General features: G+C 68.3%; 82 protein-coding genes, 4 tRNA genes, 1 other RNA gene and 1 pseudogene (1 of these 88 only partly in view). 36 read left to right on the top strand and 52 right to left on the bottom strand.

Annotated elements, in window-relative coordinates:
- From ACGG9C_RS01580 to ACGG9C_RS01515, 14 genes and pseudogenes are all read right to left on the bottom strand, one after another.
- Window positions 1-1,482, bottom strand: a pseudogene (locus tag ACGG9C_RS01580) (DNA/RNA helicase); the annotation flags it as partial.
- 32 nt (window positions 1,483-1,514) lie between these two features.
- Window positions 1,515-1,925 carry a transcription antitermination factor NusB gene (nusB, locus tag ACGG9C_RS01575; protein WP_071043487.1) on the bottom strand — a complete coding sequence of 137 codons (411 nt, stop codon included), beginning with the start codon at window positions 1,923-1,925 and terminating at the stop codon, window positions 1,515-1,517.
- Between the two features lie 6 nt (window positions 1,926-1,931).
- The gene (gene efp, locus ACGG9C_RS01570) at window positions 1,932-2,492 is read right to left on the bottom strand and encodes an elongation factor P (protein WP_071043486.1); all 561 of its coding nucleotides are present in this window, start codon (window positions 2,490-2,492) and stop codon (window positions 1,932-1,934) included.
- 91 nt (window positions 2,493-2,583) lie between these two features.
- Entirely contained in the window at window positions 2,584-3,051 is a 468-nt protein-coding gene (aroQ, locus tag ACGG9C_RS01565) for a type II 3-dehydroquinate dehydratase (protein WP_071043485.1), read from the bottom strand.
- Window positions 3,048-4,124: a 3-dehydroquinate synthase gene (gene aroB / locus ACGG9C_RS01560; RefSeq protein WP_071043484.1), complete on the bottom strand. Its 1,077-nt coding sequence runs from the start codon at window positions 4,122-4,124 to the stop codon at window positions 3,048-3,050. The genes aroQ and aroB overlap by 4 nt, the downstream gene beginning before the upstream one ends.
- Entirely contained in the window at window positions 4,121-4,633 is a 513-nt protein-coding gene (locus ACGG9C_RS01555) for a shikimate kinase (protein WP_071043483.1), read from the bottom strand. Before ACGG9C_RS01555 ends, aroB begins: the two co-directional genes overlap by 4 nt.
- Window positions 4,630-5,847, bottom strand: a complete 1,218-nt coding sequence (gene aroC, locus ACGG9C_RS01550) for a chorismate synthase (RefSeq protein ID WP_071043482.1) — start codon at window positions 5,845-5,847, stop codon at window positions 4,630-4,632. The genes ACGG9C_RS01555 and aroC overlap by 4 nt, the downstream gene beginning before the upstream one ends.
- Before the next feature lie 4 nt (window positions 5,848-5,851).
- Complete coding sequence (locus ACGG9C_RS01545) at window positions 5,852-6,709, bottom strand: shikimate dehydrogenase (protein WP_336510672.1); 858 nt, start codon at window positions 6,707-6,709, stop codon at window positions 5,852-5,854.
- Complete coding sequence (gene mltG, locus ACGG9C_RS01540; protein WP_390178134.1) at window positions 6,679-7,884, bottom strand: endolytic transglycosylase MltG; 1,206 nt, start codon at window positions 7,882-7,884, stop codon at window positions 6,679-6,681. The genes ACGG9C_RS01545 and mltG overlap by 31 nt, the downstream gene beginning before the upstream one ends.
- A 239-nt stretch (window positions 7,885-8,123) precedes the next feature.
- Entirely contained in the window at window positions 8,124-8,597 is a 474-nt protein-coding gene (ruvX, locus tag ACGG9C_RS01535; RefSeq protein WP_071043480.1) for a Holliday junction resolvase RuvX, read from the bottom strand.
- Window positions 8,594-11,254, bottom strand: coding sequence for an alanine--tRNA ligase (gene alaS, locus ACGG9C_RS01530; protein ID WP_071043479.1), 2,661 nt, complete (start codon window positions 11,252-11,254; stop codon window positions 8,594-8,596). The genes ruvX and alaS overlap by 4 nt, the downstream gene beginning before the upstream one ends.
- Window positions 11,255-11,307: 53 nt before the next feature.
- On the bottom strand, window positions 11,308-11,583 hold the full coding sequence (locus ACGG9C_RS01525) for an ATPase (RefSeq protein ID WP_071043478.1): 276 nt from the start codon (window positions 11,581-11,583) through the stop codon (window positions 11,308-11,310).
- Window positions 11,584-11,800: 217 nt separating this feature from the next.
- A complete protein-coding gene (gene rpsD / locus ACGG9C_RS01520; protein WP_071043477.1) occupies window positions 11,801-12,430 on the bottom strand; it encodes a 30S ribosomal protein S4 in 630 nt (209 codons plus the stop codon).
- A 175-nt stretch (window positions 12,431-12,605) separates the two neighbouring features.
- Window positions 12,606-13,961 (bottom strand): replication-associated recombination protein A, encoded by a 1,356-nt coding sequence (locus ACGG9C_RS01515; protein ID WP_071043737.1) that lies wholly within the window; start codon window positions 13,959-13,961, stop codon window positions 12,606-12,608.
- Between the two features lie 159 nt (window positions 13,962-14,120).
- On the opposite strand from ACGG9C_RS01515, the gene ACGG9C_RS01510 reads away from it, so the two are divergent.
- The 3 genes from ACGG9C_RS01510 (at window position 14,121) to ACGG9C_RS01500 (ending at window position 16,489) form a co-directional block, all read left to right on the top strand.
- Window positions 14,121-14,420, top strand: a complete 300-nt coding sequence (locus ACGG9C_RS01510; RefSeq protein WP_228480742.1) for a dioxygenase — start codon at window positions 14,121-14,123, stop codon at window positions 14,418-14,420.
- 86 nt (window positions 14,421-14,506) lie between these two features.
- Window positions 14,507-15,877 carry a DUF349 domain-containing protein gene (locus tag ACGG9C_RS01505; protein ID WP_083336381.1) on the top strand — a complete coding sequence of 457 codons (1,371 nt, stop codon included), beginning with the start codon at window positions 14,507-14,509 and terminating at the stop codon, window positions 15,875-15,877.
- A 57-nt stretch (window positions 15,878-15,934) separates the two neighbouring features.
- Window positions 15,935-16,489 (top strand): type IV toxin-antitoxin system AbiEi family antitoxin, encoded by a 555-nt coding sequence (locus ACGG9C_RS01500; protein ID WP_071043476.1) that lies wholly within the window; start codon window positions 15,935-15,937, stop codon window positions 16,487-16,489.
- Here ACGG9C_RS01500 and ACGG9C_RS01495 read toward each other — a convergent pair.
- From ACGG9C_RS01495 to pdxS, 10 genes are all read right to left on the bottom strand, one after another.
- Window positions 16,476-18,722, bottom strand: coding sequence for a bifunctional (p)ppGpp synthetase/guanosine-3',5'-bis(diphosphate) 3'-pyrophosphohydrolase (locus ACGG9C_RS01495; RefSeq protein WP_194383127.1), 2,247 nt, complete (start codon window positions 18,720-18,722; stop codon window positions 16,476-16,478). The two genes, ACGG9C_RS01500 and ACGG9C_RS01495, sit on opposite strands and share 14 nt — an antisense overlap.
- Window positions 18,723-18,774: 52 nt before the next feature.
- Window positions 18,775-19,767, bottom strand: coding sequence for a protein translocase subunit SecF (secF, locus tag ACGG9C_RS01490; protein ID WP_071043474.1), 993 nt, complete (start codon window positions 19,765-19,767; stop codon window positions 18,775-18,777).
- A complete protein-coding gene (gene secD / locus ACGG9C_RS01485) occupies window positions 19,767-21,494 on the bottom strand; it encodes a protein translocase subunit SecD (protein ID WP_071043473.1) in 1,728 nt (575 codons plus the stop codon). Before secD ends, secF begins: the two co-directional genes overlap by 1 nt.
- 37 nt (window positions 21,495-21,531) lie before the next feature.
- Window positions 21,532-21,972 carry a preprotein translocase subunit YajC gene (gene yajC, locus ACGG9C_RS01480; protein ID WP_071043472.1) on the bottom strand — a complete coding sequence of 147 codons (441 nt, stop codon included), beginning with the start codon at window positions 21,970-21,972 and terminating at the stop codon, window positions 21,532-21,534.
- A 76-nt stretch (window positions 21,973-22,048) separates the two neighbouring features.
- Window positions 22,049-23,089 (bottom strand): Holliday junction branch migration DNA helicase RuvB, encoded by a 1,041-nt coding sequence (gene ruvB / locus ACGG9C_RS01475; RefSeq protein ID WP_071043471.1) that lies wholly within the window; start codon window positions 23,087-23,089, stop codon window positions 22,049-22,051.
- Entirely contained in the window at window positions 23,082-23,702 is a 621-nt protein-coding gene (gene ruvA / locus ACGG9C_RS01470) for a Holliday junction branch migration protein RuvA (protein WP_071043470.1), read from the bottom strand. Before ruvA ends, ruvB begins: the two co-directional genes overlap by 8 nt.
- Before the next feature lie 45 nt (window positions 23,703-23,747).
- Window positions 23,748-24,311 carry a crossover junction endodeoxyribonuclease RuvC gene (ruvC, locus tag ACGG9C_RS01465; RefSeq protein WP_071043469.1) on the bottom strand — a complete coding sequence of 188 codons (564 nt, stop codon included), beginning with the start codon at window positions 24,309-24,311 and terminating at the stop codon, window positions 23,748-23,750.
- A 51-nt stretch (window positions 24,312-24,362) separates the two neighbouring features.
- Window positions 24,363-25,127, bottom strand: a complete 765-nt coding sequence (locus ACGG9C_RS01460) for a YebC/PmpR family DNA-binding transcriptional regulator (RefSeq protein WP_071043468.1) — start codon at window positions 25,125-25,127, stop codon at window positions 24,363-24,365.
- Window positions 25,128-25,169: 42 nt separating this feature from the next.
- The gene (gene pdxT, locus ACGG9C_RS01455) at window positions 25,170-25,802 is read right to left on the bottom strand and encodes a pyridoxal 5'-phosphate synthase glutaminase subunit PdxT (RefSeq protein ID WP_071043467.1); all 633 of its coding nucleotides are present in this window, start codon (window positions 25,800-25,802) and stop codon (window positions 25,170-25,172) included.
- Complete coding sequence (pdxS, locus tag ACGG9C_RS01450) at window positions 25,753-26,640, bottom strand: pyridoxal 5'-phosphate synthase lyase subunit PdxS (protein WP_071043466.1); 888 nt, start codon at window positions 26,638-26,640, stop codon at window positions 25,753-25,755. The genes pdxT and pdxS overlap by 50 nt, the downstream gene beginning before the upstream one ends.
- Before the next feature lie 114 nt (window positions 26,641-26,754).
- Between pdxS and ACGG9C_RS01445 the strand changes: the two genes are divergently transcribed.
- Together ACGG9C_RS01445 and pdxY are read left to right on the top strand one after the other, a co-directional pair.
- On the top strand, window positions 26,755-28,092 hold the full coding sequence (locus tag ACGG9C_RS01445) for an aminotransferase class I/II-fold pyridoxal phosphate-dependent enzyme (protein WP_071043734.1): 1,338 nt from the start codon (window positions 26,755-26,757) through the stop codon (window positions 28,090-28,092).
- Window positions 28,093-28,100: 8 nt separating this feature from the next.
- Complete coding sequence (gene pdxY / locus ACGG9C_RS01440) at window positions 28,101-28,952, top strand: pyridoxal kinase PdxY (RefSeq protein WP_071043733.1); 852 nt, start codon at window positions 28,101-28,103, stop codon at window positions 28,950-28,952.
- A 3-nt stretch (window positions 28,953-28,955) separates the two neighbouring features.
- Here the strand turns inward: pdxY and ACGG9C_RS01435 are convergent, their stop codons facing one another.
- Together ACGG9C_RS01435 and thrS are read right to left on the bottom strand one after the other, a co-directional pair.
- Window positions 28,956-29,507, bottom strand: coding sequence for an HIT domain-containing protein (locus tag ACGG9C_RS01435; protein WP_071043465.1), 552 nt, complete (start codon window positions 29,505-29,507; stop codon window positions 28,956-28,958).
- On the bottom strand, window positions 29,504-31,441 hold the full coding sequence (thrS, locus tag ACGG9C_RS01430; protein ID WP_390178139.1) for a threonine--tRNA ligase: 1,938 nt from the start codon (window positions 31,439-31,441) through the stop codon (window positions 29,504-29,506). Before thrS ends, ACGG9C_RS01435 begins: the two co-directional genes overlap by 4 nt.
- Window positions 31,442-31,837: 396 nt before the next feature.
- Between thrS and ACGG9C_RS01425 the strand changes: the two genes are divergently transcribed.
- From ACGG9C_RS01425 to ACGG9C_RS01375, 11 genes are all read left to right on the top strand, one after another.
- Window positions 31,838-32,020: a hypothetical protein gene (locus ACGG9C_RS01425; RefSeq protein WP_390178133.1), complete on the top strand. Its 183-nt coding sequence runs from the start codon at window positions 31,838-31,840 to the stop codon at window positions 32,018-32,020.
- A complete protein-coding gene (locus ACGG9C_RS01420; protein ID WP_390178132.1) occupies window positions 32,020-33,183 on the top strand; it encodes a tyrosine-type recombinase/integrase in 1,164 nt (387 codons plus the stop codon). Before ACGG9C_RS01425 ends, ACGG9C_RS01420 begins: the two co-directional genes overlap by 1 nt.
- 86 nt (window positions 33,184-33,269) lie before the next feature.
- Window positions 33,270-33,803: a hypothetical protein gene (locus ACGG9C_RS01415; RefSeq protein ID WP_390178131.1), complete on the top strand. Its 534-nt coding sequence runs from the start codon at window positions 33,270-33,272 to the stop codon at window positions 33,801-33,803.
- A gap of 466 nt (window positions 33,804-34,269) precedes the next feature.
- The gene (locus ACGG9C_RS01410; protein ID WP_286716954.1) at window positions 34,270-34,464 is read left to right on the top strand and encodes a helix-turn-helix domain-containing protein; all 195 of its coding nucleotides are present in this window, start codon (window positions 34,270-34,272) and stop codon (window positions 34,462-34,464) included.
- Entirely contained in the window at window positions 34,461-34,862 is a 402-nt protein-coding gene (locus tag ACGG9C_RS01405; protein WP_390178130.1) for a hypothetical protein, read from the top strand. Before ACGG9C_RS01410 ends, ACGG9C_RS01405 begins: the two co-directional genes overlap by 4 nt.
- On the top strand, window positions 34,859-35,506 hold the full coding sequence (locus ACGG9C_RS01400) for a hypothetical protein (RefSeq protein WP_390178129.1): 648 nt from the start codon (window positions 34,859-34,861) through the stop codon (window positions 35,504-35,506). Before ACGG9C_RS01405 ends, ACGG9C_RS01400 begins: the two co-directional genes overlap by 4 nt.
- Entirely contained in the window at window positions 35,503-35,907 is a 405-nt protein-coding gene (locus tag ACGG9C_RS01395; protein ID WP_390178128.1) for a hypothetical protein, read from the top strand. Before ACGG9C_RS01400 ends, ACGG9C_RS01395 begins: the two co-directional genes overlap by 4 nt.
- Window positions 35,904-36,062: a hypothetical protein gene (locus ACGG9C_RS01390; RefSeq protein WP_390178127.1), complete on the top strand. Its 159-nt coding sequence runs from the start codon at window positions 35,904-35,906 to the stop codon at window positions 36,060-36,062. Before ACGG9C_RS01395 ends, ACGG9C_RS01390 begins: the two co-directional genes overlap by 4 nt.
- Window positions 36,059-36,331 carry a WhiB family transcriptional regulator gene (locus tag ACGG9C_RS01385; protein WP_390178126.1) on the top strand — a complete coding sequence of 91 codons (273 nt, stop codon included), beginning with the start codon at window positions 36,059-36,061 and terminating at the stop codon, window positions 36,329-36,331. The genes ACGG9C_RS01390 and ACGG9C_RS01385 overlap by 4 nt, the downstream gene beginning before the upstream one ends.
- A complete protein-coding gene (locus ACGG9C_RS01380; protein ID WP_390178125.1) occupies window positions 36,328-36,609 on the top strand; it encodes a hypothetical protein in 282 nt (93 codons plus the stop codon). Before ACGG9C_RS01385 ends, ACGG9C_RS01380 begins: the two co-directional genes overlap by 4 nt.
- A gap of 209 nt (window positions 36,610-36,818) precedes the next feature.
- The gene (locus ACGG9C_RS01375) at window positions 36,819-38,243 is read left to right on the top strand and encodes a phage major capsid protein (RefSeq protein ID WP_390178124.1); all 1,425 of its coding nucleotides are present in this window, start codon (window positions 36,819-36,821) and stop codon (window positions 38,241-38,243) included.
- Window positions 38,244-38,818: 575 nt separating this feature from the next.
- Here ACGG9C_RS01375 and ACGG9C_RS01370 read toward each other — a convergent pair.
- On the bottom strand, window positions 38,819-39,100 hold the full coding sequence (locus ACGG9C_RS01370) for a hypothetical protein (RefSeq protein WP_390178123.1): 282 nt from the start codon (window positions 39,098-39,100) through the stop codon (window positions 38,819-38,821).
- 96 nt (window positions 39,101-39,196) lie between these two features.
- Here ACGG9C_RS01370 and ACGG9C_RS01365 point away from each other — a divergent pair, with 96 nt between their 5' ends.
- Window positions 39,197-39,478, top strand: coding sequence for a hypothetical protein (locus tag ACGG9C_RS01365; RefSeq protein ID WP_390178122.1), 282 nt, complete (start codon window positions 39,197-39,199; stop codon window positions 39,476-39,478).
- Between the two features lie 412 nt (window positions 39,479-39,890).
- Entirely contained in the window at window positions 39,891-40,196 is a 306-nt protein-coding gene (locus ACGG9C_RS01360) for a hypothetical protein (protein WP_390178121.1), read from the top strand.
- Window positions 40,197-40,270: 74 nt separating this feature from the next.
- On the opposite strand, the gene ACGG9C_RS01355 is transcribed toward ACGG9C_RS01360, so the two are convergent.
- The 3 genes from ACGG9C_RS01355 to ACGG9C_RS01345 form a co-directional block, all read right to left on the bottom strand.
- Window positions 40,271-40,345 (bottom strand) — tRNA-Val (locus ACGG9C_RS01355).
- Window positions 40,346-40,372: 27 nt separating this feature from the next.
- Window positions 40,373-40,443 (bottom strand) — tRNA-Cys (locus ACGG9C_RS01350).
- Between the two features lie 58 nt (window positions 40,444-40,501).
- Window positions 40,502-40,574, bottom strand: a tRNA-Gly gene (locus ACGG9C_RS01345).
- A 167-nt stretch (window positions 40,575-40,741) separates the two neighbouring features.
- Between ACGG9C_RS01345 and ACGG9C_RS01340 the strand changes: the two genes are divergently transcribed.
- Window positions 40,742-40,814 (top strand) — tRNA-Val (locus tag ACGG9C_RS01340).
- 20 nt (window positions 40,815-40,834) lie between these two features.
- Here the strand turns inward: ACGG9C_RS01340 and ACGG9C_RS01335 are convergent.
- From ACGG9C_RS01335 to zapE, 3 genes are all read right to left on the bottom strand, one after another.
- Window positions 40,835-41,323, bottom strand: a complete 489-nt coding sequence (locus ACGG9C_RS01335) for a type II toxin-antitoxin system PemK/MazF family toxin (protein WP_071043732.1) — start codon at window positions 41,321-41,323, stop codon at window positions 40,835-40,837.
- Window positions 41,324-41,472: 149 nt separating this feature from the next.
- Entirely contained in the window at window positions 41,473-42,687 is a 1,215-nt protein-coding gene (locus tag ACGG9C_RS01330; protein WP_071043463.1) for an ammonium transporter, read from the bottom strand.
- Between the two features lie 213 nt (window positions 42,688-42,900).
- On the bottom strand, window positions 42,901-43,935 hold the full coding sequence (gene zapE / locus ACGG9C_RS01325) for a cell division protein ZapE (RefSeq protein ID WP_390178120.1): 1,035 nt from the start codon (window positions 43,933-43,935) through the stop codon (window positions 42,901-42,903).
- A gap of 122 nt (window positions 43,936-44,057) precedes the next feature.
- On the opposite strand from zapE, the gene ACGG9C_RS01320 reads away from it, so the two are divergent.
- The 3 genes from ACGG9C_RS01320 to ACGG9C_RS01310 are packed head-to-tail and all read left to right on the top strand — an operon-like array spanning window position 44,058 to window position 46,142.
- On the top strand, window positions 44,058-44,957 hold the full coding sequence (locus ACGG9C_RS01320; RefSeq protein WP_071043461.1) for a sulfurtransferase: 900 nt from the start codon (window positions 44,058-44,060) through the stop codon (window positions 44,955-44,957).
- The gene (locus ACGG9C_RS01315; protein WP_071043460.1) at window positions 44,957-45,406 is read left to right on the top strand and encodes a SufE family protein; all 450 of its coding nucleotides are present in this window, start codon (window positions 44,957-44,959) and stop codon (window positions 45,404-45,406) included. The genes ACGG9C_RS01320 and ACGG9C_RS01315 overlap by 1 nt, the downstream gene beginning before the upstream one ends.
- A complete protein-coding gene (locus ACGG9C_RS01310) occupies window positions 45,396-46,142 on the top strand; it encodes a dihydrofolate reductase family protein (protein ID WP_083336380.1) in 747 nt (248 codons plus the stop codon). Before ACGG9C_RS01315 ends, ACGG9C_RS01310 begins: the two co-directional genes overlap by 11 nt.
- Here ACGG9C_RS01310 and ACGG9C_RS01305 read toward each other — a convergent pair.
- Window positions 46,090-47,304: a S9 family peptidase gene (locus ACGG9C_RS01305; protein WP_194383126.1), complete on the bottom strand. Its 1,215-nt coding sequence runs from the start codon at window positions 47,302-47,304 to the stop codon at window positions 46,090-46,092. The two genes, ACGG9C_RS01310 and ACGG9C_RS01305, sit on opposite strands and share 53 nt — an antisense overlap.
- 52 nt (window positions 47,305-47,356) lie before the next feature.
- Between ACGG9C_RS01305 and ACGG9C_RS01300 the strand changes: the two genes are divergently transcribed.
- The 4 genes from ACGG9C_RS01300 (at window position 47,357) to ACGG9C_RS01285 (ending at window position 52,544) form a co-directional block, all read left to right on the top strand.
- On the top strand, window positions 47,357-47,917 hold the full coding sequence (locus tag ACGG9C_RS01300; protein ID WP_071043458.1) for a DUF3000 domain-containing protein: 561 nt from the start codon (window positions 47,357-47,359) through the stop codon (window positions 47,915-47,917).
- Complete coding sequence (locus ACGG9C_RS01295; RefSeq protein ID WP_194383125.1) at window positions 47,910-49,109, top strand: HRDC domain-containing protein; 1,200 nt, start codon at window positions 47,910-47,912, stop codon at window positions 49,107-49,109. Before ACGG9C_RS01300 ends, ACGG9C_RS01295 begins: the two co-directional genes overlap by 8 nt.
- A gap of 73 nt (window positions 49,110-49,182) precedes the next feature.
- Window positions 49,183-50,391: a thiolase family protein gene (locus ACGG9C_RS01290; RefSeq protein ID WP_071043456.1), complete on the top strand. Its 1,209-nt coding sequence runs from the start codon at window positions 49,183-49,185 to the stop codon at window positions 50,389-50,391.
- 8 nt (window positions 50,392-50,399) lie between these two features.
- A complete protein-coding gene (locus ACGG9C_RS01285; RefSeq protein WP_286716923.1) occupies window positions 50,400-52,544 on the top strand; it encodes a 3-hydroxyacyl-CoA dehydrogenase NAD-binding domain-containing protein in 2,145 nt (714 codons plus the stop codon).
- A gap of 50 nt (window positions 52,545-52,594) precedes the next feature.
- Here ACGG9C_RS01285 and dxs read toward each other — a convergent pair whose 3' ends face one another.
- The 5 genes from dxs to dut form a co-directional block, all read right to left on the bottom strand.
- Entirely contained in the window at window positions 52,595-54,547 is a 1,953-nt protein-coding gene (gene dxs / locus ACGG9C_RS01280) for a 1-deoxy-D-xylulose-5-phosphate synthase (RefSeq protein ID WP_071043730.1), read from the bottom strand.
- A 132-nt stretch (window positions 54,548-54,679) separates the two neighbouring features.
- The gene (gene acnA, locus ACGG9C_RS01275) at window positions 54,680-57,508 is read right to left on the bottom strand and encodes an aconitate hydratase AcnA (RefSeq protein ID WP_071043454.1); all 2,829 of its coding nucleotides are present in this window, start codon (window positions 57,506-57,508) and stop codon (window positions 54,680-54,682) included.
- Between the two features lie 136 nt (window positions 57,509-57,644).
- Window positions 57,645-58,325 (bottom strand): DUF3159 domain-containing protein, encoded by a 681-nt coding sequence (locus ACGG9C_RS01270; RefSeq protein WP_228481082.1) that lies wholly within the window; start codon window positions 58,323-58,325, stop codon window positions 57,645-57,647.
- A gap of 95 nt (window positions 58,326-58,420) precedes the next feature.
- Complete coding sequence (locus ACGG9C_RS01265; RefSeq protein ID WP_390178119.1) at window positions 58,421-58,990, bottom strand: DUF3710 domain-containing protein; 570 nt, start codon at window positions 58,988-58,990, stop codon at window positions 58,421-58,423.
- On the bottom strand, window positions 58,987-59,439 hold the full coding sequence (gene dut, locus ACGG9C_RS01260; protein ID WP_071043451.1) for a dUTP diphosphatase: 453 nt from the start codon (window positions 59,437-59,439) through the stop codon (window positions 58,987-58,989). Before dut ends, ACGG9C_RS01265 begins: the two co-directional genes overlap by 4 nt.
- A 12-nt stretch (window positions 59,440-59,451) precedes the next feature.
- On the opposite strand from dut, the gene ACGG9C_RS01255 reads away from it, so the two are divergent.
- Window positions 59,452-59,946 carry a DUF3093 family protein gene (locus tag ACGG9C_RS01255; RefSeq protein ID WP_071043450.1) on the top strand — a complete coding sequence of 165 codons (495 nt, stop codon included), beginning with the start codon at window positions 59,452-59,454 and terminating at the stop codon, window positions 59,944-59,946.
- Here ACGG9C_RS01255 and ACGG9C_RS01250 read toward each other — a convergent pair.
- Entirely contained in the window at window positions 59,924-60,214 is a 291-nt protein-coding gene (locus ACGG9C_RS01250) for a DUF4193 domain-containing protein (RefSeq protein ID WP_071043449.1), read from the bottom strand. The two genes, ACGG9C_RS01255 and ACGG9C_RS01250, sit on opposite strands and share 23 nt — an antisense overlap.
- Before the next feature lie 202 nt (window positions 60,215-60,416).
- Between ACGG9C_RS01250 and sepH the strand changes: the two genes are divergently transcribed.
- A complete protein-coding gene (gene sepH, locus ACGG9C_RS01245) occupies window positions 60,417-61,457 on the top strand; it encodes a septation protein SepH (protein WP_071043448.1) in 1,041 nt (346 codons plus the stop codon).
- Between the two features lie 2 nt (window positions 61,458-61,459).
- Here sepH and ACGG9C_RS01240 read toward each other — a convergent pair whose 3' ends face one another.
- Complete coding sequence (locus tag ACGG9C_RS01240) at window positions 61,460-62,584, bottom strand: alkaline phosphatase family protein (protein WP_071043447.1); 1,125 nt, start codon at window positions 62,582-62,584, stop codon at window positions 61,460-61,462.
- Between the two features lie 66 nt (window positions 62,585-62,650).
- Here ACGG9C_RS01240 and ACGG9C_RS01235 point away from each other — a divergent pair, with 66 nt between their 5' ends.
- A complete protein-coding gene (locus ACGG9C_RS01235) occupies window positions 62,651-65,098 on the top strand; it encodes a DNA topoisomerase (ATP-hydrolyzing) subunit A (RefSeq protein WP_194383121.1) in 2,448 nt (815 codons plus the stop codon).
- Between the two features lie 28 nt (window positions 65,099-65,126).
- On the opposite strand, the gene ACGG9C_RS01230 is transcribed toward ACGG9C_RS01235, so the two are convergent.
- Window positions 65,127-67,196 (bottom strand): type IIA DNA topoisomerase subunit B, encoded by a 2,070-nt coding sequence (locus ACGG9C_RS01230; protein WP_390178118.1) that lies wholly within the window; start codon window positions 67,194-67,196, stop codon window positions 65,127-65,129.
- 164 nt (window positions 67,197-67,360) lie between these two features.
- Between ACGG9C_RS01230 and ACGG9C_RS01225 the strand changes: the two genes are divergently transcribed.
- Entirely contained in the window at window positions 67,361-67,585 is a 225-nt protein-coding gene (locus tag ACGG9C_RS01225) for a hypothetical protein (protein WP_071043444.1), read from the top strand.
- Window positions 67,586-67,620: 35 nt separating this feature from the next.
- On the opposite strand, the gene ACGG9C_RS01220 is transcribed toward ACGG9C_RS01225, so the two are convergent.
- The 3 genes from ACGG9C_RS01220 to ACGG9C_RS01210 form a co-directional block, all read right to left on the bottom strand.
- Window positions 67,621-68,319 (bottom strand): coenzyme F420-0:L-glutamate ligase, encoded by a 699-nt coding sequence (locus ACGG9C_RS01220; protein WP_194383119.1) that lies wholly within the window; start codon window positions 68,317-68,319, stop codon window positions 67,621-67,623.
- On the bottom strand, window positions 68,316-69,647 hold the full coding sequence (locus tag ACGG9C_RS01215) for an RNA polymerase sigma factor (RefSeq protein WP_194383118.1): 1,332 nt from the start codon (window positions 69,645-69,647) through the stop codon (window positions 68,316-68,318). Before ACGG9C_RS01215 ends, ACGG9C_RS01220 begins: the two co-directional genes overlap by 4 nt.
- A gap of 207 nt (window positions 69,648-69,854) precedes the next feature.
- Window positions 69,855-70,778, bottom strand: a complete 924-nt coding sequence (locus ACGG9C_RS01210) for a proteasome assembly chaperone family protein (protein ID WP_194383117.1) — start codon at window positions 70,776-70,778, stop codon at window positions 69,855-69,857.
- A gap of 83 nt (window positions 70,779-70,861) precedes the next feature.
- Here ACGG9C_RS01210 and ACGG9C_RS01205 point away from each other — a divergent pair, with 83 nt between their 5' ends.
- From ACGG9C_RS01205 to sucB, 3 genes are all read left to right on the top strand, one after another.
- On the top strand, window positions 70,862-72,328 hold the full coding sequence (locus ACGG9C_RS01205; protein WP_286716903.1) for a leucyl aminopeptidase: 1,467 nt from the start codon (window positions 70,862-70,864) through the stop codon (window positions 72,326-72,328).
- The gene (gene lpdA / locus ACGG9C_RS01200) at window positions 72,328-73,698 is read left to right on the top strand and encodes a dihydrolipoyl dehydrogenase (protein ID WP_194383116.1); all 1,371 of its coding nucleotides are present in this window, start codon (window positions 72,328-72,330) and stop codon (window positions 73,696-73,698) included. Before ACGG9C_RS01205 ends, lpdA begins: the two co-directional genes overlap by 1 nt.
- Window positions 73,699-73,790: 92 nt before the next feature.
- Window positions 73,791-75,491, top strand: a complete 1,701-nt coding sequence (gene sucB, locus ACGG9C_RS01195) for a 2-oxoglutarate dehydrogenase, E2 component, dihydrolipoamide succinyltransferase (RefSeq protein WP_390178117.1) — start codon at window positions 73,791-73,793, stop codon at window positions 75,489-75,491.
- Window positions 75,492-75,502: 11 nt separating this feature from the next.
- Here the strand turns inward: sucB and ACGG9C_RS01190 are convergent, their stop codons facing one another.
- On the bottom strand, window positions 75,503-76,828 hold the full coding sequence (locus tag ACGG9C_RS01190) for a hypothetical protein (protein ID WP_194383114.1): 1,326 nt from the start codon (window positions 76,826-76,828) through the stop codon (window positions 75,503-75,505).
- A gap of 107 nt (window positions 76,829-76,935) precedes the next feature.
- Here ACGG9C_RS01190 and ACGG9C_RS01185 point away from each other — a divergent pair, with 107 nt between their 5' ends.
- The gene (locus ACGG9C_RS01185) at window positions 76,936-77,643 is read left to right on the top strand and encodes a DUF4191 domain-containing protein (protein WP_194383113.1); all 708 of its coding nucleotides are present in this window, start codon (window positions 76,936-76,938) and stop codon (window positions 77,641-77,643) included.
- Between the two features lie 6 nt (window positions 77,644-77,649).
- Here the strand turns inward: ACGG9C_RS01185 and ACGG9C_RS01180 are convergent, their stop codons facing one another.
- On the bottom strand, window positions 77,650-78,069 hold the full coding sequence (locus ACGG9C_RS01180; protein ID WP_194383112.1) for an RDD family protein: 420 nt from the start codon (window positions 78,067-78,069) through the stop codon (window positions 77,650-77,652).
- A gap of 134 nt (window positions 78,070-78,203) precedes the next feature.
- Between ACGG9C_RS01180 and glnA (ACGG9C_RS01175) the strand changes: the two genes are divergently transcribed.
- Complete coding sequence (gene glnA / locus ACGG9C_RS01175) at window positions 78,204-79,628, top strand: type I glutamate--ammonia ligase (protein ID WP_071043434.1); 1,425 nt, start codon at window positions 78,204-78,206, stop codon at window positions 79,626-79,628.
- Between the two features lie 79 nt (window positions 79,629-79,707).
- On the opposite strand, the gene ACGG9C_RS01170 is transcribed toward glnA (ACGG9C_RS01175), so the two are convergent.
- From ACGG9C_RS01170 to ACGG9C_RS01160, 3 genes are read right to left on the bottom strand one after another with little or no spacing between them, the layout of a single operon-like run.
- Window positions 79,708-82,698: a bifunctional [glutamine synthetase] adenylyltransferase/[glutamine synthetase]-adenylyl-L-tyrosine phosphorylase gene (locus ACGG9C_RS01170; protein WP_194383111.1), complete on the bottom strand. Its 2,991-nt coding sequence runs from the start codon at window positions 82,696-82,698 to the stop codon at window positions 79,708-79,710.
- A 10-nt stretch (window positions 82,699-82,708) separates the two neighbouring features.
- Entirely contained in the window at window positions 82,709-84,046 is a 1,338-nt protein-coding gene (gene glnA / locus ACGG9C_RS01165; protein ID WP_194383110.1) for a type I glutamate--ammonia ligase, read from the bottom strand.
- Between the two features lie 40 nt (window positions 84,047-84,086).
- Window positions 84,087-84,305, bottom strand: coding sequence for a hypothetical protein (locus ACGG9C_RS01160; RefSeq protein WP_071043431.1), 219 nt, complete (start codon window positions 84,303-84,305; stop codon window positions 84,087-84,089).
- A gap of 88 nt (window positions 84,306-84,393) precedes the next feature.
- On the opposite strand from ACGG9C_RS01160, the gene ppgK reads away from it, so the two are divergent.
- Window positions 84,394-85,155 carry a polyphosphate--glucose phosphotransferase gene (ppgK, locus tag ACGG9C_RS01155; RefSeq protein WP_194383109.1) on the top strand — a complete coding sequence of 254 codons (762 nt, stop codon included), beginning with the start codon at window positions 84,394-84,396 and terminating at the stop codon, window positions 85,153-85,155.
- A gap of 2 nt (window positions 85,156-85,157) precedes the next feature.
- On the opposite strand, the gene rnpB is transcribed toward ppgK, so the two are convergent.
- Both rnpB and ACGG9C_RS01145 read right to left on the bottom strand, forming a co-directional pair.
- Window positions 85,158-85,513: RNase P RNA component class A (rnpB, locus tag ACGG9C_RS01150), an RNA gene on the bottom strand.
- A 24-nt stretch (window positions 85,514-85,537) separates the two neighbouring features.
- A protein-coding gene (locus ACGG9C_RS01145) for a bifunctional 3'-5' exonuclease/DNA polymerase (RefSeq protein ID WP_390178116.1) crosses the window boundary here: on the bottom strand, window positions 85,538-86,360 show its 3' portion. Its footprint extends 923 nt past the window's final position; only the last 823 of its 1,746 coding nucleotides appear in the window; its start codon lies beyond the right edge, outside the window; it ends in the stop codon at window positions 85,538-85,540.

Raw genomic sequence — 86,360 nt, 5'->3', positions numbered from 1 at the left:
AGCGGCCTCGGATTCGTCGGCGAGATCCTCGAAGTCGCTCCAGAGGGCGAGCTGATATCGGGAGATCTTCGGCCCCGTCTCCCACTCGGACATCTCCACCGCCTCGTCGATGAGGTCCCGCAGGCGATCCAGCGCGGGATGACGGAGCGAGAAGTACGCGCCGTCGGCGAGCATCATCTTGGAACGTCGCAGCGCGAGGGCCGTGAAGAGGGGTGTGAAGGGGATGCGACGTCCGTCGATCGTGACCTGGACGCCCAGGTCGAACCAGTCCGGATCGGTCGAGTCGACGGTGCTGATCCGAATGCGCGGATCGCCCGAGAGTTCGCGGTGTCGCCCGGCGTCACCCATGACCTCCACGCGCACGCCCTCGATCTCACGCAGGGCCGGCAGCAGCCGCGTGGTGAACTCCGCCGCTTCGACATCGCGGAACTCGGCCTGTGCCGCCGGGACGACATCGGTCACCGCGCCCCACGCCGTCGCGAGCGCGGCGCGCACCTGCGCTTCGAACGAGATGTCGCGCTCCGGGTCGTCGGGAACGCTCGCGAAGCCCCGTGGCGGCCGCCCCGGGTAGATCCACGCGCACGCGACGACGATACGATCGACGGATCGCGCGTCGACACGAACGCGGAGTTGGGGCGGACGTGGAGGAGGCACCTCGACGCCGGCTCCGGCGTGCACCGGAAGGCGGCGCGCGATGAGCGGCGCGTGGTCGCGGAGGAACTCGCCCGCCTCCGCCGGCGGCACGTGCACAGAGCCACCGTCGGTGAGGAGACGACGTGTCACGTCGTCGAGGTGCGCGGGCGCCAGCACGAGGAGAGGGGCGCCGTCGATCACACGGTAGCCGTAGAGACCGGAGGCCGCCACGGCGCGGATGGCTTCGCCCGTGAAGGACTCCCCGTCGATCGAGATGTCGGCGCACAGCCGCAGGCCGCCGTCTTCGACGCGTTCGATGCGCAGGGCGGCAGCCGTCTGCCGCGCGAGCATCACCCGGCGATCTGCGGCCGTCCCGACGAGCGGGATGCCGAGGTCATCCGCCGAGGCCAGGTGCGGCCACAGCAGGCCGGATTCGATCGTGTCCAGCACCAGCCACTCCCCGAGATCGGAGTAGGTGGCGAGGGTACGCACCTCCCGCGCGATGCTGTGAAGCTCGGCGAACCACCTCGCCTGGACCGCCGACCACGGTCCCCCCGGTCGTCGGAGCGATTCCCAGCTCACGTCGCCGCGGATCCACGATCCGGCCGCCGCGCCACGAACGGCCGGCCGAAGGCCGACCGCGACGTCGTTCGCGCGTCGCAGCAGGCCTCCGGCGGTGGCCGGCTCGAGTCTGCTCGGTCCCCACTGCCCCGTCCGAGTGCGCAGCTTCAGGTCGACGAACAGAGCCAGCCGGGTCCCGTCCGAGATCTCGTCCGCGGGCGCGACGACCCTTCGCCAGTTCGACCCGGGCTGTTCCCCGGCAGGCGACGGTTCGACGGCGGAGGACACCGCATCATCCTCTCCCGAGGCACGGACACCGGTCAGGACGAACGGGCCACCCGCGCGAGGATGCCGTGGACGAAGGATCCGGAGTCGTCGGTGGAGTACTCCTTCGCCAGCTCGACGGCTTCGTCGATCGCCACGGCCGTGGGCACCTCGTCGTTGTAGAGGATCTCCCACACGCCGATGCGCAGAAGGGCCCGGTCGACGGCGGGCATGCGCGCCAGCGACCAGTCGCGCGCGTGCGTCGTGATCTGCTCGTCGATCTCGTCGCGGTTGTCGATGATGCCGTCGACGATGTCACGCGCATACAGCCACGACGACTCTCGAGCCGGCTCATTCGCGGCTCGACGCGCTTCCACGGCGAGCATCGCGGGCAGGTCGTCTCCGCGGACATCGCTCTGGAACAGGATGTCCAGCGCGCGCTTGCGGGCTTTGGTGCGTGCGCTCATCCGCGATCAGTTCACGCGGCCCAGGTAGTCACCCGTGCGGGTGTCCACCTTGACCTTCGTGCCGGTTTCGAGGAACAGCGGCACCTGGATCTCGTATCCGGTCTCCACCGTGGCGGCCTTCGTGCCCGCCGAGGAGCGGTCGCCTTGCAGACCGGGCTCGGTGTAGGTGATCTCGAGCACGACCGAGGCGGGCAGGTCGAGATACAGCGGCGTGCCGTCGTGCAGTGCGATGGTGACCTGCTGGTTCTCCAGCATGAAGTTGGCCGCGTCACCGACCGTCGCGGCGGGCACGTTGATCTGGTCGTAGTCGGCCATGTCCATGAACACGAAGCTCTCGCCGTCGTTGTAGAGGTACGTGTAGTCCCGGCGATCGACGTTCTGGATATCGATCTTCGCGCCCGCGTTGTAGGTGCGGTCCACGACCTTTCCCGAGACGACGTTCTTCAGCTTGGTCCGCACGAACGCGCCGCCCTTGCCGGGCTTGACGTGCTGGAACTCGACCACGCTCCAGAGCTGTCCGTCGATGCTGAGCACGACGCCGTTCTTGATGTCTGCGGTGGATGCCATGAGGAGGAGAGTCCGTTCGTTGAGAGGTCGCGGGGCGCGCGGGGCGCTGGTCCGACGTTCGATTCTAGAGGATGGCGGCGCGCGGCGCCGGTCAGCCGTCCGCCTGGCCGGCGATCACGGCGATCAGGCGGCGCACGGCGGTGGCGTATCCATCCACACCTTCGCCGATCACGTGGATCACGGCGACATCGGCGACATAGGAGTGGTGGCGGAAGGGCTCGCGGGTGCGCACGTCGGAGATGTGCACCTCGGCGACCGGCAGGGCGACGCCGGAGAGCGCGTCGCGCAGGACGATGGAGGTGTGGGTGAGTCCGCCGGGGTTGATGACGATTCCGGCGCAGTCCTCCCGCGCGTCGTGGATGGCGTCGATCAGCACGCCCTCGTGATTGCTCTGCACCGCGCGCACCTCGAAACCCGATTCGGCCGCGGCGTCGGCGGCGAGCCGTTCGGCGTCGGCGAGCGTCGCGGAGCCGTAGATCTCAGGTTCGCGGGTGCCGAGCAGGTTGAGGTTCGGTCCGTTCACGATCAGAAGGCGGCGGGCGCGTCCGGCTGCGCTCATTCGCCGACCTCCTGGTAGGCGGCGAACAGCAGCGACTCGTCCGGCGCCTGCAGCACGGTGGGCTTCGCGATGTCATCCAGCACGATGAAGCGCAGCATCCCGGCGCGGCTCTTCTTGTCCCGCTGCATCGTCGCCAGCAGCTGGCTCCAGGCGCCGGCGCGATAGCTCATGGGCAGACCGAGGGAACCGAGGATGTCGCGGTGACGCTGCACCGCGGCATCCGGGAGTCGCCCGGCCAGACGGGACAGCTCGGCGGCGAACACCATGCCGACCGATATCGCGGCGCCGTGGCGCCACCGGTAGCGCTCGGCGTGCTCGATCGCATGACCGACGGTGTGACCGTAGTTGAGGATCTCGCGCAGTCCAGCTTCGCGCAGATCGCTCGATACGACGCGCGCCTTCATCTCGATCGCCAGTTCGATCGTGCGCCGAAAGGCCGCGCTGCCGGGGTCGACGACCGCCCGGGGGTCTGCCTCGATCAGGTCCAGGATCTCCGGTGCCCAGATGAAGCCCGCCTTGACGACCTCGGCGTACCCTGCGACCCGTTCGTGCTCGGACAGCGACTCCAGTAGATCGAGATCGCACAACACCGCGTGCGGTGGCCAGAAGGCGCCGACGAGATTCTTGCCTTCGGCGGTGTTGACGCCCGTCTTGCCGCCCACGGCCGCATCGACCATGCCGAGCACGGTGGTCGGCACCTGCACGACGGGCACGCCTCGCAGCCAGGTGGCCGCGACGAAGCCCGCGAGATCCGTGACCGCTCCCCCGCCGAACCCCACGACGGCGTCGGTGCGGGTGAAGTCCGCCTGCCCGAGCACCTGCCAGCAGAACGCCGCCACCTCGATCCGCTTGCCCTGTTCGGCGTCGGGGATCTCGGCCAGCAGAACCTCACGATCGCCCATGAGCTGCCCGCGGAGCCGCTCCGCCTGCGCGGCGAGCGTCGGCGGGTGCACGATCAGCACCTTGCGGGCAGCGGAGGGCAGGGTCTCGCCGAGCCGGGACAGCACCCCGCGCCCCACGGTCACGTCGTACCCGGCGTCGCCGGACACGGAGATCGTCGTCACATCGCTCATTCGTTTTCCTCCTCGCGCGCCCATGTCACGATCGCGTCCACGACATGCTGCAACGGCCCGTGCGACGTGTCGAAGGTGCGATCGGCGAGCTGCCGATAGACCGGTTCCCGTTCGCGAAAGATCTGCTCCCAGCGCGCCAGCGCGTCGTCGCCGCCGAGCAGCGGCCGGTCGGTGCCCGCCACGCGCGCCGCGACCACGCGGGGCTCCACCGTCAGCAGCGCGACGCGATGACGTGTGAGGTCGCGCTGCGTGTCGGGGTTCAGCACCGCGCCGCCGCCGAGCGAGACGACGCCGCCGCGCGCAAGTCCGGTGGCGACGGCCTCCCGCTCCCATGCGCGGAACGCGGGCTCGCCGTGCTCCGCGAAGATCGTGTCCATGGGCCCGTGCTCACGGACGACGGCGATGTCGCTGTCGTAGAAGCGTCGTCCGAGAGCCTTCGCCACCCGGCGACCGACGCTCGTCTTGCCGGCGCCCATCGGACCGATGAGCACGAGGGCGCAGCGCGTCATACGTCCAGCAGCGCGCCGTCGCTGACCGCGGTCGTGCGAAGCGTCGCGGGGATCGCCGCGACGAAGGCCTGCAGGTTCCGGCGCGTCTCGGCCACGCTGTCGCCGCCGAACTTCTCCAGAACCGATTCGGCCAGCACGATCGCCACCATCGCCTCCGCGACCACGCCCGCTGCCGGAACCGCGCACACGTCGGAGCGCTGATGGTGAGCCGACGCCGTGTCGCCCGTGCTCACATCCACCGTGCGCAGCGCGCGCGGAACCGTGGCGATGGGCTTCATGCCGGCCCGCACCCGCAGGGCGGTCCCTGTGGACATGCCGCCCTCGGTCCCTCCGGCCCGGTCGCTCGACCGCGTGATGCCGTCATCGGCGACGAAGAGCTCGTCGTGCGCCTGCGAGCCGCGCCGGCGCGTGGTCTCGAACCCGTCGCCGACCTCGACGCCCTTGATGGCCTGGATGCTCATCAGGGCCTGGGCCAGCTTCGCATCGAGCTTCCGGTCCCACTGCACGTGGGAGCCGAGCCCCGGGGGAAGCCCGTAGGCGAGCACCTCCACGATGCCGCCCAGGGTGTCGCCGTCCTTCTTGGCGGCGTCGACTTCCTCGACCATCCGTCGGCTCGTCTCGGCGTCGAAGCACCTCAGCGGATCGGCGTCGAGGGCCTCGACGTCATCGGGTCCGGGCACCGGAGCGTCCTCGGGCACGCGAACGGGGCCGATCGAGAGGGTATGGCTGACGAGCCGGATGCCGAGCTCGGACAGGAACGACCGGGCGACGGCTCCGAGCGCGACGCGTGCGGCGGTCTCGCGGGCGCTCGCCCGCTCCAGGATCGGCCGGGCCTCGTCGAAGCCGTACTTCTGCATGCCGACGAGGTCGGCGTGCCCCGGGCGAGGGCGCGTGAGGGCCGCACCGCGGCCGCGGGAGCGCTCGGTGAGCTCGACCGGTTCGGCGCTCATCACCTCGACCCACTTCGGCCACTCGGTGTTGCCGATCCGGAGCGCGATGGGGGATCCGAGACTGAGCCCGTGCCGCACTCCCGCGGAGATGTTCAGCTCGTCCGCCTCGAATTTCATGCGAGAGCCGCGTCCGTAGCCGAGTTTGCGGCGGGCGAGATCGGTCTGGATCGCATCACGGGAGATGGGGACGCCGGCGGGGAGTCCTTCCATCATCGCGACGAGTTCGGGGCCGTGCGATTCGCCGGCCGTGAGCACGCGGAGCATGCGACTAGTCTCCCACGACCGCGCGCCGCATCGCGGCGACCACGACCGGTTCGTCGGGGAGCACCGCCTCGGGATCGCCGTCGCGGAAGATGCGGACCTGCCGAACCGCCTGGTGCAGCAGCATCCCGCGTCCGGAGTGGGCGGGGAGGTCGGCGTCCTGCCACGCGCGTGCCAGGGCGGTCGGCCACTGACCGTACACGGCGTCGAAGAGCGTGCCTCCGGTCGCGGCCAGGCGCGCTGCCGGCGCCGCATCGACGACGGCGCCGCCGGGCAGCGTCGCCACCGTCAGCGGCACGTCCCCGTCGGGGTCGTCCAGGGGTCCCGGACGCACCCGCACGCCGACGCGATCACCGAGCTCGACCATCGGCGCAACGGATTGCGGTCGCCGTGCGAGCACCTCGACCCGCTCGACGCCGGCATCGCTCAGGGCCACCAGCGCCGACGTCGCAGTCGCCCCCGCGCCGATGATCCGAGCATGATCGACGCCGCCGCACCCGACCTCTGCCAGCGCGGCGACGATTCCGCCGATGTCGGTGTTGAAGCCGACCGGGCCCGACGCCTCGAGCAGATATGTGTTCACCGCACCGGTGAGGCGCGCTCCGCGGTCGACCCGGTCCGCAGCGGCGAACGCCACCTGCTTCAGCGGCATCGTCAGCGACAGTCCTCGCCAGGTCGCGTCCAGCGACGCGACCGCGGCAGCGAATCCGGCGTCATCGACTCGGCATCGGTCGTACTCCCACGCCAGCCCGAGCGCGTCGTAGGCCGCACGGTGCATCTGCGGCGATCGACTGTGCGCGATCGGATCGCCCCATACGGCCAGGCGGTGTGCGGTCAGCACCCCGAGTCCGGGTTCTCGCTGCACCAGGCCCGCCACTGATCAACCGCGGCGAGATGATCGGCGTACGTGTTGGTGAAGACCGTCTCACCGGTGTCCAGATTGACCGTCACGAAGTACAGCCACGGGCCTTCCGCGGGATGCATGGCGGCGTCGATCGCGACGTCGCCGGGGTTGGCGATGGGACCGATCGGCAGCCCGGGGTGGACATAGGTGTTCCACGGGTTGTCGTCGGTCAGCGCCTCCTCCGACGAGCTGACGGTCCCGTCGTCCTCACCGATCCCGTATTGCGCCGTCGAATCCATCTCGAGCCGACCGAAGGTCTCCTGGTTGTCCGGAGCGAGACGGTTCTGAATCACTCGCGACACCTTGTAGAAGTCCTCCTCCTCGCGGGCTTCGCGCTGAATGATCGAGGCGATGGTGAGGATCTCCTCGCGATCGGCCTCGGGCACCCCGGCGGTGTCCAGCGAGGCGACGGTCCGGTCCACCATCGTCTGGATGACCTCGGTCGCCGAGGTGTCGGGGTCGAATGTGTACATCGCCGGAAACAGCCAGCCCTCCAGGCTGTCCGCGGAGACACCGTACTGCGAAGGATCGGCGATGGCCGCCTCGAAGTCCTCCAGCGGGATGCCCGTTCCCTCCGCGAGGAGCGGGAGCGACTGATCCACCGTCAGCCCTTCGGGCAGGAGTGCGGAGTTCTCGAGCTTGTTCTCGGGGTTCTCGAGCGCCTCGAGGGCCGCCTCAGAGGTCATCATCTGCTGCAACTGGTAGACACCCGGATAAAACGTCGGGTTCTGGCCGGTGTCCACGAGCATGTCGTAGAACGCATCGGGTGTCTTCGTCACGCCCGCGTCGTAGAGCGTTTGGGAGATCGGCCCGCCGGTGTCGCCGGTCGAGATCGTGACGAGCGCTTCGCCGGTGGCCATGCCCGGCTCGTAGTCCGCCGGCTCCTGCCACCCCATCACGTCGCGGATCTGCTCTTCGTAGGTCGTCCAGACGTAGTAGCCGGTTCCCGCCAGGCCGCCGAGGAGCACCAGGACGACGCCGAAAGCGATCCATCCTCCGATCCGGCGACGGCGCCTGTTCGGCGGCGGTGGTGTGGATCCGAAGTCTTCCGTGCTCCCCTTGCCCGCGAAGAGATCGTCGAGAGTCTCCCGGGGCGCCGGGGCATTCGTGGGAGCCTGTTTCGGAGGCTCTGCCACCGCCGACGGGGCCTGCGATGGCTGCGGAGTGCCCGACTGCCGGGCTGCCGCCTCGCGAGCGGCACGACGAGAGGTGGGCGGAGGAGACGTCGGTTCCGACGGTGAGTCCGGGGTGGCGCGGGATGGGTCAGGCGCCGTCGCGAGGTCATCCGCGCCCGCCGCGGACTCGCGTCGACGCGGGTCGGGAAGCTTGTCGAACAGGTCCGCGAACGGATCATCGAAAGACGACGACTGTGGCATCAGATGGGCTCCTGCACCGGGGGGACGGGTGAGCCTGGGGGGCGACCGGTGCTCTTCTCGACCTCGAGGGCCTGCTGAAGCAGGACCACCGCGGCGACTTGATCCACTATCGTACGAGACCTTTTCTGCGACCGCCCGGAAAGCCGCAGGGCGGCGTGCGCCGAGACAGTGCTCAACCGCTCGTCGACGAGCCTCACCGGTGGTGCGTCGGCGGCGGCGATGGCCGCGGCGAACTCCCGCGCGTCCACCGTCGAAGCGGTGTCCTCACCGCGCAGGTTCAGGGGCAGACCGACCAGGATCTCCAGGGCCTCGAGCTCGGTCGCGATCTCCCGCACACGGGCGACCGCTCGGTCGTCTCGGGCGACCGTCTCGACCGGAGTCGCGAGCATGCCGTCCGGGTCGCAGCGCGCGACGCCGACGCGTGCACGGCCGACATCGATGCCGAGCCGCACGCCACGCCGGAACGAGGTCATGCGCTGCGCAGCGCCTCGACGACGGACGCGAGCGCGGCTGGGACCACCGCGACGTTCGTGCCGCCCCCCTGCGCGACGTCGTCCCGACCGCCGCCTCCGCCACCGAGGATCGCCGCTGCGCCCTTCGCGAGCGAGCCGGCCTTCGCACCATCCGCTCGCGCGGCGTCGTTGGTGGCGACGACGATCGTCACCCGTTCGCCGACGGTCGCGGCGAGGGCCACCACGGCAGGCGTCGAACCGAGACGGTCTCGAACCTGGAGCGCGAGGGTGCGAACGTCGTCGGCCGAGCCGGCCGAACCGATGGCTTCGGCGACGACACGGAACGCGCCCACCTGCTGCGTCTGCTCGACGAGCGACGGCGCACGGTCGGACAGGGCCTTCGCCTCGAACGCCGCGATCTTCTTCTCCGCCGCCTTCAGGCTCGCCGAGAGTTCGGCGATCCGCGCCGGCAGCTGCTCCCGTGGGGTCTTCAGCGACGTCGACAGCTGCGAGACCAGCGCACGCTCCGCGGCGAGTTGCCGAAAGGCATCCTGCCCGACCAGAGCTTCGACGCGCCGGTTCGAGGCACCGACCGAAGCTTCACCGACCAGGCTGATCAACCCCACCTCGGCGCTGGCGGACACGTGGGTGCCACCACAGAGCTCTCGCGACCAGGGGCCGCCGATGTCGACCATGCGAACGGTGTCACCGTACTTCTCGCCGAAGAGCGCCATCGCCCCGAGCTCCTTCGCCTCATCCAGCGGGAGCACGCGTGTGGTCACCTCGAGGTTGTCGCGCACCGCGTTGTTCGCGATCTCCTCGATCTCGGACTTGGTCGCGTCCGACAGCTGCTGCGCCCACGTGAAGTCGAATCGCATATAGCCCGCCCGGTTCAGCGACCCGGCCTGCGTCGCCGACGAGCCCAGGGTGTCCCGCAGCGCCGCGTGGACCAAGTGCGTGGCCGAGTGGGCCTGACGCGCGGCGCGCCGATTGGCGGCATCGACGACCGTCGTCGCCGCCGAACCCACCCCGACCTCGCCGGTGGCGACCTCGACCGTGTGGCTGATCAGGCCGGGGACCGGCCGCTGCACGTCGATGACGTCGAGCTCGAAGCCGGGGCCGACGATCACCCCCTTGTCGGCGACCTGCCCGCCCGACTCGGCGTACAGCGCCGTCTCGGCGAGGATGACCTCCGCGACCTGGCCCGAAGAGGCCCTGTCGACCGACACACCGTCGACCAGCACACCCAGCACCGTGCTCTCGGTCTCGAGATCGGTGTAGCCGGTGAAGACCGTCTCGCCCTTCGCGCGGAAGTCGCGATAGACACTGTGATCGGCGATCGCGCGCTTGCGGCTCCGGGCGTCGTCCTTCGCACGCTGGCGCTGCTCCTGCATGAGCGTGTCGAAGGCCGAGCGATCCACCTCGAGGCCGGCCTCCTGCGCGATCTCGACGGTCAGATCGATCGGGAACCCGTAGGTGTCGTGCAGCAGGAACGCCTCGGAGCCGGACAGCGTCGTGCCGCCCGCGTGCTTCGTGTTCGAGACCGAGAGGTCGAGGATGGTCGATCCCGACGCGAGGGTGCGCAGGAACGTCTCCTCCTCCGCGAAGGCGTACGCGGACAGCCGTCCGTAGTCGCTCTGCAGCTCGGGGTAGGAGGCCTTCATGGCGTCACGAGACGCCGCGAACAGCTCCGGGAACGTGGCTTCCTCGACGCCGAGCAGACGCATGGCACGGATCGCGCGGCGCATCAGACGCCGGAGGATGTAGCCGCGGCCCTCGTTGGAGGGCGTCACGCCATCCGACAGGAGCATGAGCGAGGAGCGCACGTGGTCGGCGATGACGCGGAACCGCACGTCGTCCTCGTGGTCGGCGCCGTATCTCCGGCCCGAGAGCTCCACCGCCCGGTCGAGCACCGGCCGCACCTGGTCGGTCTCATACATGTTCTCGACACCCTGCTTCAAGAACGCGACACGCTCGAGCCCCATGCCCGTGTCGATGTTCTTCTGCGGCAGGTCGCCGACGATGTCGAAGTCGAGCTTCGAGCGCACGTTCGTGATGGCGTACTGCATGAAGACGAGGTTCCAGATCTCCACGTACCGGTCGTCATCGGTCGCCGGTCCGCCGTCGATGCCGTAGGCGGAACCTCGGTCGAAGAAGATCTCCGAGCACGGTCCGGCCGGCCCCGGCTGACCCGTGCTCCAGTAGTTGCTGTCCTTGCCCAGACGCTGGATGCGGTCGGGCGACACGCCTGCGACCGACCTCCAGAGCGACTCCGCCTCGTCGTCGTCCTCGTAGACGGTGACCCAGAGATCCTTCTCGTCGAAACCGAGACCGCCCTCGCTGTCGCTGCGGGTGAGCAGCTCCCACGCGTAGCCGATCGCGCCTTCCTTGAAGTAATCGCCGAACGACCAGTTGCCGAGCATCTGGAAGAAGGTGCCGTGCCGCGGCGTCTTGCCGACCTCTTCGATGTCATTGGTGCGGATGCACTTCTGCACGTCGGCCGCTCGGGGGTACGGGGCAGGGACGACACCGGTGAGATACGGGATGAACGGCACCATGCCGGCGACGGTGAACAGCAGCGACGGGTCGCTGGTCACGAGCGAGGCCGACGGGACGATCGTGTGGCCGTTGTTCTCGAAGTAGTCGAGATAGCGCTGGGCGATGTCAGCGGTCTTCATGCGGTCCTTCGTGGTGAGACGCCGCGCGGCCGACGACCGGCAGCGTCGGTGTTTCAGTCTGCGTTCTTGTCGGTGACGCGATCCGCCGCCTCCGAAGCGGCGGACCTGGTCGACGCCACGGCCTCGGCCGCGACATCGGCCACGCTCTCGACGATGCCGGTGATGCGGGCTTCCTGTTCTCGGTAGGCGTCACCCATCCGATCGGTGAACTCCCCGATGCGGGAGTCGACCTCGGCGAGCAGCTCATGCCCACGCGGGTCTTTGTTCACCACGTGCGCGGCGACGAATCCCCCCGCAACGCCCAGCAGGAACCACACGACGTTCTTCATGTCACGGTCTCCTTCGGTGTCCAGACACGACTCGCTCCATCGTAGGCGGTCGGCGGGGAGTGCAGGGGACGACGAAGGGCGCCGGGTCTCCCCGACGCCCTTCGAACGAAACGCTCAGCGCGCTGCGTACCTGTACCGCTGACGGCTCCGCCGCTGTACTCCGCAGCGCGCTGCGTACCTGTACTGCTGACGGCTCCGCCGCTGTACTACGCAGCGCTCAGCGCGCTGCGTAGTACTCGACAACGAGCTGGACGTCACAGGTCACGGGCACCTCGGCGCGCTTGGGGCGACGCACGAGCCGGGCCTGGAGCTTGTCGAGCTCGACCTCGAGGTAGCCGGGAACGGGAGGCAGCACCTCGGCGTGACCGCCGAGAGCGGCGACCTGGAACGGCTCCATGCCCTCGCTCTTGGGCTTGACGTGGATGAGCTGGCCCGGCTTCACGCGGAACGACGGGCGGTCGACGGTCTGGCCCTCGACCATGATGTGACGGTGCACGACCATCTGACGGGCCTGCGCGGTGGTGCGGGCGAAGCCGGCGCGCACGACGAGGGCGTCCAGACGCATCTCGAGCAGCTCCACCAGGTTCTCACCGGTCAGGCCGTCCTTGCGGCGGGCCTCGTTGAACGCGATGCGCAGCTGCTTCTCGCGGATGCCGTACTGCTCGCGCAGACGCTGCTTCTCACGCAGGCGAACGGCGTAGTCGCTGTCGGCCTTGCGCTTGTTGCGACCGTGCGGACCGGGACCGTAGGGACGCTTCTCGAGGTAGCGGGCGGCCTTGGGGGTGAGCGCGACGCCGAGCGCGCGCGACAGGCGGACCTTGCGGCGGTCCTGGGACTTCGTAGCCACGAAGACTTCCTTCCGATGACGTGGCCGCGTCTCTCGCGGCTCACGGACGTATCTCCCCCTCCTCGCCCGATCCGGACTGCACGCCGGGACACGCCGGATGGTTGTCGAAGAGGAGAGGGGATGCCCGAAAACGCCGTTTCGAGCCGACCAAGTCTATCAGAGCTCAGACGCCGCCTCAGCGGGTGTCGCCGTCATCGAGGATGCGACGGATCTTCTCGACGCGCGCGCCGATCTCCCGCTCGTTCCCGCGCGCCGTGGGCTCGTAGTAGCGCCGCCCCCTCAGATGGTCGGGAAGATACTGCTGGCGCGCGACCCCCACGTCGAGGTCGTGCGGGTAGACGTATCCCTTGCCGTGGCCGAGTCGCTTGGCCCCGGCGTAGTGCGCGTCCCGCAGGTGGATCGGCACGCCGCCGAAACCTCCCGCCCGCACATCGGCGATCGCCCGGTCGATCGCCAGGTATGCCGCATTCGACTTGGCGGCGGTGGCGAGATACGCCGTCGCCTCCGCCAGCGGGATCCGCCCTTCCGGCATGCCGATGAACTGCACCGCATCGGCGGCGGCGACCGCGATCGGGAGGGCTTGCGGGTCAGCGAGACCGATGTCTTCCGCGGCGGAGATGATCAACCGGCGCGCGATGAACCGCGCATCCTCCCCTGCCTCGATCATGCGCGCGAGGTAGTGCATCGCCGCATCGGCGTCGGAGCCGCGGATCGACTTGATGAACGCACTGATGACGTCGTAGTGCTCATCGCCCTGGCGGTCGTATCGCAGCAGTGCGCGATCCACCGCCGCCGCGACGTGATCCGCGGTGACGGTCGGCACCGGCGGCTCGGCGGAGTCCCCCGCGTCGGCACCGCTCCCGGCCTCATCGCGCTCGGCCTCATCGGTCTCGGTTTCGGCGGGCTCGGGACGAGCCAGCACGGCCGCGGCCTCGAGCGCGGTCAGAGCGCGGCGAGCGTCGCCCGACGCCAGGCGGATGAGCGCGGCGCGCGCTTCGGGGTCGACCGCCACCGTCGCCGCCAGACCACGGGGATCCTCGACCGCCCGGTCGAGGAGGAGTCCGAGGTCGTCGTCGGTCAGCGGACGCAGTGTGAGGAGCAGCGATCGCGACAGCAGCGGCGAGATGACGGAGAACGACGGGTTCTCCGTGGTGGCGGCGATGAGCACCACCCAGCCGTTCTCCACCCCGGGAAGCAGGGCGTCCTGCTGCGCCTTGGTGAAGCGGTGGATCTCGTCGAGGAAGAGGATGGTGGACTGCCCGTACAGGTCGCGCTGGGTCAGGGCGTCCTGCATCACCTCGCGCACATCCTTGACGCCGGCGGTGATGGCGGAGAGCTCGACGAACCGGCGGTTCGATGACCTCGCGATGGCCTGCGCGAGGGTGGTCTTCCCGGTGCCGGGCGGACCCCACAGGATCACCGAGGCCGACCCGGCTGTCGCGGCGTCGGGGTCGGCGAGAGCGACAAGCGGCGACCCCTTGCGCAGCAGATGCCCCTGCCCTGCCACCTCGGCCAGACTCGCCGGACGCATGCGGACCGCGAGCGGGGTCTGCCCCTGGAAAAGCGCCGACGAACTCACGTCCGAAATGCTAGTCGCACCAGCGGACACGGTCGCGTCCTTCGGCCCGATCAGCAGCCCTCGATCGACGCGGATAGGATCGACGCGGCCGGTGGGCCGTGAGGAGGATCGGTGGCGAAGAACGACCGGAAGACCCGCGACATGCGCGAGCGGGCGAGGCTGTACGAGGCCCGCCGCCGCTTCCACGACGAGCGCATCCGGCGGCGCACGCGCGACAACGTGCTGGCGGGGGTCATCGGCGGTGTCGTGCTGGCCGGCGTCATCGCCCTGCAGACGGTGTACTTCACGGCCGGTCCCGGCGTGCCGATCCCGGAGCCCACGGAGACCACGGTCGTTGAGCCGACGGCCACGCCGACGCCGACGACGGAGCCGACCGAGGGTATCTCTCCGAGCCCGACGACGAGCCCGTGACCGACATCGGCGCCGAGCGCCGCTCGTACTAGGCTGTCACCGTCCATCCCCCGCAGACGGCCGCGTGCCGTGATGAGGTGCTATCCGTGACTGCCGCAGCAGACTCCCCCGTCGATCCCCAGACCTCCGAGACGCCGTCGACCGAGCACGAGGGCGACTCCACCGCACCGGCCACCGACCATGGGGTCTCCTCCCCCGAGGGTGCGGCTTCTGCCGCTGATCCCGCTGCGGAGAGCGGGTCGTGGGGTCGCGTCGACGACGACGGCACGGTATCGGTGCGCGAGGGCGACGCGTGGCGAGTGGTGGGCCAGTTCCCCGACGGGTCGCCGGCCGAGGCGCTGGCGTACTTCGAGCGCAAGTACGCGGACCTGGCCGGAGAAGTGACCCTGCTCGAGGTGCGCCATCGTCGCGGCGGAGCATCCGCCTCGGATCTGCGGGCCGCCGCAGCAGGAGTCATGATCAAGGTCGACGGCGCCGCCGCCGTCGGCGACCTCGCCGCGCTCACCTCCCGGCTTCAGGCGCTGGTGACCGAGCTGAGCGCGGCCAGCGCGACGGAGGCCGCCGCCGCCAAGCAGGCCGTCGACGATGCCGTCGCCGAACGCACCGCCATCGTCGAAGAGGCCGAGGCGCTTGCCGCCCGCGATCCCCAGACCGTCCAATGGAAGCAGGCCTCGGCCGAGATGTCGGCGCTGTTCGAGCGCTGGCAGAAGCATCAGCAGGACGGGCCGCGACTGCCCAAGTCCACCGGGCAGCAGCTCTGGAAGCGATTCCGCGACGCACGTTCGACGGTCGACAAGCACCGACGCGAGTTCTATGCGCAGCTCGACGAGGCGCACAAGGGCGTCCGACAGCGCAAGAACCGGCTCGTCGAGCGCGCCGAGGCTCTCGCCCCGCAGGGTGAAGACGGCATCGCTGCGTACCGATCGCTCCTGGACGAGTGGAAGGCGGCGGGACGCGCCGGCAAGAAGGCCGATGACGCGCTGTGGGCGCGCTTCAAGGCGGCCGGCGACGCCCTCTTCCACGCCCGATCGGAGCGCGCCGCCGCCGACGCCGAGGCGTCGAAGGAGAAGATCGAGGCCAAGAAGGAGCTGCTCGCGCAGGCCGCTCCGATCGTCGACGAGAAGGACCTCGCACGGGCCCGGGCATCACTGACGGCGATTCAGCGCCAGTGGGACGACATCGGGCGCATCCACCCGCGGGAGACCGAGCGGGCGCTCGATGACGACCTGCGCAAGATCGAGCAGAGCGTCCGCGCTCGGGAAGACGCCGACTGGAAGCGCAACAACCCCGAGACCAAGGCTCGGGCGAATGACATGACGCGCCAGCTGAACGACGCGATCGCCAAGCTGGAAGAGGATCTCGCCGATGCCGAGGCAGGCGGTGACGCGCGCAGGATCTCGGAGGCACGAGAGGCGCTGGAAGCTCGCCGCGCTTGGTTGCGCGCACTCGGCGGCTGATTCCACAGATTTCGCCGGAGTCGTCACGAGCGGTCGCGTCGCGCACACAATGGCGACGTGACCAACGCCTTCCTCTACTTCGCCGGGCACCGGCTCTCGATCGCGGAGCTGACGGCGGCGCGACTGGATGGCGACGTCGTCGACGTCGGTGACGCCTGGATGCCGTCGGACGCCGTGGAGACGACGGAGATCAGAGCGGGGTCGCTCCGCCTCCTCGCCCCGGATGCGCTCACCGTCAGTCTCGTCTCAGCTGCGTGGGTTCACGGCGCCGTGAACGACCCGCCCGCGAGACTGACGCTGTGCCGCACCGGGAACGCACGCCTGCACCACGTCTTCGATCGACGCATCGTCGTGCACGATCGAGGCGTGGATCGCGTGGACCGGCGGCGCTACGCCGGCGTGTGGGTCACGACCCCCGCGAGAACGCTGGCAGACCTCGCGCGCGCCGACGACGAGCATGTGCGCGGGGTCACCGCCACCCTCGCCCGGCTGCATCCGGATGCGATCCCCGAGGCGCTGCAGTGGTTCGCGGCACGAGGACGGATGCCTCACCGCCGACGGGCGACAGCCCTTCTCGAACGCCTGGCCGAGGCACTGCTCACGACGAGGTGACGCGGTAGACGTCGTAGACGGCGTCGACGCGGCGCACCGCGTTCAGTACGCGATCCAGGTGAACGATGTCGCCCATCTCGAAGACGAACTTGCTGATCGCCAGCCGATCATTCGACGTCGAGACCGAAGCCGACAGGATGTTGACGTGATGCTCGCTGAGCATGCGGGTGATGTCGCTGAGCAGGCCGGAGCGGTCGAGGGCCTCGACCTGGATCTGCACCAGGAAAACGCTCTTGCCGGTCGATCCCCACTCCACGTCGATGAGGCGCTCCGGGTCCTTCATGAGCGCCTTGACGTTCGTGCAGTCGGCGCGGTGCACCGAGACGCCGCTTCCGCGGGTGATGAAACCGACGATGTCGTCTCCCGGCACCGGTGTGCAGCACTTCGCGAGCTTGACCAGGATGTCGGGAGCGCCGCGCACGAGCACCCCGGACTCGCCGGCACGGGGCTGCCTCGACCGTCCCACGATCGGGATGTCGATGGGCCCGGTCGCCGTCTCCTCGGCGGCGACGAGGGCCGTCACCTTCTCGATGACCGATTGGGTCGACACGTGCCCCTCGCCGACAGCGGCGTAGAGCGCGGAAACGTCTTCGTAGCGCAGCTGTTGAGCCACCTCCGAGAAGGAGTCCTGGCGCATGAGTCTCTGCAACGGCAGGTTCTGGCGGCGCATCGCCCGCGCGATCGACTCCTTCCCCTGCTCGATCGCCTCTTCGCGGCGCTCCTTCGTGAACCATCCGCGGATCTTGTTGCGAGCACGGGTGCTCTTGACGAAGCCGAGCCAGTCCTGACTGGGGCCCGCGTCGGGGTTCTTGGAGGTGAACACCTCCACGACGTCGCCGCTGGTCAATTCGGTCTCCAGGGGAACCAGGCGCCCGTTGACCTTCGCCCCCATCGTGCGGTGGCCGATCTCCGTGTGCACCGCGTACGCGAAATCGACCGTCGTCGCACCGGCGGGGAGTCCGATCACGCGTCCCTTCGGCGTGAAGACGTAGACCTCCTTCGCGCCGATCTCGAACCGGAGCGAGTCGAGGAACTCACCGGGGTCGGCGGTCTCCGCCTGCCAGTCGGAGATGTGCGCGAGCCAGGCCATGTCGGCGTCGACCGACTTGCCGGTCGCCTTGCCGCCAGCCATCTGCTCCTTGTACTTCCAGTGCGCGGCGACACCGTACTCCGCCTGCTGGTGCATCTCGTGCGTGCGGATCTGGATCTCGACGGTTCGTCCGCCGGGACCGATGACGGTGGTGTGCAGCGACTGATACAGATTGAACTTCGGCGTCGCGATGTAGTCCTTGAACCGGCCCGGGAGAGGTGTCCACCGCGCGTGGATCGCCCCGAGGACGGCGTAGCAGTCGCGCACACTGCCGACGAGCACGCGGATGCCGATCAGATCGTAGATGTCGTCGAACTCCCGCCCGCGGACGACCATCTTCTGGTAGACGGAGTAGAGCTGCTTCGGTCGGCCCATGACCCGCCCGCGGATGCGGAGGTCGCGCAGATCGGAGTCGACCGCATCGATGACGTTCTGGACGTACTCCTCACGCTGCGGCGTGCGCTGCTTGACGAGGCTGTCGATCTCGGCGTAGAGCTTCGGGTGGAGGACGGCGAAGGAGAGATCCTCCAGCTCCGACTTGATGGTCTGGATACCCAGGCGATGCGCCAGCGGAGCGTAGATCTCGAGCGTCTCGGTGGCCTTCTTGGCCGCTTTGTGCGAGGGCACGAATCCCCACGTGCGAGCGTTGTGCAGGCGATCGGCGAGCTTGATCACCAGCACCCGGATGTCCTTGGACATCGCCACGATCATCTTGCGCACCGTCTCGGCCTGAGCGCTCTCGCCGTACTTGACCTTGTCGAGCTTGGTGACTCCGTCGACGAGCATGGAGACTTCGTCGCCGAACTCCGCGTTGAGCGCCTCGAGGCCGTACGCGGTGTCCTCGACGGTGTCGTGCAGAAGCGCCGCCGCGATCGCCTTCGGGCCCAGCCCGAGTTCGGCGAGGATCTGCGCGACCGCGAGCGGATGGGTGATGTAGGCCTCGCCGCTCTGGCGCTTCTGGCCTTCGTGAGCGGCTTCGGCGACGCCGTAGGCCCGCTCGATGACGGTCAGGTCGCTCTTCGGATGATGCGTGCGGACCGTTCGGATGAGCGTCTCGACGTCGTCGCGACGCGCCGCCCGGGAGAAGATTCTGGGCACGAGGCGTCGGAGGGTCGACTGCGCAGGAGGAGCGGCCTCGGTCATCGAGCCTCCTCCCCCGCGCCGGATCCCCTCATCCTACGCCCGCGGCCACGACTCACGCGTCGGCCGGAACGCCCGCGCGCTCGCGTGATTCCCGCACCTTCTCGTCTCGCGCCTTCATGCCCGGTTCGTTCTCGCGGAACAGCGAGTACAGCGGCGCGGCGACGAAGAGGGTCGAATACGCCGCGACGATGATGCCGACGAAGATCGACAGCGAAATGTCGCTCAAGGTCTCGGCGCCGAGCCACGGACCGATGAAGAGGATGGCGCCGACCGGGAGGATGGCCACGACCGTGGTGTTGATCGACCGCACGAGCGTCTGGTTCACCGCGAGGTTCACCGACTCGCCGAAGGTCCGTCCGGAGATCTCCCCGTCCTCGCGGGTGTTCTCACGGATCTTGTCGAAGACGACCGTCGTGTCGTAGAGCGAGTACGCGAGGATCGTGAGGAATCCGATCACCGCCGCCGGCGAGATCTCGAACCCGGCGAGGGAGTAGATGCCGATCGTGATGACGAGCACGTCGACCAGGCCGAGGATCGCGGCCGCCGACATCTTCCAGGTGCGGAAGTACAGCGCGAGGATGAGGAAGGTCAGGGCGAGGAAGATCGCGAGCCCCCAGAGCGACTGACGCGTGACGTCCTGACCCCAGCTCGGCCCGATGAACGAGGTCGTCACCTCCGACTCCGGAACGTCGTAGGCCGTTGCGAGTGCGGTGGCCACCTCGCGTGTCTCGGTGTCCGTCATCTGGTCGGTCTGCACACGCACGGCGCTGTCGCCCACGGTCGTGACCTTCACCGTCGCATCCGGAACCACCGTCTGCACGGCGTCTCCTGCCAACGCCTGGTCGGGCGCGGACAGGCTCGACACCGTGAACTGCGATCCGCCCGTGAACTCGATCGAGAACTGGATGGGGCGGAACAGCGGTACGAGCGCGGAACCGATGACGAGAAGGGCCGCGATGATGAACCACAGCCGGCGACGCCCGACGAACGGGAAGGAGGTCTTGCCGGTGTAGAGGTCGTTTCCGAGCTGACTCATGGAGCGCATCAGTCGTCTCCCTCCTTCGACGTCTTCGCAGCCGGGGCGTCTGCGGCCGCCAGTTCAGCGCGCTTGCGTTCGGCGATCGTCTGTCGCCGTTCGGCCTCGTGGCGGGAGCGCCCGGCGCGCTTGGCCGAGCCGCCCCGACCGCTGGCCGCCACGGGCTCCCGGAACTGCGCACGACCGCGGTAGACCGCGCCGAGCGCTGCGGGGTCCATGCCGGAGAGCGGATGCCCCGAGCCGAAGAACCTCGTGCGGGCGAGCAGCTGCATCACCGGGTGGGTGAACAGGATGAAGATGAGGATGTCGATCGCGGTCGTGAGTCCGAGGGTGAAGGCGAACCCCTTCACGGTGGCATCCGCCAGGACGTACAGGACGACCGCCGCCAGGATGTTGATCGACTTGGAGATGTAGATCGTCCGCTTGGCCCGTGACCACCCGTCTTCCACGGCCGAGGTGATCGTTTTGCCGTCGCGGAGCTCGTCGCGGATGCGCTCGAAGTACACGATGAACGAGTCGGCGGTGAATCCGATCGCGACGATCAGACCGGCGACACCGGCCAGCGACAGCCGGAAACCCATACGCCACGCGAGGATGGCGAGCATGATGTAGGTGAGCACCGCCATGACGCCGAGGCTCGCGATGATGACGAAGCCGAGCGTTCGGTAGACGATCAGCGAATAGACGGCCACGAGCCCGAGACCGATGAGTCCCGCGATGAGACCGGCTTGGAGCTGCTGCGTCCCGAGGGTGGCGGAGATCGTGTCGGAGCTGACGACCTCGAAGCTCAGCGGCAGCGCGCCGTACTTCAGCTGATCGGCGAGCACCTGGGCGCTCTCCTGCGTGAAATCACCGGTGATGCTCGGATTGCCGCCCAGGATGATGGAGTTCATCTGCGGGGCGGTGAGCACGTAACCGTCGAGTACGAAGGCGAACTGATCCAGCGGCGACGTCGCCCCGTACAGACGTTGGCTGATCTCGCCGAAGATCTGCGTGCCCTCGTCATCGAAGTCGAGATTCACGGCCCAGCGGTTGGTGGTCTGCTCCAGGCCGGAGGTCGCGTCGTCGATCGACGAGCCGTCGAGTTCCACCGGTCCCAGGATGTACTTGATCGTGTTGCCCGCGTCGCAGGTGATCAGGGGCTCATCGGCGGGGGCGTTCGCCGGATCGTTGGCGGGGTCGGCGCAGTCGTACGCGAGGAACTCCGCCTGCAGCGCCGGTGTGATCCAGTTGGTGTCGCTGCCGTCGGTGGGCTCGATGCTCGGCGTCGCCTCGAGGGTCGGGTCCGGCGTCGGATAGGGGGTCGCGTTGCCGTCCTCGCCGACGTAGGTGTTGGGCGCCGAGCCTGCGAACAGCACCGCGCGCAGCTGAAGCTGCGCCGAGGCCTCGATGCGCTCACGCGTCTGCTCGTCGGCTTCGCCGGGAATCTGGACGACGATGTTCGTGCCGCCCTCGGTGGTGACGTCGGCCTCACCGACGCCCGACGCATCGACGCGTTGGCGGATGATGGTGACCGCCTGCTGCATCTGCTCGTCGGACGGAGCCACGCCGTCCTCGGTCTGGGCTTCGAGGACGATCTGCGTGCCGCCCTGCAGGTCGAGCGCCAGTTCCGGTGCCCACGAGCTCTGCTGGAAGACGTACACCCCCAGCGCGTTGATGCCGAAGAGGACGCCGGTGATCGCCAGCAGTCCGATGAGTGCGCGCCAGGCGTGCCGGACGGGGGTGGGTGTCGCCACGGAGGATCAGCTTTCTACAGAGCGGGCGGACGCGGACTCAGGCGTCGGGCTTGCTCTTGTCGTCGTTCTCGCGGGCCTCTCGCGCGTCGTCGCTCAGGGACGAGATCTCACCATCGGCGACACCGTCCGCGTACTCCTCCTGTCTGGCCTCCGCCTCGAGGAACTCGTCTTCGGTGACGACGCCCTCGGTCGGGTTCACGACACGCAGGATGGCCTGGCTGTGCACCTTGATCTCCACGCCCGGCGCGATCTCGACCACCGCGGGCTGATCGAGGTTGTCTCCGTCGAACGACACGATCGTGCCGTACAGGCCGCCCTGCATCAGCACCTCGGCGCCCGGGACCGTCTGGCGCGCCTTCTCCTCCTGCTCGAGCTTCTGCTTCTGCATCCGCCGGCGGGAGCTCCAGAACATGAAGACGAGGAGCAGGACCAGGAGGATGATCAGGCCGTAGTTCGAGAAGAAGAGCGCGAAGTCCATGGGCGAGGCGATGCCTTTCGGTCGCGCGCGCGGACGCGCGGATCATCGGGGTGGGATGGGCCGGAGCCTCCAGAGATTATAGGTCATCGAATCTCAGGGCCGCCTCTGCGTGAGGCACGCCGAGGTGGGCGTAGGCCTCGGGCGTGGCGATGCGCCCGCGGGGGGTGCGTCCCATAAACCCGATGCGCACCAGATACGGCTCCACCACGGCCTCGATCGTGTCCGCCTCCTCGCCCACGGTCACGGCGAGCGTGTTGAGCCCCACGGGACCGCCGCGGAATCGGCGCACCAGCGCATCCAGCACCGCACGGTCGAGGCGATCGAGCCCGATCGGATCGACGTCGTACAGCTCGAGCGCCGCATCGACGTCGCGCACCCCCGCCTCGGTTCCGCGGCCGTGGACGATCAGGTAGTCACGCACCCGCCGCAGGAGCCGATTCGCGATGCGCGGTGTGCCGCGCGACCGTCGTGCGATCTCAGCGCGAGCCTGCGGCGGCAGCGCCACTTCGAGTGTTCGCGCGGAGCGCGCCACGACCTCTTCGAGTTCCCCGGCGTCGTAGAACTCCAGATGGGCGGTGAAGCCGAAGCGGTCCCGCAGCGGGTTCGGCAGAAGCCCCGACCGCGTCGTCGCCCCCACCAGCGTGAACGGAGCCAGATCCAGCGGGATGCTCGTCGCGCCGGCGCCCTTGCCGACCATGATGTCGATGCGGAAGTCCTCCATCGCGAGGTACAGCATCTCTTCGGCCGAACGCGCCATCCGATGGATCTCGTCGATGAACAGCACCTCGCCCGGCAGCAGACTCGACAGGAGTGCCGCCAGGTCGCCGGCGTGCTGGATCGCCGGTCCGCTGGAAAGCCGGAGGGCACGGGAGCTCTCGTGAGCGACGATCATCGCGAGGGTGGTCTTTCCGAGCCCGGGCGGTCCGGCCAGGAGGATGTGATCGGCGGGGCGCTGCTGGATGCGGGCGGCCTCGAGGAGCAGCTGGAGCTGACCTCTGACCTTGTGCTGTCCGATGAACTCATCGAGCGAGGACGGACGCAGCGCCCCCTCGATCGCCAGCTCCGAATCATCGGCGATCTGAGCGTCGGCCACGCGCGGGTCGTTCTCGTCATCCATGCGCACGCTCCTTGCGAGCCGGGCCGAGCTCCGCCAGCGCGGCGCGCAGCAGTCCCGCCACGGTCGTCGCCTCCGTCTCCGTTCGCGCCGCCACGGCGGCCGTGGTCTCGGCAGCGAGGCGCTCCGGCCAACCCAGTCCGACGAGCGCTTCCACCACCTGTGCGGGCACATCCAGGCCGGAGTCGCCGCTGCTCGCGCCGACGGCGGGCTTGGAGGGGGCGAGCTTTCCGGCCAGTTGCACGACGATCAGCTTGGCCGTCTTCGGTCCGATCCCCGAGACCCGGCGGAAGGGGGCATCGTCGTCGGCGGTGACGGCGTCGGCGATCTGCGGCACGGTGAGCGTCGACAGCACGCCCAGGGCCGACTTGGGGCCGACGCCGGTGACGCTCAACAGCTGCGAGAAGACGATCAGCTCCTCCCGTTCGGTGAACCCGAACAGTGCGAGCGCATCCTCCCTCACGATGAGCGACGTGTGGAGCCGGAGTTCCTCCCCCACGCGCGCGGCACGCACGACCTGCGACGTGACGGCGACCTGGAACCCGACGCCACCCACCTCGATCACGACGCTGTCGGGTTCGGTGTGGAGCACGCGTCCGCGCAGAGAGGAGATCATGCGTCGAGCCTAGGGTCGGGTTCGGATCTATGTTCGAGCGACACGCTAGCGGCGGGTCGCTCGCTCCGCCCGCGACCACGCTCGCTGCGCCGGAGTGAGCGTTCCGCCGGTGCGCGCGGGAGCAGTCATGGGCGACCCACGCCAGGCGTGACACAGCGCGAGGGCCAGCGCGTCCGCCGCGTCGGCGGGCTTGGGCAGATCGTCGAGGCGGAGCACCCGAGCCACCATGACCTGCACCTGGCGCTTGTCGGCCGAGCCGTAGCCGGTGATCGCCGCCTTGACCTCGCTCGGGGTGTGGGTCGCCGCCGGCAGTCCGCTTTCCGCAGCGAGCATCAGGGCGACACCGCTGGCCTGAGCGGTGCCCATCACGGTGCTGCGGTTATTCTGGGCGAAGACCCGTTCCACGGCGACCACCGATGGGGCGTGCTCCCGGATCACCTCGCGGATGCCCCGTGCGATGGCGGCCAGGCGCACCTCGATGGGCGCCTCCGTCGACGACCGCACGACGCCGACGTGAACGAGGGAAGCAGAACGATCCGGTGCGACGTCGACGACACCGATCCCGCAGCGGGTCAGGCCCGGGTCGATGCCGAGAACACGCAGTGTCACGCGATCACGCTAGGCGAGCATCCGCCTACGCGCCGGAAGGCGCGCCTGCTGTCACTCGTCGTCGTCCTCTTCGAGCTCGGCCTGGACCTCGGGGGTGAGGTCGACGTTGCTGAAGACGTTCTGCACGTCATCGCTGTCCTCGAGCGCGTCGATCAGACGGAAGACCTTGCGCGCGGTGTCGGCGTCGACCTCGACCTTCAGGTTCGGCACGAACTCAACGTCGGCTGATTCGTAATCGATGCCGGCATCCTGCAGGGCCTTCCGCACGGCGACGACATCGGAGGCCTCGGTGAGGACCTCGAAGCCCTTCGGGTGCGACTCGACCTCCTCTGCTCCCGCATCGAGGACCGCGAGCATGACGTCATCTTCCGTGGTGCCCTCGTCCGAGACGACGATGACGCCCTTGCGCGTGAAGTTGTAGGCGACGCTTCCCGGGTCGGCGAGCGTTCCGTTGTTGCGGGTGAGCGCGGTGCGCACCTCTGCCGCGGCGCGGTTCTTGTTGTCGGTCAGACACTCGACCATGAGGGCGACACCATGGGGCCCGTACGCCTCGTACATGATCGTCTGGTACTCGACGGCATCCCCGCCGATGCCGGCACCGCGCTTGATGGCGCGATCGATGTTGTCGTTGGGGACCGACGTCTTCTTCGCCTTCTGCACGGCGTCGTACAGCGTCGGATTGCCTGCGAGATCCGCACCGCCGATCTTGGCGGCGACCTCGATGTTCTTGATGAGCTTGGCGAACGACTTCGCACGTCGGGCGTCGATGACGGCCTTCTTGTGCTTGGTCGTCGCCCACTTGGAGTGGCCGGACATGCCCTCCAGTCTATCGAGGGCGGCGCTCGCGCCGCGCCGACGTCAGGCGGCGCGCACCAGCGACAGGAACAGCTCGTGGAATCGCCGCTCTCCCGAGACCTCGGGATGGAAGGCGGTGCCGATCGCGTTGCCTTGGCGAACGGCGACGATTCCCCCGTCATCCAGCTCCGCGAGCACCTCGACACCCGGCCCCGTCGACACCACGAGAGGGGCGCGGATGAAGGCGGCGTCGACGGGCGGTCCGCCGAACGCCGGCACCGTCACCGATGCCTCGAAGGACTCGACCTGTCCGCCGAAGGCGTTTCGCCTCACGGTGACGTCGAGCCCACCGAACGTGCGCTGCCCCTCGATCCCGTCCTCCAGACGGTCGGCCAGCAGAATCAGGCCCGCACAGGTGCCGTACACCGGAAGGCCGGCCGCGATCGCACGCGAGAGCGGCTCCGCCACACCGAACCCGCGCGCCAGCTTGTCGATGACGGTGGATTCCCCGCCGGGTAGCACCAGCCCGTCGACGGCGAGCAGCTCATCGGGCCGGCGAATCGACACGACCTCGGCACCGAGACTTCGCAGGACGCGCCCGTGCTCGCGCACGTCGCCCTGCAGCGCGAGGATGCCGACGCGAGGGCTACCAGCCACGCTCGGCGAGGCGGTGCGGTGCGGGAAGGTCTGCGACATTGATGCCCACCATGGCGTCGCCGAGCCCGCGCGAGACATCGGCGATGACCTTCGGGTCGTCGTAGAAGGTGGTGGCCTTGACGATCGCCGCCGCTCGCTCGGCGGGATTGCCGGACTTGAAAATGCCGGAGCCGACGAAGACGCCGTCCGCACCCATCTGCATCATCATCGCGGCGTCCGCGGGGGTCGCCACTCCCCCGGCGACGAAGAGCACCACGGGCAGGGTGCCGGTCTCGGCGACCTCGGCGACCAGTTCGTACGGAGCCTGCAGGTCCTTGGCCGCCACATAGAGCTCGTCCCGGGTCATCGAACGCAGGGCGTTGATCTCCGAGGTGATCTTGCGAATGTGCTTGGTCGCCTCCGAGACGTCTCCGGTGCCGGCCTCGCCCTTGGAACGGATCATCGCGGCGCCCTCGTTGATGCGGCGCAGCGCCTCCCCGAGGTTCGTCGCGCCGCACACGAACGGCACCGTGAAGCGCCACTTGTCGATGTGGTTGACGTAGTCCGCCGGCGAGAGCACCTCGGATTCGTCGATGTAGTCGACGCCGAGCTCCTGCAGCACCTGTGCTTCGACGAAGTGGCCGATGCGGGACTTGGCCATGACCGGGATCGACACCGACGCGATGATGTCGTCGATGAGGTCGGGGTCGCTCATTCTCGCGACACCGCCCTGCGCGCGGATATCGGCGGGAACGCGCTCGAGCGCCATGACGGCGACCGCGCCGGCGTCCTCGGCGATCTTGGCCTGATCCGCCGTGACGACGTCCATGATGACGCCGCCCTTCAGCATCTCCGCGAGTCCGCGCTTCACACGGTCTGATCCGGTTGCATTCGTCATCACGGTCGTCCCTTCGACATGCCGCTCGCTGCGACGCAGACAAGACAGGCGTTTGATCTAGGCCAAACGATAGCATTGTCGGGTTCGACCATCGAACACGAGAGGATCGACCTCATGCACGCTCACATCGTCGGCGCGACCGCGAGCGAGATCGCGGACAGCGTGCGATCCGCGATCGAGAGCGGTGTTCTCCCGCCCGGTGCGATCCTCCCGCCCGTTCGGTCGCTCGCGGCCGACCTCGGCGTCAACCGCAACACGGTTGTGGCCGCCTACCGGCACCTGGCCCAGTCCGGTCTGGTCATCGCCCGCGGGCGAGGTGGCACGCGCGTGACCGCTCGCCGCCTCGTCGCACAGGAGGGCTTCGCCCCCGACAGTGCGCTGCGCGACGTCGGCACCGGGAACCCCGATCCCGCGCGCATTCCCGATCCTTCCCGCGCGCTCGCCCGGGCCGCCGGGCGACCCGTGCTCTACGGCGAGCCGGTCATCGATCCCGGGCTGGAGTCGTGGGCCGGCGCGTGGATGTCCGACGCGACGTGCGCCGCGCGATCGCGGCTCACGATCACCAGCGGCGCAGCCGACGCCGTCGAGCGACTCCTCGCCCAGGCGCTCACCCGCGACGACGCCGTCGGCTTGGAGGATCCCTGTTTTCTCACGAGCATCCACACCGTCCGGCTGGGAGGCTATCGACCGATCGCGATCGCATGCGACGGCTCCGGGATGACCGTCGACGGACTGCGCGCCGCGATCGCCGAGGGCGCACGAGCCATCATCTGCACCCCCCGCGCGCAGAACCCCTCCGGCGCCAGCCTCACGGCCGAGCGCGCCGATCAGCTGCGCGAGCTGCTCGCCGATCATCCCTACCTGCTGGTGATCGAGGACGATCACTTCTCGATGCTTTCGCGCCGCACCTTCCACTCGGTCGTCCCGCCTGGTCACCGCCGATGGGCTCTCGTGCGCTCGGTCTCGAAGTTCCTCGGCCCGGACATGTGTCTGGCGGTGACCTCCTCCGACCCTGAGACCGCGTCTCGGCTCGCTCTTCGCCTGACCCCCGGGACCACCTGGGTCAGCCACCTGCTGCAACGACTCGTGCACGCCCTCATGATCGATCCGGAGGTCCATGCCGGCATCGCGGACGCCGCGGAGCACTACGCCGCGCGCAACGCCGCGTTCGTCAGGCGGCTCACCTCGCGGGGCATCGACGCGACCGATTCCGACGGACTCAATCTCTGGGTCGACGTCGGAGTGCCCGCGGCCGATGTCACCATCCACCTCATGCGTCGCGGCTGGCTCGCCAGGGCCGGGGACGACTTCGTCCTGTCCCCCGCCTCGCGTCCATCCCAGCGGCTGCGGCTCACCGTCCACCAGCTGGACGACCGCGACGCGGATCGTCTCGCAGGCGACATCGCCGACGCCGTCGAGGGCGTGCGGGGCCTCTCTGACGGGGTGGCATGATCGGACGGGTGAAGATCCTCTCCATCCAGTCCGCGGTCGCGTACGGCCACGTCGGCAACTCCGCCGCCGTCTTCCCGCTTCAGCGCATCGGGGTGGAGGTGCTGCCGGTCTACACCGTGAACTTCTCCAACCACACCGGCTACGGCGCGTGGCGGGGACCGCTCATCAGCCCGAATGAGGTGCGCGATGTCATCCTCGGTATCGAAGAGCGCGGCGCCTTCGCAGACATCGACGTCGTGCTCTCCGGCTACCAGGGCGGGGAAGGCATCGCCGATGTGGTCCTCGACACCGTCACGCGCGTGAAGGCCGCGAATCCTTCGGCGATCTACGCGTGCGACCCCGTGATGGGCAATGCCCGGAGCGGATGTTTCGTCGCGCCCGCCATCCCCGTCCTGCTCCGGGAGCGGGTCGTGCCGGCAGCCGACATCATCACTCCGAATCAGTTCGAGCTGGGATTCCTGACCGGCACCGAACCCGAGGACCTCGACTCCACGCTTGCGGCCGCCGACGCCGCGCGCGAGATGGGGCCGCGTACCGTGCTCGTCACGAGCGTCGAGCGGCCGGACAGCCCTCAGGACACCATCGAGATGCTCGCTGTCACCGACGACGGTGCGTGGATCGTGCAGACACCGCGGATCCCGATGAAGGCGAACGGATCCGGCGACGTCACCGCCGCACTCTTCACAGCACACCTGAACAGGTCGGGCGATGCGGCGGACGCTCTTGCACGAACGACCTCCAGCGTCTTCGCGCTGCTGGCGATGACCCACGAGTCCGGGCAGCGGGAGCTGCAGCTGGTGCAGGCGCAGGACCACTACGCCGCCCCGCAGATGCAGTTCGACGTGCAGCGCCTACGCTGAGTCCTACGCCGGCCAGGCCGCACTCACAGCGGCGCGCACCTCGCCGAGCAGCTGGGGCAGGGCCTTGGTGCGCCCGATGATCGGGAAGAAGTTCGCGTCGGCACGCCACCGCGGCACGATGTGCTGGTGAAGGTGCTCATCCACGCCGGCACCCGCGACCGCCCCCTGGTTCATTCCGAGATTGAACCCGTCGCACCGGCTGACCTCGCGGAGAACCCGCATGCCGATCTGCGTGAGTTCCCCGATCTCGGCGACCTCGTCAGCGCTCGCCTGATCGTAGGTGGCCACATGGCGGTACGGGCAGACCAGAAGATGACCAGAGTTGTAAGGGAAGAGGTTCAGCAGCACGTAGGCCTTCTTGCCCCGAGCGACGATCAGCCCGTCTTCATCGGATTTCTCCGGGGCGGCGCAGAACGGACAATCATCCCGCAGCACCTGGGGACCGGCCTGGATGTATGCCATCCGATGCGGCGTCCAGAGGCGCTGAAAGGCGTCGGGGACGCCGGCGAGCGAGGCCGCGTCGACGCTGTCGCCCGGTTCACCGGCGTGGGTCACGCCAGATCCTCCGCGGTGTTGACAAGCGCCTTGTCCCGGATCGACGCGATGATGCGCTCGACCGCGACATCGACCGGTATCGCGTTCTCCTGTGTGCCGTCGCGGAAGCGGAACGAGACGGCGTCGGCGGCGCGGTCCTGCTCGCCCGCGATCAGCTGCAGCGGCACCTTCTGCGCCGTGTGCGTGCGGATCTTCTTCTGCATCCGGTCATCGGATCGATCGACCTCGGCACGGACGCCGGCTGCTCGCAGTCGGGCCACGATCTGCTCGAGGTGCTCGGCGTACTCCTCGGCCACCGGGATGCCGACCACCTGCACCGGAGCCAGCCACATCGGGAACGCGCCAGCGTAGTGCTCGAGGAGGATGGCGAAGAAGCGTTCGATCGATCCGAACAGTGCCCGATGGATCATGATCGGCCGGTGCTTCTCGCCGTCGGGGCCGGTGTACTCCAGGCCGAAGCGCTCGGGCAGGTTCGGATCGACCTGCACGGTCGACAGCTGCCAGGTGCGTCCGATGGCGTCGCGTGTCTTGAGGTCGATCTTCGGGCCGTAGAACGCGGCCTCCCCCGGAACCTCGGTGAGCTTGAGTCCGCTGGCCACCGCCACGTTGCGCAGGGCGTTCGTCGAGTACTCCCAGAACTCGTCGGTGCCGATCCACTTCGACTTCTCGTCGTCGCGCATGGAGAGTTCGAGTTCGAAGTCGTCCAGGCCGAAGTCGCGCAGCATCGAGATGACGAACTCCAACACCCGGGTCGCTTCGGACTCGAGCTGCTCCGGAGTCACGAACAGGTGGGAGTCGTCCTGTGTGAAGCCGCGCACGCGGGTCAGGCCGTGAAGGGCGCCGGAGAGTTCGTTGCGGTAGACGGTGCCGTTCTCGGCGAGCCTCATCGGCAGGTCGCGGTAGCTGCGCGCACGTTCCCGATAGATCAGGATGTGCATCGGGCAGTTCATGGGCTTGAGGTAGTAGTCCTGGCCCTTCTTCGTCACGGTGCCGTCGGGGCCGTGCTCCTCGTCCATCACGATCGGCGGGAACATCCCGTCCTTGTAGGTGACGAGGTGGTTGGACGTGAGAAAGAGGTCTTCCTTCGCGATGTGCGGGGTGTACACGTAGGTGTACCCGCCCTCGACGTGACGGCGGCGCGCGTGCTGCTCCATCTCGCCGCGGATGATGCCGCCCTTGGGGTGCCACACCGACAGCCCCGACCCGATCTCGTCGGGGAACGAGAAGAGATCGAGCTCCTTGCCGAGCTTGCGGTGGTCGCGCTTGGCGGCTTCCTCCAGACGAGCCTGGTATGCGCGCAGTTCGTCCTTGGTCGGCCACGCGGTGCCGTAGATGCGCTGCAGCTGCGGGTTCTTCTCACTCCCGCGCCAATAGGCGCCCGCCACGCGCTGGAGCGCCCACCCGTTTCCGATGATGCGCGTGCTCGGCACGTGCGGACCGCGGCAGAGGTCCTTCCAGACGGTGACGCCGTCGCGGTCGACGTTGTCGTAGATGGTCAGCTCCCCCGCCCCCACCTCGACCCCGGCGCCTTCCGCCGCCTCGTGACCCGACGCGGTGCCGCCTTTCAGCCCGATGAGCTCGAGCTTGAACGGCTCGTCCACCAGTTCGACTCGAGCCTCCTCGTCCGACACGACGCGGCGGGTGAACCGCTGGCCCTCGCGGACGATGCGCTGCATCTCCTTCTCGATGGCCTTGAGATCCTCGGGCGTGAACGGCTCGTCGACGCCGAAGTCGTAGTAGAAGCCGTCGGTGACGGGCGGGCCGATCCCCAGGTCGGCCTGCGGACGGATGCGCTGGACGGCCTGGGCGAGGACGTGCGCCGTCGAGTGGCGGAGGATGTTGAGTCCCTCAGGGCTCGTGATCTCGACGGGCTCGACCTCGTCGGTGGATTCGACCGTCGCGGCGAGATCTCTCAGCTCGCCGTTCACGCGCATGGCGATGACGGCACGATCGGGGAACAGCGCGAAGCCGTCGGCGGGGTACGACACATCCGACGGAAGGGCAACGTCAGTCACAGGGAACACTCCAGAAAATGGCTCGCGTCCAGGCTACCGTCCGCGCCGGCGGAAACCGTCGCCCGTGCGGCGACGGGGGCGGGCACCACGACGGACCCCTCACGACGAAAAGAAAAACCCCCGGTCGAACCGGGGGTTGGAGTGCGCGATACTGGGATCGAAACTGTATATGTGTCACTGGGCGGAGCTGCATGATTCCGCGATTTTCGCCCGTAATAGTGCGGCTCGCAGCTATCTCTGTTAAGGTCACTGGAAGACACAGCCGGACACGATCTGACACGAGATATTGCACGGTATCGCACGAAAGGCTTCCACATGGACGTTCTCACCCTCCGCAGCGAGGCTGGCCTGACTCGCGACGTGCGTGTGGTCCCCTACCGCGCTGGAGGCTTCTGCATGTGGCTGGATGAGGCGCAGCAAGTGGAGATGTACCCCGCGGAATGGCGTCGCCTCGGTTGGGAGCCGTGGGCGTACGCGACGACTGCCGAGGTGGCGTGATGGCCGCTCCCGGGCGGAAGCGCCGCGAGACATTCGGCGCGATCCGCAAGCTGCCCTCGGGTCGCTACCAGGCGTCCTACATAGGGCCGGACGGTGAACGTCACAACGCGCCCCGCACCTTCGACGGCATGACCGACGCTCGAGGGTGGCTCGCGATCCAACAGTCGCGCATCCTCGACGGCTCATGGTCTGCGCACGACACCGCCCGCGCGGAGGCTGCAGGGCGTGGCCGTGGGCTCACGTTCGCGGAGTACGCCGAGGAGTGGATCGCGACTCGGACGAACCGTCACGGCGACCACCTGCGCCCCCGTACCGCTGCCGAGTACCGTCGCCTCGTGAAGGGTGCGCTTGCCCCGTTCGGTGACCAGCGGCTCACCGCGATCTCCCCCGACGCTGTCCGCGCCTGGTACTCCGCGCTCGTCACCGCCGGCACCAAGACGCAAGCCGCGCGCGCGTACGAGCTACTCAAGTCGATCCTGTCGACCGCCGTCGCGGATGGGCGGATTAAGACGAACCCGTGCCAGATCCGCGGGGCGGCGTCGGCGTCGACCGGGAAGAAGGTGCTTCCCCCGACCGCGGCCGAGTTGCAGAAGATTGTGGACGCGATCACGCCCCGCTACAAGGCCGCGGCGATCCTCGCGGCGTGGGCGGGCGTCCGGTACGGGGAGCTCACCGAGCTACGCGTGAAAGACCTCGAGCTCGTCAAGGAGGGCGACGCGCTGCAGGTGATCGCGGTGAATGTGTCCCGCGCCGTCACGCACGTGACCGGGCAAGGGTTCATCGTCGGGCAGACGAAGAGTGAAGCGGGTGTGCGGACGATCGTTCTCCCCCCGCACGTGAACCCGATCATCGAGACACACCTGCGCGATCACGCGTCACGGTTCCCGGAGGCGTTGCTGTTCCCCGCCGCGGACGGTGCGACACACCTGGCGCAGTCGGCGTTCTATAAGCACTGGAACCCGGCCAGGACGGCCGCTGGGCGCCCGGACATGCCGTGGCACGCGCTACGCCACTACGGGGCCACGAGGGCGGCTCTCGCGGGCGCGACGCTCAAGGAGTTGCAGGCGCGGCTCGGACACTCGACCGTCGCCGCTGCGATGAGATACCAGCACACCGCTGGACGTGACGAAGAGCTCGCGAGACGCATGTCAGACCTCGCGTGAAGACTTCCGGCATCCGCCGGCAGAAAAAACGCCCCCGCCGCGGTGGAAGCGCGACGAGGGCAAGTGATCAATCGAAAGGACCGATCATGACCAACCTACACTCGACCACTCCGACGCTCCGCCCGATCTACGGAGCTAACGACCCTCGATGGCAAGAGCTCATCGATGCCACTGTGCCGGGCTTCGAGATCGAGGAGCTCATGCCGAGCGAGCGCGCAGCTTGGTACGAGATCCACGTGGTGGGCAACGAGGACTATCGCGAGGTCGCCCATCGAGAGGTGGAGTACCCCGATGTCCCCCGAACCGAGAGTCCGTCCTGGGCTGAACAGCGCCTCGACGACGCTGTTAACGACAGGGAGTACCCCGTCGTCACGTGGTGGAAAGACCTCGCTGCTGCTGAATCAGTGCAGGCAGACGTGTCGATTCAACGAGACGATGTCTACGACCCAGACTCTGGACGATTCGTCGAAGGCATCGCGCACGCGACGATCTACATCGGCGGCAATCAGGCAGAGTTCTCGAAGAGCGACGACTGGATTACCACCCCGGCGCAACTGCGCGAGATCGCTCTAGCTTTCTACGATGCGGCCGACCGCTGGGAGCAGCTCTCCGCCACGTGAGATCAGCGATCCAGGGGTGCTCTCATTCCGAGCACCCCTGGATCGCCCCCCAACGAAACGGAAAGGAGCGAGAAATGGTCGCCCTAGTGTGCACCGGAGAAGGTGTGAGTCCCCACCGGAAGTGGACGTTTCACCTTCCGGTGGGAGGCGAGAACGTGCAGACCGTTGTCACCGACCACGGGGTGCGTCTGCAAGCCGAGAACCAGACTGCAACCCGGCATTTGCGTCGCAACCACGACGACGTGTCCTACCGGGGCCACATGAAGTGCCCTCGGTGTGGACAGACTTACACCATCGCGGATCTCGATGCGAAGCTCGCGGAAGTCGCGAAACTCGGTGTGTCTGAACTGGACATGAGTCGACTGCTCTAGTCTGTAACCACCTCCTCGCGGTGGGAGGTACACAGGTCACCGCGATTCCAACCTCTCAGCGGAGGGCTACTCAGCCATCCCTGAGAGGTTTTCTCATGTCGAACCCCACCTGGGGCACGATCCCCGAGGCCGCTGACCGGCTGCAGGTCAGCACCAGAACGATCCGCCGCATGATCACTCGCGGCGAGATCCCCGCGCGACGCATCGGCGCACGCATGATCCGCGTCGACCTCACCGCGCTCGACTCCATCGGCGCGCCGCTGCAGTACACCGGAGGCGGTGCACTGTGACCGCAAACGAAACGCCCCGCGGGAACGGGGCGCTCGAAGATCTTGCTGGCGGGCTGATCTCCCCCAAGGATACGACCGACCACCGACACGACCACCGCGCCGCACCGATGGCGCTCGACACCGGCACATCCAGTGCGGCCGCCGCCAAAGCGTCACGCAACACCATCGGTGCAGTCAAGGCCGGCATCATCGAGATCCTCTCCGAGCACCCGGCCACTGACGAGGAGATCTCGACGCGCTACAACGTGCGTGTCGGGCACCCCCGGTTCCCGAAGGTCACCGACCAACGACTCCGAACCGCTCGCGCCGCGCTCGTCCGCGAAGGCACCGTCCGGGATAGCGGGGCGCTGGCGTTCACCTCGCTCGGCAACCGGTGCACCCTCTGGGAGGCGTCATGACATGGACGCGACTCTCTGACACCTTCCACGACGACGACGCCATCACCGAGCTCTCGCACGAAGCGTTCCGCCTCCACGTCTACGCGCTCACGTGGTGCAACAAGCAACTCACCAACGGCGCAATCTCCACCTCTCGAGCACGACGACTCCTCCCCGAGATCGACGTGACCACTGCGATCGATGAACTCGTCGACGCGCATCTCTGGACCGCGGAAGGTGAAGGCTTCCAGGTCGACTGGGCCGACCAGGAGACTGCCGAAGAAGTGCGGGAACGACAGGACCGCAACGCGGAGCGCCAGCGCAAGTTCAGGAGGCGGCGGGAGCTCCATGACGTCGGTGACCACTCCGAATGCGACCCCCGCTTCTGTAACGCATCACGTAACACGTCACGTAACGAGTTAGAGGGCAAGACTCCCGAAAACACGCGGGCGCGTAACGCGTTACGTAACGGGGGTAGTAACGCCACCCCGTCCCGTCCCGGCCCGTCCCTAACAGGGACAGGGACAGGGAGCGGGCGGCGCGCCTCCGCAGAGGCTACGGACGCGCCTCCCGCGAACAAGATCGCACGCGGAGCATGTGGTCACCGAATGCTTGACGACCGGTACTGCGAGTACGGATGCCCCGCCGAGGCGGTGCACGCGTGACCTCGCTCACTGAATGGGAAGTGGAAGAGGTCGACGAGCGGGTCACGGCGCTCTTCCCGAGGCTCGTCGCGTTTGGTGACGACGACGAAGCGCTCGATGACGAGGAGGTGCGATCCGCATCGGCGATCGCGGTGAGCATCGTTGCGATCGGGCACACCATCATCTGGCAGCACCGCGCCGCCGGTCTCCGAGGACTGCGAACCTCTGTGGGCCTATTCCCGCTCTCCCCGACGCTCACCGTCGCACACGAGTCGGCCCCGTTCGCGAGGGCGTGGCTTCTGAGGGCGATGGACGAAGCGACACATCTCGCCAATGGGCCCACCGAGGCGATACCAGACCCGGACACCCGGATGATCAACCCGCTCCCGTCCAGGTACGACCGCGAAGGCGATGCAGCATGACCGTGAACGCACCGAATATGCCCACCGAGATCCTCGTCTACGAAGGTGAGATCCACGCGTACTACGAGCCGACTGAGGCACGAACGGGCTACTGGCTCATCCTGCTACCTGGACTCCCTGCCCAGAAGATCACGGCAGAGGGGACCGTCCAGTGAGGGCGTGGGGCGCGACCGAGACGGAAGACGAACTCGACTGGCAGACCGATGCGCTCTGCACGCAAGTCGACCCCGAGATCTTCTTCCCCAACCAAGGGGAACCATCCACCGACGCTCGCCGCATCTGCGCGTCCTGCGACGTCGCCGCTGAATGCCTCGAGTACGCACTCCGAGAACGCATCGACCACGGCGTCTGGGGCGGCAGGACCCCACGCGAACGCAATGCCCTGAAACGCACCACCAGGGCGACCGAACAGGAGACAGCATGAACGACCAGACCTCCACCAGCATCAACGCCGGCCAGATGATCATCGACATCATCCGAACATGCAGCCCCGACGAGCTGCGAGTGCTCGCGAGCATCTGCCGAGACCACACAGCTCGGTCGATCGACATGACCGCCTACAACCTCGCTGAGCTATGGAACGTGCTCGCCATCACAGCGGACCACGTCCTGGCGGACCACCCTCAGGCGCTCAGCGAAGCCGACCAGGCATTCCTGCACAGTCTCTCCGACACGCGCGACGAGGGACCCGAAGATGTCTGACCCGGCCGGTATGATGGGGATGTCCACTCAGCAAAGACCTGAGCCGGACGACAACCGACCACAGAGCCGCTGGGTCCGTGCACTCGGTGAGGGGTCTCTCCCTCATTTTGAGCCGCACGTTGAGCAGCACTCCGAGGTTCATCCCGCTAACGCGCGCCCTTCCGATCGCGCTTTTCGCATCGATGGGCATGAATCCAAGGAGTGTCCCAATGGACTCTGAAATCCGCGCTCTCCAGAACCGTCTCAAGGAGATCGAGAGCGAACACACTGACATCCACACCAGCGCGGGAACCCGCGCACTCGACAGCGGCGAGCAGGCGCGCTGGGACGACCTCGAGACCGAGGCGATCGAGGTCCGCAAGCTGCTGCGCGAGGCAGAAGAGCGCCAGGGTCGAGCCGATCGAGTCGCCGAGTCCCGCGCGCGCTGGAACTCGCTCGACGTCGGGCAGCGCAAGCCACGCAGCGCCGGCGAGGTCGCCCGAATGGGCAGCCTCGAAACCCGAGACGAAGCACGACGACTCGTCGACTCCGCACGTCACCTCGAGGCCTACCAGGGCGATCACGTCATGGCTCTCCTGGAAGGTGGAGAGTCCACTCGCAACGTCGACCGTGACTACATCGCACGACTCACGGTGATGACCGAGTCCCCGGAGTACCGTTCGGCGTTCCAGCAGGTCATGACGAACCCGCACCCGGTGCTCTCTGCTCCGGAGGCCGCCGCTCTGCGATCGGCCGAGGAATTCCGACGCGCCCACGAGACCCGCGGCATGGTCGAGGGAACCCCGACGGCCGGCGGCTACGGCGTGCCGGTTCTGATCGACCCAACGATCATCCTCACGGGGCAACAGTCCGCCAACCCGTTCCTCGGAATCTCTCGAGTCGTCACGATCACCACGAATCAATGGAAGGGCGTCAGCTCCCAGGGCGTCACATGGTCCTGGGACTCCGAGACCGACGAGGTCTCCGATGACTCGCCCACGCTCGCTCAGCCCTCCGTGCCGGTGCACAGCGCACGCGGGTTCATCCCCTACTCGATCGAGCTCGAGCAAGACTATCCCGAGTTCGCCAACGAGATGGCCGGGCTCCTCAGCGAGGGGTATGCCGAGCTCACCGCGGCGGCGTTCGCCACCGGATCCGGTGTTGGCCAGCCGACCGGGATCTTCACGGCACTCGACGCGAACACGAACGTCGAGGTCGTGGTCACCACCGATGGCGAATTCGGAAAGGCCGACATCAGCAAGGTCTGGTCCGCGCTCCCGGATCGAGCCAAGCCGAACGCCACATGGCTGATGAGCGAAGACGCAAAGGAACACGTCCGCACCTTCGACAACGACGAGTACTCCGGACGAACCGTCACACTCACCGAGGCACAGTTCCGCATCCGCGAGCGAGACGTCGTCGCGAGCGGATACGCGCCGGAGTTCGCAGCAACAACCGGAGCTGCGAACATTCTCGCCGTCGGCGACTTCCGCAAGTACCTCATCGCCCAGCGCGCCGGCATGCGGATCGAGCTCGTCCCGCACATCTTCGGCGCGAACGGGCGACCCACGGGTCAGCGTGGCTGGTTCGCGTGGGCACGTGTGGGCGCGGACTCGATCGACGACAGCGCCTTCCGGCTGCTTCAGAACCAGTAGCCGGGCAAGACTCGCGTCACCGCGTTTTCCTTTCTGCACGCGGGATTGGTTGTCAGGCGCTCCCCTGGGGCAACCAGCGCGAGACCCCGCCAGGGGTGCGGACACACTCCGCGCCCCTGGCACTCTCCTCAACGCAATGTCCGACCCGACAGCTAACCCCGGAGCGGCCGATGCGGATGCGGGTCACAGCAACGACAGAGCAAGGAAGAAGACGCCCACAAGCGATCCGAACAGAAGCACCCACTGCCGACGCTGTTCCATCGCGCTGGGAGCCTGCGGAACTGCAGAGTCACTCATGGCCTTCATGGTCCCGACGTAGGGGTCAATCCCATTGGCCTCGAGCAGGCGCATGCGGCGAGCCGTGAGCGCCTGGGACCGAGCGTTCCATCGCGGATCGTTCATGGGCATCTCAGCCTTCAGATTCTCGAGCTCAGCGTTGTATCGTGCCCACACTCGGGGAAACACACGTGCCACGTGAGCAGCATGAGCATGCTCGAGCAGCACAGACCCAGCAACGTACGTCGACGCGAGGATCGGCACGACCGCTGCGAGCACCGCGAGCATTGCGTTGCCGCTCAGTCCCACGGCAAGGCCGCGATACTCGTCGCCGCGCCGAGCACCAGGCCGGATCCAACTAGAGCGATGTCCCACAGCACGGCATTCCGATCCCTCCGCGGACCATCCGTCCGACTCTCGAACTGCCCGTCGAAGGCATCCCAGGACATTGCGTCGGAATGGGCGGCGACGGCTGCTGCGCTCTCTCTATCGAGCACCCGTTGAGTTCGCCAGAGCAGCCTTGCAAATCCGATGATGGGCAACACGGCCGCGATCAGGTACCCAGCTACCAAGATCCACATGCGCACGAGACTACCGACGGCATCCGCCTGCTGTGTTTCCGGAGAGCTGGTCGGATCGCACCACTCCCTCAACGCGGACACGCCTAGTATGACCGCATGCACACCGCCGCACTCATCCTCACCATCGTGGCCGGCGCAGCACAGATCATCGGCGTCATCCTGCTCATCACCCGAGCTCATGGTGCACGGACACTGCTGCACCAGAGCGCGCACACACGGATCGACGGCGGCGACGCATCGGGAGCAACTCAGACCATCGACATCAGCGACGTGGTCGCCTTCCTCCTGCGCGACGCTGCATCCACTTGGTGGGCCGTCACCCTCATCCTGCTCGGAATCCTCGCCATGACCGCAGCAGGCATCCTCGCACTGCTCTGACCACACGAGTTTTTCGACGCACAACCTCAAGTGGAAGACCGCGCTCCCTTCCAGACTTGCGTGTGCGTATGACATCCGTTGGTGTGACATTCGCGGGGTGACATTCCGACCTGAGGAGAATCCCCCACGTGGGGTGGCGGATCACCACCTCAGGTGTCAGGAATCTGACACGGAGTGGCCAGAGTTGGCCACCCCGACGCCGCGATTCTTTAAGAACGACGACCGGGCACGCCCACCGCGCCACCTTCCGCTTTTCTCTCTCCCCGTCACATCCGACGGGCTATGTGGTGAACCGAAGTCCGATGCTCCTGCGACACGAGACCAAGGTCCCTGCGCTACTGCGGACTGAAGGCCTGCGGGAAACCGTCGCAACCACATGTGGTGCGACCTTAGGTTGCTCTACGCTCGCCCCATGTGGCCAGTCCCATTGATAGTCGCGTTCATCGTCCTAGGCGGACTGCTGCCGGTGATCGGGGTAGTGCGTCTCGGCAAGCACGCCCACGCCGCGCTGCGCACACGGGATGGGCGACGGATGGTCGATCTCGTCGATGAGGGCACTCGCACGGGCTACTTTGACGTGGAGCCAATTCGTCGAATGGCGGTCGCACTCGACGAAGAGCCCCGCATCTCGTGGCATCAGGCGTGCTGGGATCTCGCGCTCATCGGCGGCGGCGTGCTGTTCGGCACCGCCGGGAGCGTGTGGGCAGTGTTCATCTAGCGGCGAGGATGTCGCACGTATATTGCACGCGGATCCCCATCAACGAGAAAACCCCCGGTAATCCGGGGGTTTTGTGGTGCGCGATACTGGGATCGAACCAGTGACCTCTTCCGTGTCAGGGAAGCGCGCTACCGCTGCGCCAATCGCGCCCGTGAGGGCTGTTCAGTTGTCATGCGAGGTGGCGACGGGATTCGAACCCGTGTAAACGGCTTTGCAGGCCGGTGCCTAGCCGCTCGGCCACGCCACCGCGTGTGGTTCGACCCACGTGTCGTGATCGCCCTGGAATCGGGAGATCCCCGCACTCGAGCGGATGACGAGACTCGAACTCGCGACCCTCACCTTGGCAAGGTGATGCGCTACCAACTGCGCTACATCCGCATTTCGTTCCCGGTCTTGCCCGGGCACTTGGAAAACTCTAGCCCATTCCGGGCCCCGCGCAAAACCACCGCCACGCCGCGCGTGTCCCGTTCTCACGGTTCGAATCACCCTCACGGATCAGGTAACATCGGTACTCGGCCCGGCAGGGTCGCGGCTCCCGGAGCCGAGGGCGATTGGCGCAGCTGGTAGCGCGCTTCCTTCACACGGAAGAGGTCGTGGGTTCAAGTCCCGCATCGCCCACCGACGACGCGATCGGCCGCTCAGGCCTCATCGCCACCTGGCACCTGGATCGCCATCTGCCACCCGTAGCGCCGGCTGAGCGCTGCCGCCACCCGCGTGAAGCGGTCGACATCGAGCACCGCTCCCTCGCGTCGCATCCCCCGACGGTGCACCAGGTAGACCTGGTCCACGTCGACCCATGAGGGCCTTCCCCGGGCATCCCACGGCCCGCTCCCGAGCTCGAGGTGATCGCGATCGCCGTCCTGCGGGATGCTGGTGAGCTTGAGCGCGTAGACGCGGTCGGCGTCCCGTCGGCCGATGACGAGAACGGGCCGATCCTTGCCGCGTCCGTCCCGCTCCTCGAACGGCACCCAGGTCCATACGATCTCCCCGGCGTCCGGCTCGTCATCCCGCCGGGGTTCATAGGTGATGCGCAGCTCGGATGCACGAGGCGGCCGAACCTCCACCGTCGCGTCTGCTCGCGGCCGGCCGCCGCCGCCGACGACCAGCGTCGCACGCGGACGGAACAGGCGGCCGAGGACGCCGGCCACGGCGGAGACCCTTCGGTGACGCTTCACGGGGGTCAGCCTAGCGGTGGCGCATTCGTGCGGGCACGAGCAAGGGGCGCTGTGGTCATGACCACAGCGCCCCTTGCGCTTGTCTGCGAGCCGCAGAGTGCTTACGCCATCGCGTAGCCCTCTTCGCCGTGCACCGTGGTGTCCACGCCGGCCAGCTCGTCCTCGTTCTTGATGCGGAAGCCGAGCGTCTTGTCGATCGCGAAGCCCAGGATGAAGGCGATCACGAACGAGTAGATCAGCACGCCGAACGCTGCGACGACCTGGAGAATCAGCTGTTCGAACCCACCGCCGAGGAACAGACCGGTCTCCGTGGCGAAGAAGCCGAGGTAGATCGTTCCGATCAGACCACCGACGAGGTGCACGCCGACCACGTCGAGCGAGTCGTCGTAGCCGAGCTTCCACTTCAGCTCGATGGCCAGGGCGCAGACCGCACCGGCGACGACGCCGAGGAGAAGTGCCCAACCGGGGGTCAGGTTCGCACAGGCGGGCGTGATGGCGACGAGACCGGAGACCGCACCCGAGGCGGCTCCGACCGACGTGGCCTTTCCGTCCTTGAGCTTCTCGACGATCAGCCAGCCGATGATGGCGGCCGCGGTCGCACCCAGCGTGTTGATGACGATCAGACCGACCACGGAGTCCTCTGTGCCCAGCGCGCCGAGGCCTTCGGCGCCGGCGTTGAAGCCGAACCAGCCGAACCACAGGATCGAGGCGCCGAGCACGACCAGCGGAACGCTGTGCGGCTTGTTGATGCCCTTCTGGAAGCCGATGCGCTTGCCGAGGACCAGAGCGAGGGCGAGGGCCGCCGCACCGGCGTTGATGTGCACCGCGGTTCCACCGGCGTAGTCGATGACCTCGGTGGAGAAGCCGAAGGTCGTGCCGAGGTTGTAGACCCAGCCGCCGCCCCAGACCCACGCCGCGACGGGGAAGTAGACGACCGTCGCCCAGATGCCGGCGAACAGCATCCAGGAGCCGAACTTGGCGCGATCCGCAATCGCACCGGAGATCAGCGCGACGGTGATGATGGCGAAGGTGCCGCCGAACATGGCACCGACGAGGTCATCGCTCGACGCCGAGGCGAGACCGAAATCGGCGAACGGGTTGCCGGCGAATGCCCAGGTGCTCTCCACGGCGCTCATGTTGAAGCCGTAGAGGATCCAGAGCACGCTCACGAGCCCCATCGCGCCGAAGCTCATCATCATCATGCTGACGACGCTCTTGGCCTTGACCAGGCCTCCGTAGAAGAACGCGACGCCAGGCGTCATAAAGAGCACGAGTGCCGAGGCTGTGATCAGCCAGGCGAGATTTCCGCTGTCCATGAAGTTCCTCATCCATGATTGGTGTTACTCGGGTGCCCACGGTGGCCGCGGTTCGGGTGGCGGTCCGGTGGGACGTGCCCCAGTCTCGCGAGCGAGGGTTTCAGGCGGCGTGCGTCGCGTGTTTCGGGTTTGTTACGTCACCGGCGCTCAGGTAAACATCAGGTTTCTCGACGGCGAGAACGTGCCGTGAGATGTCGCGACGGGCTGGCGGGGTCAGGCGAGAGTGGATGCGACGAGACGCGAGATGGCGCGCAGGTACTTCTTGCGGTATCCGCCCGCGAGCATCTCCTCGGGAAAGACCCCGTCCAGCGACAGGCCCGTGGCACGGACGGGGATCTGCGCATCGTAGACGCGATCGACGAAGGCCACGAAGCGCAGCGCGGCGGACTGATCGTCGAACTCCGTCACGTCGCGCAGACCGACGGTGGACACTCCGTCGATGAGTCGGATGTATCGGGACGGATGCACCTGCGCAAGGTGGCCGATCACGTCGGCGAACGCGTCGTCGGAGGCGATTCCGACGCTCGCCGCCGCGGAGATCGCCGAGCGGTACTCCTCATCCGTCAGTACGCGCGCATGGCCGTCGACCGCCCGCTGCCGGTAGTCGGTCCCGTCGATCCGGAGCGTGTCGAAGCTCGCCGCCATAGCATGGATCTCCCGCAAGAAGTCCTGCGCCGCGAAACGGCCCTCGCCCAGGGCGTTGGGGGGCGTGTTCGATGTGGTGGCCAATCGGGTGCCGGAGGCGACCAGCTCTCCGAGCAGCCGGGTCATCACCATCGTGTCGCCCGGATCGTCGAGCTCGAACTCGTCGATGCACAGCAGTTCGGAGCCGCGGAACAGGTCCACGGTGTTCTTGTAGCCGAGCGCGCCGACGAGTGCGGTGTACTCGATGAAGGAGCCGAAGTACTTCCGTCGCGCCGGCATGGCGTGGTAGACCGCCGCGAGCAGATGAGTCTTTCCCACGCCGAAGCCACCGTCGAGATAGACGCCGGGCTTCACCTCGGGTTGTTTCCTCCCCCGCCGGAACAGGCCGCCGCGCGAAGCCGCCGTTCGCCCGCCGGCGAAGGTCGCGAGCTTCTGCTTGGCCTCCTGCTGGGAGGGGTAGTCGCCGTCCGCGCGGTACGACTCGAACGTGGCCTGCGAGAACTGTCGCGGCGGCACGAGAGCGGCGACCATGTCCTCGCCGCTCAACTGCGGCTGACGCTCGGCCAGGTGCACGATTCCGGATCGAGCCGTGGTCGCGGTCATGTCGTCCTTCGTGTCGCGGCGGTGACGGATGCGATCCCCCGGGGCAGAAAGGGAAATAGGCTCGAAGGACGCGGATCCACACTACGCCGTCATCCCAACCGCCTTGCATCGAGGAGAGTTCCGTGCCCGTCGCATACGACCCTGCCGACACCTTCGCCGACTACGCCGCCCCGGAGCGTCTGGTCAGCACGCAATGGCTGGCCGAGCATCTCGGAGCACCGGGTCTGGTCGTGGTCGAATCCGATGAGGATGTGCTCCTGTACGAGACCGGGCACATCCCGGGCGCGGTGAAGGTCGACTGGCACACCGAACTCAACGACCCGGTCGTGCGGGACTACGTCGACGGACGTGGATTCGCCGACCTGATGCGTCGGAAGGGGATCTCGCGCGACGACACCATCGTCATCTACGGCGACAAGAGCAATTGGTGGGCCGCATACGCCCTCTGGGTGTTCTCCCTCTTCGGCCACGACGACGTGCGCCTGCTCGACGGCGGACGAGACCTCTGGATCGCGGAGGGCCGGGGCCTCACGACGGAGCGCGTCGAACGCCCGGTCACGGACTACCCCGTGGTCGAGCGCGATGACGCGACACTGCGCGCCTACCGCGACGACGTGCTCGCGCACCTCGGACGACCGCTCATCGACGTGCGCTCCGGCGAAGAATACGACGGCACCCGGACCTCGGCCCCGGCCTATCCGGAGGAGGGCGCCCTGCGTGCGGGGCACATACCGACGGCCCACAGCGTTCCCTGGGCCCGTGCCGCAGCGGCGGACGGGACGTTCCGCCCGCGCTCGGAGCTGGAGGCGATCTACCGTGGGGAAGTCGGTCTGCGCGACGCAGACCCGATCATCGCGTACTGCCGCATCGGTGAGCGCTCCAGCCACACGTGGTTCGTTCTGACGCACCTGCTCGGCTTCCCCGATGTGCGCAACTACGACGGGTCGTGGACCGAATGGGGAAGCGCGGTGGGCCTGCCGATCGTGACCGGCTCGGCCCGAGGAGAGGTTCCGTCGCGGTGATGATCGAACATCCCCTCCCGGCAGCACTGGCGGCGATCCGACAGGACTTCCTCGATCTTCAGGAGCCGGACCGCCTGCAGCTGCTCCTGGAGTTCTCCCATGAGCTGCCCGAGATGCCCGCCCGCCTCGCCGACCATCCGGATCGGCAGGAACGCGTGGCCGAGTGTCAATCGCCCGTCTTCATCGTGGTCGAGGTCGACGACGATGACCGCGTCGCCATGCACGCCACCGCGCCCGCCGAGGCTCCGACGACAAGGGGGTTCGCGAGCATCCTCGCTCAGGGCCTCACGGGTCTCACCGCTCACGAGGCTCTCGCCGTCCCGGATGACTTCCCGCAGTCGATCGGTCTGACGCGCGCCGTGTCGCCGCTTCGGATCGCAGGGATGACCGGCATGCTCGGTCGCGCGAAGCGCCAGGTGCGCGAGAGAATGGCTGCGCGTGAGCGCTGAGCGCACGGTCACCGTCACCGAGGTCGTCCCGCGAACCCTCGACTCCGTGACCACGGACTCCCTCGATGCCGATCGCTGGCTCAGCCGTCGGTACTCCGCCGACGACACCGGGTTCACCCGGCTGAACATGGTCACCTCGGTGACGGGCTCGATCGCCGGTTCCGACGGGACGAGCGAGACCATCACCTCCCCTACCGACCGGATGATCCTCCGCGCCGTGCGTGCCAACGCCGATGTGGTCGTCGTGGGCGCGACCACGGCCCGCACCGAGCGATACCTGCTCCCCGCCCACGCACGCCTCGCCGTGGTGACCGCCACCGGAGATCTCGACGGGGTCCGGCTCACCAGGCCGGGGCGGCCGCCCGCCCTGGTGCTGTCTTCCCGCGCGCACCGGGAGCGCGTGCACGCACGGCTTGCCGGCGCGCCGGTGGAGCACGTCACGATCGATGCCGACGAGCAGCTCGATCCGCGTGCGATCGTCGCGGAGCTCCGGGAGCGCGGCCTTCCCCGCGTCGTCTGCGAGGGAGGGCCGACGATTGCGACACGGTTCCTCGAGGCGGGATGTCTGGACGAGATCTGCCTCACGATCGCGCCCGCGCTCGAACCCTCGGGCGCGGCCTTCGTCTCACCGTCGCGACCGCGGGACGCGACGGTGGCGGGGATGCTCGTCGACGACTGCGGATTCAGCTATTTGCGGTTGCACCCGAGAGATCGTGTCGGCGCATCCAGTCGCTGATCGCGTGCGACCACCGGTCCTGATCGTAGTTCCACAGCTTGGTGTGACGCGCGACCTCGAACGCCTCCAGCTCGACAAGGTCGGGCCGGGCCGCGAGCAGGTCGTGGGAGGCATCCGAGGGCACGAACCCGTCATCGTCGCTGTGCAGGATGAGAACGGGGTGGCGGAGCTCATCCGCTCGCGCAACGACATCGAGGCGATCGAACGGGATCGGTGAACCCGTCCGCGTGAACGCCGTACCCCACTCCGATCCCAGGGCGTCGATCGCGAGTCGGGTCACCGGCTGCGGCAGGTTCATGAGTCCCGCCTGGTAGTCCAGGACGACCCGCCAGTCGATGACCGGCGAGTCGAGGACGAGGCCGGCGATCGCGTCGCGGTGAGCCGAGTTGAGTGCCAGCTGAAGTGCGATCGCACCGCCCATCGACCATCCCATGACGATCACACGCCGCGCGCCGCGGCGTCGTGCGAATCCGATGGCCGCGTCGACGTCGCGCCACTCGGTCGCACCGAGGGCGTAGGTCCCCGTTCTGCTGCGCGGTGCTTCGCCGTCGTTGCGATAGGAGACGACGAGCGAGGTGATCCCCAGGGCATGGAAGACCGGCACCGCGCGAAGCGCTTCGGAGCGCGTTGTGCCACGGCCGTGCACCTGCACGACCCACGTGGTCCCGTCACCGGCGGGAAACCGCCACGCCGGGCAGGGCCCGACCGCCGAGCCGACCAGTTCCGGCGTCCAGTCCAGGTGCAGCTCGTCCGGATGACTGAAGTACCAGCCGCTGAAGGCCGCGTCGGGTGCCAGATGGGCACCCGATCCGACGTGGGTGAGCAGCTTGCGCGTGACGGTCTCGTCGTCCGCGGACAGGACGGTGCCGACCTTCACGTAGCTCTCGGTCCCCGTGGTGAACAGGCCGTAACGGCCGGGGAGCACCGTGTCCGCCGTGCGCTGGAGCGTGACCGTCTGCGCTTGCGTGTCGAGATCGAGCAGGCGCGTGTCCGGCCGGCGATTGGCGGGTGTGATCACCTGCCTGGCGACCCGCAACGAGAGGAGGGACATCGATGTCAGCACCAGCGCCAGCGCACCACCGAGAGCGGCGATCGCGAACCGGAATGCGGTGACGAGGGCGGGGGTGGCGCCGTTCTGCGCGGCGCGCCTGGAGGCGTGCATCGAGGCCTCACTCTAGTCTGTCTCCGTGGCTGTCACCCCTCCTCCCGCGCCGATGGCCTTCGCCTCCGTCGCCGAACAGGTGCGGGCGATGGGCTTCCGCGACGACCTCACCGTCCACGAGATCCCCGCCCCCGGCGGTCTCGCACCGTTCGCACTCGCCCTCGCAGGGGACGTGCGCCCGGAGACGGACGACGGCGTGTCGGCCTACGGGACGGGGCGGTTCATCCTCCTCAACGACCCCGAGGAGCCCGCAGCGTGGAACGGCCCGTGGCGCATCGTGTGCTTCGCCCAGGCGCCTCTGGAGACCGACATCGGCACCGATCCGATGCTCGCGGAGGTCGCGTGGTCGTGGCTGATGGAGGCCCTCTCGGTTCGAGGCGCCGCCCACCACTCCGCGTCGGGCACGGCGACGAAGACCCTCTCCCGCGGCTTCGGAACTCTCGCCGCGGAGGGCGACGGCGCGCAGATCGAGTTGCGCGCGTCCTGGTCGCCCGACGGTGACCTGACCGCGCACGTCGATGCGTGGGCAGAGCTGACCTGCATGCTGGCCGGGCTGCCGCCCGGCTCCGAGGGCATCGCCGTCCTCGGCTCCCGAAGGAATCCCCGTGGCTGAATACTCCGTCATCGCCGACCGCGACGCGTTCCTCGCGGCGTGCGAGGCACTCGCCTCCGGAACCGGACCGGCCGCCGTGGACGTCGAGCGGGCATCGGGGTTCCGCTACTCGCAACGCGCATACCTCATTCAGGTCTTCCGTCGGGATGCCGGCGTCTTCCTGTTCGACCCGCCCGCGATCGGCGACTTCGGCGCCCTTCAGCGCGCGATCGGCGACGTGGAGTGGGTCTTCCACGCCGCGAGCCAGGACCTCCCCTCGCTACGCGAACTCGACCTGGTCCCCGACCGCTTGTTCGACACCGAACTGGCCGCCCGGCTGCTCGGCCACGAGCGCGTCGGACTGGGCGCGGTCGTCGAGAGCACCGTCGGGATCTCCCTCGCCAAGGCTCACTCCGCCTCGGACTGGTCGCAGCGTCCACTCCCCCAGTCCTGGCTCGAGTACGCCGCACTCGACGTCATCCACCTCGTCGACGTGCGGGACGCCCTCGCCCGCGAGCTCGCCGACCAGGACAAGACGCGATTCGCCCTCGAAGAATTCGACGACGTGCGCGATCGCCCGCCCAAGCCGCCCCGAGAAGAGCCGTGGCGGCGGCTCAGCGGATTGCACACGGTGCGAGGCCGCTCCTCGCTCGCCGTGGCGCGCGCCCTGTGGGTCGCTCGTGAAGACCTGGCGGCTGCCGAGGATGTGGCCCCGGGCCGTCTGGTACCCGATCGCGCTCTCGTCGCCGCCGTCATCGCGGACCCGCGTTCGAAGCACGATCTCGCGCACGTGAAGGACTTCACCGGGCGCGCCAGCCGCACCGAGCTCGACCGGTGGTGGGCCGCGATCGAAGAGGGTCGCGCGGATGCGAATCCGCCTCGGGAGCGCGCGGGTGGCGGCGACGCGCTCCCGCCGCCCCGTGCATGGGCTCAGCGGAATCCGGAGGCTGACCTCCGGCTCAAGGCGGCGCGTCCGGCGGTGGAGGAACTCGCGGAGCGCCTGAACATGCCCACCGAGAACCTGCTGACGCCGGACACGTTGCGTCGTGTCGCCTGGTCACCGCCGACCGACCTCGACGCGGCGTCGATCGCGGACGCCCTGCGGTCGTGGGGTGCGCGAGCCTGGCAGATTGGACAGACTGCACAGGTGATCGCGGATGCTTTTGTATCTTCCGCCCAAGCCCCGGAGCAGGGGTCCGAGTCGGATTCGTAGGTTCGACCCAACCGATTCCGAGCCCTCCACGGCCGCTCCTAGGCTGGGCACATCCCTGAACTTTGGAGGCAGAGTGGCCGAGCTTTCGGACGTCTACTTCGTCGATGGAATGCGCACCCCGTTCGGGCGCGCCGGCGAGAAGGGCATGTACTGGAACACGCGATCGGATGATCTCGCCGTGAAGGCGACCATCGGACTCATGGAGCGCAATGGCGACGTTCCGAAGGAGAGGATCGACGACGTCGCCATCGCGGCGACGTCGCAGACCGGCGACCAGGGCCTGACCCTGGGCCGAAGTGTCGCCATCCTCGCGGGACTCCCCCAGAGCGTTCCGGGATTCGCCATCGACCGCATGTGCGCCGGTGCGATGACCAGTGTGACCACGATGGCCGCCTCGATCGGGATCGGCATGTACGACCTCGCTCTCGCGGGCGGGGTCGAGCACATGGGGCATCACCCGATCGGGTCCAACGCCGACCCCAACCCCCGCTTCGTCGCCGAGAAGATGGTGGACCCCGGCGCGCTCAACATGGGCGTGACCGCGGAGCGGATCTTCGATCGCTTCCCGCATCTCACCAAGGAGCGCTCAGATCGTTTCGGCATGCTCAGCCAGCACAAGGCGCAGGCCGCCTACGATGCGGGCAAGCTGCAGGCCGACCTCGTTCCCGTCGCGATCAAGGACGCCGAAGGTGCGTGGGCGCTCGCCACCGAGGACGAAGGTCGTCGTCCGCAGACGACGATGGCCGATCTCGCCGGTCTCAAGACCCCGTTCCGTCCTCACGGTCGCGTGACCGCGGGAACCTCCTCCCCGCTCACCGACGGTGCGACCATGTCGCTGCTCGCCGGTGGTGGCGCGGTGAAGGAGCTCGGCCTCGCGCCGAAGATGCGACTCGTCTCGTTCGCTTTCGCGGGCGTGCAGCCCGAGATCATGGGCATCGGCCCCATCCCGTCGACCGAGAAGGCCCTCAGGAAGGCCGGCCTGACGATCGACGACATCGGTCTGTTCGAGCTGAACGAAGCGTTCGCCGTCCAGGTGATCTCGCTCCTGGACCACTTCGGCATCGCCGACGACGACCCGCGCGTCAACCAGTGGGGTGGAGCGATCGCGCTCGGGCATCCGCTCGCCGCATCCGGAGTCCGTCTCATGATCCAGCTCGCGGCGCAGTTCGCCGAGCGCCCCGACGTGCGATACGGCCTCACGGCGATGTGCGTGGGGCTCGGCCAGGGCGGTTCGGTGGTCTGGGAGAACCCCCACTACGACGGCAAGAAGCGCAGGAAGTGAGCGGCCTCATGAGCACCTACGATCAGATCGACTTCACGCCCCTGCTGACCCTCTCCGACGACGAGGTCGTCACGCACTCGCTCGTGCGCGACGTTCGCCTGCCCTCGGGCCGGACTCTTGCCCTCATCACGCTCGACAACGGGCGTGACCACAACCGTCCCAACACGCTCGGTCCCCGAACGCTCGTCGAGCTGAACGAGCGCCTCGACGAACTGAAGGACCGTGCGGCCTCCGGTCAGATCGATGCGGTCGCCGTGACCGGCAAGCAGTACATCCTGGCCGCCGGCGCCGACCTGTCCGACATCACTCTCGTCGGATCGCGGGAGAACGCCCGCAAGGTGGCGCAGCTCGGTCACCACGTGCTCGGCAAGCTCGCCGATCTCGGCGTTCCCTCCTTCACGTTCGTGAACGGGCTCGCGTTGGGCGGCGGCCTGGAGATCGCGCTCAACTCCACATATCGCACCGTCGATGCCTCGGCCGCCGCGATCGCCCTCCCCGAGGTCTTCCTCGGCATCATCCCGGGCTGGGGTGGGGCCTATCTCCTCCCCAACCTGATCGGTATCGAGAACGCGCTCGAGGTGGTCATCTCGAACCCGCTCAAGCAGAACCGGATGCTCAAGCCGGCGCAGGCGTTCGAGTTCGGCATCGTGGATGCGATCTTCCCCGCCGCGAACTACCTCGAAGACTCCCTGCGATGGGCTGACGGCGTGCTCGGCGGGTCGATCAAGGTGGAACGCCGGAACCAGCCCGGCAAGATCGAACGCCTCACCAAATGGCCGATCGCCGTCAAGATGGCACGGAACATGCTGGAGTCCAGGATCGGGACCGTCCCCGCGTCCCCGTACGTCGCCCTCGACCTCCTCGACCGCGCCAAGAGCGGCACGCGCGAGGAGGGCTTCGCCCGCGAGGACGAGGCCCTCGCAGAACTCGTCAGCGGCGACCAGTTCGCCGCGTCGATGTACGCGTTCGACCTGGTGCAGAAGCGCGCGAAGCGTCCCGTCGGTGCACCGGACAAGGGGCTCGCGAAGAAGGTCGGCAAGGTCGGCGTCATCGGCGCCGGCCTTATGGCGAGCCAATTCGCCCTCCTCTTCGTGCGCAAGCTCCAGGTCCCCGTGCTCATCACCGATCTCGATCAGGCGCGTGTCGACAAGGGCATCGCGTACATCCACGAGGAGATCGGCAAGCTCGAGTCCAAAGGGCGCCTCGACGCCGACGCAGCGAATCGCCTGCGTGCACTGGTGCGCGGAACCGTCGACACGTCCGAGTATGCGGACTGCGACTTCGTGATCGAGGCGGTGTTCGAGGAGGTCGGAGTCAAGCAGCAGGTCTTCGGCGAGATCGAGAAGATCATCGCGGACGACGCCATCCTCGCGACGAACACGTCGTCGCTCTCCGTGGAGGAGATCGGTTCCACGCTGGAGCATCCGGAACGCCTGGTGGGCTTCCACTTCTTCAACCCCGTCGCGGTCATGCCGCTGATCGAGATCGTGAAGACCCCGAAGACCGCCGACGAGGCACTCGCGACCGCGTTCGTCGTCGCCAAGGGGCTCGGGAAGAACGCGGTCCTCACCGCCGACGCTCCCGGCTTCGTGGTGAACCGCCTGCTGGCGAAGGTCATGGGCGAAGCAGCACGAGCCGTCTACGAGGGAACACCGCTGCTGACGGTCGAGAACGCCTTCCGTCCCCTCGGACTCCCGATGACACCGTTCCAGCTGATCGACCTCGTCGGATGGAAGGTCGCGGCCCACGTGCAGGACACGATGGCCACGGCTTTCCCCGACCGCTTCTACGCGTCGGAGAACTTCCACGAGCTCGCCGCGCTCGATCGCGTCGTCGAGAAGGACAAGGCCGGACGGGTCACCGGGTGGTCCAAGGATGCGGAGAAGGTCCTGAAGGGCGCCGTCGGCGACTCCCCGTCGACCGAGGACGAGATCCTCCGCCGGGTCCAGGACGGTCTGGCGCAGGAGATCTTCATCATGCTCGAGCAGGGCGTCGTCCCCGAGGTCGAGGACATCGACCTCTGTCTGATCCTCGGGGCAGGCTGGCCCTTCATCGATGGCGGCGCATCCCCGTACCTCGACCGCGAAGGAGCGTCCGAGCGCGTCTTCGGAGACAGCTTCCACCACCCGAAGATCGTCGGTATCGCCGGCTGAGATCACCGCGAAGAGCCCGCCGACCGTGCCAGGTCGGCGGGCTCTTCGTCTCAGTCCTCGTCGCTCCGGCCCGCGAGATCGGCGATGTCATCAGTCACGGGCTCGCCCGCGCCGCGGGCGATGGGCAGGCGTGTGCCGAGCACCTGGGCGACCACGTCCTGCGCGATCTTCGCGGCGGTGAGCCCGGCATCCCGCAGGATCTCCTCACGACCAGCGTGATCGATGAACTCGTCGGGGACCCCGAGCTCGTCCACCGCCGTATCGACCCCGGACTCGCGAAGCACCTGACGGACGCGCGTGCCGATGCCTCCGACGCGGATGCCGTCCTCGATCGTGATCACGAGCCGATGCGTCGCCGCGAGGTCGATCACCGAACGCTGCACCGGGATCGCCCACCGCGGGTCGATCACGGTCGAGCCGATCCCCTGCGCCCGCAGGCGCTCGGCGACCTCCACGGCGACGTGTGCCATCGGGCCGATCCCGACCAGCAGCACATCCTGCTCGTCGATGCGGGCGAGCACGTCGACGCCGTCCGGCAGCCGTTCGAGTGCAGGCAGGTCCGGCGCCACCGCGCCCTTGGGGAACCTGACCACGGTCGGCGCGTCCTCGACGGTCAGCGCTTCACGGAACTCCTCACGGAGGCGCTCCGCGTCCCGTGGCACGGCGATGCGGATGTGCGGAACGATCTGCAGCATCGCGAGATCCCAGATGCCGTGATGGCTGGGCCCGTCGGGGCCGGTCACCCCCGCCCGGTCCAGCACGAACGTCACACCCGCTCTGTGGAGTCCGACATCCATCAGCATCTGATCGAACGCCCGGTTCATGAAGGTCGCGTAGATGGCCACGACAGGGTGCAGCCCGCCGTAGGCGAGGCCGGCGGCCGAGGCGACGGCGTGCTGCTCGGCGATGCCGACGTCGTACACGCGATCGGGGAACCGCTGCGAGAACGGCAGCAGGCCGGTCGGCCGCAGCATGGCCGCGGTCATCGCGATGACGTCGTCGCGCTCGCCACCGACGTCGAGCAGCTCGCGGGAGAAGACATCGGTCCACGTTCCGCCGGCGCTGCCGATGGTCTCGCCGGTGATCGGATCGATCCTGCCGACCGCGTGGAACTGATCGGCTTCGTCTTCGACCGCGGGCCGGAACCCGCGTCCCTTCTCGGTGATCGCGTGCACGATGACCGGCGCGCCGAAGGCCTTCGCGAGTTCGAGGGTTTCCAGGAGCGCCTCGAGGTCGTGGCCGTCCACGGGACCGAGGTACTTGATGTCGAGGTTCGAGTACAGCGCGTCGTTGTTGACGAATCGCGAGAGGAATCCGTGCGTGCCGCCGCGAACACCCCGATACATGGCTCGCGCGGCCGGCCCGAGCCGTCCGAACAGACTGGCGGAGCCGTGCCGCAGCGACCGGTACGCGTCCGCCGTGCGCACCTTGTTCAGATAGCGCGCCATGCCGCCGATCGTGGGCGCGTACGAGCGGCCGTTGTCATTGACGACGATCACGAGGCGTCGGTCGTTGTCGTCGGAGATGTTGTTGAGCGCCTCCCAGGTCATTCCTCCGGTCAGCGATCCGTCGCCGACGATGGCGACGACGTGCCGGTCGTCCCGGCCGGTGCGGGTCAGCGCGCGGGAGATCCCGTCGGCCCAGCTCAGCGAGCTCGACGCGTGCGAGGACTCCACGACGTCGTGCTCGCTCTCCGCACGCTGCGGGTAGCCCGCGAGGCCGCCACGTGATCTCAAGCCGGCGAAGTCCTGCCTGCCGGTGAGCATCTTGTGGACGTAGGACTGATGGCCGGTGTCGAACACGAACGGATCCCGGGGCGAGTCGAAGACGCGATGAAGCGCGATGGTGAGTTCCACGACCCCGAGGTTCGGTCCCAGGTGTCCACCCGTGCGTGACACGTTCTCCACGAGGAAGGCGCGAACCTCCTCGGCCAGCTGCCGCAGCTGCGCGACGCTGAGTCGGTCGAGATCTCGTGGTCCTCTGATCGAGGGGAGAATCGCCATCGTGCCCTCTTCGTCGTCGTCCATGGCTCCGGCTCATCGGTTCGAGACGCCTGGCCGTCAGTCTATCCGCCGACAGGCGCAGACGGGTGAGGCCCCGGCTCGATCGAGCCGGGGCCTCACCTCCTGCGCAGGTCAGACGAGCGAGCGCAGCACGTACTGCAGGATGCCGCCGTTGCGGTAGTAGTCGGCCTCACCGGGAGTGTCGATCCGCACGGTCGCATCGAACTCGATCGTCTTCGCCCCGTCGGCCGAGAACTCACTCGGCTCGGCGGTGACACGCACGGTCTTGGGCGTCACCCCTTCGTTCAGCTTCTCGAGACCGGTGATCGAGATGATCTCGGTGCCGTCGAGACCGAGGGACTCCCAGCTCTCACCGGCCGGGAACTGCAGCGGCACGACACCCATTCCGATGAGGTTCGAGCGGTGGATGCGCTCGAAGCTCTCCGTGATGACCGCCTTGACGCCCAGCAGCCGGGTGCCCTTGGCCGCCCAGTCGCGCGACGAACCGGACCCGTACTCCTTGCCGCCGAACACCACGAGCGGCGTGCCCTGCGCCTGATAGTTCATGCTGGCGTCGTAGATGTACGACTGCGGCCCACCCGGCTGGGTGAAGTCCCGCGTGTAGCCGCCTTCGACGACCTGGCCGTCGTTGACCGCCGCGACGAGGGAGTTCTTGAGGCGGATGTTCGCGAACGTGCCACGGATCATCACCTCGTGGTTCCCCCGGCGCGAGCCGTACGAGTTGAAGTCCTTGCGCTCCACGCCGTGTTCGGTGAGGTACTCGGCCGCGGGGGTGCCGGGCTTGATGTTGCCCGCCGGACTGATGTGGTCTGTGGTGACGGAGTCGCCCAGGGTCGCCATGACCCGCGCGCCGGTGATGTCCTGCACCGGCGTCAGCTCCATCGTCATGTCGTCGAAGTACGGCGCCTTGCGGACGTACGTCGAGTCCTCGGCCCACTCGAACGTCGGGCCGCTGGGGGTCGGCAGGCTCTTCCAGCGCTCGTCGCCTTCGAACACCGTCGCGTACTGCTTGATGAACTGCTCACGGGAGATCGAGGAGTCGATGATCTCCTGCACTTCGTCCGTCGCCGGCCAGATGTCCGACAAGAAGACGTCGTTGCCGTCGCTGTCCGTGCCCAGCGGATCGCTCTCGAAGTCGAAGTTCATGGATCCGGCCAGCGCATAGGCGACCACGAGCGGCGGCGACGCGAGATAGTTCATCTTCACGTCGGGGCTGATGCGACCCTCGAAGTTACGGTTGCCCGAGAGCACCGCGGTCACCGCGAGATCGTTGTCGTTGATCGCCGTGGAGACCTCTTCGATGAGCGGACCCGAGTTGCCGATGCAGATCGTGCATCCGTAGCCGACCGTGTAGAACCCGAGGCCTTCGAGGGCCTTGTCCAACCCGGACTTCTCGTAGTAGTCCGTGACGACTTTCGAACCGGGCCCGAGGGTGGTCTTGACCCACGGCTTGCTCTTCAGGCCCTTGTCGAGCGCCTTCTTCGCGAGGAGCCCAGCGGCGATCATGACCGACGGGTTCGAGGTGTTGGTGCACGAGGTGATCGCCGCCAGCGCGACGGAGCCGTGGTCGAGCGTGAAGGACGCGCCGTCGGCGGTGGTCACCGGTGAGGGCTTGGAGGCGACCTTGGGCGCGTGCGAGCGGTGGTGGTGCTCGTGCTCGCTCTCGGAATCCTCCGGGCTCAGTCCGGGCGGGTCCGATGCGGGGAAGGACTCGGAGATCGTGAGGTCGACCAGATCGTGGTCGACGTCGGCGTAGTTGGTGAGATCCTTCTCGAACTGCTCCTTCGCCTCGGCCAGCAGGATGCGGTCCTGCGGACGCTTCGGGCCGGCGATGGACGGGACGACGGTCGACAGGTCGAGCTCCATGTACTCGCTGAAGGCGGGTTCGCGCGAGGGATCGTGCCACAGCGACTGCTGCTTCGCGTACTGCTCGACCAGCGAGACGGCCTGTTCGTCGCGACCCGTCAGCCGCAGGTAGTCCAGGGTCACATCGTCGACGGGGAACATCGCCGCCGTCGAGCCGAACTCCGGGCTCATGTTGCCGATCGTCGCACGGTTGGCCAGGGGAACCGATCCGACACCGTCGCCGTAGAACTCCACGAACTTCCCGACGACGCCGTGCTTGCGCAGCATGTCGGTGATCGTGAGCACGACGTCGGTGGCGGTGACGCCCGCGGGGATCTCTCCGGTGAGCTTGAAGCCGACGACGCGCGGAATGAGCATCGACACGGGCTGGCCGAGCATCGCGGCTTCGGCTTCGATGCCACCGACGCCCCAACCGAGCACGCCGAGGCCGTTCACCATCGTGGTGTGGGAGTCGGTGCCGACACACGTGTCGGGGTAGGCCCGCAGCACGCCGTCGACGCTGCGGTCGTAGATGACCTTCGCCAGGTGCTCGATGTTCACCTGGTGCACGATGCCGGTCCCCGGCGGCACGACCTTGAAGTCGTCGAAGGCGGTCTGGCCCCAGCGCAGGAACTGGTAGCGCTCGCCGTTGCGCTGATACTCGATCTCGACGTTGCGCTCCAGCGCGTTCTCGGAGCCGAAGAGGTCCGCGATGACGGAGTGGTCGATCACCATCTCGGCGGGCGAGAGCGGGTTGATCTTCTTCGGATCCCCTCCCAGAGCCGTCACGGCCTCGCGCATGGTGGCCAGGTCCACGATGCACGGCACACCGGTGAAGTCCTGCATGACCACGCGCGCCGGAGTGAACTGGATCTCCGTGTCGGGTTCCGCCTGAGGGTCCCATCCGCCCAGCGCTTCGATCTGCGCCTTCGTGACGTTGGCGCCGTCCTCGGTGCGCAGGAGGTTCTCCAGAAGCACCTTCAGGCTGAACGGCAGCTTCTCGTACCCGGGAACGGTGTCGATGCGGAAGATCTCGTAGTCGGTGCTGCCGACCGTCAGGGTGCTCTTGGCACCGAAGCTGTCAACTGTGGACACGTCCGTCTCCTTCGTCGCCGGCGGGCCCCGGGTATGGGACCGGCTTCCCCATCTTCGCCCCTCACGCGCGTGCGTGACCAGCAAGGCGGACCTTACTCAGGGGCACGTATTTATCTCGATGTCGAGATAAATACTATCACCGGACCGGCTGACGGTGGAGCGCTCGCACGGCCAACCAGGTGACAGCGAGCATCGGTGCGAACAGCGGCAGTCCCATGACGAGCTTCAGCGTTCCGAGCGCCGTCACCTCGCCGGCGAAGTAGAGCGGCAGCTGCACGGCCAGGCGCGCGGCGAACAGCGCCGCCCACGCGATCGCCAGCCAGAAATAGACGCGCCGCTTGCGTCGATCCTTGCGCCACGCGGTGCCTTCGCCGAGGAGGAACCCCGCGGCGAGTCCGATCAGCGACCACCCGGCCAGCGCCGAGATCAGCAGCGCCGAGCCGTAGACCGCATTGGTCACGAACCCCGGAACGAAGTTGTTGCTCGCATCTCCGGTGAGCAGAGCGAACGCCGCCGCGACCACGGCCGCGACGAGACCCCCCACCGCGGCCGTGACCGGCTGCCGGGCGAGCAGGCGCGCCGCCGTGAAGACAGCCGCCACACCGACCGACAGGCCGAGGGAGAGCCAGAGATGGCCGTCGCCGGAGTCCGGATCGATCGTGATGGTGAAGACCACGATGAACACCAGCCCCGGGAGCACCGATTCGAGGATGCCCCGCACACCGCCCATCGCCCGCCAGACGACGTGACCGGTCGACGCCTCCTCAGCGGGATCGATGCCCGCGCGCCGCGCAGCCTGCCCGAGGGCCGCCCCGATGGCGTCCGGTGCCGAAGGTCCCTTCGCGTCGGCCGACCCGGTCGCCGTCTTCTCCTGCGGCTCGGACTCGTCGGGCGCGGCGGTGCTCTCGCCGGTCACGCAGAACCCGGCGTGGCCGGCATCTTGAGGGGGATGAGGTCGCGCGGCGGCATCGGAGAGCCCCCTCGCACCACCACGATCGACCGGAACAGGTCCTCGACCTTCGCCGCCGCACCCGCGTCGGCGGCGCCGGCTCCCCCGATGACGCCGCGCAGGAACCAGCGCGGACCGCCGACACCGATGAATCGGGCGAGTCGCTTGCCCGTCGACCCGTCCGCCGCCGAAACCGGCACCTCGGCCAGCAGCTCGTGACCCAGCGGACCTTCGCGCTCCTCGACGCGACCGCCCTGGGTGCGTACCTGCTCACGGATCTGTTCCCGCGTCTCGTCCCACAGGCCGCTCGAGCGCGGCGCGGCGAAGGGCTGCACCTGGAGCGTCGATTCGGCGTAGTCCAGCCCGACGGCGACGATGCGCTTGGTCTGCTCCTCGACCTCCAGGCGCAGGTTCAGACCCTCCCGCGGCAGGATCTTGATGCCGCCCAGGTCGATGTACGGGCGGACCGGATTGGCCTCGCTGTCATCGAAGGGTCCCGAGGTCGCGCGGTCGACGGGAGTGGATTCGGTCATGAGGATGCTCCATCCTTCTGGTAGCCCGTCGAGCCGAAGCCGCCGTCGCCCCGGGTGCTGTCGGGCAATTCGTCCACCGGCACGAACCGCACCGGCGGGATCGGCATCACGATCAGCTGCGCGATGCGGTCGCCCTCCCGGATCGTGTAGGGCTCTCGTGGGTCGGTGTTCAGCAACGCGACCTTGACCTCGCCCCGGTAGCCGGCATCCACCGTGCCCGGCGCGTTCACCACCGTGATGCCGTGCTTCGACGCCAGGCCGCTGCGCGGAACGACGAATCCGACGTGACCGTCCGGAAGTGCGATGCGGACGCCGGTGCCGACCAGCGCGCGCTCACCGGGCTCGAGGCGCACCGCCTCGGCGGCCACCAGATCGGCTCCGGCATCGCCGGGGTGCGCGTAGAGCGGGGCCTCACGGGCCATAATGAGGACATCCACCGATTCGGTCACGCAACGAGGGTAATGCAGAACAGAGCTGTCGACGTCGGCGCGGAAGGCGCCGTGAACTATCGCGAGCGTCTGAGCCCGTCGCTGTGGAGCCTGGTCGCCGCCGCGCTCGCGGGGCCGATGGCAGCCCTCGTGTTCGTCCCTGTGGACACCACGCTCGCGCTCGCGGCGGGCGCCGTCGTCGGACTCGGATCCGTCGCGGTCTGGATCGTCCTGTCGCCCCGCATCGAGGTGACGGGCGGGCGCCTTCGCGCCGGCCGCGCGCACATCGACGCGTGCCATCTCGGCGCCCCCGTCGCACTCACCGGCGAGGATGCCCGCCAGGCCCGTGGCCCCGGTCTTCATCCGCGCGCGTGGCATCTGCTGCGCGGAGGCATCGACGGCGTCGTCGTGATCCCGATCGATGACCCCGACGATCCGGTTCCCGCGTGGTACCTCTCCTCGCGGACACCCGACCGCCTGGCCGCGGCGGTGCGGCGGGCCTCGGCTACGAGCACTCCGTGCAGATGAAGCCGATCGCCTCTTCGTGATCGACCTGCGAGCGGTGCTTGACGAGGAAGCAGCTCATGCAGGTGAACTCGTCCTGCTGCGGCGGGAGGACCACCACATCCAGCTCGAGATCGGACAGGTCGGCGCCCGGCAGTTCGAAGCCCGAGGGGTTGTCGGAGTCCTCGACGTCGACCGATCCCGACATCTTGTCGGGCACGCGCTCCTTGAGCGCTTCGATCGACTCGCTCTCGTCTTCGGACTTGCGCGGAGCGTCGTAATCAGTAGCCATTCGTGACGGTCTCTACTTCCCAGAAGATTGCTGTGTGCCCATCGGGGCGGCGTTAGTTTGCACGACCGCTCCGGATTTCGCAAATGCGGATCACGGCCGGCGCGCTCGGGGTCGAACTCGCGGCGCGCCCGCGATATTCCCGGCGCCGGCGAACCGCTGTGTCAGCATGGGCGACGTACGCCGAACCGGAGAGGCGATTGGCATGGAACAGCTCAGAGTGATCGGCACCGAAGACGACCGTCTCGTCGTCGCGACCGAGGCCGGAGATCGCTTCGCGCTCGCCCTCGACGACGTGCTGCGGGCCGAGCTCCGCCGCGTCAGACGCGAGTCGGATGCCCCCGAGAAGCGGGCGAGTCCGCGGGAGATCCAGTCGCACATCCGCGCCGGCCTGTCGACCAAGGAGGTCGCAGACCTGCTGGGGCTGCGTGTCGAAGATGTGCAGCGCTTCGAGCGTCCGGTGCTCGCCGAGCGCGAGCACATCGTCGGACAGGCTCTGGCCGTCCCCGTCCTGATGGGCTCCGAACTCGACCACGATGCGCACGTGAGCTTCGGCACCGCCGTGCGGGCGAAGCTCGCCGAGGCGGGTGCCGGCGGCGAGCGATGGACGAGCTGGAAGGAGCAGAGCGGATGGGTCGTGAAGCTCGAGTTCACCTCCGCGGGGATCGAGCACGACGCGCGATGGGGCTTCGATCCGCGGCGGTCCACCCTGTCGCCGCAGAACGGCGATGCCGTTCAGCTCTCCCGCCAGGGCTCGCTCCCCGAGGGGCTCATCCCGCGCCTCCGCGCGCTCGACAACGCCGGCAAGGACGAGTCACGCTTCGACAGCGGAGCGTTCGGCCCGCGCCGGGTGCCCGACGCCGAAGCCGAAGCCTCCGCGCCGGCGGCGTCGAGCACCCCGGCCACCGCGCAGGCCGTGCGTCAGGCCGCGACCAAGCGCGCAACCGACCCGGAGGTCACAACCTCGGCCGAGACCGCCGATCTCCTCGAGGCGCTGCGTCGACGCCGGGGGCAGCGGGAGCCGCTGCCCGAACCCGAAGACGACCGATCGGATCCGAACGCTCCCGTGGCACTCTTCGACGCCCTCGAGCCCGGCTATGAATCATCCGAGGACGAGCCCGTCGCATCCGACGACGAGATCGACGATCGCACGATCGTCATCGCCGAAGGAGCGGGGCGGCGCAAAGGCCGCACGTCGATGCCCTCGTGGGATGAGATCGTCTTCGGCGCGCGCACCGACGACTGACCTCATCGGGCGAAGGCTCCGAGTCGGATGAGGGGGACGGTGCGTTCCTCCGACGTCAGCGATCCGTGCTGACCGACCATCTTCTGCGACGACGTGTCCGTGACCCGATCGTCGTAGTAGGCAATGCTCTGTCGCGCCGCGACGAGGACGTCGCCGATCCGGGGCCGAACGACGTCGTCGACCGTCCCGAACAGTCCTGCTGCGATCGCCTCATCGCGTGTGAGCACCCACGACCGGGATGACTCGGACGACCTCCACCTCTCCGCGAGGTGATCCGCCGCGCCGCTCTCCGCATACAGATGCACCATCCTCGGCTCGCCACCGACGTGCCGCAGTCCTTCGGTGAGAGCCCCCTCACCGAACAGCACGTGTCGGTGACGGGGCACGTCGATCATGCCGTGGTCGGAGGTGACGACCAGACCGGTGTCGGGTCGGAGCCGTCGAGCCATTCTCACCACGGCCGCATCCACGCGCTCGAGCATCGCCGACCACTCGTCCGACTCCCAGCCCGCGCGGTGGCCGACGACATCGAGGTCGGGGGCGTAGAGGTAGACGAGTGCACCGGGGTTTCGGCCGGCGACGTCCGCGGCGAGGTCCACCCTCTCGTCGAGGTCGTCGACGCCGATGACCTCCGCACCACGCGTTGTCGACTGCGTGAAACCGGTCGTCGCGTACTCGGCGCGGGTGACGACGAAACACGCGCGCCCGGACGCGGACTCGCGCTCGAGAATCGGACGCGCCCGCTGCCAGTCCGCGGGCAGGTCGTCCTGCTCCCAGCCGCGCAGCTGGTTCGCGATGCGGTCTGCACCGGGAACCAAGGCGCGGTAGCCGACCATGCCGCTCCTGCCCGGAGGCTCGCCCGTCAGCAGCGCTGTCAGAGCGGCCGCCGTCGTGGAGGGGAACACCGTCTGCGCAACATCCCGTCGCCCCGTGGCCGCGGCGAGGAAACGCGCATGCCCCGCCCGCGCCGTGAGGTTCGCGGCACCGAGACCGTCCAGGAGGAAGATCACGACGCTGCGCGCCGGCGCGAACCACGTCGACTCCCCCGCCATGGCGGCGATCGACTCCGGCAGCACTCCGGTGAGGCTCCGTGCGCGCGGCGACGGGCCGGGTAGGCTCGTGGACATCCCGGCCAGTCTCCCACACGGGTGAAACGGCCATCGATCGTCCCCTCCACGAGGCCCTCACCCTTCATGCCCCGCACCGACTCCGCACCGCAGCCCGAAGAACGCATCGAAGACGTCGACGTCTCCGCAGAGATGCAGGGGTCTTTCCTCGAGTACGCGTACTCGGTGATCTACTCGCGCGCGCTCCCGGATGCGCGGGACGGACTCAAGCCGGTGCAGCGGCGCATTCTCTACCAGATGGCCGAACTCGGACTGCGACCGGACCGCGGGCACGTCAAGAGCGCGCGTGTCGTCGGCGAGGTGATGGGAAAGCTGCACCCGCACGGCGACGCCGCGATCTACGACGCTCTCGTGCGCCTGGCACAGCCCTTCTCCCTGCGCGTTCCCCTCGTCGACGGCCACGGCAACTTCGGCTCCCTCGACGACGGCCCCGCCGCCGCGCGCTATACGGAAGCCCGCCTCGCGCCGGCCGCGCTCGCCCTCACCGAGCACCTCGACGAAGACGTCGTGGACTTCATCCCGAACTACGACGGCCAGTTCCAGCAGCCCGAGGTCCTGCCGGCGGCCTTCCCCAACCTCCTCGTCAACGGCGCTTCCGGCATCGCCGTGGGCATGGCCACGAACATGGCCCCCCACAACCTCATCGAGGTCGTGGCCGCGGCGACGCATCTGCTGGAGAACCCCGACGCGACGGTCGACGAACTGATGGAATTCGTTCCGGGTCCCGACCTCCCGTCCGGCGGGATCATCGTCGGGCTCGACGGGATCAAGGACGCCTACACGAATGGCCGCGGCTCGTTCCGCACGCGTGCGAAGACCTCCATCGAGCCGGTCGGCCCGCGCCGTACCGGCATCGTCGTCACCGAGCTTCCCTACCTCGTCGGTCCCGAACGCGTCATCGAGAAGATCAAGGATGCCGTCACCGCGAAGAAGCTGCAGGGCATCGCCGACGTGAACGACCTCACCGACCGTCGGCACGGGCTGCGGCTGGTCATCGGCATCAAGACCGGGTTCGACCCCAAGGCCGTGCTCGAGCAGCTCTACCGACTGACCCCTCTCGAGGACAACTTCAGCTTCAACAACGTCGCACTCGTCGAGGGACAGCCTCAGACGCTCGGGCTCCGCGACCTGCTCCGCGTCTACCTCGAGCATCGCATCTCGGTGGTCACGCGCCGCAGCCGCTACCGGCTGGAGCGCAAGAGGGAGCGCCTGCACCTCGTGGAGGGGCTGCTCATCGCGATCCTCGACATCGACGAGGTCATCCAGGTCATCCGCACCTCCGATGACGGCGACCAGGCTCGCACCCGGCTCATCGACGTCTTCGACCTCTCTCAGCCACAGGCGGAGTACATCCTCGAACTGCGCCTGCGTCGGCTCACCAAGTTCAGCCGCATCGAACTGGAGGGCGAGCGGGACCAGCTGAAGACCGACATCGCCGCCCTCGAGGCGCTGCTGGCCAGCGACGCCCTGCTCCGCGCCCAGGTCGCCAGAAAGCTCCAGACCGCCGCCGACATGTTCGGCACCCCGCGGCGCACGATGCTGCTGAACGGCGGGACCGTGCAGCCGCGTTCGCGGAAGGCCGCTCCCGCCGATCTGCAGATCGCGGACACGCCCTGCCGCGTCTTTCTGTCGACGACCGGCCGCATGGTGCGGGCCGATCTCGATCCCGAGGTCGGCGGCGGGGGTCTCGTCGCCCCCACCCGTCGGTCCTCGCACGATGCCGTTCGCTCCGGAGTCGACGCCACGACCCGTGGCGACGTCGGCGCGGTGACCTCCCTCGGTCGACTGGTGCGGTTCTCCCCCGTCGACCTGCCCTCCGTCCCCGGGAATTCCGTCGCTCTCGCCGCCGGCGCACGCGTCGATCAGTATCTGCCGCTCGGAAAGGACGAGAAGGTCGTGGCGCTCGTGTCGCTCGCCGACGACCCGCCCCTGGCCCTCGGCACGGCCGCCGGGATCGTCAAGCGCGTCTCGGCCGCCGAGATCGCCGCGAAGCCCGACGTGGAGATCATCGCCCTGAAGGACGGAGATCGCGTCATCGGCGCCTCGGCCGCCCCTGATGGGTCGGAGCTCGTCTTCGTGACCACCGATGCGCAGCTGCTGCGATTCGAGGCCTCCAGCGTGCGGCCCCAGGGACGCTCCGCAGGCGGGATGTCCGGCATCCGTCTCGCCGACGGACAGCGCGCCATCTTCTTCGGCGTCGTCGCTGCGACGACGGAGACCGTCGTCGTCACCGTCGCCGGCAGCGCCGACGCCCTCGCCGGTGCCGACGCCGGCTCCGCCAAGGTCTCGGCCTTCACGGAGTTCCCCGCGAAGGGCCGGGCGACCGGCGGAGTGCGTTCGCAGCGCTTCGTGCGCGGTGAGGATGCGTTGACCCTCGCGTGGGTCGGTGACGATCCGCGCGCGGTGGGACCCGAGGGGGCGACACGCGCGCTGCCGCCGTCGGGAGCGAAGCGAGACGGCTCCGGCACGCCGCTCGATGCCGCCGTCGGGTCCATCGGGACGGGCGTTCGCTGAACCGTCCGCGCCGGCGCCGAGCCCTGCGTCAGGCGTCGATGCGCTCGCGTCCCAGCCGATCGCTGGATTCCACGATGAACTCTCGGCGGGGGGCGACCTCGTTTCCCATGAGGAGTTCGAACACGGCGGCCGCCGCTTCCGCGTCGGTCAGCTGCACACGTCGGAGCATGCGTCCGGATCGATCCATGGTCGTCGACGCCAGCTGCTCCGCATCCATCTCGCCGAGGCCCTTGTAGCGCTGGATCGGCTCCTGCCACTTCTTCCCCGCTTTGCGCAGCTTCGCCAGCAGCGCGTGCAGCTCCTTCTCGGAGTAGGTGTAGATCGTCTCGTTCGGCTTCGACCCGGGATGCTGCACCACGACGCGGTGCAGCGGCGGAACCGCGGCGAAGACGCGTCCCTCCTCGATGAGCGGGCGCATGTAGCGGAAGAAGAGCGTCAGCAGAAGCGTGCGGATGTGCGCACCGTCGACGTCGGCGTCGCTCATGAGGATGATCTTTCCGTAGCGCGCGACGGAAAGATCGAACGATCGGCCCGAGCCGGCGCCGATGACCTGGATGATCGAGGCGCACTCGGCGTTGGAGAGCATGTCGCTGACCGACGCCTTCTGGACGTTCAGGATCTTGCCGCGGATCGGCAGAAGCGCCTGGTACTCGCTGTTGCGCGCCAACTTGGCTGTCCCCAGAGCCGAGTCGCCCTCGACGATGAACAGTTCCGAGTCATTCACGTCGTTGCTGCGGCAGTCCACCAGCTTCGCGGGGAGCGAGGAGGACTCGAGCGCGTTCTTCCGGCGCTGCGTCTCCTTGTGCGTGCGGGCCGAGATGCGCGCCTTCATCTCGGAGACGATCTTCTCCATGAGCTGCGATGTCTGCGACTTGTCATCCCGCTTGGTGGACGCGAAGCGCTCCCGCAGCCCCTTGCTCACCACGCTCGAGACGATCTGGCGCACGGCCGGGGTTCCGAGCACCTCCTTGGTCTGCCCCTCGAACTGCGGTTCGGGCAGGCGTACGGTCAGGACGACCGTGAGGCCGGCGAGGATGTCGTCCTTCTCGAGCTTGTCGTTGCCCACTTTCAGACGACGGGCGTTGGCCTCGATCTGAGCCCGCACGACCTTCAGCAGGCCCTGCTCGAAGCCCTGCTGATGCGTGCCGCCCTTCGGCGTGGCGATGATGTTCACGAAGCTGCGCCCGACGGTCTCGTAGCCGGTGCCCCAGCGCACCGCGACGTCGACCTCGCACGTGCGCTCGACCTCGGTCGGCACCATGGCTCCGGTCGGCTGCAGGACGGGGACCGTCTCGGTGAAGGTTCCTTCTCCCTGAAGGCGCCACGTATCGGTCACGGGCGCGTCCGGGGCGAGGAACTCCGCGAACTCCGAGATGCCGCCGTCGTATCGAAAGCTCGTCTCTCGCGGCTCCTCGCCGCGCTGATCACGGATGACGATCTCGAGGCCCGGCACGAGGAAGGCGGTCTGCCGCGCGCGCTGCTCCAGCTCCTCGACAGCGAAGGTGGCATCCTTCGTGAAGATCTGGGTGTCGGCCCAATAGCGGATCCGGGTTCCTGTGACCCCCTTGGGCGCCTTGCCGACGTGACGAAGCCGGCTGCTCTGCTCGTAAGGCGAGAAGGCGCTGTCGGGGGAATCGCCGGCGAACTCCCCCGGCTCGCCGCGATGAAAGGACATGGCCCACGTCTTTCCGCCACGGTCCACCTCGACATCGAGTCGCTCCGACAGGGCGTTCACGACAGACGCGCCGACCCCGTGCAGACCCCCCGAGGACGCATACGAGCCGCCCCCGAACTTGCCTCCGGCGTGGAGCTTCGTGAAGACGACCTCGACGCCGGAGAGCCCGGTCCGCGGTTCCGCGTCGACCGGGATGCCGCGCGCCCGGTCGACCACCTCCACGCTGCCGTCGCGATGGAGGATCACGTCGATCCGCTCGCCGTGACCGCCGAGGGCCTCGTCGACGGAGTTGTCGATGATCTCCCACAGGCAATGCATCAGACCGCGCGAATCGGTGGAGCCGACGTACATCCCGGGGCGTTTCCGCACCGCTTCGAGGCCTTCGAGAACCTGCAGGTGGTGGGCGGAGTACTCGGCAGTCACAGCGTCCAAGGATATCCCCGGCACCACCGCGCGCCGGGGTGACACACGAGCGAACCCGCGTCCGTACGCGGTGAGCGAACTGTGACCTTCTCGCGGCATTCTCGAAACAAAGCCGTGGTTGTCTTATACGACACGATCGATCGACCGTTCGAGGAGGGACCGACATGAGCTCGATTTCGACACCCACCGACCCGGCCGCCGTCCTCGACTACCGTCTGACGGCGGCGGACCGATGCGACTCCTGCGGAGCGCAGGCCTATATCGCCGCAGAGGTCAACGGCAGCGAACTGCTGTTCTGCGCGCACCACGGGCGCAAGTACGAGGACAAGCTGCGCGAAGTCGCCACGTCATGGCACGACGAGACAGCGCGCCTCGTCGACGAGGACTGACGAAGCCCGCGCGACGCCGTCCGGGATCAGCCCGCTCAGGCCGGGCGGACGATTCCGAGCGGCGTCGACTGGTGCCCCTGTCCGAGCGGATTGTCGGACAAGATCGCCACCAGGCGCCGCTCCTCGTCGCGAGACAACGTGGAGCCGAGGACGTTGCCACCGATGTCGTTGATGTCGACCACCGCGACCTGCGCGGGGATCCCCAGCAGACCCTGCAGCTGGACGGCGACGTCGCCAGGTCGCTCTGGGCCGAGGACGACCGCCCTGTTGTAGGGCGGGATCGTCCCGGGGGTCGGACCGTCGATCGCGCGTGCCTTATCGCCGGCGATGCGATAGAAATCGCCGCGACGTCCGATGAGCTTCGTCACCGCTGAGACGCCCGCCGCAAACAGGATGCGCAGGGTTCCGCATTCTCGGAGCGCCATCTCCATGGTTTCCGGCATGCCCAGGCCGATGCCGTACGGCGTCCGCACGACGAACCGCGACAAGAGACGCGCGAGCCGGCGCGGCCTGATCTCCTCGAGGGGGTAGGACCGCCCCTGGGTGATCGCCACGATCTTCTCGGTGACGAAGAGGATGTCGCCCTCGCGCACCACGCCCGCCGCATACTCGCGGATGAACTCCTCGAGATCATCGCCGGGCATCACGACGCGCGTGCGAATCGGGATGCGGGCGAAGGCCTCCCCGTCGATCGTGGTCGTGAGGGCCTTGCCGTCGTTCGGCGCGTCGCTCACTCGAGGTAGTCCCGCAGCGACTGCGAGCGCGAGGGGTGACGCAGCTTGGCCATCGTCTTGGATTCGATCTGGCGGATGCGCTCACGCGTGACACCGAAGGTGTCGCCGATCTGATCCAGCGTCTTGGGCTGTCCGTCACCCAGGCCGAAGCGCATGCGGATCACACCCGCCTCGCGCTCCGAGAGCGAGTCCAGCAGCGACTCCAGCTGACGCTGCAGCATCGTGAAGCCGACCGCGTCAGCGGGGACGACCGCCTCGGTGTCCTCGATGAGGTCACCGAATTCGCTGTCACCATCTTCGCCGAGCGGGGTGTGCAGCGAGATCGGCTCGCGGCCGTACTTCTGCACCTCGATGACCTTCTCCGGGGTCATGTCCAACTCCTTGGAGAGCTCTTCCGGAGTCGGCTCGCGGCCGAGGTCCTGCAGCATCTGGCGCTGCACTCGCGCGAGCTTGTTGATGACCTCCACCATGTGGACGGGGATGCGGATCGTGCGGGCCTGGTCGGCCATGGCTCGAGTGATCGCCTGACGGATCCACCACGTCGCGTAGGTGGAGAACTTGAAGCCCTTGGTGTAATCGAACTTCTCCACCGCGCGGATGAGACCGAGGTTCCCCTCCTGGATCAGATCCAGGAACTGCATGCCTCGACCCGTGTAGCGCTTGGCGAGCGACACGACCAGGCGGAGGTTTGCACCCAGCAGGTGGCTCTTGGCGCGCTGCCCGTCGCGGGCGACCCATTGCAGGTCGAGCCCGAGCTGCGAGGACTTCTCGGCCGCCGACATGTTCGACAGCTTCTCCTCCGCGAACAGGCCGGCCTCGATCCGCATCGCCAGCTCGACCTCTTCGGCCGCGTTCAGGAGCGGGACCTTGCCGATCTGCTTCAGGTAGTCCTTGACGGGATCCGCTGTCGCGCCGGTGATCTGCGTGGAGTAGATCGGCACGTCTTCGTCGTCGTTCGACGAGATGACGATGGCGCCGGTGGGCAGCGGCTCTGCGGCACTCTTCTTGGCTTCCGAGGCGCCGTCCGAGCCCTTCTTGCCGGACTTCGCGTCGCCCTCATCGCCGTCGTCGTCGGCGTCGTCCTCCGCCGAGGTGTCGTCGCCGTCCTCGATGTCCTCGGCGTCGACCTCGTCGTCGTCGATCTCATCGTCGTTGTCGACGGACTTCGACGAGGCCGTCTTCGAGGCGTTCTTCGCGGAGCGGCTGCCGGACTTCTTGGCGGTCGCCTTCGTCGCCGGCTTCTTCGCGGGCGTCTCCTCGACGATCTCTTCGGCCTCGGTGTCCTTCGCTCGCGTTGCGCGGGTGCTGGTCTTCGTGCCTGTGGTCACGTTTCGCCTTTCACCGGCGGACGCGTGTCGACGCCCCCCGGTCGATTTCGGACACTAGTAAGACCCTTGTCAAGTCCCGCACACCGAGAGGCATGCAGTCGACGTGACAACGGGTCGCTCCATCCATTGTCTCACATTCCGCGGCGGCACTTGACCCGCAGCGGGCGACACCTGTATGGCAACGTGCCGACCGACGCGACTATTCCCTCACGCGCCGAATCGGTCGTCGTCGCCCGAGGGTCGGTTGGCGAGGAAGCGCTCGAGCTCCGCCGCCAGCTCGTCCGCGCTGGGAAGGTCCCCGGTGTGGATGATCGGCGTCGCCTGCGTCGAGCCGGCCATGTAGGCGTCGTACCGCTCTTCCAGGTTCTCGACCATGCGAGACAGGTCCTCGCTGCCGGCGACCTGCTCTTCGACCTTCTCGAGATACTCGCGGTTCTCGTCGCGGAGCGAGTCGCCGGAGAAGACGAGGCCGGTCGCGACGGTGATCGCATCAAGGGCGGCCAGAGCGGAGGCCGGATACTCCGTGTCGCCGAGATAGTGGGGAACGAGTAGCACGAAACCCGCGACGGCGGCGCCGCCTTCGGCGAAGCGGTACTCGAGCAGGTGTCCGACCGTCGCCGGCACCTGCGTGGTCGGCTTCCAGACCGAATGCGCCTCCGTCAGCTCGCGCCGCGTGCCGCTCACCGTGGTTCCGATGGGCCGCGTGTGCGGGACGGGCATCGGGATGGCGTGCACCCACGTGACCGTGGACACGGCGAACTCCTCGGCCAGTGCCAGGATCGCGGAGGCGAAGGCCTCCCACGCGAAGTCCGGCTCATAGCCGGCCAGCATCAGGAACGGCGAGCCCAGCGCGTCGTGTCCGAGTGACAACTCCAGCCGCGGGGGTCGGTAGTCGGCGAGGTGATCCTGATCGAACGCGACGACGGGTCGCCGCGCGCGGTAATCCAGCAGGATGTCGTTGGTGAAGACCGCGACCGGAGTCGGGTCGATCTCATCCCGCAGGTACTCGATCGTGCGTGACAACGCACTGCCGGCGTCGGTGAAGCCGGTGAGGGCGATGACCAGCGGCAGTCCCCGGGGGATGGGAGGCACAGAGGCCGAACGCTCGAACAGCGACGAGGACAGGGACATCTGTCCATGCTACGAGGCGAGCGCCGACCGTCGGCGTACCCCGTCCCGCTCACAGCGAACACGCGCATCCCTAGGATGGGACCATGTCGTTCCCCGACCTCGAGTTCCGAACCAGTCCGATCCGAGAGTCCGACGCCGAAGCGATCCTTCTGGCGCTCCCCCCGCTCGACGATGCCGCCGACGCTCTGGCCGAATGGCCCGGCCTGCACGGCGCGCTGGAGGCGGTCGGGTTCACCGGTGCGCGATCGTCCTATCTGCGCGTCGCCGCGCCAGAGGCGACGCGGCTCCCGCTCGCGGTCGTCGGCACCGGTACGTCCCCCGGGGAACAGGATGTGCGTGCCGCCGTCGGCGCGGGAGTCCGCTCCCTCACCGGCTTCGACACGGTCGCCGTCGCGGCTCCCGCGTTCCAGGGGTGGCGTGCCGTGGCCGAAGGCGCCACGCTCGGCGGCTATCGCTTCGACTCCTATAAGAGCACTCCGCCGCCGGCACGCGCCGCGACCGTCGTCGTGCACGGCGAGACCCGTCCCGACCGTGGAGAACTCGAGGCCGTACGCGCCGATGCCGAGGCGATGGCGCTGGTGAAGGATCTGTCCACGATGCCCGCCGATCGCCTCGGCCCGGCGGACTTCGCCGACCGGACGCGCGAGTGCGTCGCGGGCCTGCCGGTGTCTGTCGACGTCTTCGACGAGACCGACCTCGAAGAGGGCGGATTCGGCGGCATCCTCGGTGTCGGACGCGGATCATCGAGGCCGCCGCGACTCGTGCGTGTGGACTACTCGCCGGCGGATGCGGCGGCCCACGTCGCGGTCGTCGGCAAGGGCATCACGTTCGACACCGGTGGACTCTCGCTCAAACCACCCGCTTCGATGGTGGGGATGAAGTACGACATGTGCGGCGCGGCCACCGCGCTCGCCGTCGTACGGGCCCTTGCTCGCGTCGGGGCGCCGGTACGCGCGACGGCGTGGCTCTGCCTCGCCGAGAACATGCCCTCGGGCTCGGCCACGCGACCCGGCGACGTCCTGACGATGCGGGACGGCTCGACCGTCGAGGTGCTGAACACCGACGCCGAGGGACGCCTGGTCCTGGCGGACGGTCTCGCCGCCGCGAGTGCCGAGAGCCCCGACCTCATCGTCGATGTCGCGACGCTGACGGGCGCGATATCCGTCGCCCTGGGGAACCGGCACACCGGGGTGATGGGCGATGACACCGCCGTGGCCCGCTTCCTCGCGGATGCGGCGACGACCGGCGAGGACGCGTGGCAGCTCCCGCTTCCCGAGCACATGGAGGAGGAGCTCGACTCGCCCGTCGCCGACATGCAGAACGCGAAGATCGGCGACCCGGCGGGCGGTTCGCTCTTCGCCGGCCTGTTCCTGCGTCGCTTCGTGGGTCGCGCGAGCGATGCCGAGGACGCTCCGCGCATTCCCTGGGTCCACCTGGACATCGCCGGCAGCGGCTGGCACAAGGGCGGTGGGTACGGATTCACCGACAAGGGCGCGACCGGCGCGACGGTGCGCGCGCTGATCCGCTTCGTGGCCGGAACGACGCGCTGATGGCCGTGCACGAGGCCGACCTCGTCGTGCTGGGCGGCGGGTCCGGCGGCTACGCGGCCGCCCTTCGCGCCGCGGAACTGGGATCCTCCGTCGTCATCGTCGAGAAGGACAAGCTCGGCGGGACCTGCCTGCACCGCGGCTGCGTGCCGACCAAGGCGCTCCTGCACGCCGGGGAGGTCGCCGACAACACCAGGGACGCAGCGGCAGTCGGGGTGCGAGCGACGTGGGAGGGCGTGGACGTCCCCGCTCTCACGGCGTATCGCGAGGCGATCGTCGCGAAGAAGCACAAGGGCCTGCAGGGCCTGATCGCCGCCCGCGGAATCACCGTCGTCCACGGCGCCGGCACCCTCGAGCAGGGGCCGGCAGTGCGGGTGGGCGACGACCTCTACCGCGGTCGCGATGTCGTCGTCGCGACCGGCTCGTACACGCGCACGCTCCCCGGCATCGACATCGGCGGGCGAATCCTCGGGAGCGAGCAGGCGCTCGAGCTCCCCGAGATCCCCGCGCACGTCGCCGTCCTCGGGGGCGGGGTCATCGGGGTCGAGTTCGCCAGTCTCTGGCGTTCTCTCGGTGCCGACGTGACGGTCATCGAGGCGCTCCCGACGCTCCTGCCCGCCGACGACGAGGTCATCGGCAAGACCCTGGAGCGCGCCTTCCGGCGCCGCGGCATCCGCACTGTCCTCGGAACGCCCGTCTCCGCCGTCACGGCGGACGAGGATCGCGTCGTCGTGCGGCTCGCGGATGACGCGGAGATCACAGCGGACGCCCTGCTGGTGGCGGTGGGCCGCGCGCCCGCGACGGACGGTCTCGGGCTCGAAGCGGCCGGCGTGGGCCTGGATCGCGGGTTCGTCGTCGTCGACGACGAACTCCGCACCGCCGCCGACCACGTCTGGGCGGTGGGCGACATCGTCGCCGGGCCGCAGTTGGCACACCGGGGATTCCAGCAGGGCATCCAGGTCGCCGAGCGGATCGCGGGTCGACGACCCGTGCGCGTCCCGGACGCTCACATCCCCCGCGTGACGTATTCATCGCCGGAGGCGGCGTCGGTCGGACTCACCGAGGCCGCCGCGCGTGCGCTGCACGGTGACGCGATCACCACCTACGAGTACAACCTCGCCGGCAACGCCAAGAGCGAGATCCTCGGAACGGCGGGGATCGTGAAGGTCGTCCGGCACGTCGACGGCCCCGTCGTGGGCATCCACATGGTGGGAGATCGCGTCGGGGAACTCATCGCAGAAGGTCAGCTCATCGTCGGGTGGGAAGCGCACCCCGAGGATGTGACCCCGTTCCTGCACGCGCATCCCACGCAGAGCGAGGCGCTGGGCGAGGCCCTCCTCGCCCTCGCCGGTTCGCCCCTGCACACACTGTGAGCGTTGCGCACGACACCCCCAGCCATCCGACGCCGGCGCGTCGAGGTCATCACTAAGCTAGAAGCAATCGGCATTCCGAAGGAGACAAGCACATGAGCACATCCGTCGTCCTCCCCGCGCTCGGCGAGAGCGTCACCGAGGGGACGGTGACCCGCTGGCTCAAGCAGGTCGGCGACACGATCCAGGAGGACGAGGGTCTTCTCGAGATCTCCACGGACAAGGTCGACACCGAAATCCCCTCGCCGGTCAGCGGCGTCATCGAAGAGATCCTCGTCCAGGAGGACGAAACCGTCGAGGTGGGCGCCGTGCTCGCCAAGATCGGCGACGGCGACGGAGCCCCTTCCGAGGACACGTCGGACGACTCCGCGCAGGCGGAGGCCCCCGCGCAGCCCGAGGCGGAACCTGCGGAAGAGCCCGCAGCCGAGGATTCCGGTCCCGAGCAGGCTGCTCCCGCCGCGTCCGACGCGGACGGTAAGGACGTCGTTCTGCCCGAACTCGGCGAGAGCGTCACCGAAGGCACCGTGACCCGCTGGCTGAAGAGCGTCGGCGACGACGTGGAGGTCGACGAGCCGCTGCTCGAGATCTCCACCGACAAGGTCGACACCGAGATCCCGTCGCCGTTCGCGGGCACGCTGCAGCAGATCCTGGTGCAGGAGGACGAGACCGTGGCCGTGGGTTCGCCGCTGGCCAAGATCGGCTCGGGCTCCCCTGCACCCGCGGAAGCGCCGTCCGAGGAGTCCGCGCCCGAGGAGCCCGCGTCCGCGCAGGAGACGTCAGCCCCCGAGCCTGCCGAGGAGCCGGCTCCCGCGCCGGCCGCCGAAGAGCGGACCTCCGAGCCGGAGCCCGCTCCCGCTCCCGCTCCCGAGAAGGCTGCCGCCGCACCGTCCGCTTCCGACGACATCTACGTCACGCCTCTGGTGCGCCGTCTCGCGCAGCAGCAGGGCGTCGATCTCGCGAGCGTCACCGGAACCGGCGTGGGCGGACGCATCCGCAAGGAGGACGTTCTGAAGGCGGCGGAGGCCCCGGCGACCCCGACGTCTGCCGCGGAGGCGGCGCCCGTCGAGGTGGAGGTGTCGCCCCTTCGCGGCACCACGCAGCCGATGTCGCGCCTTCGCAAGGTGCTCGCCGAGCGTGCTGTGGCGTCGATGCAGTCGACGGCGCAGCTGACGACGGTCGTGGAAGTCGACGTGACCAAGCTGTCGCAGTACCGCGACCGGGTGAAGAAGGATTTCCAGGCGAAGACCGGGGACAAACTGTCCTTCCTGCCGTTCTTCGCCCTCGCCGCGGCCGAGGCGCTGCAGACGTATCCGATCATCAACTCCACGGTCGACGGCGACAAGATCGTCTACCCCGCCACCGAGAACGTGTCGATCGCGGTGGACACGGAGCGTGGCCTGCTGACGCCCGTGCTGCGCGATGCGGCGAGCAAGAGCCTCGCTCAGATCGCGCACGAGATCGCCGACCTCGCCGCGCGCACGCGCGACAACAAGCTCAAGCCCGACGAGCTGGCCGGAGGCACCTTCACGCTCACGAACACCGGCTCTCGCGGCGCCCTGTTCGACACACCGGTGGTGTTCCTGCCGCAGTCGGCGATCCTCGGAACGGGCACTGTCGTCAAGCGCCCCGGCGTGGTGACGGTCGACGGGGCGGAAGCCATCTCGGTGCGGTCGTACGTGTACCTCGCCCTGTCGTACGACCACCGCACCATCGACGGCGCAGACGCGGCCCGTTTCCTCGCGGCGGTCAAGAAGCGCCTCGAGGACGCATCGTTCGAGGCCAACCTCGGCGCCTGATCGCTCGAGACTCATGGCTGCTGTGCGACGTCATGGACGTCACGCAGCAGCCATGAGTCGTCTCTGCGCGCGATGACGACGACCTGATTCGGCGCCTCGGGTCCAGACACGCGAAGCACGGCGACGCCGCCGAAATCATCCAGCACCTCGACGTCGCGCACGCTCGCATCGAGGTCGACGGCGCCGGGCGGAACCGACGTGATCGGCGACCAGTAAACCCCTGCGAGACACTCGGGATCATCGTCACAGCGGATGCGCGCCTCCAGCAGCGCCGCCGTCACGACAGCGAGGTCGTCGTTTGCGGCCACGCCCACGGCGGCGGCCGGAACCGGCGACGTGGTCGCGGTCGACGCGGGGGTGGCCCCCTGATCGACCGGTGCAGTGGCAGGCTCCTCCGCACCGACCGGCCACAGCAGTCCGATCGCCACGACGGCACCTGCCGCAGCTCCGGCGAAGAGGAGCGTCGAACGGCGAGAGCGCGCTCCGGTCATCGTTCGGCGCACGCGCTCCACCGTCGCTCCGATCGTCTCCGCGAGGCCGCCGTCGACGTATCGACCGAGGTTCACGAGCACACCGGCACCGTCGGGCTCCTCCGAAGCAGCGAGGTCGGCGGTGACATCCGCGCGAGCCGGCGCGATCGCCGCGCCGGCCGAACGGGGACCGAACCTCACCGTGACCAGGGCCTCCGGCGACGCCGCATCGAACCACTCGTCCTCGAGCCGTCTCGCGGTGCGCTCGTCGACGCCTCCGGCCACGGAAGCCACGGTCCGTTCGACCAACGACGAGAGTCCCCCCTCCCCTTTCCCGAGCTCGGTCAGCACGTCTGCGGAGGCACGCTCCGCTGACGTTGCCGGGTCGCCGGTGAGGGCGAAACCGGGCCGGCCGTCGTCGGTCAACCACCAGGAACCACTGCCCGGCGACGTCACCCCTGCGTCGTCGAGTTCCCGCAGTCCGCGCAGCACACTGACGGCGATCGTGACGCGCTCGCCGTCGGAGAGGAGAGGTCCGCGCCGGGTCAGGAAGGTCATCAGCCTCTCGACGAAGAGCGGGAAGACGGCGTCATGCCCCTCGACCGAGCGCCTGATGTCCGTGGGTACGACCACGTGCGCCGGGTCGCGCAGCGCCCAGCCGGGCCACGTCCGCCCCAGAGCAGCGACCGGAACCACGAGCGCGGGCGCCCCGTCGTCCAGCCGCGCCACCACACCGGGCCACGGCGTGTCGTCGCCGTCGATGCGGCGCACGACCCGCGCTCCCGCGCGCAGGTGGGGCGCGAGGACAGACGAGGGCGGGGTATCGGATGACGGGGCCACGTCTCCCACCGTTCCGTTCGCGAGCATTCGGCGCTCCTCCCGCGTCGCTTCTGTGGAAGGCTCCTCCGCTGCCGCTCCCTGTGGAGGGGAGGACGTGTCCGAACCAGGCTGCGCCCGAAAGGTATCCTGGTCCCATGGCCCGCAGCACCGCCCCGGAGAAGCGACCCGGCTTCTTCTCCCAGCTCCGCACCCTGTTCACCTTCACGCGCAAGGCGTTCCCCTGGTTGCCGTATGTCCTCATCGGCATTCTGGTCGTCGGCGCCGCCGTCGGCGTGGGAATCGGCTTCCTGGTGCAGCCGGTCGCGTGGTGGAGCGTGCTCCTGTGGGCGATCACCGGCCTGATGGCGGGCATTCTCGCCGCCATGATGACCATGACACGTCTGTCGACGAAGGCGATGTACCGCCAGATCGACGGCATGCCCGGTGCGACCGGCCACGTGATCTCGACGTCGCTCGGCCGCAGGTGGCAGGCGAGCGAGATGCCGGTGGGGATCAACCCCAAGACCCAGGAGGCGGTCTATCGCGCGATCGGACGCGGTGGGGTGGTCATCGTCGGCGAGGGCGCGCGCGGGCGCCTGACCCGCCTCGTGGGCGACGAACGATCCAAGATCAAGCGCGTGGCCTCGGGCGTGCCCATCACGGTGCTCTATGTCGGACACGGCGACGACGAGGTGCCGATCGCAAAGCTCGCCCCGACGATCAAGAAGCTCCCGAAGGCGATCGACCGCGCGACCATGGCCGCGGTCATCAAGCGCGTCGACTCGGTCTCGCAGTCGCTCGCCTCGCTCCCGATCCCCAAGGGCATGGACCCCAATCGCGTCCGTGCACCGCGGCCGCGCTGAGGGCAGTCAGGAACGCACGAGGACCGTGCCGGCCGCCTTGTCGTGCAGTCCTCGCTGATCGGCGTCCCAGATCACCGCAGGGATCACCAGAACCAGGAGCACCGTCCGCACGATCGGGCGCCACAGTCCGACCCAGGCACCGTCGATCCGGGTGAGACGCAGTCCGAGGATGCGATGACCGGGGCTGCCCTGCAGCATGGGCGCGAACACCACCTGGATCGCCATGAAAATCGCCGCGATCACGAGCGGATCGCCGGAGAAGACGGCTGGCAGACCATCGGGGTCGGTGACGAACAGTCCGGCGAGGATGTAGGCCGCCCCGTAGTCGATGAACAGGGCTCCGACACGCCGGCCGAGTCGGCCTATCGAACCCCGCCCCGATGCGGGCAGTCCCAGGCGCTCACCGGGATATCGCTGGTCTGTCACCGCACAAGCGTACCCAGACCCCTGTAACCTGGCCGAAACATTGGTGTCACGACCGGGCAACGCCCTGTCGGTACCGTGCAAGCCATGCCCCTCGCGGGTTGGCAGTTCCCGAACGCCCTACCTCTGGAGACTCCATGTTCAGTGATTCATCCGAGGTGCTGAAGTTCATCAAGGACGAGGACGTCAAGTTCCTCGACATCCGGTTCACGGATCTTCCTGGTGTGCAGCAGCACTTCAACATTCCCGCCTCGACCGTCGACGAGGAGTTCTTCACCGTCGGACAGCTCTTCGACGGCTCGTCGATCCGCGGTTTCGCGAACATCCACGAGTCCGACATGCAGCTCATCCCGGACGTGTCGACCGCCTACCTCGATCCGTTCCGCGACGAGAAGACCCTCATCATGGTCTTCGACATCTACAACCCGCGCAATGGCGAAATCTACGGCAAGGACCCGCGTCAGGTAGCCAAGAAGGCGGAGAAGTACCTCGCCTCGACCGGCATCGCCGACACCGCCTTCTTCGCCCCGGAGGCGGAGTTCTACATCTTCGACGATGTGCGCTACGAGGTGAAGCAGAACACGAGCTTCTACGCCGTGGACTCCGTCGAAGGCGCGTGGAACACCGCCCGCGCCGAAGAGGGCGGGAACCTCGCCAACAAGACCCCGTACAAGGGCGGTTACTTCCCCGTCTCCCCGGTCGACAAGACGGCTGACCTGCGTGACGACATCAGCCTGCGCCTGATCGCCAGCGGACTCGAGCTCGAGCGCGCTCACCACGAGGTGGGCACCGCCGGCCAGCAGGAGATCAACTACAAGTTCGACACGATGGTCCACGCGGCGGACGACATCCTGAAGTTCAAGTACATCGTCAAGAACACGGCCGACCAGTGGGGCAAGACCGCCACGTTCATGCCGAAGCCGCTCTTCGGCGACAACGGTTCGGGCATGCACACCCACCAGTCGCTCTGGAACGGCGGCCAGCCGCTGTTCTACGACGAGAAGGGCTATGGCGGACTGTCGGACATCGCCCGCTGGTACATCGGCGGCATCCTCGCCCACGCTCCTGCCGTTCTGGCCTTCACCAATCCGACGCTCAACAGCTACCACCGTCTGGTGAAGGGCTTCGAGGCGCCGGTCAACCTGGTCTACTCGGCCGGAAACCGCTCGGCGGCCATCCGCATCCCGATCACCGGGTCCAACCCGAAGGCCAAGCGCATCGAGTTCCGCGCCCCCGACGCGTCGGGCAACCCGTACCTCGCGTTCGCAGCGCAGCTCATGGCCGGCATCGACGGCATCAAGAACCGCATCGAGCCGCACGAGCCGGTCGACAAGGACCTCTACGAGCTGCCGCCCGAGGAGGCCAAGAACATCCCGCAGGTCCCCAACTCCCTGCTGGACTCGCTCGAGGCCCTGCGCAACGACCACGAGTTCCTCCTCGCCGGTGGCGTGTTCACTCCCGAGCTGATCGAGACGTGGATCGAGTACAAGATCGAGAACGAGATCCAGCCGATCGCACAGCGACCGCACCCGTTCGAGTTCGAGCTCTACTTCGGCGTGTGACGCAGACCGCGTGACGGACGACGGCCCCCGGGTGCATCCCGGGGGCCGTCGTCGTGCCGAGCCGCGTCGCGAGCGACGCTCAACCGTAGAAGAGCGTGTCGAACGTGCGACGGGCGCGTCGGGCGGTGCGCACCCACTCCTCCTCGACAAGACTGGCGCTGTGGGGCGGCATCTCGAGCAGACGCCCGATGCCGTCGAGCTTGGATCTGTCCGTCGGCAGCACGTCGCTGGTCTGTCCCGAGAGCAGCGTGTTGGCGGACCTCAGCCGGCTCGCCAGACGCCAGGACGCCGCCAGACGCTCGGTCGCGACCGCCGACACGAGGCCCGCCTCGCGTGCGGCGTGCAGGGCGTCGAGCGTCGAGGTGGTGCGCATGGCCGGTACCGCGTGCGCGTGCTGCAGCTGCAGGAGCTGCACCAGCCATTCCACGTCGCTCAGGCCGCCCGGGCCGAGCTTGAGGTGACGAGCCGGGTCCACCCCCTGGGGCAGCCGCTCACTCTCGACCCGCGCCTTGATCCGCTTGATCTCACGAAGCCCCTGCTGGTCCGCGTGCGCGGGATAGCGCACCTCGTCGGCAAGTTCGGTGAAGGCGCGGATGAGCTTGACACTTCCCGCGATCCCCCGTGCCCGCAGCAGCGCCTGCGCCTCCCACGACAGCGACCATCGACGATAGTACTCGGCATACGATTCCAGGGATCGCACGAGCGGGCCGTTGCGCCCCTCCGGGCGCAGGTCCGCGTCGAGGTCGAGCGGGAGACGATGGTCCTCGGAATGCCGCCGAAGTCCCTGGACGAGCGCCTGCGCGAGCTGATGCGCTCGCTGAGGGTCGAGCCCGTTCGGTCGGTAGACGTACATGACGTCCGCGTCGGATCCGAAGCCGAGCTCCCGCCCCCCGAAGCGACCCATCGCGATGATCGAGAAATCGAGCGCGTCGTCTTCCGGTGGAACGACCTCCCGGCGCACCGCGCGCAGGGTGGCCTGGATGCTCACTTCGCTGATCGTGGTGAGGGTGTCCGCGATCTCCTCGATCGTGAGCACGCCGAGGATTCCTCCCATGGCGGTCCGCAGCATCTCGCGGCGGCGGAGCGCCCGGACGGAGTGCATCGCGTCTTCGACGTTGTCGTGACGGGTCTGTATCGCGCGCGCTTCCTCCTGGAGAGCGACCCCGGACCGCGGACGGAGAGCCCCGCCGTCATCGAGCCACGCCGCCGACTCGGGGATCCATTCCATCAGTTCACCGACATAGCGGGAGCCCGAGAGCACACGCGTGAGGTCTTCGGCAGCTCCCGCGGAGTCGCGCAGCATGCGCAGGAACCAGGGCGAGTCCCCCAGCCTCTCGCTGAGACGACGGAAGGCGATCAGCCCGTAGTCGGGGTCGACGCCGTCGGCGAACCAGCGGAGCATGACCGGCATGAGGTGCCGCTGGATCTGCGACTTGCGACTGAGTCCCGTCGTGAGCGCCCCGATGTGACGCAGCGCGCCACCGGGGTCGTGGAATCCGATGGCCGCCAGCCGATCCTTCGCCTGCTCCGGCGAGAGGGAGCGCTCCTCTTCGGGGAGAGCGGCCACCGCCGACAGCAGCGGACGGTAGAACAGCCGCACGTGGATGTCGCGAACCTCGCGCTTGACCGATTCCCAGATCCGCAGGACGGAATCGCCGGTGTCCCCGAGTCCGGTCGCCCGAGCCAGGGAACGCAGTCCCTCGGCGTCTTCGGGCATCAGGTGGGTGCGGCGCAGGTGGCGCAGCTGCACGCGATGCTCGAGCAGCCGGAGCATCCGGTAGTCACGCGAGAAGGCGGCGGCTTCGGCGCGGCCGATGTACCCCTCCGCGACGAGGGCGTCGAGGGCCGCGAGGGTGCTCCGCTGCCGGATCCCGTGGTCGGAGAGTCCATGGACCAGCTGCAGCAGCTGCACGGTGAACTCGATGTCCCGGATCCCGCCGGGGCCGAGTTTGATCTGGCGGGCGACTTCGTCGTTCGGGATGTGGTCGGTCACACGTTCACGCATGCGCTGCACGCCGTCGACGAAGTTCTCGCGCGCGGCGCTCGTCCACACCTTCGGCCCGACCGCGTTAACGTACGCATCGCCGAGCGCCTCGTCGCCCGCGATCGCGCGCGCTTTCAGCAGCGCCTGGAACTCCCAGCTCGCCGCCCACCGGTCATAGTACGACAGGTGCGACTCCAGGGTGCGCACCAGCGCTCCCTGCTTCCCCTCGGGGCGGAGGTTCGCGTCGACCTCCCACAGAGGAGGCTCGACCTCCATCTCGGACACGCCGCGCATGGTCTGAACCGCCAGCCGGGTCGCGATGTCGATCACCCGGCTCTCCCCCACCTCCTCGCGGAGCCCGTCCGCTGCGCCGCCGACGAAGATGACGTCGACGTCGCTGACGTAATTCAGCTCGCGCGCCCCCGTTTTGCCCATGCCGATGACCGCGAGCTGGGTCGCCGCCACATGCTCGCGCGGGAAAGCCGGCCCCGTCGACGACACCCGTGTGCGAGCGACACACAGCGACGCCTCGAGTGCGGCCGCCGCTGCGTCCGCCAGCCGGCCGGCGACGAACGGGACCTGGTCGACGGGCGAGGGACTCAGCAGGTCGAAAGCGGCGATCTTGGCGAGCATGCGCCGATACCGCACCCGCAGTGCAACCCAGCAGCTCTCACTGCCGTCGCGAGCGAAGCCGTCCTCTTCTCCGACCGCGGCGAGCAGCTCCCTCCGCATCTCGATGTCGGTCGGCAGGCTCGTGCCGGCATGCGCCAGCTCGGCGAGCTCCTCTGGATGGCGGAGGAAGAAATCCCCGAATCCGGACGACGCACCCAGGAGCGCCCACAGGGCACGCCACCCGTTCTCGCTCGCACGAAGCGCCCGCACGGCGGCGGGATCTCGTCGCGCGATGAAGAGGATCGCCGAGACGGCGACATCGGGATCGGCCGCGTCCGACGCGGCGTCGCGGAGCTCCTCCCAGGGCACGTCGATGAGCTGCTCGAGTTCGGAGAGGTCCGCATCGGCCTCCGTCAGGCGGCTGAAGCCGACGCGCGCGAGACCGGTCAGGGTCGTGGAGCGATCGCGGGCCATGGCGCCGGCGTCAGAGCATCTCGAGGTTGCTCTTCAACTCGTACGGCGTGACCTGCGAGCGGTACTCCTGCCACTCGCGGCGCTTGTTCAGCAGCACGTAGTTGAAGACCTGCTCGCCGAGGGTCTCGGCCACCAGCTCGGACTCCTCCATGTATTCCAGGGCGTGGTCGAGACTCGTCGGCAACGGCGCATAGCCGAGCGCGCGACGCTCGGAGTCCGTCAGCGACCACACATTGTCCTCGGCCTCGGCAGGCAACTCGTACCCCTCCTCGATGCCCTTGAGGCCCGCCGAGAGCATCAGGGCGTACGCCAGGTACGGATTGGCCGCCGAGTCGATGCCGCGATACTCCACGCGTGAGGACTGACCCTTGTTCGGCTTGTACATCGGTACGCGCACGAGGGCGGAGCGGTTGTTGTGCCCCCAGCAGATGAAGCTCGGGGCCTCGTCGCCGCCCCACAGACGCTTGTAGGAGTTGACGAACTGGTTCGTGACCGCCGAGATCTCGTTGGCGTGGCGCAGCAGCCCCGCGATGAACTGCCGCCCGACCTTGGAGAGCTGATACTGACCGCCCTCTTCGTAGAACGCGTTCGTGTCGCCCTCGAAGAGCGACATGTGGGTGTGCATCCCGCTTCCCGGCTTGCCGCCGAGCGGCTTCGGCATGAACGTCGCGTAGACGCCCTGCTCGATGGCGACCTCCTTGATCACCGTGCGGAACGTCATGATGTTGTCGGCGGTCGTGAGGGCATCGGCGTACCGCAGGTCGATCTCGTTCTGACCCGGTCCGCCCTCGTGGTGGCTGAACTCCACGGAGATCCCGAGGTCCTCCAGCATGCGCACGGAACGACGACGAAAATCGTGCGCCGTGCCGCCCGGCACGTTGTCGAAGTAGCCGGCCGAATCGACCGGTTCCGGGCCTTCCGTCCCGTAGCGCGACGACTTCAGCAGGTAGAACTCGATCTCCGGATGCGTGTAGAAGGTGAAGCCCGCATCGGCTGCCTTCGCCAGAGACCGCTTGAGTACGTACCGCGGGTCGGCCACCGCGGGCTGACCGTCGGGGGTGGTGATGTCGCAGAACATCCGACCGGTCGGGTCGATCTCGCCTCGCCACGGAAGCGTCTGGAACGTCGTGGGGTCGGGGTGCGCCAGCAGATCCGATTCGTAGGTGCGCGTGAGCCCCTCGATCGCGGAGCCGTCGAAGCCGAGACCCTCGTTGAAGGCCCCCTCGACCTCCGCGGGGGCGATCGCCACCGACTTGAGCGTGCCGATCACGTCGGTGAACCAGAGCCGGACGAACTTGACGCCTCGCTCCTCGATCGTGCGCAGGACGAAATCGCGCTGCTTGTCCATGACTTTCCCTCCGCTGGACGTCGGTTGGCTGACTGCCAGACTACTTGTCGTCGGCGCCGGTTCCGGTCGCGCCCCAGGCGTCGTCGCGGGCTTCGTCCTCGGCCCAGGCGCGCGAGCGCTCCTTCAGCAGCTCCGGCGCCCGCGCGGCATCCTCGGCCGTGTCGAACGGGCCGGCGCGGTCGACCGCCGGCGAGACGTGGCCCCGCTCGACCTGCCCGGTCGTCAGGTTGTACCAGAACTTCTCTTCGCCGCCGGACATGGCCGCCTCCTCCGGTTCGCGAGCGCCTCGGTGACACCTCTGTCTTGATCCTACTGAAGCGGTGTCCGCGCCTGGATAGGGTGAAGACATGGCAGCGAACAGCACCCGGGCGATAGGCGTCGACATCGGCGGCACAGGCATCAAGGGCGGCATCGTCGATCTCGAGCGCGGCGAACTCCTCAGCGATCGGGTGAAGGTGTCCACCCCGAAGGGGGCCAAGCCCCAAGACGTGCTCGACGCGGTCACCGTCGTCCTCGACGAGCTCGGCGTCTCGGACGAGGCCCTCCCCCTCGGTGTCGCCTTCCCCGCCATCGTGAAGTCCGGTCGCACACTGTCGGCCGCGAACGTGTCGGAGGAATGGATCGGGTTCGAAGCCGAGGCGTTCTTCGAGAAGGGGCTCGGGCGCGACATCCACTTCGCCAACGATGCCGACGTCGCCGGGATCGCCGAGGTGCGCTACGGAGCGGCGAAGGGCATCGACGGACTCACCATCCTCACCACGCTCGGAACCGGGATCGGGTCGGCGATGATCTACGACGGCGTGCTGATCCCCAACAGCGAGCTCGGACACGTGCACCGCGCGAAGCACGGTAAGGACGCCGAGGCCTATGCGGCGTACTCGGCGATGGAACGGGACGAGCTGTCCTGGAAGAAGTGGGCGGCGCGGCTGCAGTGGTACTACAGCCACATCGAGTTCCTCTTCAGCCCCGATCTCTTCGTCGTCGGCGGCGGCGTCTCCAAGCACTCCGAGCAGTTCCTGCCGCTGCTGGACATCAGGACTCCGATCGTTCCCGCTGTGCACCGCAACAACGCCGGCATCATCGGTGCGGCGTCGCTCGCGGTGAACTGAGGCGAATGGGCCGGCCTGTACGCCGGGTTCTGTTCCGGGGCTCGCGCCCCATCGACGGTCATCTCTCTCGGCGTCACGTTGCCGTGACGCTCCAGCGGCCTACCCGGGGACTCGGCGGGCCGCGTCATCATCCCCTGTCTGGCCTTGCTCCGGGCGAGGTTTGCCGTGCGGGTCGTGTCACCACGACCCCGGTGGTCTCTTACACCGCCCTTTCACCCTTACCGGGCACGCCCGGCGGTCTGCTCTCTGTGGCACTGTCTCGCGGATCGCTCCGGGTGGGTGTTACCCACCGCCCTGCCCTGTGGAGCCCGGACGTTCCTCGGTGCGACGCGCGCAACGCGACCGTCCGGCCGACCCATTCGCTGCAGCGATCCTATCGCCGTCAGTCCTTCTGCGCGGACTCGGCGATGCGCACATCGAGCGGGAAATCGACCGGAAAGTCGCCGAACAGCAACCGGCCGGCTGCGGCAGCCGCGTCGCGGACCGCCTCAGCGACCTCCTCCGCGTGCTCCCGTGGACAGTGCACGATCACCTCGTCATGCAGGAAGAACGCGATGTGCGGTCGACGGGCGAACACCGGTCCGGATGCGGCAGCGGCGGTCGCGGCCTCGGGGAACGCGGTCAACCGTGTGCGAAGGTCGGCCAACCACGCCAGCGCCCACTCCGCGGCCGTTCCCTGCACGATGAAGTTCCGAGTGAAGCGCCCGCGGTCGCGAGAGGCGCGCTTGGCGCGCAGGATGTCCGCGGTCGACGCGTCCGCCTCGCTCGCGCGTGCCTGCGTCGCCCGCCACGTCGCGCCGGCATCGGGCGTGGTCCGTCCCCATGACGTCGAGACGGGCGCGCCGTCCTCGCCACGACGTGCGGCCGCATCGACCATCGCCATCGCGCGCGGGTACGTATGTCGCAACCTCGGCATGAGCCGTCCGCTCTCGCCCGTCGTCGCCCCGTACATCGCCCCGAGCATGGCGAGCTTCGCGTCGTACCGGGTGGCGACCGCGCCGTCGGCGACGATGCCCTCGTAGAGGTCACGACCGCGCGACGCCTCCGCGAGGGCCGCATCCCTCGACATGCCGCACAGGACGCGCGGCTCGAGCTGCGCGACGTCGGCCACGACCAGACACCACCCCGGATCGGCGCGGACAGCGGAGCGGAGTCCGCGCGGAATCTGCAGCGCTCCCCCGCCGGCGGAGGCCCAGCGCCCGGTC

The organism is Microbacterium sp. MTN4-26 (genome assembly GCF_042846595.1).
Classification (GTDB): Bacteria; Actinomycetota; Actinomycetes; order Actinomycetales; family Microbacteriaceae; genus Microbacterium; species Microbacterium luteum.
The sequence above is the reverse complement of the archived record's forward strand: the minus strand, read 5'-3'. Positions and strand labels throughout refer to the sequence as shown.

Excerpts from the sequence above, each read along its gene's own strand:
- ACGG9C_RS01305 (WP_194383126.1), bottom strand. The coding sequence starts at position 47,304 with ATGCACGCCTCCAGGCGCGCCGCGCAGAACGGCGCCACCCCCGCCCTC.
- ACGG9C_RS01160 (WP_071043431.1), bottom strand. The coding sequence starts at position 84,305 with ATGTCCGGCGGCGAAGAGAAGTTCTGGTACAACCTGACGACCGGGCAG.
- ACGG9C_RS01370 (WP_390178123.1), bottom strand. The coding sequence starts at position 39,100 with ATGTGGATCTTGGTAGCTGGGTACCTGATCGCGGCCGTGTTGCCCATC.
- efp (WP_071043486.1), bottom strand. The coding sequence starts at position 2,492 with ATGGCATCCACCGCAGACATCAAGAACGGCGTCGTGCTCAGCATCGAC.
- ACGG9C_RS01360 (WP_390178121.1), top strand. The coding sequence starts at position 39,891 with ATGTGGCCAGTCCCATTGATAGTCGCGTTCATCGTCCTAGGCGGACTG.
- dxs (WP_071043730.1), bottom strand. The coding sequence starts at position 54,547 with ATGGCGATTCTCCCCTCGATCAGAGGACCACGAGATCTCGACCGACTC.
- thrS (WP_390178139.1), bottom strand. The coding sequence starts at position 31,441 with ATGCGCGTGAACGGCGAGCTGAGAGATCTCGCCGCGACGGTCGAATCC.
- ACGG9C_RS01555 (WP_071043483.1), bottom strand. The coding sequence starts at position 4,633 with ATGACGCGCTGCGCCCTCGTGCTCATCGGTCCGATGGGCGCCGGCAAG.
- zapE (WP_390178120.1), bottom strand. The coding sequence starts at position 43,935 with ATGACCGCGACCACGGCTCGATCCGGAATCGTGCACCTGGCCGAGCGT.
- glnA (WP_194383110.1), bottom strand. The coding sequence starts at position 84,046 with ATGGACAAGCAGCGCGATTTCGTCCTGCGCACGATCGAGGAGCGAGGC.
- ACGG9C_RS01445 (WP_071043734.1), top strand. The coding sequence starts at position 26,755 with ATGCACGCTCACATCGTCGGCGCGACCGCGAGCGAGATCGCGGACAGC.
- ruvX (WP_071043480.1), bottom strand. The coding sequence starts at position 8,597 with ATGACCTCGTTCCGGCGTGGCGTGCGGCTCGGCATCGATGTCGGCCGT.
- aroQ (WP_071043485.1), bottom strand. The coding sequence starts at position 3,051 with ATGAGCGCAGCCGGACGCGCCCGCCGCCTTCTGATCGTGAACGGACCG.
- ACGG9C_RS01365 (WP_390178122.1), top strand. The coding sequence starts at position 39,197 with ATGCACACCGCCGCACTCATCCTCACCATCGTGGCCGGCGCAGCACAG.
- ruvB (WP_071043471.1), bottom strand. The coding sequence starts at position 23,089 with ATGGATGACGAGAACGACCCGCGCGTGGCCGACGCTCAGATCGCCGAT.
- ACGG9C_RS01250 (WP_071043449.1), bottom strand. The coding sequence starts at position 60,214 with ATGGCTACTGATTACGACGCTCCGCGCAAGTCCGAAGACGAGAGCGAG.
- ACGG9C_RS01235 (WP_194383121.1), top strand. The coding sequence starts at position 62,651 with ATGCCCCGCACCGACTCCGCACCGCAGCCCGAAGAACGCATCGAAGAC.
- ACGG9C_RS01190 (WP_194383114.1), bottom strand. The coding sequence starts at position 76,828 with ATGCTCGCGAACGGAACGGTGGGAGACGTGGCCCCGTCATCCGATACC.
- ACGG9C_RS01420 (WP_390178132.1), top strand. The coding sequence starts at position 32,020 with ATGGCCGCTCCCGGGCGGAAGCGCCGCGAGACATTCGGCGCGATCCGC.
- aroB (WP_071043484.1), bottom strand. The coding sequence starts at position 4,124 with ATGAGCGATGTGACGACGATCTCCGTGTCCGGCGACGCCGGGTACGAC.
- ACGG9C_RS01415 (WP_390178131.1), top strand. The coding sequence starts at position 33,270 with ATGACCAACCTACACTCGACCACTCCGACGCTCCGCCCGATCTACGGA.
- ruvA (WP_071043470.1), bottom strand. The coding sequence starts at position 23,702 with ATGATCTCCTCTCTGCGCGGACGCGTGCTCCACACCGAACCCGACAGC.
- ACGG9C_RS01240 (WP_071043447.1), bottom strand. The coding sequence starts at position 62,584 with ATGTCCACGAGCCTACCCGGCCCGTCGCCGCGCGCACGGAGCCTCACC.
- yajC (WP_071043472.1), bottom strand. The coding sequence starts at position 21,972 with ATGGACTTCGCGCTCTTCTTCTCGAACTACGGCCTGATCATCCTCCTG.
- pdxT (WP_071043467.1), bottom strand. The coding sequence starts at position 25,802 with ATGTCGCAGACCTTCCCGCACCGCACCGCCTCGCCGAGCGTGGCTGGT.
- aroC (WP_071043482.1), bottom strand. The coding sequence starts at position 5,847 with ATGCTCCGCGTGCTCACGGCCGGCGAATCGCACGGCCCCGAACTCGTC.
- ACGG9C_RS01390 (WP_390178127.1), top strand. The coding sequence starts at position 35,904 with ATGACCGTGAACGCACCGAATATGCCCACCGAGATCCTCGTCTACGAA.
- lpdA (WP_194383116.1), top strand. The coding sequence starts at position 72,328 with ATGGCCGTGCACGAGGCCGACCTCGTCGTGCTGGGCGGCGGGTCCGGC.
- ACGG9C_RS01525 (WP_071043478.1), bottom strand. The coding sequence starts at position 11,583 with ATGAAGAACGTCGTGTGGTTCCTGCTGGGCGTTGCGGGGGGATTCGTC.
- secF (WP_071043474.1), bottom strand. The coding sequence starts at position 19,767 with ATGCGCTCCATGAGTCAGCTCGGAAACGACCTCTACACCGGCAAGACC.
- ACGG9C_RS01285 (WP_286716923.1), top strand. The coding sequence starts at position 50,400 with ATGAGCACCTACGATCAGATCGACTTCACGCCCCTGCTGACCCTCTCC.
- ACGG9C_RS01375 (WP_390178124.1), top strand. The coding sequence starts at position 36,819 with ATGGACTCTGAAATCCGCGCTCTCCAGAACCGTCTCAAGGAGATCGAG.
- ACGG9C_RS01425 (WP_390178133.1), top strand. The coding sequence starts at position 31,838 with ATGGACGTTCTCACCCTCCGCAGCGAGGCTGGCCTGACTCGCGACGTG.
- ACGG9C_RS01380 (WP_390178125.1), top strand. The coding sequence starts at position 36,328 with ATGAACGACCAGACCTCCACCAGCATCAACGCCGGCCAGATGATCATC.
- alaS (WP_071043479.1), bottom strand. The coding sequence starts at position 11,254 with ATGAAGACCGCTGACATCGCCCAGCGCTATCTCGACTACTTCGAGAAC.
- ACGG9C_RS01185 (WP_194383113.1), top strand. The coding sequence starts at position 76,936 with ATGGCCCGCAGCACCGCCCCGGAGAAGCGACCCGGCTTCTTCTCCCAG.
- ACGG9C_RS01265 (WP_390178119.1), bottom strand. The coding sequence starts at position 58,990 with ATGACCGAATCCACTCCCGTCGACCGCGCGACCTCGGGACCCTTCGAT.
- glnA (WP_071043434.1), top strand. The coding sequence starts at position 78,204 with ATGTTCAGTGATTCATCCGAGGTGCTGAAGTTCATCAAGGACGAGGAC.
- ACGG9C_RS01330 (WP_071043463.1), bottom strand. The coding sequence starts at position 42,687 with ATGGACAGCGGAAATCTCGCCTGGCTGATCACAGCCTCGGCACTCGTG.
- ACGG9C_RS01170 (WP_194383111.1), bottom strand. The coding sequence starts at position 82,698 with ATGGCCCGCGATCGCTCCACGACCCTGACCGGTCTCGCGCGCGTCGGC.
- ACGG9C_RS01210 (WP_194383117.1), bottom strand. The coding sequence starts at position 70,778 with ATGTCCCTGTCCTCGTCGCTGTTCGAGCGTTCGGCCTCTGTGCCTCCC.
- ACGG9C_RS01300 (WP_071043458.1), top strand. The coding sequence starts at position 47,357 with ATGGCCTTCGCCTCCGTCGCCGAACAGGTGCGGGCGATGGGCTTCCGC.
- ppgK (WP_194383109.1), top strand. The coding sequence starts at position 84,394 with ATGGCAGCGAACAGCACCCGGGCGATAGGCGTCGACATCGGCGGCACA.
- ACGG9C_RS01410 (WP_286716954.1), top strand. The coding sequence starts at position 34,270 with ATGTCGAACCCCACCTGGGGCACGATCCCCGAGGCCGCTGACCGGCTG.
- ACGG9C_RS01515 (WP_071043737.1), bottom strand. The coding sequence starts at position 13,961 with ATGCGTCCGGCGAGTCTGGCCGAGGTGGCAGGGCAGGGGCATCTGCTG.
- ACGG9C_RS01315 (WP_071043460.1), top strand. The coding sequence starts at position 44,957 with ATGATCGAACATCCCCTCCCGGCAGCACTGGCGGCGATCCGACAGGAC.
- ACGG9C_RS01255 (WP_071043450.1), top strand. The coding sequence starts at position 59,452 with ATGCAGAACAGAGCTGTCGACGTCGGCGCGGAAGGCGCCGTGAACTAT.
- pdxS (WP_071043466.1), bottom strand. The coding sequence starts at position 26,640 with ATGACGAATGCAACCGGATCAGACCGTGTGAAGCGCGGACTCGCGGAG.
- sepH (WP_071043448.1), top strand. The coding sequence starts at position 60,417 with ATGGAACAGCTCAGAGTGATCGGCACCGAAGACGACCGTCTCGTCGTC.
- sucB (WP_390178117.1), top strand. The coding sequence starts at position 73,791 with ATGAGCACATCCGTCGTCCTCCCCGCGCTCGGCGAGAGCGTCACCGAG.
- ACGG9C_RS01205 (WP_286716903.1), top strand. The coding sequence starts at position 70,862 with ATGTCGTTCCCCGACCTCGAGTTCCGAACCAGTCCGATCCGAGAGTCC.
- nusB (WP_071043487.1), bottom strand. The coding sequence starts at position 1,925 with ATGAGCGCACGCACCAAAGCCCGCAAGCGCGCGCTGGACATCCTGTTC.
- ACGG9C_RS01495 (WP_194383127.1), bottom strand. The coding sequence starts at position 18,722 with ATGACCGAGGCCGCTCCTCCTGCGCAGTCGACCCTCCGACGCCTCGTG.
- ACGG9C_RS01225 (WP_071043444.1), top strand. The coding sequence starts at position 67,361 with ATGAGCTCGATTTCGACACCCACCGACCCGGCCGCCGTCCTCGACTAC.
- ACGG9C_RS01460 (WP_071043468.1), bottom strand. The coding sequence starts at position 25,127 with ATGTCCGGCCACTCCAAGTGGGCGACGACCAAGCACAAGAAGGCCGTC.
- ACGG9C_RS01400 (WP_390178129.1), top strand. The coding sequence starts at position 34,859 with ATGACATGGACGCGACTCTCTGACACCTTCCACGACGACGACGCCATC.